General features: G+C 49.5%; 105 protein-coding genes, 8 pseudogenes and 1 riboswitch (2 of these 114 cut by a window edge). Of the genes and pseudogenes, 66 read left to right on the top strand and 47 right to left on the bottom strand.

Annotated elements, in window-relative coordinates; all coding sequences use genetic code 11:
• From QNH99_RS22160 to uca, 16 genes are all read left to right on the top strand, one after another.
• Window positions 1-1,290: the 3' portion of an LLM class flavin-dependent oxidoreductase gene (locus QNH99_RS22160; protein WP_410517715.1), read on the top strand. It extends 39 nt beyond the left edge of the window; the window shows 1,290 of its 1,329 coding nt (coding positions 40-1,329); its start codon lies beyond the left edge, outside the window; it ends in the stop codon at window positions 1,288-1,290.
• A gap of 21 nt (window positions 1,291-1,311) precedes the next feature.
• Window positions 1,312-2,433 carry a hypothetical protein gene (locus QNH99_RS22155; RefSeq protein WP_241568080.1) on the top strand — a complete coding sequence of 374 codons (1,122 nt, stop codon included), beginning with the start codon at window positions 1,312-1,314 and terminating at the stop codon, window positions 2,431-2,433.
• A gap of 6 nt (window positions 2,434-2,439) precedes the next feature.
• A complete protein-coding gene (locus QNH99_RS22150; RefSeq protein WP_410516479.1) occupies window positions 2,440-3,678 on the top strand; it encodes a 3-isopropylmalate dehydratase large subunit in 1,239 nt (412 codons plus the stop codon).
• Window positions 3,671-4,204: a hypothetical protein gene (locus tag QNH99_RS22145; RefSeq protein ID WP_410517714.1), complete on the top strand. Its 534-nt coding sequence runs from the start codon at window positions 3,671-3,673 to the stop codon at window positions 4,202-4,204. Before QNH99_RS22150 ends, QNH99_RS22145 begins: the two co-directional genes overlap by 8 nt.
• Window positions 4,194-4,961: a class I SAM-dependent methyltransferase gene (locus tag QNH99_RS22140; protein ID WP_241568083.1), complete on the top strand. Its 768-nt coding sequence runs from the start codon at window positions 4,194-4,196 to the stop codon at window positions 4,959-4,961. The genes QNH99_RS22145 and QNH99_RS22140 overlap by 11 nt, the downstream gene beginning before the upstream one ends.
• 1 nt (window position 4,962) lies before the next feature.
• Window positions 4,963-5,427 carry a GNAT family N-acetyltransferase gene (locus tag QNH99_RS22135; protein ID WP_410517713.1) on the top strand — a complete coding sequence of 155 codons (465 nt, stop codon included), beginning with the start codon at window positions 4,963-4,965 and terminating at the stop codon, window positions 5,425-5,427.
• Window positions 5,424-6,527, top strand: a complete 1,104-nt coding sequence (locus QNH99_RS22130) for an ATP-grasp domain-containing protein (protein WP_241568085.1) — start codon at window positions 5,424-5,426, stop codon at window positions 6,525-6,527. The genes QNH99_RS22135 and QNH99_RS22130 overlap by 4 nt, the downstream gene beginning before the upstream one ends.
• A gap of 8 nt (window positions 6,528-6,535) precedes the next feature.
• A complete protein-coding gene (locus tag QNH99_RS22125; protein ID WP_241568086.1) occupies window positions 6,536-7,774 on the top strand; it encodes an MFS transporter in 1,239 nt (412 codons plus the stop codon).
• Window positions 7,755-8,756 (top strand): hypothetical protein, encoded by a 1,002-nt coding sequence (locus tag QNH99_RS22120; RefSeq protein ID WP_410517712.1) that lies wholly within the window; start codon window positions 7,755-7,757, stop codon window positions 8,754-8,756. Before QNH99_RS22125 ends, QNH99_RS22120 begins: the two co-directional genes overlap by 20 nt.
• Before the next feature lie 164 nt (window positions 8,757-8,920).
• On the top strand, window positions 8,921-9,400 hold the full coding sequence (locus QNH99_RS22115; RefSeq protein WP_410516474.1) for a flavin reductase: 480 nt from the start codon (window positions 8,921-8,923) through the stop codon (window positions 9,398-9,400).
• Window positions 9,401-9,989: 589 nt separating this feature from the next.
• A riboswitch (guanidine-I (ykkC/yxkD leader) is annotated at window positions 9,990-10,088 on the top strand.
• Window positions 10,089-10,148: 60 nt separating this feature from the next.
• Window positions 10,149-11,207 carry a putative urea ABC transporter substrate-binding protein gene (locus QNH99_RS22110; RefSeq protein ID WP_256852884.1) on the top strand — a complete coding sequence of 353 codons (1,059 nt, stop codon included), beginning with the start codon at window positions 10,149-10,151 and terminating at the stop codon, window positions 11,205-11,207.
• Window positions 11,208-11,231: 24 nt separating this feature from the next.
• Window positions 11,232-12,047, top strand: coding sequence for an ABC transporter permease (locus QNH99_RS22105; RefSeq protein WP_096011564.1), 816 nt, complete (start codon window positions 11,232-11,234; stop codon window positions 12,045-12,047).
• Complete coding sequence (locus QNH99_RS22100; protein WP_096011565.1) at window positions 12,044-12,820, top strand: ABC transporter ATP-binding protein; 777 nt, start codon at window positions 12,044-12,046, stop codon at window positions 12,818-12,820. The genes QNH99_RS22105 and QNH99_RS22100 overlap by 4 nt, the downstream gene beginning before the upstream one ends.
• Before the next feature lie 4 nt (window positions 12,821-12,824).
• Entirely contained in the window at window positions 12,825-13,553 is a 729-nt protein-coding gene (locus QNH99_RS22095) for an urea amidolyase associated protein UAAP1 (RefSeq protein WP_410517711.1), read from the top strand.
• Window positions 13,554-13,563: 10 nt separating this feature from the next.
• A complete protein-coding gene (locus QNH99_RS22090; RefSeq protein ID WP_096011567.1) occupies window positions 13,564-14,199 on the top strand; it encodes an urea amidolyase associated protein UAAP2 in 636 nt (211 codons plus the stop codon).
• Between the two features lie 160 nt (window positions 14,200-14,359).
• Window positions 14,360-17,965, top strand: coding sequence for an urea carboxylase (gene uca / locus QNH99_RS22085; protein ID WP_410517710.1), 3,606 nt, complete (start codon window positions 14,360-14,362; stop codon window positions 17,963-17,965).
• Between the two features lie 743 nt (window positions 17,966-18,708).
• Here the strand turns inward: uca and QNH99_RS22080 are convergent.
• Window positions 18,709-19,752 (bottom strand): hypothetical protein, encoded by a 1,044-nt coding sequence (locus tag QNH99_RS22080; RefSeq protein ID WP_410517709.1) that lies wholly within the window; start codon window positions 19,750-19,752, stop codon window positions 18,709-18,711.
• A gap of 743 nt (window positions 19,753-20,495) precedes the next feature.
• Here QNH99_RS22080 and QNH99_RS22075 point away from each other — a divergent pair.
• From QNH99_RS22075 to QNH99_RS22050, 6 genes and pseudogenes are all read left to right on the top strand, one after another.
• A pseudogene (locus tag QNH99_RS22075) lies at window positions 20,496-20,733 on the top strand (type II toxin-antitoxin system CcdA family antitoxin); the annotation flags it as partial.
• A 28-nt stretch (window positions 20,734-20,761) separates the two neighbouring features.
• A pseudogene (locus QNH99_RS22070) lies at window positions 20,762-21,051 on the top strand (CcdB family protein).
• Window positions 21,052-21,972: 921 nt separating this feature from the next.
• Window positions 21,973-24,474 (top strand): glucan 1,4-alpha-glucosidase, encoded by a 2,502-nt coding sequence (locus QNH99_RS22065; RefSeq protein WP_410517708.1) that lies wholly within the window; start codon window positions 21,973-21,975, stop codon window positions 24,472-24,474.
• 1 nt (window position 24,475) lies between these two features.
• Complete coding sequence (gnd, locus tag QNH99_RS22060; RefSeq protein WP_172896978.1) at window positions 24,476-25,480, top strand: phosphogluconate dehydrogenase (NAD(+)-dependent, decarboxylating); 1,005 nt, start codon at window positions 24,476-24,478, stop codon at window positions 25,478-25,480.
• Window positions 25,481-25,497: 17 nt separating this feature from the next.
• The gene (gene zwf, locus QNH99_RS22055) at window positions 25,498-26,868 is read left to right on the top strand and encodes a glucose-6-phosphate dehydrogenase (protein WP_410517707.1); all 1,371 of its coding nucleotides are present in this window, start codon (window positions 25,498-25,500) and stop codon (window positions 26,866-26,868) included.
• 18 nt (window positions 26,869-26,886) lie between these two features.
• Window positions 26,887-27,582 carry an ROK family protein gene (locus tag QNH99_RS22050; RefSeq protein ID WP_172896949.1) on the top strand — a complete coding sequence of 232 codons (696 nt, stop codon included), beginning with the start codon at window positions 26,887-26,889 and terminating at the stop codon, window positions 27,580-27,582.
• Window positions 27,583-27,790: 208 nt separating this feature from the next.
• Here QNH99_RS22050 and QNH99_RS22045 read toward each other — a convergent pair whose 3' ends face one another.
• Together QNH99_RS22045 and QNH99_RS22040 are read right to left on the bottom strand one after the other, a co-directional pair.
• Window positions 27,791-28,090 carry a CcdB family protein gene (locus QNH99_RS22045; RefSeq protein WP_410517706.1) on the bottom strand — a complete coding sequence of 100 codons (300 nt, stop codon included), beginning with the start codon at window positions 28,088-28,090 and terminating at the stop codon, window positions 27,791-27,793.
• A gap of 2 nt (window positions 28,091-28,092) precedes the next feature.
• Window positions 28,093-28,311, bottom strand: coding sequence for a type II toxin-antitoxin system CcdA family antitoxin (locus QNH99_RS22040; protein ID WP_063877079.1), 219 nt, complete (start codon window positions 28,309-28,311; stop codon window positions 28,093-28,095).
• Window positions 28,312-28,398: 87 nt separating this feature from the next.
• Between QNH99_RS22040 and QNH99_RS22035 the strand changes: the two genes are divergently transcribed.
• Entirely contained in the window at window positions 28,399-28,596 is a 198-nt protein-coding gene (locus QNH99_RS22035; RefSeq protein ID WP_410517705.1) for a hypothetical protein, read from the top strand.
• Between the two features lie 444 nt (window positions 28,597-29,040).
• On the opposite strand, the gene QNH99_RS22030 is transcribed toward QNH99_RS22035, so the two are convergent.
• From QNH99_RS22030 to rutA, 8 genes are all read right to left on the bottom strand, one after another.
• Entirely contained in the window at window positions 29,041-31,467 is a 2,427-nt protein-coding gene (locus QNH99_RS22030; RefSeq protein WP_410517704.1) for a hypothetical protein, read from the bottom strand.
• 510 nt (window positions 31,468-31,977) lie between these two features.
• Window positions 31,978-33,315, bottom strand: a complete 1,338-nt coding sequence (gene rutG / locus QNH99_RS22025; RefSeq protein WP_063876877.1) for a pyrimidine utilization transport protein G — start codon at window positions 33,313-33,315, stop codon at window positions 31,978-31,980.
• Between the two features lie 33 nt (window positions 33,316-33,348).
• The gene (gene rutF / locus QNH99_RS22020) at window positions 33,349-33,903 is read right to left on the bottom strand and encodes an NADH-dependent FMN reductase RutF (RefSeq protein ID WP_096011580.1); all 555 of its coding nucleotides are present in this window, start codon (window positions 33,901-33,903) and stop codon (window positions 33,349-33,351) included.
• A 30-nt stretch (window positions 33,904-33,933) separates the two neighbouring features.
• The gene (locus tag QNH99_RS22015; RefSeq protein ID WP_096011581.1) at window positions 33,934-34,524 is read right to left on the bottom strand and encodes a malonic semialdehyde reductase; all 591 of its coding nucleotides are present in this window, start codon (window positions 34,522-34,524) and stop codon (window positions 33,934-33,936) included.
• Window positions 34,521-35,348: a pyrimidine utilization protein D gene (rutD, locus tag QNH99_RS22010; protein ID WP_410517703.1), complete on the bottom strand. Its 828-nt coding sequence runs from the start codon at window positions 35,346-35,348 to the stop codon at window positions 34,521-34,523. Before rutD ends, QNH99_RS22015 begins: the two co-directional genes overlap by 4 nt.
• 39 nt (window positions 35,349-35,387) lie before the next feature.
• The gene (gene rutC / locus QNH99_RS22005) at window positions 35,388-35,774 is read right to left on the bottom strand and encodes a pyrimidine utilization protein C (protein ID WP_096011583.1); all 387 of its coding nucleotides are present in this window, start codon (window positions 35,772-35,774) and stop codon (window positions 35,388-35,390) included.
• A gap of 26 nt (window positions 35,775-35,800) precedes the next feature.
• On the bottom strand, window positions 35,801-36,553 hold the full coding sequence (gene rutB, locus QNH99_RS22000) for a pyrimidine utilization protein B (protein WP_410517702.1): 753 nt from the start codon (window positions 36,551-36,553) through the stop codon (window positions 35,801-35,803).
• Window positions 36,550-37,641, bottom strand: coding sequence for a pyrimidine utilization protein A (gene rutA, locus QNH99_RS21995; protein ID WP_410517701.1), 1,092 nt, complete (start codon window positions 37,639-37,641; stop codon window positions 36,550-36,552). Before rutA ends, rutB begins: the two co-directional genes overlap by 4 nt.
• A gap of 399 nt (window positions 37,642-38,040) precedes the next feature.
• Between rutA and rutR the strand changes: the two genes are divergently transcribed.
• Window positions 38,041-38,730 carry an HTH-type transcriptional regulator RutR gene (rutR, locus tag QNH99_RS21990; protein ID WP_410517700.1) on the top strand — a complete coding sequence of 230 codons (690 nt, stop codon included), beginning with the start codon at window positions 38,041-38,043 and terminating at the stop codon, window positions 38,728-38,730.
• A gap of 185 nt (window positions 38,731-38,915) precedes the next feature.
• On the opposite strand, the gene QNH99_RS21985 is transcribed toward rutR, so the two are convergent.
• Together QNH99_RS21985 and QNH99_RS21980 are read right to left on the bottom strand one after the other, a co-directional pair.
• Window positions 38,916-39,671 carry an amino acid ABC transporter ATP-binding protein gene (locus tag QNH99_RS21985; RefSeq protein ID WP_063876884.1) on the bottom strand — a complete coding sequence of 252 codons (756 nt, stop codon included), beginning with the start codon at window positions 39,669-39,671 and terminating at the stop codon, window positions 38,916-38,918.
• A 1-nt stretch (window position 39,672) separates the two neighbouring features.
• Window positions 39,673-40,323 carry an amino acid ABC transporter permease gene (locus QNH99_RS21980; RefSeq protein ID WP_063876885.1) on the bottom strand — a complete coding sequence of 217 codons (651 nt, stop codon included), beginning with the start codon at window positions 40,321-40,323 and terminating at the stop codon, window positions 39,673-39,675.
• A gap of 272 nt (window positions 40,324-40,595) precedes the next feature.
• On the opposite strand from QNH99_RS21980, the gene QNH99_RS21975 reads away from it, so the two are divergent.
• From QNH99_RS21975 to QNH99_RS21965, 3 genes are read left to right on the top strand one after another with little or no spacing between them, the layout of a single operon-like run.
• Complete coding sequence (locus QNH99_RS21975) at window positions 40,596-41,348, top strand: ABC transporter substrate-binding protein (protein ID WP_063876886.1); 753 nt, start codon at window positions 40,596-40,598, stop codon at window positions 41,346-41,348.
• 45 nt (window positions 41,349-41,393) lie between these two features.
• Complete coding sequence (locus tag QNH99_RS21970; RefSeq protein WP_096011585.1) at window positions 41,394-41,999, top strand: helix-turn-helix domain-containing protein; 606 nt, start codon at window positions 41,394-41,396, stop codon at window positions 41,997-41,999.
• A gap of 14 nt (window positions 42,000-42,013) precedes the next feature.
• Window positions 42,014-43,342, top strand: coding sequence for an NAD(P)/FAD-dependent oxidoreductase (locus tag QNH99_RS21965; RefSeq protein ID WP_241567998.1), 1,329 nt, complete (start codon window positions 42,014-42,016; stop codon window positions 43,340-43,342).
• Between the two features lie 214 nt (window positions 43,343-43,556).
• On the opposite strand, the gene QNH99_RS21960 is transcribed toward QNH99_RS21965, so the two are convergent.
• Window positions 43,557-43,781 carry a KTSC domain-containing protein gene (locus tag QNH99_RS21960; RefSeq protein WP_063876889.1) on the bottom strand — a complete coding sequence of 75 codons (225 nt, stop codon included), beginning with the start codon at window positions 43,779-43,781 and terminating at the stop codon, window positions 43,557-43,559.
• 443 nt (window positions 43,782-44,224) lie between these two features.
• On the opposite strand from QNH99_RS21960, the gene QNH99_RS21955 reads away from it, so the two are divergent.
• Window positions 44,225-44,668, top strand: a complete 444-nt coding sequence (locus tag QNH99_RS21955; protein ID WP_145394357.1) for an antitoxin Xre/MbcA/ParS toxin-binding domain-containing protein — start codon at window positions 44,225-44,227, stop codon at window positions 44,666-44,668.
• Complete coding sequence (locus QNH99_RS21950) at window positions 44,665-45,126, top strand: RES family NAD+ phosphorylase (protein ID WP_063876891.1); 462 nt, start codon at window positions 44,665-44,667, stop codon at window positions 45,124-45,126. The genes QNH99_RS21955 and QNH99_RS21950 overlap by 4 nt, the downstream gene beginning before the upstream one ends.
• A gap of 57 nt (window positions 45,127-45,183) precedes the next feature.
• On the opposite strand, the pseudogene QNH99_RS21945 reads toward QNH99_RS21950, so the two are convergent.
• Window positions 45,184-45,822 (bottom strand): annotated as a pseudogene (locus QNH99_RS21945) (Tn3 family transposase); the annotation flags it as partial.
• A 122-nt stretch (window positions 45,823-45,944) separates the two neighbouring features.
• Here QNH99_RS21945 and QNH99_RS21940 point away from each other — a divergent pair.
• The 3 genes and pseudogenes from QNH99_RS21940 to QNH99_RS21930 all read left to right on the top strand — a co-directional run bounded on the left by QNH99_RS21940 (window position 45,945) and on the right by QNH99_RS21930 (window position 46,996).
• On the top strand, window positions 45,945-46,031 hold the full coding sequence (locus tag QNH99_RS21940; protein WP_145394437.1) for a hypothetical protein: 87 nt from the start codon (window positions 45,945-45,947) through the stop codon (window positions 46,029-46,031).
• 197 nt (window positions 46,032-46,228) lie between these two features.
• A pseudogene (locus QNH99_RS21935) lies at window positions 46,229-46,667 on the top strand (STM2901 family protein).
• On the top strand, window positions 46,661-46,996 hold the full coding sequence (locus QNH99_RS21930; RefSeq protein ID WP_410517764.1) for a DUF1493 family protein: 336 nt from the start codon (window positions 46,661-46,663) through the stop codon (window positions 46,994-46,996). Before QNH99_RS21935 ends, QNH99_RS21930 begins: the two are co-directional and overlap by 7 nt.
• 583 nt (window positions 46,997-47,579) lie before the next feature.
• On the opposite strand, the pseudogene QNH99_RS21925 reads toward QNH99_RS21930, so the two are convergent.
• Window positions 47,580-48,216: pseudogene (locus QNH99_RS21925) on the bottom strand (IS4 family transposase); the annotation flags it as partial.
• Between QNH99_RS21925 and QNH99_RS21920 the strand changes: the two are divergent.
• The 3 genes and pseudogenes from QNH99_RS21920 to QNH99_RS21910 all read left to right on the top strand — a co-directional run.
• Window positions 48,214-48,642: pseudogene (locus tag QNH99_RS21920) on the top strand (DDE-type integrase/transposase/recombinase); the annotation flags it as partial. The pseudogenes QNH99_RS21925 and QNH99_RS21920 overlap by 3 nt on opposite strands.
• 791 nt (window positions 48,643-49,433) lie before the next feature.
• The gene (gene fliD, locus QNH99_RS21915) at window positions 49,434-50,828 is read left to right on the top strand and encodes a flagellar filament capping protein FliD (protein WP_109717650.1); all 1,395 of its coding nucleotides are present in this window, start codon (window positions 49,434-49,436) and stop codon (window positions 50,826-50,828) included.
• Between the two features lie 742 nt (window positions 50,829-51,570).
• Complete coding sequence (locus QNH99_RS21910) at window positions 51,571-52,506, top strand: flagellin (RefSeq protein ID WP_109717651.1); 936 nt, start codon at window positions 51,571-51,573, stop codon at window positions 52,504-52,506.
• Window positions 52,507-52,573: 67 nt separating this feature from the next.
• Here the strand turns inward: QNH99_RS21910 and QNH99_RS21905 are convergent, their stop codons facing one another.
• The gene (locus tag QNH99_RS21905; RefSeq protein WP_109717652.1) at window positions 52,574-53,140 is read right to left on the bottom strand and encodes an NADPH-dependent FMN reductase; all 567 of its coding nucleotides are present in this window, start codon (window positions 53,138-53,140) and stop codon (window positions 52,574-52,576) included.
• A 301-nt stretch (window positions 53,141-53,441) separates the two neighbouring features.
• Between QNH99_RS21905 and QNH99_RS21900 the strand changes: the two genes are divergently transcribed.
• On the top strand, window positions 53,442-53,951 hold the full coding sequence (locus QNH99_RS21900) for a GNAT family N-acetyltransferase (RefSeq protein ID WP_410517763.1): 510 nt from the start codon (window positions 53,442-53,444) through the stop codon (window positions 53,949-53,951).
• Between the two features lie 81 nt (window positions 53,952-54,032).
• Entirely contained in the window at window positions 54,033-54,824 is a 792-nt protein-coding gene (locus QNH99_RS21895) for an MBL fold metallo-hydrolase (protein ID WP_410517762.1), read from the top strand.
• Between the two features lie 37 nt (window positions 54,825-54,861).
• Here QNH99_RS21895 and QNH99_RS21890 read toward each other — a convergent pair whose 3' ends face one another.
• On the bottom strand, window positions 54,862-55,272 hold the full coding sequence (locus tag QNH99_RS21890; RefSeq protein WP_063876901.1) for a MarR family winged helix-turn-helix transcriptional regulator: 411 nt from the start codon (window positions 55,270-55,272) through the stop codon (window positions 54,862-54,864).
• A gap of 77 nt (window positions 55,273-55,349) precedes the next feature.
• Between QNH99_RS21890 and QNH99_RS21885 the strand changes: the two genes are divergently transcribed.
• On the top strand, window positions 55,350-56,084 hold the full coding sequence (locus QNH99_RS21885; protein ID WP_410517761.1) for an HPP family protein: 735 nt from the start codon (window positions 55,350-55,352) through the stop codon (window positions 56,082-56,084).
• 120 nt (window positions 56,085-56,204) lie between these two features.
• Here QNH99_RS21885 and QNH99_RS21880 read toward each other — a convergent pair whose 3' ends face one another.
• Window positions 56,205-56,738 carry a chorismate mutase gene (locus QNH99_RS21880; RefSeq protein ID WP_244915473.1) on the bottom strand — a complete coding sequence of 178 codons (534 nt, stop codon included), beginning with the start codon at window positions 56,736-56,738 and terminating at the stop codon, window positions 56,205-56,207.
• Window positions 56,739-57,326: 588 nt separating this feature from the next.
• Here QNH99_RS21880 and QNH99_RS21875 point away from each other — a divergent pair.
• Complete coding sequence (locus tag QNH99_RS21875; protein ID WP_410517760.1) at window positions 57,327-59,255, top strand: methyl-accepting chemotaxis protein; 1,929 nt, start codon at window positions 57,327-57,329, stop codon at window positions 59,253-59,255.
• A gap of 279 nt (window positions 59,256-59,534) precedes the next feature.
• On the opposite strand, the gene arnF is transcribed toward QNH99_RS21875, so the two are convergent.
• The 7 genes from arnF to arnB are packed head-to-tail and all read right to left on the bottom strand — an operon-like array spanning window position 59,535 to window position 66,888.
• Window positions 59,535-59,912, bottom strand: coding sequence for a 4-amino-4-deoxy-L-arabinose-phosphoundecaprenol flippase subunit ArnF (gene arnF, locus QNH99_RS21870; protein ID WP_410517759.1), 378 nt, complete (start codon window positions 59,910-59,912; stop codon window positions 59,535-59,537).
• The gene (gene arnE / locus QNH99_RS21865) at window positions 59,909-60,232 is read right to left on the bottom strand and encodes a 4-amino-4-deoxy-L-arabinose-phosphoundecaprenol flippase subunit ArnE (protein WP_063876905.1); all 324 of its coding nucleotides are present in this window, start codon (window positions 60,230-60,232) and stop codon (window positions 59,909-59,911) included. The genes arnF and arnE overlap by 4 nt, the downstream gene beginning before the upstream one ends.
• Before the next feature lie 2 nt (window positions 60,233-60,234).
• Window positions 60,235-61,893 carry a lipid IV(A) 4-amino-4-deoxy-L-arabinosyltransferase gene (gene arnT, locus QNH99_RS21860; protein WP_256852803.1) on the bottom strand — a complete coding sequence of 553 codons (1,659 nt, stop codon included), beginning with the start codon at window positions 61,891-61,893 and terminating at the stop codon, window positions 60,235-60,237.
• A gap of 5 nt (window positions 61,894-61,898) precedes the next feature.
• Window positions 61,899-62,792 carry a 4-deoxy-4-formamido-L-arabinose-phosphoundecaprenol deformylase gene (arnD, locus tag QNH99_RS21855; protein WP_241568007.1) on the bottom strand — a complete coding sequence of 298 codons (894 nt, stop codon included), beginning with the start codon at window positions 62,790-62,792 and terminating at the stop codon, window positions 61,899-61,901.
• Complete coding sequence (gene arnA / locus QNH99_RS21850) at window positions 62,789-64,771, bottom strand: bifunctional UDP-4-amino-4-deoxy-L-arabinose formyltransferase/UDP-glucuronic acid oxidase ArnA (RefSeq protein WP_063876908.1); 1,983 nt, start codon at window positions 64,769-64,771, stop codon at window positions 62,789-62,791. Before arnA ends, arnD begins: the two co-directional genes overlap by 4 nt.
• Window positions 64,771-65,751 carry an undecaprenyl-phosphate 4-deoxy-4-formamido-L-arabinose transferase gene (arnC, locus tag QNH99_RS21845; protein WP_096011598.1) on the bottom strand — a complete coding sequence of 327 codons (981 nt, stop codon included), beginning with the start codon at window positions 65,749-65,751 and terminating at the stop codon, window positions 64,771-64,773. Before arnC ends, arnA begins: the two co-directional genes overlap by 1 nt.
• Window positions 65,752-66,888, bottom strand: a complete 1,137-nt coding sequence (gene arnB, locus QNH99_RS21840) for a UDP-4-amino-4-deoxy-L-arabinose aminotransferase (protein ID WP_410517758.1) — start codon at window positions 66,886-66,888, stop codon at window positions 65,752-65,754.
• Window positions 66,889-67,427: 539 nt separating this feature from the next.
• On the opposite strand from arnB, the gene QNH99_RS21835 reads away from it, so the two are divergent.
• Window positions 67,428-67,823, top strand: a complete 396-nt coding sequence (locus QNH99_RS21835) for a bleomycin resistance protein (protein WP_109717660.1) — start codon at window positions 67,428-67,430, stop codon at window positions 67,821-67,823.
• Between the two features lie 455 nt (window positions 67,824-68,278).
• Window positions 68,279-68,477, top strand: a pseudogene (locus QNH99_RS21830) (hypothetical protein).
• A 161-nt stretch (window positions 68,478-68,638) separates the two neighbouring features.
• Here the strand turns inward: QNH99_RS21830 and QNH99_RS21825 are convergent.
• Window positions 68,639-68,950, bottom strand: a complete 312-nt coding sequence (locus tag QNH99_RS21825; protein WP_063876911.1) for a hypothetical protein — start codon at window positions 68,948-68,950, stop codon at window positions 68,639-68,641.
• A 177-nt stretch (window positions 68,951-69,127) separates the two neighbouring features.
• Here QNH99_RS21825 and QNH99_RS21820 point away from each other — a divergent pair, with 177 nt between their 5' ends.
• Window positions 69,128-69,412: a hypothetical protein gene (locus tag QNH99_RS21820; RefSeq protein ID WP_063876912.1), complete on the top strand. Its 285-nt coding sequence runs from the start codon at window positions 69,128-69,130 to the stop codon at window positions 69,410-69,412.
• A 93-nt stretch (window positions 69,413-69,505) separates the two neighbouring features.
• Here QNH99_RS21820 and QNH99_RS21815 read toward each other — a convergent pair whose 3' ends face one another.
• Genes QNH99_RS21815 through QNH99_RS21805 form a run of 3 tightly spaced genes read right to left on the bottom strand, consistent with a single transcriptional unit; the run spans window position 69,506 to window position 70,170 of the window.
• Window positions 69,506-69,700: a MipA/OmpV family protein gene (locus tag QNH99_RS21815; protein WP_410517771.1), complete on the bottom strand. Its 195-nt coding sequence runs from the start codon at window positions 69,698-69,700 to the stop codon at window positions 69,506-69,508.
• Window positions 69,649-69,876, bottom strand: coding sequence for a hypothetical protein (locus tag QNH99_RS21810; protein ID WP_410517757.1), 228 nt, complete (start codon window positions 69,874-69,876; stop codon window positions 69,649-69,651). The genes QNH99_RS21815 and QNH99_RS21810 overlap by 52 nt, the downstream gene beginning before the upstream one ends.
• 54 nt (window positions 69,877-69,930) lie before the next feature.
• Complete coding sequence (locus QNH99_RS21805) at window positions 69,931-70,170, bottom strand: DUF4158 domain-containing protein (RefSeq protein ID WP_410517770.1); 240 nt, start codon at window positions 70,168-70,170, stop codon at window positions 69,931-69,933.
• Between the two features lie 253 nt (window positions 70,171-70,423).
• Here QNH99_RS21805 and QNH99_RS21800 point away from each other — a divergent pair.
• The 7 genes and pseudogenes from QNH99_RS21800 to QNH99_RS21770 all read left to right on the top strand — a co-directional run.
• Window positions 70,424-70,612: pseudogene (locus tag QNH99_RS21800) on the top strand (helix-turn-helix domain-containing protein); the annotation flags it as partial.
• Between the two features lie 35 nt (window positions 70,613-70,647).
• The gene (locus tag QNH99_RS21795; protein WP_172896926.1) at window positions 70,648-71,340 is read left to right on the top strand and encodes a hypothetical protein; all 693 of its coding nucleotides are present in this window, start codon (window positions 70,648-70,650) and stop codon (window positions 71,338-71,340) included.
• 235 nt (window positions 71,341-71,575) lie between these two features.
• Complete coding sequence (locus tag QNH99_RS21790) at window positions 71,576-72,055, top strand: Hcp family type VI secretion system effector (protein WP_096011605.1); 480 nt, start codon at window positions 71,576-71,578, stop codon at window positions 72,053-72,055.
• Between the two features lie 228 nt (window positions 72,056-72,283).
• A complete protein-coding gene (locus QNH99_RS21785) occupies window positions 72,284-72,967 on the top strand; it encodes a response regulator (protein WP_096011606.1) in 684 nt (227 codons plus the stop codon).
• Complete coding sequence (locus QNH99_RS21780; RefSeq protein ID WP_283378541.1) at window positions 72,964-74,151, top strand: sensor histidine kinase; 1,188 nt, start codon at window positions 72,964-72,966, stop codon at window positions 74,149-74,151. Before QNH99_RS21785 ends, QNH99_RS21780 begins: the two co-directional genes overlap by 4 nt.
• Window positions 74,152-74,287: 136 nt before the next feature.
• Window positions 74,288-75,421: an efflux RND transporter periplasmic adaptor subunit gene (locus QNH99_RS21775; RefSeq protein WP_410517756.1), complete on the top strand. Its 1,134-nt coding sequence runs from the start codon at window positions 74,288-74,290 to the stop codon at window positions 75,419-75,421.
• Entirely contained in the window at window positions 75,418-78,477 is a 3,060-nt protein-coding gene (locus QNH99_RS21770) for an efflux RND transporter permease subunit (RefSeq protein ID WP_410517755.1), read from the top strand. The genes QNH99_RS21775 and QNH99_RS21770 overlap by 4 nt, the downstream gene beginning before the upstream one ends.
• Window positions 78,478-78,744: 267 nt before the next feature.
• On the opposite strand, the gene QNH99_RS21765 is transcribed toward QNH99_RS21770, so the two are convergent.
• The gene (locus QNH99_RS21765; protein ID WP_410517754.1) at window positions 78,745-80,403 is read right to left on the bottom strand and encodes a methyl-accepting chemotaxis protein; all 1,659 of its coding nucleotides are present in this window, start codon (window positions 80,401-80,403) and stop codon (window positions 78,745-78,747) included.
• Between the two features lie 372 nt (window positions 80,404-80,775).
• Between QNH99_RS21765 and QNH99_RS21760 the strand changes: the two genes are divergently transcribed.
• A complete protein-coding gene (locus QNH99_RS21760) occupies window positions 80,776-81,123 on the top strand; it encodes a gamma-glutamylcyclotransferase family protein (protein WP_410517769.1) in 348 nt (115 codons plus the stop codon).
• 20 nt (window positions 81,124-81,143) lie between these two features.
• Here the strand turns inward: QNH99_RS21760 and QNH99_RS21755 are convergent, their stop codons facing one another.
• Window positions 81,144-82,049 (bottom strand): DMT family transporter, encoded by a 906-nt coding sequence (locus QNH99_RS21755; RefSeq protein WP_410517753.1) that lies wholly within the window; start codon window positions 82,047-82,049, stop codon window positions 81,144-81,146.
• 168 nt (window positions 82,050-82,217) lie between these two features.
• Between QNH99_RS21755 and QNH99_RS21750 the strand changes: the two genes are divergently transcribed.
• The 4 genes from QNH99_RS21750 to QNH99_RS21735 all read left to right on the top strand — a co-directional run bounded on the left by QNH99_RS21750 (window position 82,218) and on the right by QNH99_RS21735 (window position 85,233).
• The gene (locus tag QNH99_RS21750) at window positions 82,218-83,102 is read left to right on the top strand and encodes a helix-turn-helix domain-containing protein (RefSeq protein WP_410516533.1); all 885 of its coding nucleotides are present in this window, start codon (window positions 82,218-82,220) and stop codon (window positions 83,100-83,102) included.
• Between the two features lie 683 nt (window positions 83,103-83,785).
• A complete protein-coding gene (gene mgtR, locus QNH99_RS21745; RefSeq protein ID WP_218995490.1) occupies window positions 83,786-83,899 on the top strand; it encodes a protein MgtR in 114 nt (37 codons plus the stop codon).
• 9 nt (window positions 83,900-83,908) lie between these two features.
• On the top strand, window positions 83,909-83,995 hold the full coding sequence (mgtU, locus tag QNH99_RS21740) for a magnesium transporter protection protein MgtU (protein ID WP_367303063.1): 87 nt from the start codon (window positions 83,909-83,911) through the stop codon (window positions 83,993-83,995).
• 203 nt (window positions 83,996-84,198) lie between these two features.
• Window positions 84,199-85,233: an alpha/beta hydrolase gene (locus QNH99_RS21735; RefSeq protein ID WP_096011615.1), complete on the top strand. Its 1,035-nt coding sequence runs from the start codon at window positions 84,199-84,201 to the stop codon at window positions 85,231-85,233.
• Between the two features lie 46 nt (window positions 85,234-85,279).
• Here the strand turns inward: QNH99_RS21735 and QNH99_RS21730 are convergent, their stop codons facing one another.
• From QNH99_RS21730 to dtnK, 5 genes are all read right to left on the bottom strand, one after another.
• Window positions 85,280-86,752 carry a mannitol dehydrogenase family protein gene (locus QNH99_RS21730; protein ID WP_410517752.1) on the bottom strand — a complete coding sequence of 491 codons (1,473 nt, stop codon included), beginning with the start codon at window positions 86,750-86,752 and terminating at the stop codon, window positions 85,280-85,282.
• 1,460 nt (window positions 86,753-88,212) lie between these two features.
• Entirely contained in the window at window positions 88,213-89,463 is a 1,251-nt protein-coding gene (locus QNH99_RS21725; protein WP_410517751.1) for an aromatic amino acid transporter, read from the bottom strand.
• Window positions 89,464-89,617: 154 nt separating this feature from the next.
• On the bottom strand, window positions 89,618-90,988 hold the full coding sequence (locus tag QNH99_RS21720; RefSeq protein WP_410517750.1) for a tyrosine phenol-lyase: 1,371 nt from the start codon (window positions 90,986-90,988) through the stop codon (window positions 89,618-89,620).
• 748 nt (window positions 90,989-91,736) lie between these two features.
• On the bottom strand, window positions 91,737-92,699 hold the full coding sequence (locus tag QNH99_RS21715) for a D-threonate 4-phosphate dehydrogenase (protein ID WP_253851856.1): 963 nt from the start codon (window positions 92,697-92,699) through the stop codon (window positions 91,737-91,739).
• 16 nt (window positions 92,700-92,715) lie between these two features.
• Window positions 92,716-93,996 (bottom strand): D-threonate kinase, encoded by a 1,281-nt coding sequence (dtnK, locus tag QNH99_RS21710; RefSeq protein ID WP_410517749.1) that lies wholly within the window; start codon window positions 93,994-93,996, stop codon window positions 92,716-92,718.
• A gap of 144 nt (window positions 93,997-94,140) precedes the next feature.
• Between dtnK and QNH99_RS21705 the strand changes: the two genes are divergently transcribed.
• The 6 genes from QNH99_RS21705 (at window position 94,141) to QNH99_RS21680 (ending at window position 100,003) form a co-directional block, all read left to right on the top strand.
• The gene (locus QNH99_RS21705; protein ID WP_109717675.1) at window positions 94,141-95,286 is read left to right on the top strand and encodes an iron-containing alcohol dehydrogenase; all 1,146 of its coding nucleotides are present in this window, start codon (window positions 94,141-94,143) and stop codon (window positions 95,284-95,286) included.
• 17 nt (window positions 95,287-95,303) lie between these two features.
• The gene (locus tag QNH99_RS21700) at window positions 95,304-96,188 is read left to right on the top strand and encodes a dihydrodipicolinate synthase family protein (protein ID WP_063876935.1); all 885 of its coding nucleotides are present in this window, start codon (window positions 95,304-95,306) and stop codon (window positions 96,186-96,188) included.
• Between the two features lie 77 nt (window positions 96,189-96,265).
• On the top strand, window positions 96,266-97,687 hold the full coding sequence (locus QNH99_RS21695; RefSeq protein WP_063876936.1) for a sodium:solute symporter family protein: 1,422 nt from the start codon (window positions 96,266-96,268) through the stop codon (window positions 97,685-97,687).
• Between the two features lies 1 nt (window position 97,688).
• Window positions 97,689-98,846, top strand: coding sequence for a sialidase family protein (locus QNH99_RS21690; RefSeq protein WP_218995499.1), 1,158 nt, complete (start codon window positions 97,689-97,691; stop codon window positions 98,844-98,846).
• 4 nt (window positions 98,847-98,850) lie between these two features.
• Window positions 98,851-99,321: a YhcH/YjgK/YiaL family protein gene (locus tag QNH99_RS21685; protein ID WP_410517748.1), complete on the top strand. Its 471-nt coding sequence runs from the start codon at window positions 98,851-98,853 to the stop codon at window positions 99,319-99,321.
• A 1-nt stretch (window position 99,322) separates the two neighbouring features.
• On the top strand, window positions 99,323-100,003 hold the full coding sequence (locus QNH99_RS21680) for an SDR family NAD(P)-dependent oxidoreductase (RefSeq protein ID WP_410517747.1): 681 nt from the start codon (window positions 99,323-99,325) through the stop codon (window positions 100,001-100,003).
• Window positions 100,004-100,179: 176 nt separating this feature from the next.
• Here QNH99_RS21680 and QNH99_RS21675 read toward each other — a convergent pair whose 3' ends face one another.
• Window positions 100,180-100,581, bottom strand: coding sequence for a cupin domain-containing protein (locus QNH99_RS21675; protein ID WP_063876940.1), 402 nt, complete (start codon window positions 100,579-100,581; stop codon window positions 100,180-100,182).
• A gap of 255 nt (window positions 100,582-100,836) precedes the next feature.
• On the opposite strand from QNH99_RS21675, the gene QNH99_RS21670 reads away from it, so the two are divergent.
• A complete protein-coding gene (locus tag QNH99_RS21670) occupies window positions 100,837-101,634 on the top strand; it encodes a MetQ/NlpA family ABC transporter substrate-binding protein (RefSeq protein WP_096011626.1) in 798 nt (265 codons plus the stop codon).
• Between the two features lie 49 nt (window positions 101,635-101,683).
• Here QNH99_RS21670 and QNH99_RS21665 read toward each other — a convergent pair whose 3' ends face one another.
• Window positions 101,684-102,391: a phage antirepressor KilAC domain-containing protein gene (locus QNH99_RS21665; protein WP_063876942.1), complete on the bottom strand. Its 708-nt coding sequence runs from the start codon at window positions 102,389-102,391 to the stop codon at window positions 101,684-101,686.
• 431 nt (window positions 102,392-102,822) lie between these two features.
• Between QNH99_RS21665 and QNH99_RS21660 the strand changes: the two genes are divergently transcribed.
• Both QNH99_RS21660 and QNH99_RS21655 read left to right on the top strand, forming a co-directional pair.
• The gene (locus tag QNH99_RS21660; protein ID WP_063876943.1) at window positions 102,823-103,257 is read left to right on the top strand and encodes a 6,7-dimethyl-8-ribityllumazine synthase; all 435 of its coding nucleotides are present in this window, start codon (window positions 102,823-102,825) and stop codon (window positions 103,255-103,257) included.
• Window positions 103,258-103,344: 87 nt separating this feature from the next.
• Window positions 103,345-103,818, top strand: coding sequence for a nuclear transport factor 2 family protein (locus tag QNH99_RS21655; protein WP_283355802.1), 474 nt, complete (start codon window positions 103,345-103,347; stop codon window positions 103,816-103,818).
• A 260-nt stretch (window positions 103,819-104,078) separates the two neighbouring features.
• Here QNH99_RS21655 and QNH99_RS21650 read toward each other — a convergent pair whose 3' ends face one another.
• The 4 genes from QNH99_RS21650 to budA all read right to left on the bottom strand — a co-directional run bounded on the left by QNH99_RS21650 (window position 104,079) and on the right by budA (window position 108,038).
• Window positions 104,079-104,531 (bottom strand): hypothetical protein, encoded by a 453-nt coding sequence (locus QNH99_RS21650; protein ID WP_063876945.1) that lies wholly within the window; start codon window positions 104,529-104,531, stop codon window positions 104,079-104,081.
• A 224-nt stretch (window positions 104,532-104,755) separates the two neighbouring features.
• Window positions 104,756-105,529: a (S)-acetoin forming diacetyl reductase gene (locus tag QNH99_RS21645; protein ID WP_410517768.1), complete on the bottom strand. Its 774-nt coding sequence runs from the start codon at window positions 105,527-105,529 to the stop codon at window positions 104,756-104,758.
• Between the two features lie 31 nt (window positions 105,530-105,560).
• On the bottom strand, window positions 105,561-107,240 hold the full coding sequence (gene alsS / locus QNH99_RS21640) for an acetolactate synthase AlsS (protein ID WP_410517746.1): 1,680 nt from the start codon (window positions 107,238-107,240) through the stop codon (window positions 105,561-105,563).
• 15 nt (window positions 107,241-107,255) lie between these two features.
• Window positions 107,256-108,038 (bottom strand): acetolactate decarboxylase, encoded by a 783-nt coding sequence (gene budA / locus QNH99_RS21635; protein WP_096011629.1) that lies wholly within the window; start codon window positions 108,036-108,038, stop codon window positions 107,256-107,258.
• Between the two features lie 104 nt (window positions 108,039-108,142).
• On the opposite strand from budA, the gene QNH99_RS21630 reads away from it, so the two are divergent.
• Together QNH99_RS21630 and QNH99_RS21625 are read left to right on the top strand one after the other, a co-directional pair.
• Complete coding sequence (locus QNH99_RS21630) at window positions 108,143-109,024, top strand: LysR family transcriptional regulator (RefSeq protein ID WP_410517745.1); 882 nt, start codon at window positions 108,143-108,145, stop codon at window positions 109,022-109,024.
• A gap of 902 nt (window positions 109,025-109,926) precedes the next feature.
• Entirely contained in the window at window positions 109,927-111,201 is a 1,275-nt protein-coding gene (locus QNH99_RS21625) for a Glu/Leu/Phe/Val family dehydrogenase (RefSeq protein ID WP_063876950.1), read from the top strand.
• Window positions 111,202-111,259: 58 nt separating this feature from the next.
• On the opposite strand, the gene QNH99_RS21620 is transcribed toward QNH99_RS21625, so the two are convergent.
• Window positions 111,260-113,191 (bottom strand): methyl-accepting chemotaxis protein, encoded by a 1,932-nt coding sequence (locus QNH99_RS21620; protein ID WP_410517744.1) that lies wholly within the window; start codon window positions 113,189-113,191, stop codon window positions 111,260-111,262.
• Window positions 113,192-113,350: 159 nt separating this feature from the next.
• Between QNH99_RS21620 and QNH99_RS21615 the strand changes: the two genes are divergently transcribed.
• Entirely contained in the window at window positions 113,351-113,689 is a 339-nt protein-coding gene (locus QNH99_RS21615) for a cupin domain-containing protein (protein ID WP_410517743.1), read from the top strand.
• A gap of 340 nt (window positions 113,690-114,029) precedes the next feature.
• Here the strand turns inward: QNH99_RS21615 and QNH99_RS21610 are convergent, their stop codons facing one another.
• From QNH99_RS21610 to QNH99_RS21600, 3 genes are all read right to left on the bottom strand, one after another.
• Window positions 114,030-114,356, bottom strand: a complete 327-nt coding sequence (locus QNH99_RS21610; protein ID WP_063876952.1) for a YebG family protein — start codon at window positions 114,354-114,356, stop codon at window positions 114,030-114,032.
• Window positions 114,357-114,493: 137 nt separating this feature from the next.
• Window positions 114,494-115,288 carry an SIR2 family protein gene (locus QNH99_RS21605; RefSeq protein WP_063876953.1) on the bottom strand — a complete coding sequence of 265 codons (795 nt, stop codon included), beginning with the start codon at window positions 115,286-115,288 and terminating at the stop codon, window positions 114,494-114,496.
• On the bottom strand, window positions 115,285-115,343 hold the end of the coding sequence (locus tag QNH99_RS21600; protein ID WP_063876954.1) for a non-canonical purine NTP pyrophosphatase. 502 nt of this gene lie beyond the right edge of the window; 59 of the gene's 561 nt are visible here — the last part of the coding sequence; the start codon falls outside the window, past its right edge; the stop codon is at window positions 115,285-115,287. The genes QNH99_RS21605 and QNH99_RS21600 overlap by 4 nt, the downstream gene beginning before the upstream one ends.

Here is a 115,343-nt window from a genome sequence, read left to right as displayed (position 1 = left end):
TATGGGACAGGACACCATCCTGCTTCATGGCGCGAAAGTGGCGTAAATGCAGCGGCAGCGCTTGATATTGATGCGTATGCCAATCTTGCAAGAGTATGTGAGAAAGGATTAGCTGATTTACTTTTTCTTGCAGATACGCCTTCTGTCTTTCAGGACAATATGGACGGTTATGGCAGCAGAGTATCTGTACTGGAGCCATTATCATTATTATCTTATTTAGCATCTCAAACACAAAATATTGGGCTGGTTGCGACGGCTTCAACGACGTACAAACACCCTTACAACATTGCGAGGGAATTTGCTTCGCTGGATTACATTAGCAAAGGACGGGCAGGGTGGAATCTGGTGACATCCTCAAAGTCGGATGCGGCTAAAAACTTTGGTCTTGCCGCTCATCCAGAACATTCAAAGCGTTATGATATGGCTTGGGAAGCATGGCAGGTTATCAGTGGTTTGTGGGACAGTTGGGAAGACAATGCTTTAGTCAGGAATAAAACCAGTGGACAATTCTTCGTTAAGGATAAATACCGAGAAATAAATTTTGTGGGCGAATATTTTAATGTAAAAGGCCCATTAAACATAGCTCGCCCTCCTCAGGGCTATCCCGTCATCGTCCAGGCGGGTTCCTCTGAGGAAGGAAAAGAGTTAGCTGCAAAAACAGCAGATATTGTTTTTACTGCACAAAACAATATTGAAGATGCAAAAAAATTCTATGATGATCTTAAAGGGCGAATGGAAAAATACGGAAGATCAAAAAGTGAACTTCTTATTCTTCCTGGGTTAAGCTTTTATATTGCAAGTGATGAATCTAAAGCCCGTAAAAAGCTTAATGATCTCAACGCGCTGATCCCTCAACCATTTGGCTTAAGTATGTTGTCAGATTTACTGGGTGGGGTTGATTTAAAAAATAATGATCCTGAAGGACCATTACCAGATTTACCAAAATCTAATGGTAATCAGAGTAGACAAAAAATAATAATCGATTTAGCTCGAAAAGAAAATTTATCTATCAGGCAACTTTATGAAAAAATAATCATTTCAAGAGGACATTATACATTTACAGGTTCCTATCAAGATTTAGCAGATGAAATGATTAAGTGGGTTGAAAATGAAGCATGTGATGGTTTCAACATTATGCCTCCTCTCATGCCTGAATCTCTTATTGACCTGTTCGATCATGTTATTCCACTTATTCAGGAGAAAGGGTGGTATAAAAAATCATATTCTACTGGAACATTAAGAGAAAAACTGGGACTTAAAAGACCTACTAATAAATTGTTTAATCAATAATGTGATGCGAGGAAATATAAAATGCTAAATAAAAATCTGATTCTTGAAGATACCACTTTACGTGATGGTGAGCAGGCGCCAGGTGTTGCATTTACACCAGAACAAAAAGTAGAAATTTTCCATCTACTTGCAAATATGGGCGTTAAATGGATCGAAGCCGGAATACCTGCGATGAAAGGTGATGAAGTAAAGGCTCTGTCGGAAATGTTAGAGAGAAAAAATGAAATTAACATCATCGCGTGGAACCGAGGTGTGCTTGAAGACATTGAGTACAGTATCTCACTTGGGTTCAAAGCGGTGCATATCGGGCTACCGACTTCAGCTATCCATTTAGAGAAAAGCGTCAAGAAAGATAAGTCCTGGCTTGTAAAGACGGCTTCAGATTTAGTTAAGTTTGCCAAAGACAAAGGGATGTTTGTTTCTATCAGCGCAGAAGATATAGGCCGAACAGATATTGGATTCTTACAGGAGTATGCACAGGTAGTTGCTGAGGCTGGCGCCGATCGTCTTCGCCTCTCTGACACGATTGGTATTCTTTCTCCCGCACAATACAAAGAAAAAGTCTCTTTGTTAAACAAGAACGTTAACATCGATTTGCAGTGCCATTGCCACAATGATTTTGGTTTTGCAGTTGCTAACACGTTGGCAGGCATTGAAGCAGGAGCACGCTACTTTCATGTCTGCGTCAATGGCATTGGTGAAAGGGCTGGAATGCCAGACCTGGCACAAGTCGCTATGGCATTGCATTTTTTCCACGGGGTTGATTTAGGGCTCGATTTAACAAAATTAATCGCGTTGAGTGAAACGGTCGCCAGGTACAGCCATCAAAAAATCAGTCCATGGCAGCCGATCGTAGGCGATAACGTTTTTGCACATGAATCGGGCATTCACGCAAATGGTATGCTCAAAGACAGCAGTACTTTTGAACCTTTCGACCCAGCTACGGTGGGAGGAGAACGACGCCTGGTCGTGGGTAAACATTCCGGTCGCGCCATTATCAAACATTTTCTCGAAGAGTCAGGCGTGAAAGCTGCCGATGATAAGGCTCTTGATCGCTGTTTAGAACGCGTCAGAAGTCATGCCGTGCGCCACCCCGGTGGGATCCCTCCACATGTATTAGTCGATCTGTATACCGCGGGGTAAACAGATATGAAAAGTAATCAGCCGATTGTTAACCAGATCATTGCGTCACACAGTGGCAGAGGTCAGGTTTCAGCAGGTGAACTGATCACGGTGGATGTTGACTACGTCTATGTTCAGGATGGAAATTCACCAACCGTGGCAAAACTGTTTCAGGATTATCATCTGTCTGAGGTACTGGAACCCGATAAAATCGGGTTCTTCTTCGACCATTCAGTTCTGGTACCTGATAAAACCATGGCTAAACGTGTCAACGAGGCCATGGAGTTTGCAAAAAAACTTGGAATAAACATCTATTCACGAGGTGAGGGAATTAGTCACGTCATTGCCCTGGAGAGTGAAATATTTAAGCCCGGCAATATTGTGCTGGGCGCAGATTCCCATACTTGTACAGGGGGGGCCGTACAGTCTTTAGCACTGGGAATGGGGGCTTCGGATATTCTGGTTGCTATGCTAACAGGACAAACGTGGTTGAAAGTCCCTCAAACAGTCCATTTGTGCATCAAGGGTAAAACGGGAAAAGATGTGCGGGCAAAAGATGTCATGTTGGCACTTTTAAATAAATACGGACAAACACCATTTCTTTATAAATCTATCGAAGTTTCAGGGGAATGGGCAGAAGAGCTAACGCTTGACGAAGCTGCAAGTTTTGCAAGTATGGCTGTTGAGTTAGGAGCCAAATGCATATTTATGCCAGATGGGGAAGGCAGACCAGAGGGGTTATTGAAGGCGGATGCCTCAGTGGCAGACAGTGTCATTAATTTTTCTGTATCAGAATTAATGCCCCATATCGCACCACCTCACAGTCCTTTGTATGCCAAACCTGCAAATGACTTTGAGGGTCTGAAATTCGATTATATTTTTATTGGAAGTTGTACTAACAGCAGACTTGAAGATATCAGAGAGGTGGCCGAAATTGTTGCTGGTAAAACAATACATCCCGATATTCACTGCCTTCTGACGCCGGGATCGAAAAGTGTTTATCTAAAAGCTCTTCAGGCGGGATATATCGATACGCTTATCCGCTCTGGCATTATTGTCACGCCACCGGGTTGTGGAGCTTGTGTGGGTACCCAAGGAACCATTCCTGCGGATGGGGAGAAAGTATTAAGTACGATGAACCGCAACTTTAAGGGAAGAATGGGGAATGCTGATGCAGACATCTTTTTATGTTCTCCACGAACTGCAGCGATGGTTGCATTAAACGGCACTGTTCCACATTTTGAGGGAGAGTCCGCATATGAGTAAAACTGCTGAAAATTATCGCGTCAGACGCGTGGAAGGGAACATCTCGACCGACGATATTATACCTGCGCGCTATAAACATATGTATACCGAGCCGGCCCAGCTGGCACCGCATCTTTTTGAGAACCGTTTCCCTGGATTCAGGGAAACGCTCAGTATCAATGATGTGCTTGTATGCGATCAAATATTCGGTATAGGGAGCTCGCGGGAGCAGGCAGTAACAACTCTGTTGGCTTGTGGTGTTAAATATGTTTTTTCCCCTTCTTTCGGGAGGATTTTTTTTAGGAACTCTTGGAATCTGGGTTTACATGCGATTGAGGTCGATACGAGTGAACTTGCAGATTTAAGTGAAATTAAAATAGATCTGACTGGAGGGATAATTTATACAGAAAATAATCAAATAAATTTTTTCCCTCCCAGCGGACAGATGACGGCCATTGTCAGTGCAGGCGGCATAATACCCTACACCATAAATAAAATTATGGAAAAGAAAGGTGATATTTTAAGAGGTTATAGCAATGAAAAATGAAAAGTTTGATGGTTTGGCTGATAACTATGATAAATATCGTCCCCGTTATCCTGCAATCCTTTTCAAGGAAATCCATGACTGGATGCAGCCGTCTGCCAAAAATATTTACGATATTGGCGCAGGCACAGGTATTGCTATTGAAGGTATGACACGTGTCACTGGAAAACACTATGATTTCACGGCGATAGATATTTCTGAAGATATGATAAATAAAGGAAGGGAAAAACTGCCTGGTGTGACCTGGGTTAAAGGAAAAGCGGAAGATATTCTATCTGATAAAAGCCGTATTGACGTCATTATGGCGGCACAGTCCTTCCAATGGATGGATAGAGCAAAAACATTAGAAGTTTCGATAAAATCTTTAAATAAAGGCGGAGTTTTTGCAATTTTGCAAAACAATCGAGATTACAGAAATAATGAACTGCTTAACAAATATGAAGGTTTGCTAGAGAAATTTAGTCCGGGCTACAGCAGACATTATCGCGACTATGATTATGAAAATGAAATCACCAATGTTTTTAAATTGCCTATTGCGAACTTTAAGAAAGTCGTCACAGGGTGGACTATGGAAATGATTTCAGAAGATTTTTTTGGATTCATTTCTTCCTCAACCCAGGTACAAAGAGCGATTGAGAACGATCGTAATGGATTCTGGAAGGAGATTGAAATCTTGATTGACGAACATTCAGTTGGCGGAAAAATTAGCATAGATTATATAAGTGAGTTATTTATGGCTAAGAAGCGTGATGATTCATAGCATGACGATTCAGGGCATCAGTATTGAACAAGCTTCGCATGAAGATGCGAAGCTGTTAAGAAAGGTTTTAGAGAAAGTTTACGAACCTTACACGCTGAATTTCTCACCTACCGCTTTGCAATTTACTGAAAATATCATTGCTCAGGAATCCTCGAAGTGGCTAATCGCGAAATACAAGTCAGACATTGTGGGGGCAGTGAGATATGAACTTTATGATATTTATCTGGACTTTCATTTTCTCTGCGTCACACCGGCATTTAGGAAAATGGGAGTAGGGAATGAATTATTTCATAAACTGAAGAAAATAGCGTATGAAAACAGAAAGGATTTTATGAAGATCGTTTTGCGAGATTCGCTAAACTATAACCGACGCTATTTTGAAAGCAAAGGATTTTACTTTTATCATAAATACCAGACAAATATGCATAGTGTATTTATTTTAAAATTAAACGGTGAAAAGTCATGAAGAAAAAAGCATTGGTTCTCGGGTTAAAAAGTAATATGGAAAGAGTCATCAAAGGGCTCAATGAGATAGAGTTTATTATTATTGACAGGAGAACACTGGATAACGAAAGTATAGATTATATCATTAATCTTTCAGATGATTTTATGCATAAAAAATCATTCGGTTATGTTATAGCCAGTTCTGAGGATTTTGTCGCTTTGGCTGGGTTATTGCGTAATCGTTATTCACTTTATGGTGAGAAATATTATAAAAGTACAATTGCAACCAATAAATTCCTGATGCGTAATTTTTGCTCAGATTTTTTACCCTGTCCAAAGTTCTGGCTATCAGGCGAGATCATCAATTCAGAGAATCTTTTACTGTCATCCCAGAAAGATTACATCGTAAAACCTCTTACAGGTAGTTCTGCAAAACATGTCGAAACAGTCACAAAAGAAGATTTACATCATTATCTGAATGAAAATAAAAAATTGATGTTAATTGAAGAAAAAGTTTCAATGAGAGATGAGTATCATCTTGATTGTATAATCAAAGACGGTAATATTCTCTTTTCAACACTGTCAATTTATGACAGGCCTATACTTGAGGCAAAAAGTAAAAACAGAGCCAGTATCAACTTACCCGATGGCACACCTCTTCATGAAGATGCCTTAATGCTTGTCACGGATTTGCAAAGTCATTTTGAAATGACTAATGGCGTTTTTCATATTGAAATGTATCACACTCAGGACGGATTTATACTCGGTGAATTTGGTATCCGTCCACCTGGAGCGGGTGTGACCGATCTGTATTTTATGTATAGAGGCGTCGATTTCTGGGAGGCATTTATTTATTCTCAGATTGATAAAGAATTTACTTTACCCCTTAATCATAAATCCGATAAATATTGTGCGGCTATTGGGATCTGTTCTTCTTTCCCGGTCGATGATATCAGAAGCACGTCAAAAGTATCCGTGGATAAACATGTAAATTTGCGTGAGGATGCGGCTAAATCCGCAGTTCCCAGTTCAACGTCTTTTAATCATATGATTTATGTTTCTTCATCATCCTTAGAAGAAATAAGGAAGTTTTTGCAGGATATTTCTGACAGACAAGAGTAATAGTCGATATGTTAAAATATGAAACCAAAAAAAACGCTTTCTTCCAGATATACAATTTTCTTTCATGCGCGGCTGAAGGGATTCAGACAGTTGTATTTTTGTGGCTTATATATCATGAAACTCATAGTCCGATGCTTGTCAGTCTGACTATAGTTTCTTCATATTTCCCATCAGCCGTATTAGGATTCTTTTTCCTCAAAAAAGCGGATGCGAGCAGTCCTGGAAAACAGTTATTTATCAGTAATGTTTCGCTTAGTGCCATATCGCTAATTGTCTATTTTATTTTAATGAGAGATGAGGGCTTTGAACTAATCACGCTCAGTATCTTTTATTTGGCACAGGCCGTATTATCTGTTGTAAAAATGTTTAATAAGACATCCCAAAATCGCATAATCAGAACAGCATTCAGTAAAAATGATGCAATAAAAGCACTTCAGCTTGCCTCCTCTGGCATGCAGGCCGCTCAGGTTTTTGGCGCGGCCATAGGAGGATGGGCTATCAGTACGGGTTACTACATGCAAGCGCTTATGCTGACCTGCTGCATCTACCTTTTGAATATTTATATTTCAACTCTTTTTGAGAAAGGGCATCCTGATAATAAAGACGCTGAGGTTATTGTGCAGATTCACTCTGCCACTAAGAAAAATGAATCCTTTACATATCTTTTTCGCAGTAAGGACTTTTTACTACCCTTGATTTTTACTGTTCCATCAAGTGGAGCTTTACAATTTTTAAATACATCCCTTCCTTCATTATCTTCTCTATATGGTAATAGCGAGCAAGTCTATCCAGTGCTGAATATGACTCTACAATGTGCTGTTATTATCTCGGGGATAGCAGCAACCCTCAATATGCTTTCTCTAAAGTCTTCATTACGGTTTTCTCTGTGTATTTCTGGCATCTGTCTGATTTTGATGTGCTTATCAACAAGAAATTATTATGCCGTATACTTGTTTTTATTCCTCACTTCTTTTTTTGTTTCATGGCATATGATTTCTATTAAGGTACTCACGAATCAAATGCCTGATATAGAGCATATTGGTAAATTCACAATGATGAGAAACTCGGTCGCTTCTGGTGTGAAAATCGTCTTTTCGCTTTCATCTGGTGCTTTTTTGACCTTTTACAGCATAACGACAACTTATCTCATACTTGCGATACTGCTTATTTTTTTCAACGTATTATGGGTTTATCAGAGTCGCAGTTTTAACTATGAGGATTTAGGTGATGTTAAATTTCAAAAGTAATTTTTCTGGATTTATTACTGATTTTTATCTTGATCAGTTTTCTCATTTAAATACGCGGGAAAGAGAACATGTGCTTGAAACGCTTGGCCTCACACCCAGCGCAATCAATGATTTTATAACATCAGAAGACATTTATATTACCTTACCTCATGCAAGCATGAATGTTTTTTTTCCAAGAGCGGGGGTCTCACGTTATGTCTACGACCTACAAAACAATAACAAAAATGCGTTCCATTTAAGGTTTTTCTTGACTCATACCAACTTTAGCGATCTCAACTGGCGCCCTTATGCATGGTGGTTTAATAACAGCGGGGAAATCGATAAACTTACTTTTTTCACACGAAATAAAAAAAAGAAACATAATATCGTTTACTCGCTAAAACCAAATGAAATAAACTCTGCCTCTGTAGATCGACGTTTGCGTGATGACTTTGATACAAGTATGAAGTTTAAACATATTTCTCTTAGCTTCATCTATATGACAGCCGTTCAAGAGGTCAATAGCGGTTTTGCACATAAAGGCCGTACCCTTTATCTCCCACTTGACGCATTTATAGCGTTTATTATTCATCAGGCAAAAAATGATTTTATATCTTTCAATTTTTTAGAAAGATTTTTAAGCCAGGCACAATGCAGAAGACTGAATGGCGAAGAATTGAGTTTTACCAGTGAATGGCGCGATGCCTTTATCTTTGATAATTTTACAAACATTGCCCTGTTAAATCTTTTTCAGCCTGCAGCATTTGTGGGAGGCGCAAAAATGGATAACTACTGGCATCAGGTGATTGAAAAATGGAAAATGGCATTACCAAATCAATCTGAAGTTGAGTTTACGTTACCCACTAATCTGGTCATGCCTGCCGTTCAAGAGTATATTGAACCTTATAAACCATCAAGCGATATAGCAGAACAGCTTATTAAAAATAACATCCCATACAGTCTTACTATGGCTATTCAGGAACATGATCTTTTTTCAAAGTGAGAATAATAAAATATAAACTGTAAATAATCTATCATCTTGAAAAAGCGACATGGTTAGCGGATTTAAGGTTGTATATAAGAACCAGTTTTAAATTTTTTAAAGTTACATGTCATTGCCCATTTAACATCATGCGATAACACCTCATCACTCATTGGAGCTCTATTATGCTGGATAAAAATGCTTTTCGCCACGCAATGTCGCACCTTCCTACTGCTGTCACTATTGTAACATCAAACGGCTCCTGCGGTGCTGCAGCATGTACAGTTTCATCCGTGTGTTCTGTCACCGACGACCCACCAACTTTACTTGTATGTATAAATCGTGCCTCAAATAACAACACTGTTATAAGAAATAATGGCTCTTTGTGTGTCAGCATTCTTTCAGGAGAGCAAAGCAACATTGCAATGCAATGTGCTAATCATCAGACTTCAGTTGAGGAGCGCTTAGCGTTATTCGACGCAGACGTTCTGGTCACGGGCTCTCCTGCTGTAGTTGATTCCGTTTGCTGTTTAGATTGTCGTGTAGATAACATTGTGGAATCAGGAACCCACTCAGTCTTCTTTTGTCAGGTTCTTTCTTCTAAAGCCTTTGCGGGGAAAGATGCGCTGGTTTATTATTGCCGTAATTATCATCGTGTCCCCTAGCGCACTATGCCTAAAACCCTGTAGTGCTATTTTTATCTCATAGCGAAATGTTCTGAGAAAACACAGGGATTATTGTATTCATTAAATACAATCACCAGGGTTTATGTTTCACTAAGCCTTTGGCATGCAGAGTGCAGTTATCGGCTTGCATGGCCAGGATTCACTTGTAGAGGCCGCGTGGAAAAATACGAGGTAGTGCTCAATTTTATTCACACAATCAACTGCGTCCCGTAGTTTAGCGACCGGCCTTTCATGAAACCCAGCCGTAAATTCTCGTATGTGTATACGCTCTTACTGTGTCTAAAACCCAGGGCCGAGTCATCTGTCCTGACGATACTCGTCAATGAGATTAATGGATAACGGCTCTGTTAACGGCAAAGAGATCAATATCTCGCCTGGCAGCGCCCACATCCTTTATCAAAACAAGCCACTCTCAGCACTGATTATGTGCAACGCACATTCAACGCTCATCATTCTGGTGCTCATGATGTCCTTAAATTATGCATTCTACTGATTTATCACCCTTTAATTCCTGGCACGCCAATTGCTAAAGTTTTAAAAGAAAGCAGCGCATCACACAATTTGTTATCGAATAGCCAGCTAGGGTTCCGGTTCACACAGGTGAATGTCTGGTCCGAGAGCAGGCGACCTCTGCGAGGTTACACGGCGGGACAAAAGCCCGGGAGACAGCAGCACCTTTGGGTGTCGCGCTGCTCCCGTTTTTTTTTGTGCCAACCAGAGGTTAACAATGAAGACATCGCCGCTCCTCCGCTCACTTTTTCTGTCGCTGGCGCTGCTGGCCAGCTTTCCCTCTCTCGCCGCAGTAAAAAAAGAGTTCAACATCTGCTGGACTATCTATGCGGGCTGGATGCCCTGGGGCACCATCAGCAACGAAAAAATCATCGATAAATGGGCCAGTAAATACGGCATCAAAATCAATATCGTGCAACTCAATGACTATATCGAATCCATCAATCAGTACACGGCGGGTCAGTTTGACGGCTGCACCATGACCAATATGGATGCATTGACCATCCCAGCAGCAGGCGGCGTCGATACGACAGCACTGATTACCGGCAGCTATTCCGAGGGTAATGACGGTGTCGTGCTAAAAGGGGTGAATAAAAAACTCAGCGATCTGAAAGGGATGTCGGTTTATCTGCCAGAGCTTTCGGTGTCGCACTATTTGCTGGTCCGTGGTCTGGAAAAAGCCGGACTGCAGGAAAAAGACGTTAAAGTCGTCAATACCTCAGATGCGGATATTGTCTCGGCTTTCGGCACCAGCAACGTACGGGCGGCAGTGGCCTGGAATCCACAGCTTTCGGTTATCAAAAAGACCCCACAAACCACAGAAGTGTTCAGCTCTTCGGAAGTGCCCGGCGAACTGATTGATATGATGGTCGTGAATACCCAAACCTTAAAAGATAATCCCGCCTTGGGCAAAGCGCTGACCGGTGCCTGGTTTGAAATGATGAGCAAAATGCAGGCTGGCGATACGCAGGCGCTGAGTGCTATGGCTGCCGATTCCGGCATTGACCTCGCCGGTTACAAAGCACAGCTGAAAACGACCCATCTGTTCTGGACGCCTGCCGACACGCTGACCTTTATCTCCTCGCCGGATCTGGCGAAAACCATGCAGCGGGTTGCAACATTCTCCTTCGATAAAGGATTGCTGGGAGAGGGCGCACAAAGTGCTGACTTTATCGGCATGATGTTTCCCGGCAACACCACCGTCGGCGATACAGCAAACATCAAACTGCGTTTCGACGACAGCTATCTGAAGATGGCTGCTGCGGGCAAGCTGTAATAACTGATCTCGGGAGTTCATGTCATGCGCCACATCAATCGCCATCCCCGACAGGGGATGCGCCTGACGCTAATGCTATTGCCGTTTGTGTTATTGATCGCCACCTGGTTTATCGGTTCGGCGGTGCGGCTGGAGGCTAATCCGCAGGACAAGCTGCTGCCTGGTCTGTCACAAATGATCGCAGCCGTTGACCGGATGGCATTGACCCCCGATAAGCGCAGTGGTGAGTATCTGCTGTGGGCTGACACGCTGATTAGCCTCAGCCGTTTGCTGATTGGCCTGACGCTCTCTTCGCTGATTGGCTTGTGTATTGGTATCGCCGCTGGCGTCTTCCCGTTGTATCGCGCGGCGCTCTCGCCGCTCATGACCGTGATTTCGATGATCCCACCGCTGGCTATCCTGCCGGTGCTGTTTATCGTTTTCGGGTTAGATGAGCTATCGAAAGTCATGCTCATCGTTATCGGCATTACACCAATGCTGGCGCGTGACCTTGAACAGCGCGCGCGGGAAATCCCCGCAGAGCTGTTTATCAAAGCGCAAACCCTTGGTGCTAATAGCTGGACGGTCGTCCTGCGGGTAGTGCTACCCCAGCTTTTATCGCGCCTTATTACCTCGTTGCGACTGCTGCTGGGATCGGCCTGGCTGTTTTTGATCTCCGGTGAGGCGATTTCCGCTACTGCCGGTCTGGGTTACCGCATTTTCCTGGTTCGACGCTACATGGCGATGGACGTGATTATTCCTTATGTCATCTGGATAACGCTCATCGCGTGGCTGATGGATTTGGCCTTGCGGCAGTTGCATAAAACCTGCTTCAAGTGGGCGGAAGGAGGCCAGGGATGAGTTTTATCGATATCAAAAATATCTGGCAGGAATACGGTGACCACGTGGTGCTGGAGCGCATCAATTTGCAGGTGAAAGAGGGCGAGTTCTGCTCAATGGTTGGCGCCTCCGGCTGCGGTAAATCGACGTTTTTACGTCTGCTGCTTGGCCAGGAAAAGCCAACCAGAGGAGAAATCATGCTCGATGGCAAGACGCTGGCGGCGGAACCCGATCGCAGCCGGGGCGTGGTATTCCAGCGCTATTCAGTATTTCCTCATCTTAACGTACTGGATAACGTCGCCATTGGTCTTGAACTGGCGGCTTCACCGCTGTTTGGCCGTTTGTTTGGCGCAAGAAAACGCGATGCCCGTCAGCGGGCGCAACTGATGCTGGAGAAAGTAGGGCTAGGGCACGCGCTCGATAAATACCCGGCGCAGCTTTCCGGCGGGATGCAGCAGCGGTTAGCGATTGCCCAGGCTTTCGTCATGCAGCCGCGGGTGCTGCTGCTTGATGAGCCTTTCGGCGCGCTGGACCCCGGCATTCGCAAAGATATGCATGCGCTGCTGCTCCAGCTGTGGAGCGAAACCCGAATGACGGTGTTTATGGTCACCCACGATCTTGCGGAAGGCTTCAACCTGGGCACCCGGCTGCTGGTTTTCGACAAAGTGCGCCTTGACCCCCAGGCACCCAACGCATGGGGCGCGCGCGTGACTTACGACATCCCGCTCAATGAAGCGCGCATGGCGCAACTGGTAACCGGTAGCAACAATAATCTTTATGCATTAAGGAGATAGTTTGATGACCGCACTTTTTCACTCCTCACCCAGCCTGCGCGAAGAGCGGCTTCCCGGCGGGGCGCATACCTCGTTCATTTTGCGCAAGGGGCAAATTCTGCGCATGACCGATATCGACGGCGGGGCTAACGTCAGCATGATGATGCTTAATCCGCACGAAAAAAGTGAACGCCTGAATCTGCCGGATACGCTTAAGGGCCAACATACCGCTCGCCTGACAGCCGGGCATTGCTTCTATTCTGATATGGGCCGTGTGTTAGCCGGTATTGTCGCGGATAGTTGCGGCTGGCACGACCCGTTCGGCGGGGTACTCAATGCGGAGGAAACGCGTAATAAGTACGGTACGGGCCGCTACCAGGAACTGCGTAACGGCTTCTACCGCAACGGTGTCGATAATCTCCTGGTGGAGATGGGCAAATGGGATCTGGGCCTTGAAGATTTGCTGATGGTTATCAACTTCTTCAGCAAAGTGAGCGTTGATAAAGACGGCCGCTTCACGTTTCACCGGGACAATAGTCGCGCGGGGGATTACGTCGAGCTGTTTTCACCTATGGACGCGCTGATAGTACTGACTGCGCTGCCACATCCTCAGGACCCTGCCGCTGAATACGATCCGCGCCCGATCCAACTGAGCTGGTATCAGGCTGACGATGTGCATGCAGTGACGGAAGCGCTGTTCACACGCGATGAAAATCAGCGCGCGTTCCTCAATACCCAACTCTTTTCCCTGTAAGGAGGCTGTGATGACTCTTATCAACAGTAACCGTCGTCCTGAAGATGCCGTTTATCGCCATGTGATCCCGGCGGGAGAGCCCTGGCTATTTGAGGTAAAGAAAGGGCAAACGCTGCGCCTGCTCGACCTCGAAGGCAATCAGGCGATTGATACGCTGTTTTACAATGCTGATAACCCACGCGAACGCTACGATCCGCAGCGCACGCTACGTCGTCAAGGTAACGCTTACCTGACGGCGGGCAGCGTCCTCTATTCAAATCTCGGCAATCCGCTGCTGACCATCGTTGCCGATACCTGTGGACGCCACGATACTCTTGGTGGTGCCTGCGCGCAGGAGAGTAATACCGTGCGCTATGCCCACGACAAACGCTATATGCACAGTTGCCGGGATAATTTTCTCTGCGCCTGCCTACATGATGGCCGCCTGCATAAGCGCGATATCGGTGCCAATATCAACTTTTTTATGAATGTCCCCGTGACGCCGGAAGGCAGCCTGACCTTTGAGGACGGTATATCGGCCGCAGGAAAATACGTTGAGTTGTTTGCCGAATGTAACGCTGTGGTGCTGATCTCCAACTGTCCGCAGTTGAACAACCCCTGCAATGGCTGGAACCCTACGCCTGCAGAGGTGCTGGTATGGAACTGAGCCAGCGGCAGTAACAGCGATGTCTGGCCTTCCGGCTCTTCGCTGTTAGCACCGAACACGTACACCGACGCACCCATCTTACGTGCCGGTTGGCCCTGGGGACGGCCCCAGGGGAACATCGAATGTTGCGGGACGGCCCGCTTCCCTGAGAGTTCCGCTTATGTTTGATAGCTTACTGATTGCCAATCGCGGCGCGATCGCCTGCCGCATCTTGCGTACCCTGCGCGCCATGCAGGTGAAGGGCGTCGCCGTGTACTCTGAAGCAGACCTGAGCAGTCTGCATATCCGCGATGCGGATGAAGCTTTAAGCCTCGGTGACGGCCCGGCGATGCAAACCTATCTGGTGGCTGAAAAAATCATCGCCGCGGCGCAGCAAAGCGGGGCCAACGCGATTCACCCTGGCTACGGTTTTCTCTCAGAAAACGCCGCATTCGCCGGAGCCTGTGAAAAAGCAGGGCTGATTTTTGTCGGACCAACGCCACAGCAGCTGCGTACCTTTGGCCTGAAACACACCGCCCGAGCCCTGGCCAAAGCAGAAGGTGTGCCGCTGCTGGAAGGGAGTGAACTGCTGGCTGATATCGACGACGCCAGCCGCGCAGCAGAGGCGGTAGGCTATCCGGTGATGCTCAAAAGTACCGCCGGAGGCGGCGGAATTGGTATGCGCGTCTGCCGGGATGTGCAGGAACTCGCGGAGGCGTTTGAAACGGTCCAGCGGCTGGGGCAAAACAATTTCAGCGATGCCGGCGTGTTTCTTGAAAAATACATTGAGCGCGCCCGTCATCTTGAGGTGCAGATTTTCGGCGATGGGCAGGGGGAGGTTATCGCCTTAGGCGTACGTGACTGTTCGGTACAGCGGCGTAATCAGAAAGTGATTGAAGAGACACCGGCACCCAATCTCCCTGAAGGCATGGCGCAGGCGCTCTGCGCGGCGGCCATTTCGCTGGGCAAAGCCGTAAACTATCGCAGCGCTGGAACGGTTGAGTTTGTCTATGACAGCGTGGCGCAGCAGTTTTATTTTCTTGAAGTAAATACGCGCCTTCAGGTGGAGCATGGTGTAACGGAGCAGGTCTGGGGCGTTGATCTGGTGCGATGGATGATTGAACTGGCGGCGGGCGATTTGCCCCCACTGGATGACTTATTTGCCGGGCTAAAACCACAGGGGCATGCTATCCAGGCAAGAATTTATGCGGAAGATCCTGGCCGACAGTTCCAGCCTTCGCCCGGCCTGTTAACCGAAGTCGTCTTCCCGCCTGCCGATGGTGAAACGCTACGTATTGACCGCTGGGTCGAAGCGGGTTGCGAAGTCCCGCCGTTTTTTGATCCTATGCTGGCAAAAACCATCGCCTGGCGTCCCAGCCGCGATGAGGCTATCGCCACGCTGATGCAGGCGCTGGCGGAGACCCGGTTATACGGCGTAGAAACTAATCGCTTGTACCTGATGCAAATTTTGGCGTTCGCTCCCTTTGCCGCAGGCGAACCCTGGACCCGCTGTCTTGAGCAACTGTGTTATCGAGCCGCCACGGTTGAGGTACTGAGTGCCGGAACCCAAACCAGCGTTCAGGACTACCCTGGGCGGCTGGGATACTGGGCGGTGGGCGTGCCGCCGTCGGGACCGATGGATGACCGCGCCCTGCGTTTCGGCAATCGGCTTTTGGGCAATGCCGAAGGGGAAGCCGCGCTGGAAATCACCCTTATGGGGCCAACTTTGAAATTTAATACCGATGTTCAGGCGGTGATATGTGGTGCGCCCCTGGCTGCCACGCTAGAGGATGTTGCTGTGCCGATGGACTGTGTTTTTAGCATTCCGGCTGGCGCAACGCTGAAGCTGGGCGCGATTAGCCACGCGGGCGTCAGAAGCTATCTCTGTCTGAGCGGCGGCATTCAGGTGCCGGATTATTTGGGCAGTAAAAGCACGTTTACGCTTGGTCAGTTTGGCGGTCACGCCGGACGGGCGCTGCGCGGCGGCGATGTGTTGCATCTGGCTCCGCGAGCTGCCAGCCAGACCAGCGCAACGCTGCCCATCGCGCTGCGTACGGCACTCCCGCAGGTGCGTACGCTGCGGGTGATTTATGGCCCGCATGGCGCGCCGGAGTTCTTCGAGCCAGAATATATTGCGACTTTCTTTGCGACAGACTGGGAAGTGCATTTTAACTCCAGCCGTACCGGTGTGCGCCTGATCGGGCCAAAGCCGATCTGGGCGCGCGACAGCGGGGGAGAAGCGGGGCTGCATCCGTCAAATATTCACGATAATCCTTACGCCGTCGGTGCCGTAGATTTTACAGGCGATATGCCGGTGATTCTGGGGCCGGATGGCCCCAGCCTGGGCGGTTTTGTCTGCCCGGTGACAGTGATAGAAGCCGACCTCTGGCAGTTAGGGCAACTTAAAGCCGGCGATAAAGTGCGTTTTGTGGCCGTGGATTTAGCTACCGCCCGCCGACTGGCTGAAGGACGACGCAACGAGTTAGCGACACTCGAGGTGCAGAAAATCGCCTGGCAACCGGCCCCCTTGACGTCACCGATCATCATGACCTGCGGCGAGGCAGATAAACGCCTGGTGGCGCGCCTTTCCGGCGACACCCATTTGCTCCTTGAGGCAGGCGAGCCGGAGCTGGATCTGGTGCTACGTTTTCGTATTCACGCCTTGATGCAGGCACTGGAAGCGCCATCCCGAAAGGGCGTAATTGATATCACGCCAGGGATTCGTTCACTGCAAATCCATTTTCAGCCTGAAACCCTGACGCTGGCCTCGCTGCTGACCTGGGTGCGCGATGAATGGGCGGCAGTATGCGTTAGCGACGACCTGCAAGTACCCACACGCGTGGTGCATTTGCCGCTTTCCTGGGATGATCCGGCCTGCCGGAAAGCCATAGAGAAATATATGACCACCGTACGCCATGACGCGCCGTGGTGCCCGAGTAACCTTGAGTTTATCCGCCGGATTAACGATCTGCCTGATGAAGAAGCAGTATGGAATACGGTGTTTGAAGCCAGCTACCTGGTGATGGGGCTGGGTGATGTGTATCTCGGTGCGCCAGTCGCGACGCCGCTTGATCCGCGCCATCGTCTGGTCACTACCAAATACAATCCGGCGCGCACCTGGACGGCCGAGAACTCGGTTGGCATTGGCGGTGCCTATCTGTGCGTTTACGGCATGGAAGGGCCTGGCGGCTACCAGTTTGTGGGCCGCACGCTTCAGATGTGGAATCGATATCACGACGTCGCTGATTTTGCCGGTCAACCCTGGCTGTTGCGTTTTTTCGATCAGCTACGCTTTTATCCCGTATCGGCAGAGGAACTTCTGCATATTCGTCGTGATTTTCCACTTGGCCGCTATCCGCTGCGTATTGAACACAGCACGCTACGGTTAGCAGAATATCAGCAGTTCCTCGCACGCGAAGCACAGAGCATCACTGCGTTTCGCGACCATCAGCGGCAGGCGTTTAATGCTGAACGCGACCGTTGGATCGCCAGCGGTCAGGCCCATTTTGACAGTCAGGAGATTGTGGCTGATGAAGTCGGCGATGCGCCGCTACAGCCGGGTGAACAGGGGGTGGAAAGCCCTGTTTCCGGCAATTTATGGCAAGTGCAAACCACTGTGGGTAGCCGGGTGCGCGCGGGCGATGTTCTGGTTGTGCTGGAATCGATGAAGATGGAGATTCCGCTTCTGGCACCCTGCGACGGCGTGATCCAGCAGGTTAATGTGCAACCGGGCAGCGCAGTACGCGCAGGACAGTGCGTAGCGGTGATTATTGAGGATAATATTTAACTGGCGGGGATCTGATGTACATCTGACTATCCCTGGCGACGAACTATCGCAAAGGTCTAAATACCCTGCGCCTGTTGACGACATCCGTCAGCGGGCGCAGGTGCCTAAGCAGAGTTCCATGAGAAAAGGTGGCAAAGTCATGAACCACTTTAAGACGGGGAACGTCGTTCATTGTAAAGCACTCCGAATCCTAAGCCGTCATCAGTTGCGTCCTCAGCCATGAAACTCTGGAAAAAGGACGATAATGCGGACATCTCAATATAGCCAGAGACGAACATCTGAATTTAGCCATTACCATATCGGTGCGCATAATCTATCTTATGTTAAATAAGAAGCCTCGCGATACATAGCGAGCGACTTAATTCGGTAGTATTCTCATTCAAGATATTATCATCCCTATCCTTGATGACAAAAAAGGCCGGCAGTGCGGCCTTAGAAGATGACCAGCTCTGTATATAAGCAATAGATACATGATCCGGCAAAGCTTCGCTAGGGGCTGCATGCATAAGCTATAGCAAGCATCAAGGTTCTCGCTAAGGTAAAATACTGGCTTTCTTGCTCATGCCGATAATGGCTAGTTACTTTCCTATTATCAATTAAAATCACCCCAAATTTACTACTGTTTGTAATCACCGGCTTTCGTTATGTTGAAGTTTTAAACCTCAGACAGGATGCACTGGCCAAACGCCAGATAGATGACCCTAGCAGTTGCAAACCTTGCGTCTAACATATTGTCAGTTGCATTACTTTATATCTGGTATGAAGTTGCAGCCAAGAGCATTGCTTATTTCTCGAAGTAACGATCCTGAGACTGAAAAAAGGCTATGAGCGTTAACCGATATAGAATATAAGCTCCTTGATATCAGAACGCCATCCAATTGAAAATAAAGACATGAATTCGATTCATAACCATTCGCCCGGTCAACATTGATAATGGGCAAACCAATTTCCATCTCCAGACTAGAGATTATCCCTCTGTTTTCATAACAATGCTTCAATGCCTCTTTCAGAGTATCAAAATCAATCTCAGCGAAAGTTCGTATAATGCCAGATTTTAATAAATGATATTCATTTTGATGTATGGTATAAAATGCATAAGCATAGTCACCATCTTTAAGCCTCTGTGCCTCATACTTAACTAATGGATATCTATTGTGTTTCAAGTAGTTGTTAAGTTCCAAAAAAATATTATACTTATGACCGAAACCTGTTCTATTGCAGTAAAGGAAATGCGTAAGACGGTAATATTCCTGAACAGCTTCGTTGGGAAGAATGTCAATCTTCCCATTTTCTTTTATCAATTCTGAGAATGCAGGATCTTCAGTTTTAAGCACCCTCCATTTAACTAGTTCTTGTTTAAAAACACCACCCCACATAAAATAAAACTCATTCCATATGTCGTTTTCAGGCTCAAACTTCTCCGCAAGAATTGGTTTTAAATGTTGTAGATATTTACTCCATGACTCTTTCTTTGCAATTAACTCGTTAGTGATTTTCTTGTATTGAACACTATTAATAACATCTAAAGGGGCATTCATCTTAGTTGCAATAGCGATATAATAATAATCTATCAATGACGCATATGCATTTAACAATGAATCTGCATTCACTTGAGCTTTAAAAAAAACATCATTATCGACTGGATTAATGTTATTGTTACCAGCCTTTAGAAAAAAATTAATAGCATCTATAAGTGAAGCATTGAAACCATTAGCAAGATATGTTATTTTGTGCGCTTGATACTTAATATTTTCAATTGCTTCCTGATACATATGTTCATTATCCATGAGCTATCCCTTTTGAAAATTAATCCGACCTATCAGAATTATTTTTAACCCTATCAGAGTAAAATAGTAAGGGTTATATCGCCTTGGAAGTCTTACAAACTGCACCAACATGCCACTAGTGCTCGCTTCACGCCGCTCGCCCAACATAGATCTCAATAGCCCTCTTACCAGACTGATCTCCTCAGATAAACCAAGCCAGCCTTGACAGCGCTACCGCCCTCAGAGATATCAGTTCTGATTAAGTATTGATGTATCTATATATTACCGAAATCCATGAGTTTCTCAAGAAAGCAATCAGATAAAACCTAAAAATTTATGGGCCTGGTCATGCAATTATGGAGGAAATAGTTAATGAACTGGAGTAAAATAAGCTGACAGGAAATGCCCATAAGAAGCGGATTCTCTGTTAGTTCATGAAGTTATCTGGAAGTTAGTTGGTATCTAAATTAGAAATATTCATTTTAAACAACTAAATGTGGCGCATTTACCTTATGGACTGAATTCTTACACAACATAAGTTAAATAAGATATTCATTTACGCACTCAGATGGCTCCCCGGCATCACTGGCTCCTCACCTGCGTACCTTTTCGTCCTAAAGCCTGTTCTGCACCGATCGCGCTACGCGCAAACTGGCCCATAGATCCCCTGCGGATTTCGCAGAATTCACATAGCGTTGTCAGCCGCGTTAATATTACCCTTAAATAAGCCGTGTAGTCTGGACGGAGTCAGACGCGAGCTAATTATGTCTGGAAAACAGCGAGTCCCACAAATTGTCACGATGACAGTAGAACGTACGTAACTTACTTGGCCGTGCACGTGAGGCCGGAATCAATCTTAGTGCCGCGCTGACTGCCGCGCCTGACGCCGAACTGCGTCAATATAAAGCACGCAAGTGCCAGGAAGAAAACACTGAAGCGCTTGATGCATTAAATTGTTGTCACGATGAAAATAGTTGCTTCAGTGATGATTACAGGCGTTTTAATAATTTAGTTCACTGTCTACCGCAATATCGGCAAACGTACTCTCTATTTCTTGCTGCGTGATAAAATCCGCGACTTCATTGGCCAGTGAAATCGCAGGATTGCTATCCCTCTTCTGCTCGTTGAAAGTATCCAGGTCGCACCCGACCGGAAAGACTTATCCCGCTTGTGAGAGTGCCAGATGAGCGTGAATATGCGGTTATGACCCACGAGATGGCGAGTATCCCCGCTCATGCGTCAGGCCCACTGTTCTGTGACGCATCGCCTTGCCAGACAGAGATTAAAGCGGCGATAGATTTTCTTTTTAATGGTATTTAACGACCTCTATTTTTATGTTTTGAAGGGAATGCCTTAAGATAAAGATAAAACCCTTAAATAATTTAAACGCCTCATCGAAGATGACTCAAAAATTATCTGACTCAATAATAGTCGCATCAGGATATATAAAATGATCAAGAATCTATTCATCCGTGTATTACTCACCCTGCCCTTATAATTAATCGAAAATGTTTCTCCTGTTCTGAATTCAGTGCGCCTCCGATTATGGCTTCAGACAATCCCGACTAAATAATCTTGAAATGAACAGGCGTCATTTTGCATCGGGTGCCTGCCATTGCTGAAAGGATGGTGGCTCAGGCGCAAAATTATGTAGCGGGCATCGCTGGTTCAGCTAATGCTGATGAAAAACAAAACCCGTCTGAATTCAGAGTGTAAAAATGCGCAACTGAAATTTACATCTGGTGTGGAACCGATCATCTGCTCATCATAAACTTTAAGCGAGATACATACCCGGGAGACTGAGGGTATTTTTGTGCAAAAAACCACATTTAAGCCTCCTGGCGTACAGGTTCCGTCATGTCAGAACAATGTCAGTGTGTCCGTGTAGCCTCTGCAGTAACCATCCATTAGTCAATGAGATAAAATAAAAATTGATTTCTCCCTGCTGCTGGCTTAAGTGCGAAAGGCTTAGTTAATACTTAATTGATTATTTATCCTTAATGACTAAGATGTTTTTTTGTTTTTACACTTTCAATTGTATTGAAACTTTTCAGGTAGTTGACCCAAAAAGCTACACCAGCTATAACAATATTGTCTCTGATATTAAAACCGCAAAAAATTACGTTGAAGCAATTTGCTTTGGTATAGAAATATTTCAGTCTTGCCCGCGAGAAGAGAGGATTTTATCCGCAATCTCGTGGTTGAGATTTTTTCTACGCATACAGCCAAGGTAGCCTAAAAATGGCAGATTCTGACAGCGATGCCCTGCAGTTGCAAAAGTGCATGAGAGAGGGCGACCAGCAAATAAGCGCTAAAGTTGATTCCGCCCCGGGAGCGCCGGGTATCGCACCCCGCTGGACATCAAGTGCCAAGAGCGGAATCGGCACGGCCCTTTCAACAGACTCCCCTGTCTGGTTTTCCTTAAGCCATGGTGTTCTCAACGAAATCTATTATCCGCGCGTCGACAGCGCCTGCACCCGTGATTTCGTTTTCGTCATCACGGGGCCGGAAGGGTATTTTTCCGAAGAAAAGCGTGATTGCTCGACCGAAATCAATACCTGCTCGCCAGGCATTCCGGCCTTTTCAATCAGCAACACGTCCCGTGACGGACGTTACAGGCTTGAAAAGGACATCATTACAGATCCGGCTCGTGCCTGCGTGCTGCAACGTGTCCGTTTCACCGCTCTGAAGGGTGATATCGAGGATTACAAGGTCACCGCACTGCTTGCCCCCCATCTGGTGAATGCGGGACAAATGAACGCTGCATGGATCGGCGAATTTGAAGACAAGCCCGTGCTTTTTGCCACGGGTCGCTCTTGCTACCTGGCGCTCGTTTGCGACCTACCCTGGACAGCAGTGAGCGCGGGTTTTGTCGGTACTTCAGACGGCTGGCAACAGCTGAAAAAACATGGACACATCGCCAACCAATACCAGCGCGCGGATGACGGCAATGTCGCGCTTGCTGGGGAACTGGTGTTCACAAGCAACTGCCGTGAAGCCACACTGGCTGTTGGTTTCGGCCAGACGGAATTCGAGGCCGCAGCGGCGGCAACCGCCAGTCTGAAAGCGGGCTTTGATGCAGCGCGGAATCACTATATTGGCAACTGGCAAGTGTGGCAGGACAAGCTCATGCCACTCGACCAGGAAGAGTGGAACGGCGTAAATACATACCGGGTTTCAACAGCAGTTCTGGCCTCGCACAGAGACGCCGATTCCCCCGGCGCCGTTGTCGCGAGCCTGACAATACCCTGGGGATTTTCGAAGGGTGATGACGATCTTGGCGGCTATCATCTGGTCTGGCCGCGCGACCTGGTTGAAACGGCAGGGGGTTTCCTGGCCGCTGGCGACCCCGACGCAGCACTCGCTATCCTCGAATATCTCCGGCACGTTCAAGAGCCCTCCGGGCGCTGGCCACAGAACCTGTGGCTCGATGGAAAACCTTACTGGCCCGGTATCCAGATGGATGAGTGCGCCTTCCCCATTCTGCTTACCGATATGTTGCGTCGACTCGGTCATCTCGACAAGAAAGCGCAGAAACGTTTTATGCCGATGCTGCGCAGCGCGGCCAGCTACATTCTGACCAACGGCCCGACGACCAGCGAGGACCGCTGGGAGGAAGACTCGGGCTACAGCCCCTTTACCCTGGCGGTAGAGGTTAGCGCCCTTCTTGCTGCCGCGGACCTGCTTTCTGTCGATGGAGACGAGGCGGCGGCAAATCACCTGCGAGAAACTGCGGACTGCTGGAATGAACAGATTGAAAAATGGACCTTTGCGGGAGAGCCAAATTTCTGCGGCTCCATCGGTATTTCCGGTCACTATGTCCGCATTGCTCCGCCAGGCGTAACGGATGAGGCCAGTGCATCCGGCAATACCGAGATCCGCAACCAGACGCCGGATCGGGCGCTTCTGTCGACCACCGATGTACTGAGCCCGGATGCTTTGGCGTTAGTGCGTTTTGGGCTGCGCGCCGCTGACGACCCGCACATCGTCGATACGATAAAGGCAATCGACCACAGTCTTCGTGTCGAGCTACCCCAGGGTCCACTATGGTATCGGTACACCGGCGACGGCTATGGCGAGCATGAAGACGGCGCGCCGTTCGATGGTATCGGCCAGGGACGTCCCTGGCCTTTGCTGGCGGGCGAACGTGCGCATTACGAGCTGGCAGCAGGCAGGCATGATGTGGCTGAGGCGCTATTGTCCACGCTGGAAAAATCGGCAGGCCCGGGCGGGCTGTTACCGGAACAGATATGGGACGGCCCCGATATTCCCGAAAAGGAACTGTTCTTCGGGCGGCCTTCCGGGAGCGCCATGCCGCTTGTCTGGGCGCATTCCGAACATATCAAACTCCTGCGATCGCTCCACGATGGCGCGGTCTTCGATATGCCACCGCAAGGCGTCGAGCGCTATATCAGAAATAAGACCGCATCGCATTTGCGCATATGGCGCTTTAACAACCGCCTGACCTCGCTTCCTGTCGGGAAGCAACTGAGGCTGGAAACGGAAGCGAACGCCCTGGTGCACTGGAGCACAGATGGCTGGGCTACCGTCTCTGACACACCTGCAGTCTCTTCCGGGCTGGAAACCTATTATGTCGACCTGCCTTTGCAGCATGAAGACGCAGGTACCAGCGTTGTCTTCACCTTCTACTGGCCAGACGTCGGACACTGGGAACACACCGACTTTACCGTTCACGTCGTGAATGAACAGGAAGATCAAACACGCATCGATAATGGAAAATGATATGCAGATTGGAATGGTAGGTCTCGGGCGCATGGGCGCCAACATGGTACGCCGCCTTCTTAAACAGGGCCACGATTGCGTCGTTTTCGACGTGAACGCCGATAACGTTGAAGCACTCATTAAAGAGGGAGCAACCGGCGCGTCATCGCCAGCGGATCTTATTGCTAAGCTGGAGACGCCGCGCGCGGTCTGGCTCATGCTTCCTGCCGCGATCACACCGAAGATTGCGCGGGACTTCGCATCAACGCTTACCAGGGGCGACGCTATCATTGATGGCGGCAACTCCTTTTACCGTGAGGCTATCGACCTGTCCGAGGAGTTTTCATCTCTTGGCATCGACTATATCGACGTCGGCACATCGGGTGGCGTTTGGGGCCTGGAGCGTGGCTATTCCCTTATGATTGGAGGCCCACAGGCGGCCGTTAAACGCCTGGACCCGATTTTTGCATCACTTGCGCCCGGTGCAGGTCAGGGCATCGCGGAAGATCCGGCCGTGGGAACGGCTCCAAGAGGCTATCTTCATTGCGGACCGGCAGGCGCCGGACACTTCGTCAAGATGGTACACAATGGCATTGAATATGGAGTAATGGCTGCCTATGCCGAAGGCCTGAACATATTGAAAGCCGCTAATGCCGGGACCGTCGAGCGAGAGGCTGATGCGGAAACTGCCCCCCTTTCCCACCCGCAATATTATCGTTTCGATGTCGATCTTCCCGCTGTTACAGAGGTGTGGAGACATGGCTCGGTCATTGGCTCCTGGCTGCTGGATCTCACAGCCGAGGCATTGAAACAGGACCCGCATCTCGACAATTATGATGGCCGTGTGTCCGATTCCGGCGAGGGCCGCTGGACATTGCAGGCGGCGGTGGAAACAGGCGTTCCTGCTCCGGTTCTTGCATCGGCCCTCTTCGGGCGCTTCTCTTCTCGTGGCGAAGCACAGTTTGCCGAAAAAGTTCTCTCAGCCATGCGGCATGCCTTCGGCGGCCATTTGGAAAAAACCAGGTAACGTAGAGGAGCACAGCAATGGCACAGCAGCGATCAGATGTGCTGGTGGTGTTTGGTGTCACCGGCGACCTTGCCCACAAGATGATCTTTCCTTCGCTCTACGCAATGGTGAAGCATGGCGCGCTCAAGACGCCGATCATCGGTGTGGCATTTGAGGACTGGACGCGTGATCAGTTGATCGCGCGGGCAAGAGATGCGGTTGAAAAGCATGTCGATGTCATCGATCAGACGGTCTTTGCCGAACTGGCGGACAGGCTGTCCTACGTTTCCGGCGATTATCGTACTCAGTCAACATTTGACGGGCTGCGGGATGCGCTGGCAGGCCATCATAACCCGCTCTATTATCTTGCCATTCCGCCCTCCCTTTTCGAAACTGTCGCCAACAGTCTGGAAGAGGCAGGTATCGCGAAAGGTGCCCGCCTGATGGTGGAAAAGCCGTTCGGACGCGATCTCGCGTCGGCAAAACAACTGAACAACGTGCTTCATAAGGTTTTCGATGAGGACGCGATTTTCCGCATCGACCACTTTCTGGGTAAGGAAGCCATCCAGAACCTCCTCTACTTTCGCTTTGCCAACAGCTTCCTTGAACCAATATGGAATCGCGATCATGTCGAAAGCGTTCAGATCACCATGGCAGAGGACTTCGGCATCAAGGGACGCGGCAAATTCTATGACGAAGTTGGCTGCATTCGCGACGTGATCCAGAACCATCTGGTCAATGTGCTGCTGTTGCTTGCCATGGAACCTCCCGCGTCCGGCGCGTCCGACGATCTGGTTGATGAGAAGGTACAGGTGCTAAAGGCCATGCCGCCCCTGTCAGACACTGACGTGGTTCGTGGTCAGTTTGAAGGCTATACCGATGAACCAGGTGTCGCCCCTTTCTCTCCGACGGAGACCTTCGCTGCAGTTCGCTTCCACATTGAAACATGGCGCTGGAGTGGCGTTCCCTTTTATATCCGTGCCGGCAAAAATTTGCCTGCACATGCGACAGAAGTGGTCGTGCGCTTCAGGCGACCGCCGGTTACCCTTTTCGATGACATTACCGACGAACCTGCCAACTATATCCGCTTTCGTCTCGGCCCGGATATTACGATCGGCATTGGCGCGCGACGCAAGGCTGCCGGCGAAAAGATGCGAGGTGAAGCCGTCGAGCTAACGGCGCTTGACGATGGTATTGGCGATATGCTGCCTTATGAGCGGCTGATCGGAGATGCCATGGCTGGAGACAGGCAGCTTTTCACCCGGCAAGATGCAGCGGAACTGGCCTGGAAGATCGTCGAGCCGATACTGGATGAGAAAACCGTTCCCGCTGCCTACAAGCCAGGGTCCTGGGGACCCGCTGCGATGGCGGACTTTGCGCCCCCCGGCGGCTGGTTTGACCCCGTTTGAGCTGATGGATAAATATAAATGACAAAGCATACTTTAAAAAAGAAAGAGCCTATCGTTCTGTCCATCGACATCGGCGGAAGTCATGTGAAGATCCTCTCCAGCGCTGGCGGTGAAGAAAAGAAGGCAGAAAGCGGAAAGACCATGTCTGCAGCTGACATGGTTGCGGCGGTCAAGGCCATGGCTGAAGGCATGACCTACGATGTGATCGCGATGGGTTTTCCCGGTCCAGTGGCGCACGATAAACCGCTTAGTGAGCCCGCCAACCTGGGTGAAGGCTGGGTGGGGTTTAACTATGCGGACGCATTTGGCTGCCCTGTCCGTATCGTCAATGACGCCCTGATGCAGGCGCTCGGCTCCTATCAGGGAGGACGAATGCTGTTCCTCGGTCTCGGCACCGGACTGGGTGCTGCCATGATCGTCGAGAATGTCGCTCAACCCATGGAGATTGGTCATCTACCCTACCGCAAGGGCAACAGCTACGAACACTATGTGAGCGAAGCCTATCGGAAAGATAAGGGAAACAAAAAATGGCAGGAGCAGGTTTTCGATGTCGTGGAGATGCTGACCAAAGCCCTGGAGCCTGACTACGTGGTGCTGGGTGGCGGCAATGTGGATAAACTCGCTTCACTTCCGCCAAAGTGCCGCAAAGGCGACAACACTCTGGCGTTCGAAGGTGGATTTCGGCTCTGGAACGATCGCAGCCTGATTACGTAATCTCTGCTTTCTGGTTTATTACCGAATAGCGTTGCGGTGTTTTCGATTCTCTGCCGTGAGCAATTGTTTGCGGCAGATAAAAACCTCCAGCGAATTCTAAATTCAACCAGACGTAACGCTGCTGTGTGGACGCGTCGACATGACATTTTCAGGCCTATAGAATAATGGCAGGTTTTTTCACCGTCCATCGGCGCGATGAGAAACCGTGTCAGAACCCCCAAAAGAGCCTGAAAATCGCGTTTTTGATTATCTCTTCATACTGTCTGACATCACCGACTTTATCCCCTAACGCTTTCATCGGGACTGATGACACGTCGGTTGTCACAACCCGGTATTTGATGCCATTAACAAGCACTTGAGGATAGAGTTCACCTGTACCCCTGAACTCGCTCGGAAGTGCAAGTGGTACAACCATTAAACGGCCTGGTGTTTCTATTAGATAGCTCTGTACTTCAACAAGATAGGGGTATTTTGTTCCGTTTATGTGCGGGTAAACGTCATATTGCATCGTTACCAGTTCCTGTACATATCAGAAAGCGAGCCCTCTTCTCCCACAAAGTCAGAGAAAGCTTTCATGCTTTCACGGTTTTCTTCTTTCCAGCGTTCCGCTCGGATTCTGCGGGCCTCATTGATGACAAGTTCGTTAACCATTCCAGAGAGATTTAAGCCAGCAGATGAAAAAACCTCATAGGCTTCTTTATCGATGGTTACGTTAGTTCTGTATTTCATGCGCACCTCCAGAGTGTGAGTTAAAAGTATACACTTCGAATACACACTGGCAAGGCTCGTTTTTTTGATTTATGGACGGATTTCAAGGTGCAGCTGGTCGCACTCAACCTGAAAATTGTCAGACTGCCGGATGACCAGAAACAGGCGGTAATGATTCATCAGGTGGCTAGCGTCCCTGCTCGTGATGCAGGTGCACTGTTCGTTAAGGCCGCGTCTTATGGGGCAGAGATTAAAGCGGTGATTGATTTCTTATTTATGTTATTTAATGATTTGATTGGGATCTAGGATGAGGAATGCTATTTATGTTTAATAAGATATCCGTTTACTCACTTACTCAGCCCGTTTAAAGCCCTTTCTTGTCTCACCTCTTTTGTATAATAGTGGACTAAGCATTACTAGCAGAGTATTTATTAGGTACTGGCGATGCTGACCTCTCAACGGTTTAAAGCCTAGTACACCCGCTTCTTTATTGATGAAAGACTTTATCATATACCAATTGACCACTAACGGCTGGCCAATCAGGCAGTCCTGCGGCTAATAGCAATTTAAACAAACAGCTCCTGAGCTTCTCTAGTGGAAAGATTCCAGTTTGCGAAAAGCAATTTTGGATGGAGGCAGTCATGAACTCCTGATTTTTATATGGTGAGTTGTCTGGCCGCATGATGGAATCTGACCGGATCCCAACCTCCCGCTAAAGACGGGATCCAGATTCAAATGTTCTCAGTTTTATCACCTCTTCAATAAAACTCTCCTTTTTATTATCAATTCTTTTATTTTTTCCATGGATTTTTTTGTTTTTATTGAATAAGAGATCCCCGGGGAATAATTTTTCTCAGCTAATCTCAAATGTTTTTCAGAATCATTTAAAACAAGAGCTTTATCTTCATTGCTAATATTTTTTGAAGATAAATGATATCTCGCAATGGCTTTTCGGAGGTGACAAAATGATTTGGGTCTGCCGTGATACTCAGCTTTATCTATATATTCATCGCCTCGTTGAATATCATCCAATCTATAATATATAAGTGCAGCGTTGACTATAGCGTCGCAATTTTGTTCATTTAACTCTATTGCTTTAATAGCAGCACTTAATGCATCTGGTAAATTGTTCAATTTATTTGATAAAAACCATGCGTAGCGATCATGTAATGAAGAGTTAAATGGATCATCTTCTATGGCCAATTTATAGTATTCAAGTGCCTTTGGGTAATCATTATTATCTACAGCAACTTTTGCGACTTTACTAAACTCACTTCTAAAGGCCTCAGAAACTCTATCTTCTTTATATTCTTGTTCTATTTTTATTCGTTCTTGGCTATATTTATCAACAGAATTAGATAGTTCAATGATATCTCGTTTTTGAATGGTATTTAGCTCGGAGAATTTTTTTTCGAAAAACCTTTTTGCTAGCTCAACAAGTTCTAATTCATAGTGACTACCATAGTCTAACGTTGACGCAAAATGAGTTTCTTTTAGGCTTTCAAGAAATGTAGAATGCTGAAGTTCTACTATTTGACAAGCTCGACTTATTACTGTGCTATTTAGTGGGCTTGTTACTGATATGATAATATAAAATATATTTTTCTGAACATCATTAAGTCTAGCCCAAGCATCTTCATACAAAAACTCAAGCAAATCTTCATTTGATTTTCTGAAAATATTTTCAATGGCAGCTTCAATTGAAATATTGCTCCTTGAAATATAAACAACCAATGATTCAAGCAGAAGTGGTTTATTCATGAGTCTATTGGCAGTGGAAAGAAGCTTTCTATCGCCAGCTTGGATTATCGGAGTGGCTCCATATAATTCAGCTAGTCTTTTAAGTAACTTTACTGAATCTGATTCATTTAGTCCTTCTACTAAAATTGGTTCAACCTCAACATTCTCCTGTCTTCTTGATGTTATTATCAATCTACCAATTCTTTTTCCTGCTTGTTTCAGGAATTCGGCTAGTTCAGAGTTTTTCTGAGGGCTGTCACTGAGGGTTTCAGAGTTATCAATTATTAATAGTAAATCGTTCCGGGATATTTTCTTTTCTAATAAAAAATTCTCGGCTTTACTAATTAAGGCGGTGCCACTGGTAGTGTACCATTGTCTTTCTAAAGAGGAGTCAAAAAACTTGATTACTTCTCTAATGCATTCATCCATTACAGGTTGTATTGTGCTAAATCTCTCCAGCCCATTTTCTGTCCAGCGCGTCATTTTTGCAGTATAAAAGCAGATAAGTAGAGGGAAATTTTTATTAACTTTCAAATCCCCTTCAATAAGGCGATTCATTGCTTCAAGCACTAAAGTTGTCTTTCCATAACCTCCGTCTCCATATATTAGACAACGCCTTGAATCATTATCATTAAGCCACTCTACTAGATGATCAACCTCTTTTTGCCTTCCTTCAAATGTTTCGGTTTGTCTTATTGGTATATTATGCTCAACTATATACTCCTTACCCATGCATTCAACTTCTAATATTTTATATGTTTCAAAGATTGAATCTTTGAAACTATTAAATATATTATTTTCACTGAGTGAGACTGTTTTAGTCGCTGAGCTTTCATAATTCAGAGTTTGAAGTTGTAACTTCCAGTTACCTTGGCGTTGATTCACTTCAGTTATAACAATTGCTTCATTGTTAAAAAGAAATGGAAAGTTAATTTTTAACTTCCCTGAAGGGATATCTAAAAACAAATCATTGCCGTTTACTTTTGGAATGACGCATAAAAATACATCAAGACAGTTTTCAATTAATTTTATAGTTTTACTATTCCACTCAGACATTGAAGCGCGGTCTAGTACCCCATGCCCTGGTTTTTTATTCCTAAATGCCACCCACTCTTGTAACATGGTCGATAATGACTTTCCTGTTACATTATCTTTTTCATACCAACCAGTGAAAATTCTCGGATCAAAATGAGAGCGTAAATGGGGGGTTAGCTTATCGATTATATCTACAGGCATACCGTCTGCCGGCCTTTTAAATCTCTCAACTAAACCGCCAATATCAAGTTCATCAACATTTGTTTCACTTTTAGACATTTCTAATGCAGAGATAGATACTACCTGAAGCAATGAACGTAGTATATTAGTTAAACATAGAAACTTATCTGTATCACCTAAATCATCTGCTTGAGATTTTAATTTTAAATATAATTCCTTCATTTATTTAAATTCCATATCTATGTAGGATGTTTCTTAATTGTATCAAATGTTTAATTTATGTAAAGTTTTTTTTACAAAATATTTATGCGCGCGATGTATACATTTAGATTTCTTTATTTAAAACTTATTTCTATAAATTTTTTTATCTTATATGATTCCAAGCATCTTAAAGTTGACAGTAACGGCTTGTCTTACAAGACATAACTAAATATTAATGGTGTTTAAAAAATATTGGCCCCTTCTTGCTTTATGGTCTTTACTCCTTTAATTATGTCCTCAAGACCAACCTTCTGAATTCAAATAATAGGCGTTAAATAAAGCTAGAGACTGCGTTAAGTTCAAGCACCATCCATTCCGAAATCCCGCCAGACTGCTCTTCCTGCGTTTCGCCGCTCTACTACTAAAAGCAAAAACCGGGCATTTCCCACCACGCTTTAGACGTGACGAAAACACCCGGCTCTTCATTCAGAAACACTCCCTGCCCGCCCTTCTTAACTCTCCATTCGAGGCTTACTCCTTCACCACCGCCTCAGTCTTTATCTCCGGCTGTGCGCTTGCCATTTTGCTACGGCTCAAAAATGCATTAAGCAAAATCGCGCCGAAAGTCGCGGTGCCGATACCGCCCATGCTGAAGCCGCCGAGCGTCAGGGTAAAATTACCCGCGCCAAGTACCAGCGTGACCGCCACCATAATAAGATTGCCGTTCAGCCCCAGATCGACGTGGTTTTGTACCCAGATGCGGGCGCCCGCCACGGCGATTAATCCGAACACCACAATCGACGCGCCGCCAAGCACCGGGCCGGGAATGGTGTGGATCAGCGCGCCAAATTTGGGTGAGAAGCCCAGGACAATGGCGATGATCGCTGCGGTGACAAAAATCAGCGTGGAGTAAATTTTGGTAACGGCCATTACGCCGATGTTTTCAGCGTAAGTCGTCACGCCGGTGCCGCCCGCTGAAGCCGAAAGTAAGGTCGCCAGGCCGTCACCGATAAACGCGCGGCCCATATAAGGATCAAGGTTTTTACCGGTCATCCCCGCCACGGCTTTTATATGGCCAAGGTTTTCCGCTACAAGGATTACCGCCACCGGGGCAATCATCAGCATCGCGTGAGTGCTGAATACCGGTGTGGTAATGGTGGGTACGCCAAACCAGGGTGCTTGGGCTACTGCGCTGAAATTCACCGGTGTACCCAGCCCAAGGCCGTTGGTAATCGCCATGTAAATCAGGTACGCCGCCACCAGACCCAGCAGCAGCAACAGCCGCTGCACCAGACCACGGGTAAATACCGCCACCGAGCCGATACACAGCACGGTCATCACCGCCATCCAACTGTCAAACGATGAAGCCGATACGCTGTTAATCGCAATGGGCGCGAGGTTCAGACCAATCGCCATCACCACCGCCCCGGTCACCACTGGTGGCATCAGGCGCTCAATCCAGCGCGTGCCGACCGCCATGACCACAAAACCGATCAGCGTATAAATCAGGCCACAGGCAATAATGCCGCCCAGCGCTACGCCGATATTTGGATTCGCGCCGTGACCGCTGTAGCCGGTTACCGCAATCACCAGCCCGACAAACGCCGCACTGGAACCGAGGTAACTGGGTACGCGCCCGCCAACCACCAGAAAAAACAGTAGCGTGCCGATGCCCGACATCAGGATCGCCATATTGGCGTCAAACCCCATCAGCAATGGCATTAATACGGTGGCACCAAACATCGCCACCGTATGTTGCAGCCCCATGATCACCGTTGCGCCCAACGGCAGCCGTTCATCCGGCGCGATCACCGCACCATCCAGATTGCCTTCTCTTTTACGCCATTGCGGAAACCAGGTATTTGCCATGCACGACCCTTACTGTGTTGAGGGAGGACTGAGTTAACAGGCTGTCTGACGCATCAGCGGATGATAGCGTCGATCGAAATACGCCAGTCCGTGGCAGTCATCGTTGCGTTGGAGTGCAACGACTTCACAAAACAAAATATCGTGGGTGCCGACGCGGGTGATCTGCGTAATGGTGCAGTCAAACGACACCAGCGCATTGGTGAGGATCGGTGAACCGGTGGCAAGACCTGTCCATTCGGCGGCGGCAAAGCGCTGCTCCATCGGCGTTTTCCCACCAAATAAACCGGACAGCGACTCATGACAATCGGCCAGTGTGTTTACACATAACACCTGATTTTGGGTAAACGCCTGATGCACCGACGCAGAGCGATTCAGGCAGACCAGCAATGTCGGCGGCGCATCGGTTACGCTGCACACGGCGGAGGCAGTGAACCCTGCCCGTCCGCCAGGGCCGTCGGTGGTGATGATATTGACAGCGGAACCGAGGCACGCCATCGCATCCCGGTATTCCTGTTTTTCTACAGCCGCCTGTTTTGCAACTTCAGGCGCATCGATGGCGGGCAGCGTGGCGTTCAGGGTTGATTGCATGGTCCGGTCCTCAGAATTAATCAATGATGCTTACAACACGCGGCAGGCGCGGTCGAAATCAAGGCGCGGCGCGCGCGGATACACTTTGCTGCTGTCGCCGTAACCGATGTTGATCAGAAAATTGGATTTCCAGCCTTCCTGCGCCAGAAACGTTTCATCGACTTTGGCGTTGTCGAAACCGGACATCGGTCCGGTATCCAGGCCGATCGCGCGGCAGGCCATAATCAGATACGCAGCCTGTAAACTGCTGTTGCGAAACGCAGTATCCTGGGCCAGCTGCGGGCTGGAGGTGAACCATGAACGGGCATCACCAGAAGGAAACAGCTCAGGCAATAACGCATAGAATTCCGGGTCCCAGGCAATAATCGCTGTCACCGGGGCGCTCAGGGTTTTCTTCAGATTGCCGCTGGAAAGTGCCGGTGCCAGTTTTTCTTTGGCTTCCTGACTCTGAATAAACACGATACGAGCCGGGCTGCAGTTCGCCGACGTCGGCCCCATGCGCGCCAGTGCGTAAATCGTTTTCAGCTGTTCGCCTGTCACCGGTTTATCCAGCCAGCCGTTATGGGTGCGGGCTTCAGTGAATAAGGTTGCCAGTGCGCTGGCGGTTAATGCGTCGGTCATGATGTCTCCGTGGAAATGTAACCGGACGGCGTAACGGACGCTTGCGATGAGTGCCGTAGTAACCAATCCAGTAAAATCGGGTTAAACGTATCGGGGTCGGTCACGCTCATTGCATGACCGCCGTACAACATGTGTCGGTGCTCCCCATGAGGAAGACGTGAAGCGAGATCGACCGAACACGACCACGGCACCAGCAAATCGTCTTTACAGCTGAAAGCCAGCGTCGGCGCGATCACCTCTTTAAGCGACGCCGTCAGATCAGACGCCATTAGTGCCTGCAGGCGGTGCAGCAGGTTTTCCATTCCCTGAAAATGCGCGACCTGGTGCGTGTGCTCTTCCTGCAATAACGCCTCGTGGTCAGACAGCCAGTCGCCCGGATACAGGAAGAGCGGCTGCGCCTGGACGTAGGCATCGACACCGCTGTTAAGCAGCAAATTCTGCCGGACTTGAAAGCAGCGACGCGTTTGACTGTTAAGCGTCGTCCAGCCGTTAATCACCACCAGACTTTGCAACAGCATCGGATAACGCAGTGCAAGATGCAGGCCAATAATGCCGCCTAAAGCATGACCGACCAGATGGCAGCGGCTGATCTCCAGCACATTGAGCATACTCGCCAGTTCGTCGGCCATGTCCTCCATCCGGTAACCGGCAGGCACGGTACCCTGACTGTGCCCGGTGCCGTGCTGGTCATAGACCACCACCCGGAAATGCTCCGCGAGCATCGCCAGCTGCGGCTGCCAGAAACTGCCAGAACCCCCCAGCCCGGATGAGAGCACCACTGTTTCTGCATCGGCATTTTTCCTACCCAGTACCTTGTAATACATGCTGTTTCCTCTTCAGGAGGACGGGGACACTCGGACGGATCACCGGCCAATATGCGCAATGGACGCGATTTCGATCAGCGCATCGGGTTTCACCAGGCCGCACTGAATACAGAACCGGGCCGGTTTTTCGCCCGGAAAGTATTCGGCGTACACCTGATTCACCGCGCCGTAATTTGCCCAGTCGGTGATAAAAATCGAGTTCATGGTGACGTCATCCATGCTGCCGCCTGCGGTTTCGATCACGCTTTTGATGATCTCCAGCACGTGACGGGTTTGCGCGGCGGCATCACCGACATGCACGACGTTATTGTCTTTATCAAAAGGCAATGTACCCGAAACGTACACCACGCCATCGGCGAGAGTACCTGGAACGAAAGGCGCCAGCGGAACACCGCTGCCAGCCGGAATAATGGCGCTTTTAGGCATCGTTTATCGTCCTTTTTATAAAGCGGTCAGGCCGCATTTTGTTCAGTTTTGTAACCTAGCGCGTCGCAGAAGTTACCCACGCTGGAGACCCAGCCAAAGAACGTTTCGATGTTATAAATGGCGGCTTTCTGCGCAAATTCCGGGCCGGCCTGATGTGTCGCGTCTTCCAGCACAACACCGAAATACTCCAGGAAGAAGCCGTCACGCAGGGTGGATTCGACGCATACGTTGGTCGCAATGCCGGTAAATACCAGATGATGAATGCCGTAACTGCGCAGCAGACTGTCGAGCTGCGTATTAAAGAAACCGCTGTAGCGCGGTTTGGGCAATACAATATCGCCTGGCTGCGGCTGCAGTTCATCGACCAGGTCATAATCCCAGTCGCCTTTCGCCAGCAGTTTACCCATCAGTTCCGGGCGTTTGCGCATCGTTTTCAGCGCATTGGATTTATGGTAGTTCGGTGAACCGGCACCGCCCGCTTCGACGTACTGATTGTCCCAGCCGTTCTGGAAGAAAATCACTTTGATGCCCGCAGCGCGTGCAGCGGCTATCGCCACTTTGATATTGGCAATCACTGGCGCAGTGGCAGAGACATCAAAGCCCGCCAGATCAAGATAACCGCCTTGAGTCGCGTAGGCATTTTGCATATCCACCACAATCAGCGCCGTTTGTTGCGGCGTGAAGGCAATGGCTTCAGGACGGGCTGTGAGGATCGTTTCCTTGCCGGTATTTTGGGGCGCGCGGCGGACCACTGTCTGATTCTCAACAACGTTCATCATGCGACCTCTTTCTGCTCAATGCCGATGTGCTGGCGGGTTTTCATTAATGGCTGGATGTAACGACCAAAGTTTTCGATACCGTTGACGAAATCGTCGAAGGTCAGCAGCACGCCGCCTGCGCCGGGAACCGTATCGATTTCATCGAGCATTCTGGCGACGCTGGCGTAAGAACCGACCAGCGTGCCCATGTTGATATTGACCGCGGAAGTCGGATCGGCCATCTGGCGGACGTTGGTATCCGCACCAGATTTGGTGTCTTTACTGCTCTGGTCGGTGAGCCAGGAGAGCGCATCGGCATCGGCTCCGGCTTTGTACAATTCCCATTTGGCGCGGGCGGCTTCGTCGGTTTCGTCGGCAATCACCATGAACAAAACGTAAGAGGAGACGTCGCGGTTTTCGGCTTCTGCCGCCGTTTTCATGCGCGCGGCGGTCGGCGCAAAAGCGGTGGGTGTGTTGACGCCTTTGCCGAAACAGAAGTTGAAGTCGGCGTGTTTGGCGGAGAACGCCATGCCTGCGTCGCTTTGCCCGGCGCAGATGACTTTCATTTGGCTTTGCGGACGCGGGCTGACGCGGCAGTCGTCCATTTTGAAGAATTCACCGTCGAGCGTGCAGTGGCCCGTGCCCCATAAGTCGCGCAGCACGCTGACATATTCGGTCAGGTAATCATAGCGGCGGCTGAAATAGTCATCGCCTGGCCACATGCCCATTTGCTCGTATTCCGGTTTCTGCCAGCCGGTGACGACGTTCACGCCGAACCGGCCATTGGAGATGGAATCGATGGTGGCAGCCATACGTGCAACGATTGCCGGTGGCATCACCAACGTAGCGGCAGTCGCGTAAAGCTGAATGCGGGAGGTCACGGCAGCCAGACCGGCCATCAACGTGAACGATTCCATGTTGTGTTCCCAGAATTCAGTTTTACCGCCGAAGCCGCGCAGTTTGATCATCGAAAGCGCAAAATCGAAATGATAGTGCTCGGCTTTCTGCACAATGGTTTTGTTCAGTTCGAAGGTAGGTTTGTACTGCGGCGCAGTTTCTGAAATTAGCCAACCGTTGTTGCCGATAGGAATAAAGACACCGATTTTCATAGCTCACCTCGATTGAAAATAATAAGGACCACAACAAGGGCTTGCGAAAATATCTGCGCGGCTTAAGTGCATCCTGCGGGTTCCTGATTGCACCGTGCTGAAATCTCCTGACGAGAGAACAATTGCAAAGTGGATGCCATGTTTTTAAAAATCTTTATTTTCATGAGGTTAAATCAGGGTTTGATTTTTTTATGGAGCAGTTGGTCTGTTTCAGACCATTTGTTCAAAAAAAACTGCACATAAATCAGGCAGGATTGAGCGCAAATGGTGCAAATTTATTAAATAGTCGGTTAAGCGGGATCTTATTTCGCCGCTTTCATAAATGGCGTGCATGACGATAGTCGCCCCTATCCCTATTTGTTATGCTTTCCACCTTGATATTTATGTCATGGAGACGTTGTGAAGCCATTGGTAAAAAGCCCGGAATCTGCCGCCGGTGAAAGCAAGTCCCCTCAGGCAGCGTCGAAATCATTGACGCGCCGCTCGCGGGCGGTCGCCGCCAAACGTAGCGCTATCATGCAGGCTGCACTGGAATTTTTTTCGTTGTATGGCTTCCACGGCACCCGACTGGAGCAGGTTGCGGAACGTGCTGACGTCTCAAAAACCAATCTGTTTTATTACTTTCCCTCGAAAGAAGATTTATATATTGCGGTGCTGAAAGGGCTGCTGGATATCTGGTTAGCACCGCTTAAAGCATTGCAGTCCGATCAGCATCCACTGGAAGCCATACGCGAATATATCCGTCTGAAACTGTGCGTATCCCGCGACCATCCTCAGGCGTCGAGATTGTTTTGTCTGGAGATGGTGCAGGGCGCGCCACTGCTAAAACAGGAACTGGGTGGCAGCCTGAAAACGCTGGTGGAAGATAAATCGGATGTTATTCGCGGCTGGATTAAAGACGAGCTGATCGCACCGGTCGATCCGATGCAGCTGATTTTTATGCTGTGGGCAACTACGCAGCATTACGCAGATTTTGGCGTGCAGGTTGAGGCGATCACCGGTAAAACGCTCAGCGATCCGGTGTTTTTTGAACAAACGGTGAAGAGTGTTCAGGACATCATTATCAAAGGCATTCAGCTTCGGGCTTAAAAGGACCATGCAGCAAAGCAGAACGGTCTGGTGGTAAATGAACGTGGGAATGCACACAACACAGGTTCACCGATCCCCCGGTCATATGTTCATTTACTCTCCCGGCCCCGCAGCTGCCAGAAAGACGCAGCACTGACAACGCGTAATAACTATTTTTACGTAATCAGGACTGCTTTTTCTGACGTTTACGCATTCATCATATTCGACACGCCGGAGTCCCTCAGAACCCGACGCAAGAAATCCTGGGTGCGTGCTTCCTGAGGACGCAGCAAGACCTGTTCGGCTTGCCCCTGTTCCACAATTTGCCCGCTATGCAGGAAACAAACGCGATCCGCGACCTCTCGTGCAAATTGCATCTCGTGTGTGACAACGATCATTGTCATGCCTTGTTGTGCCAGATTACGCATAACCTGCAACACTTCACCGACCAGTTCGGGGTCCAGGGCGGAGGTGGGTTCGTCAAAAAGAATCGCTTTGGGCTGTAGCGCCAGTGTTCGGGCAATGGCCACACGCTGCTGCTGACCACCTGAAAGTTGCGCAGGCCACGCGGAAACCTTGTCTGCCAGCCCTACTCTTTCCAGCAATTCTCTCGCGCGTTTTTCTGCGGCATTGCGTGATTCGCCATTAACGTAAATCGGGCCTTCCATCACGTTCTCAAGCACATTGCGATGGGGAAAGAGATTAAAGCGCTGAAAAACCATACCTATCTGGCGTCGGAGCAAATTGATATTTTTGCTCTTATTATCAACGTGCTGACCGAGAACGCGAATTTGACCGTTTTCATACGTCTCAAGCCCGTTTATACAGCGCAGCACCGTGGACTTTCCGGAACCTGAAGGTCCAACCAGACAAACCACTTCGCCCTCTTCGACGCGAAAACTGACCCCTTTAAGCACTTCTACTGAGCCAAAGCGCTTATGAACATCAATAATTTCAATCATCTCAGGCTCCTCTTTTCTGACGATTTTCAAGGTGTTTGGTAAAGGCCAGCAATGGCATGCATAACGTCAGGTAAAGTAACGCCACCAGGGTATATACCGTTGTGTTATCAAAGGTCGAGGCAGCAAGAAGCTGTCCCTGGCGTGTCATTTCGGTTACCGCGATCGTTGAAGCAAGAGCCGAATCTTTAAGCATCATCACCAGGGTGTTGCTGTAAGGCGGCAGTGCAACATGAAAGGCCTGAGGCAATATGACCCGCCGCATCGCTTTACTAAAACTCATTCCCATAGAACGTGCAGCTTCCAGTTGACCGCGATCCACGGATTCAATGCCAGAACGAAAGATCTCTGCGAGGAAGGTAGAAAAACAGAAAGCAATACCGATCACGCTGGCCTGAAAAGAGGTAAGGGTGATACCAATGTCGGGAAAAACGAAGTAGATGTAAAACAGCACCACAATCATGGGCAACGCACGGGTGATGTTAATGATGACAGCGACAGGCCATGAAATGATTTTAAAAGGGCACATTTTTGCAGCAGCAAAGATCAGGCCGAGCGGCGTACTGATAAGTAACGACAACAGTGTGATGTAGATTGTCATTTCAGCCCCTTTCAAGAGAAAAGGGAGATATACATGAATGCTGCTCCAGTCCATTATGCGCTCCAGCCGGTGTTAGGTGGCATGCTAAAAATTCATTTTAATGAATATTCCCCCGTTAAATACTGTCAAACTTTTCCTCTCATGGCGTCATAGCATTAACTTATTTGTACGACAACCTTCATTTAAGATCGCTTATAGTCGCAAATCAAAGGGTTTGATGCTCATTTGTGAGGGGGGATTTTTTTTAGAAAAGAAATGATTGACAGCAGGATAATTAATTTCATTATATTGAAGTTAATGGTCCCCGTTTTAAGCAGGAGTGCGTCATGTCTAACCGATCGTGCGTAAGTGTGGCTTTGTTGTTTGCCGCATTAGGCTTCACTTGCAGTGTTAATGCGGCGTTGTTGACGGCGGGCTCCCCGCCATCCAGTGCGCCAACGACCTTTCTGGATACAAAAACGGGAAAAATCGAAGGATTCATGCCCGATGTCGCCGCCGAAGTGGCCAGGCGTCAGCATCTGGAGATTAATTTTAGCGCCGTGCCCTTCTCCACCCTTATTCAGTCTGTTATTGCAGGCAAAATTGACATGATCGTGGCGGGAATGACACCGACGCCAGAGCGAGAAAAACGCATCTCCTTTTCTCAGCCGGTGACTGCATTTGGGCCTGGACTCGTCGTGCGTGATGACAATAAAAAAACCTACCATTCGCAACAAGATCTTAAGGACGAAATCGTGGGTACTATGACAGGCACTGACTACACGCAAAGCCTTATAAAAAGCGGCATTGCTAAAGAAGTCAAAGTCTACGATAGCCCTTCAGATATGATGCGCGATTTGTCACTAGGTCGTATCGCGGCAGGCATGAATGATTATCCTATTTTGAAAGTTCAGGAAAAAACCGGATCTTTTAAAGGTATGCACGTTGTAGATGATTATAAACCCGAGCATATTTCGCCCATGGCGTTTGGTGTGAAAAAAGGCAACGATAAGCTGCTTGCCGATATTAATAACGCGCTGACAGCAATGAAAGCAGATGGGTCACTGCAAAAAATTAAAGCTAAATGGGGAATGCCCTGATCGCGCTTTCACACAGGGACGCGACAAACCTTAAGGAGCATGGTTATGAAAACAGCGGTAATGCACGCAGAGGAGCTGAGTGCAGCAGAGGCTAACATTGGTATACGTTTAAAATTAATTCGTAAGTCTCGTAGCATGACGATCAAAGAGCTGGCGCAACAGGCTAATGTGTCAGCGGGCGCAATTAGCCAGATTGAACGTAATCTGGCTAACCCTACGATACGCGTTCTGGAGCAACTCCGAGTGGTCTTAGATGTGCCACTGACAGCCTTCCTTGAACAAGATGACGTAATGCGGCCGGGCGCAGAGCATTACGTGCGACGCAGGCATGAGCGGCCGCACTTTCATGTTGGCAAACTGGGGATAACTAAAGAGATGTTATCGCCCTCAGGCGAACACGATATTCAGTTTATGTATATCAGTATTCCTCCGCGCACACGTTCAGAAGAGATGCTGACAGGCACGGGTGAAAAAGCAGGTGTAGTAATGGAAGGTAAACTGACCCTTGAGGTAGAGGGGGGGAAAACCTTAATCGAAGCGGGTGACAGTTTTCAGTTTAAAAGCCATCTCCCGCATAATATTTTCAACGATAGCGACACAGAAGCCCGTGTATTGTGGATTATGCATATTCCGCCGCGACATCATATCTGAAACAAGGTTAACCCATGCGAATCAAGGTCGATAGCGTCCATGACAGCTCCGTCTTCCCCACCACTGTCGATGTTGTTGTGATAGGCGGTGGCATTATTGGTACGTCAACGGCCTATGAACTGGCGAAACAGGGCGTTTCAGTGGCCCTGTTTGAAAAAGGCGTTATTGCCGGTGAACAGTCTGGCCGGAACTGGGGCTGGGTGCGCCAGCAGAATCGTGACTTGTATGAACTGCCTATGGCGATGCGCAGCCTACAGCGCTGGGATGAACTGAGTGCCGAAATCGGAATGGATCTTGGTTTCAGGCGCAGCGGCATTCTCTATGGCACAGTCAACGATGCTGATCTGGCGCGTTGGGAAACATGGGGTCAGCAAGCGAAGCAAATGGGCTTTACCAGTCATCTCTTATCTGCGCAGGAAGCTCAGGCACGGATTGGAGATAAAACGGCCTGGCGAGGCGGCGTGTGGTCACCTACTGATGGTCGCGCGGAACCTTCGCAGGCAGCGCCGGCCATCGCTCGCGGTGCGCAAAATTTGGGTGCCAGCATATTTCAGCACTGCGCGGTGCGCGCACTGGACATTAGTGCGGGCCGGGTCTCAGGTGTATGGACAGAACGCGGGCGGGTAAACGCCAGCCGGGTTATCTGTTGTGGTGGAGCATGGAGTTCACGTTTTTGCAGACAATATGGCATTGAACTCCCTGCAGCGAATATTTTGGGCACGGTGTTCAAAACGACCGCTGCGCCTGAAGTGGTGAAAGGATGTCTGAGTACACCTAACCTTTGCCTTCGCCGCCGTGAGGATGGCAGTTATACCGTTGCCGTGCCCGGTCTTGGACAAATTGATTTGGCACCGCAAAACATCCGTTATGCTGCAAAGTTCTATCCAATGTATCGCAGTAAAGTGGCTAAAAAGCTCAAGGTCCGGCTTAACAGCTCGTTCTTTTCGGGCCCTGAAGCGGCTGGAAGCTGGCATCATGACAGCCGTTCACCGTTTGAAAAAATCCGTGTCCTTGATCCCAACCCGGATAACAGCATCATTCGCAATGGTCTTGCGGAGTTGACCCGTTTATTTCCAGAATTGAATGGGATAAAAGTTGATTATGCCTGGGCGGGCTGGATTGACACCACACCTGATTTAGTGCCCGTCATTGATGAGGTAAGTGCAATACCAGGGATGTTTATTGCTTCCGGCTTCAGTGGACATGGCTTCGCCATTGGTCCCGGCGCAGGGCTTTTGTGCGCACAGTTGCTGACGAATAATCCCGTTTATACAGACATCGCACCTTATCGTCTGTCACGTTTCGAGAAAGGTAACGCGATTCGCGAACCGCAAATGATGTAATTCAGTGGCGGTAAGTAGCCCATTAGTGGGTTATCTGAGCGGTCCTTTTCAGGCAATCATTGAGTGTTTCAATGATTGCTTTGAAGGGAAGATAATTCGCACGGACCCGCAAAATCACCTTATCGCCGTCGCCCTATCCACTTAGCGAGAAAGACGGCGTTTGACGCTTATCTTCACCGCCATGCCTGAAAAAATGAGCCGTCATCTTATATCGCTATGCATCACTCTTTTGATACATAGAAAAAAAACGGTTGTCGATGCTTTCGCGAAAAAACGCGTCCTGATCGACGGCTGCACAGAATCCCTGATAGGTATGGGCCGGTACAGCAAGCCAGCGGCGGCACGTACCGTTGCGGTACTCAAGTTCCAGCACCCCAGACGTCGGATCGAATCCCGCACTGCGAAATAATGTTGAAGAGTTGATGTCGTGTCGTTTCATAACGGATAGTCCCTATCGGTTGAACCCAGCGCCTGCACTACTAAGAGCGGCAATATATCACAGTCACCGACAATCTTTCGTCACGGTGACTATCCTGTCATGGCAAAAGTCATGCGAAACAGCGAGAGACAGCACAGAGTGCCGCTTACCTGTGATGATGACGTTCAACTGACTGACCTGCTTGTCGTCAGCCGCACGCAGACAGGCGACTTCGGCTGTTATCGCCCCTGTTCATCCCTCTTACTGCGCATGTCCCTTTCTTCTGTCAGCTATTGACCACAGAATGCCAGATCAAAACCGAAGGATGTGTTGCTTACCTTCCCCGTTTTCTCCGCCAAAAAAAGAATAAACCGGGTTTATTTTCTAAATATGACAGCGCAAAAAATGGCGCATTGAACCCTATCGCCATTTGGCTATAATCAAATAACCAAATGGAGGTGATCATGAAACAATTCACATTACCCGCATCCGCGGCAAAACCCGATCGCCTGTGGCAGTTTGCCGGTCTGAGCAGTGCGGACGGCGTTGTGCTGATGGATCAAATCGATGATGGCCTTGACGGTACGGTCGCCAGTCGCATTGTCACGTGGGCGCAAATCTCTCAGGCAGAGCTGCGTCGGATGACCGGCATCGCCGGCTCGACATTTACTCGTAGCGTAAAGAGTCGCTTCACTGCAGAACAGAGCGAACGGCTGGTGCGATTTATTCGCGTGATGGATCGTGCCGTTGAGCTGTTTGAGGGCGATAAAGAAAAAGCACGCCAGTGGCTCAATGAGCCTGCACGCGCGTTGGGCAATAAAAAACCGGCCGATCTGGTGGCGTCTGAAACCGGGGCTTATGAAGTACTGAAACTCATTACCCGACTCGAACACGGTGTTTATTCGTGAAGCTCTACCGCATGACTAAGACGCGTTATCTGGGATCGGCCTGGAGTGGTTTTGGTGCGCGTGAAGGTGGCGGTCGCTGGAACAGCGTCGGTGTGTCGATGGTTTATGCTTCTGAAACGGCCTCGCTGACCATGCTGGAGACGCTGATCCATCTGCAAAGCGCCAGCGTGCTGGACTCTTTTACACTCCTGAGTATAGAGGTTCCCGATCGACTGATTGAGTGGGTTGATATCAATCAGCTACCCGCCGACTGGGCTGCACCGGAAGGGCCTGCTGCATTGCGCCTGTTCGGGGATGCCTGGGTACAAAGTGGTGGTTCCGTGGCATTACGCGTGCCCAGCGCCCTCTCGCCGGTGGAATCAAACTATCTGCTTAATCCTGAACATCCCGCGTTCAATGCGATTGTTAAGCAGGCCCGCGACATCCCCTTCCGGTTTGACGCACGCTTTTTGCGGTAGCGCTGAACCGCTGCAGGTAAAACGCCTGTAAAATTAAAAACCTCTATCCCGTTACTTCTAACCGAGCGTTTTAAAATAAGCGTCCAGATCAGGGGAATTAATACCTGACAGGGGGCAGTTTGGATATCGAAAATTATTGTACGTTAAGGCTTTTTTTAACCTTTCGACTTTAGCTGGTCTCAGCCGACGAAATTTATCGGAAGTCGGTATACGGTTGCTTTCCAGATCTAATCGCCTGTCAGATTGATATGCTCCCACCCTGATGGTGACAGATGCGACAGCAGTTGTTCGTTGAGCTTCAGCCCCTTACGTTTCAGGGCATCGATCACTCTTTCTATATACACGGTCCCCTGCTTTATCGAGGTTGCCAGACGCAGCACTTCACGCCAGTGAATTTCGATCTCTTTCAGATTAAGTGTGGTCGTTGATATCAGTGACTGAAGCGCCGGTATTGGTCTGCTTTCCCTTTGCTAAAAAACTTCTTGTCTTGGAGATCTCTGATTCGCGGACAAAACACACATCCCAGCAGATGCATCAGGGCAAAGACATGATCAGTGAACCCCCTGTATCGGTGTAATGCTCCCTTATTTCCAGCTCGCTTTCGTGGTACAGCAAGTCATCGAGAACATGGGGTGAATCCCTGACCTGACGGATTATGCAGGTGTAATACGGGCTGTATTGACCCGAAATAATGGTGGTCAAGAGAAGGCGGGTATCCGGACGAGTAATGTCATTTTTTATGCGAAAAATGTCGAGTAAACGTCGTCCATCTGTTACCTCATTGAAAATGCTGCCTCGGGCGTTGCCTGAAAGAGCTGATGAATAAACCTGTCATCCCGATGGAAACAGAACTGCAGCATCCTGAGGCGCTGCGGGAATATTTCCGTGAGCGCCTCGTCTGTTAACACCAGATTTCCCTGACTCTGCCAAAGGGCTCCGATCCGGTTTACCAGAAAGAGGAAAAGGCAGAAGGAAACTGATGTCAGTCCCGCAGATGGCGGGTCATGCATACCTGACGGTCAGGTTGCCAGTCATCATTCTCAGCGGTATCTTCAGACTCACATCAGGAATATAGCTGCAACTGCGATTACGGGAGCAGGAAGTGGATACAACTGAGGAGCTGGGACAGACCTATTTCTATGCCGGGCGCCCGAATCTCTCTGCCGGTGAACTGTTCTTTATAATTTTCTGTGAACAGGTCGCTCTTCAACTGGGTGTGCGTGATTTCAGTGCCATTGTGGCCATACTCTCAGGACGCAATATCATCGCCACACGCAGAAAACCTGGCGGTACGGTTACCGGAACGTCGTATGCTTCAAAAGCTGCAAGGCGCGTATTTGGTGATGCCAAATTCCCCTGGGGCATAAAGCTCCCTTCCTTTGTCGGAGGTTATCCGCCTTCAACTCTCAGAATACGGATGGTGGCGCAGATTGGTACCTGGACCGGGCTGGGTCATTCTGGCTGCTGATGTTTCACAGATTGGTTATCACAGCGTTGTGGAATACAACCGGATAGCACGGGGGGATGACAAACTATGGTAATCGACGAACTGGATGAGAAAATTTACGCACTGGTTAAGCGTCATAACGGACGCGGCGTTTTCACAGCGCAGGAACTCAGGCCAGAAACCGATCTGGATGCGGATCTCCATCTCAGTAAAGACGAGGCGCAGTCGCTGATGAATGAATTTTTTATGCAATTCAACGTTAGCAGGGAGAATTTCTCTATTGAAACGTACTATCCACCCGAGCCGCCACTGCTGATGATACTGAATCCTTTCCGCCGTCGGCGAAGCGTTCCTGAAGTTCCTGACTTTACCATTGCAATGTTAATCGAATCAGCCCACGCAGGACGCTGGTGCTACGAATAAGCAGGCCCGTTCGGGTACGGAGAAATAGGCGTACGGCGCGAAAAATGACTAATTGCAGCGTCATGTACAGCTCGTACGGATAAATTATCCTCCCCGGAGCCATAAACCTTAACGTCAGTACATTCCATTCCAGACCTCATTCATCGCTGAATTACCAAACGCCGTCTGAATTTGCAGCAAGCTGGCGAAACGGGAAACATTAAGAAAAACCAACCGACATTACTAACTGAAGGTTGTATCTAATACTGGGGGACAGGTCACTGCCTTTGAAAGGATCATTGAGATGGTAGACAAGGAGGTTAATGCTAATGAGAGATAATAGGCCTGCCAAATTGAGCTTAGGTAAACGCATCATGTATAGCCTCATAGAAGCGTCAGGTGCAATCATAGGTGGGTTGCTTCTCCTGCTGTGCTGCTATTGGTTCTTTCACTATGAAACCTGGCATGAAAGACTGATAGCGATTGGTTTGTCTATCGCGGTTGTCTATCTGATCGGTAAGGTTTTACCTGAACGGCCAAATCAGTAAGCCCCTTACGGTCTGAAGGATCCCCAGAAACATCATCAATACACCATGATGATGTTTCAATAGGTTCTCGCCATCTCGGCATATACCCTGTCGGGGTTAATGCCTGACAGGCTCCCCGGTGACTGCCGGATGACATTCTCACTCAATGTCAGATACGACAATACCCTCCGCGACTTCACACTATTAGCCTGAAACCATCTGTTTATTCCCTTACTTTCAGGGTAATACCCTGTCAGCCACATGATGATGCTGTAAAGTGTCGCGACCAGGCAAAGCATCGATATCCGCTTTTCTCCCCAGCTTTTACTTGCCCGAAGTCCCAGACCGTAGCCGCTCACTTTTCTCATCTCTGAAGTTCTGCTCTGTTTGCATAGGGCGGCTGTATATTTTAATTATCACCCGCGGCTTATATCCCATAAGGCTGGTAAAAAGCAGCCACGGCTCGCGGGCGTTTTTGCTGTACATCCTGTTCGTTTTAGGAGAACGCTGGCTGCTTTTCCTGCCGGTTGTCCGCTTATGAACGGTATAAAAATGCCCTAGACAATCACGGCTGACGTTGCGAGCCAGTCGGCAAAATCACAGATAGCATGGCTTCGCTACTTATGGCATATCTCGTGCCATCTGCCACTCTTCATCCCCGATTATCTGAAAATAGAGGCTGCCTCTGACACGTCAGAAAAAATCCCATCCCAGATATACTGCATTTACCACCTTAACGGTCTGGGCGTGAAGCGCAGACGACATCGTAAGGGCCTGGCGCCTGAGCGGCTTCCGCTTCTTCGCCCGGACCTGGTCAATGGAATTTGCCATGGATGCACTTACCAGCGAACGTAAATTTAAGTAATTGAATTTATTAGTAATTTTACAAATATGTGTCTGACGATCACCGCTGCTTTGGGTATTTCAGGCGTTCAGGTCTCGCGTATTCTGGACAGTATCACGCTCTTTCGTGGCTATCCGGCTAAGATAAGAACCGTTCAGGGACCGGAATTCACCTGCCTCGCACGGGATCAATGGGCCTTTGAGCATGGCGTGGAACTGCGTCTTATCCAGCCGGCCAAGCCGGCCCAGAACGGAGTTATTGAGAGTTTTAGCAGCAAGCTGGAAACATGTAAAAATAGAAGGTAAACAACCTGACATTACTAACTGATCGTTGTATCTAATACAGTGGGCAGGTCATTCCATTTATTACTTTTGTAACCCTTCTCTTCACAGTTTGTGCAGGGCTGTCACTTTAAAGTGGCAGCGTTCCTACTGGCCTACGCGCAGCTACGGCAATTAGTAGCAATTTTGACTACTTCTCGCAAACCTGACGGGCATAAGGCTTTTGATGACCAAACTGCCCCCTGATACAGCGCTTTGTTAGCCTTTCGATATGAGCTGTAAATCCATGTAACAAATGTAAGGTTTCGGGCTCATAAAATATTTTATGCAGTGATGAACACGTCGCACTTAATAAAAGCATTAAGAAAGATGCGATAACCCTACGTAATCTCATTGATTAATTGATGATAATTTTAAGGTGATAGGCAATTTGTATTAAGTATCACTAGGCTGTTTAGCATCCGTGCGGCAGAAATGATGATCAGGAACTTATAAGGATGCTTTATAACCTTGCGTTAGAGATTAGCTGGCCTGAATTTTACTTAAGTTGCGCGGCGTGACTATAACCTGTTGATTAATAATCACGGTGTTTTACACGAGAGAATAACGGCGTCAGGAAATACGGCAAATACTACCACCTAATAATTACAATTTGTTATTCTGTTAACATATATTTACCGGCTTAACAAAAAATTGATAGTCGCGTAATGACCATAAACCGATTTGCAACAACCGTTAAAATCAGAAAAACACCTAATTAATGCATTGTATTTTAATCACTGGTGTCACTTCATCAGGACAAGAATATGGCAAGCATAAGCACACTTGGCGCTGGTACTAACCTCGACCTCAATACCTTATATGACAACATACAGTCAGCCGAACAGGCGCAACTGACACCCATTACCAATCAGCAAGCGTCTTATAATGCGCAACTGACGGCCTGGGGCGTGGTACAAAGTTCAATGTCGAAATTGCAGACCGCAGCCTCTGCGCTGGAAAATGCCTCCAGCATTGCGACAACAAAAGTGACCAGCTCGAATTCGGCCTTTACGGCTACGCTTGCCAGCGGTGCTGCAGCTGGAAATTATTCTGTTGAAGTTGACCAGTTAGCGGCGTCGCAGTCCCTGCTCTCCAAATCGGCAAGCGACGAAACGACCGATCTGGGCGACAGCAGCATGGCATCACGCACGATTACGATCAGCCAGCCTGGACAGAAATCGCCATTAACCGTGACGTTAAATCAGAATCAGACCAGCTTGTCTGATATCCGTGATGCGATTAACAAGCAACAAGGTAGCGTCAATGCCAGTGTGATTATGGCCAATGACAATACCTACTATTTATCCCTGACGGCGCGCGATAGCGGCACGGCGAATGCCATGACCGTAAGTACAAATGATGCCACATTGTCGCAATACATTAACTATAGCCAGGGCGGGAGTAATAACGGTATGACACAGCAGGTTGCCGCTGAGGATGCTCAATTGAAGGTTAACGGATTATCTATCACGCGCAGCAGCAACATCGTGACGGATGCGCCGGAGGGCGTAACGCTGAATCTTAATAAAGTTAACAGCGGATCGCCTGAAACCTTATCCATTGCTACAGATACCTCGCCAATGGCGACAGCCGTTCAGTCGTATGTTGATGCGTATAATTCGCTGCAGAAAACCATCGCAGACCAGACAAACTATACCCCGGTTCAGGCAGGACAGGCGCAGAGTACAGATAATGGCGATTTGCTGGGGGATAATACATTAATGAATATCCAGACCAGTCTGCGCAGTCAATTTTCCGATCCTCAGGGTACAGGAAATATTCAGGTACTTTCTCAGCTCGGAATAACGCAGGACGATAAAGGTGATCTGACGGTAGACAGTACGAAGCTGAATGCCGCCTTAACCAACCAACCCGCAGATGTTTTAAGCTTTTTGACGGGGGATGGAAAAACAACAGGTTTCGCCACTCAGGTGACCAATAAACTGAATGACATGCTGGCAAGTAACGGCACAGTATCAAATGCGACCACGGGGATTAACACCTCGTTAAAACAGTTGTCCGATCAGTACAATACCGTCAACGATCAAATCACTGCGGTGATGGCACAGTACAAAACGGAATTTACCAATCTGAGCACGCTGGTCTCTTCAATGACGCAGACGGGTGATTATCTGTCTGCCCAGTTCGCGAAGATGTAACGCCTGCCTCACGCCGTTTTGCCACAAGGCTGAACATCCTGCCTCTCATGCTGATGGTGCTCCTGCGCCATCAGCATTTATCCATTATAAGGCCCTGGTTTTCTCTGGTATTTGGTTACTCCCTCAATAGCACTTTTTTATCGCATCCATAAGCCATGAATTTGGCGTAACTCTTTATCCAGAACCTCGTCGCATTGCCGCGCCAATATCCATTAGGCGAGTGCTCGCACGCTGACAAGACACATCGCCTTTGTCATAAGCCAAAAACTAATGCAGAATTTTTTATGCCGCGCGGTATCGTCAACGCCACTGCTTTAACCTTGCGCCTGTACAAACCTCATTAACGTGAGTATTGGTTTTTATATTCCGTTAATGATATATCTTACCCAGTATATTTTTAAATATTTAATGCAGTTTCTCTAATGAAAGCATCTTTTAGAGAAAAGGTCGCAGATAAACGCTTTGTGGAAAACTGAGTAAAGCCTTTAATCATCTGTGCTTTTTAAAGCCTCACGCTGTAACAAAACGTTTTTAACCTTAAGGAAGTTGGTTTTTTGGTTGGGTTTTGTGTGGGGTTATAATCATTTCTTTCCGGGTAATTCTTATATTTACAACTGAGGTTTTACAACAAAATACTTATTCAATAATTAATCTTATCTGGCTGTTTTTTATTAAAGTTTAGCAGGAAGGGTTCGATAATAATAATGCGTAAATAATACGTTCTCATAAGAAGGAATTTACCATGTCAGTCATCAACACTAACGTCCTGTCGTTAATTACTCAAAATAACCTGAATAAGTCTCAGTCATCTCTCGGTACGGCGATTGAGCGCCTGTCATCGGGTCTGCGCATCAACAGTGCCAAAGATGATGCCGCTGGCGAAGCCATTGCTAACCGCTTTACGTCAAATATCAACGGTCTGACGGTTGCGGCGCGTAACGCCAATGATGGGATTTCGTTGTCTCAGACGGCTGAAGGCGCGCTGGATGAAATAAACAACAACCTGCAGCGCGTCCGCGACCTGACTGTTCAGGCGCAGAACAGCTCTAACTCAGCCTCTGATATCGACTCTATCCAGGCCGAAGTTAACCAGCGTATGCAGGAAATTGACCGTGACACGAAACAGACGGATTTCAACGGCATTAAAGTGTTGAACACGGGTTCTGGCAGCAGCACTTATAATTTCCAGGTCGGTTCTCAGGATGGACAGACTATCGGTATCACCATTAGCTCAAGTGACAGCTTCGATTTGGCTGCAGCGGGTAACGCCTCTTCAGGTACTGTGCAGAACACCAGTGTGACAACCGGGCAGACGGTTAATGGTACAGCCCGCAGCACCGCGGCTATCGGCTTCGACGTGCTGAAAGGTGCAGTCACTGGCGGTAGCGGCGGTAGCGCTTCTGGCAGCACACCGTTGGCGGATATCGATAAAGCGATCAAGGCCGTCGACAGCCAACGTAGCCTGTTGGGTGCGTCTCAAAACCGCTTTGAATCTACAATCAGCAACCTGAATAATACCGTGACTAACCTGACTGCTGCACGTAGCCGTATTCAGGACGCGGACTATGCGACCGAGGTATCAAATATGTCACGTGCGCAGATCCTGCAGCAGGCGGGTTCATCTGTACTGGCACAGGCCAATCAGGTTCCACAGACCATGCTGTCTTTACTGCGCTAATCCTCAATTTAAAAACCACGCTTTTTTTAAGCGTGGTTTTTTTCAGACCGCCTGCGGTGAAACCAGGCTAATTAACTTTGCGGATAAAATCACTGAATGCCGCTAATTGCCTGGCCAGATGCTCAAGCGTGCCCTGCTCAATCACCTTACCCGCCTGTTCATCAACTTTATTCTGAATGACACCACCCATAAATTCCGGTTTGTTCAGTACCATGGCGTCAAGAAACACCAGAATTTGACGCAGGTGATACTGGCAACGCGCGCCACCGATCGCGCCCATGGAGCTGGTCTGAATCGCCACCGGTTTTCCCGCGAGCGGCTGATTGGGAACGCGGGATAACCAGTCGATCGCATTTTTCAATCCGCCCGGGACAGAATAGTTGTACTCCGGTGTGACGATAATCACGCCATCTGCCAGACGAATCTGTTCAGCGATCTTTTCAACAGGGGCAGGAAATCCTTCTTCTTGCTGAATATCGGCGTCGTAAAGTGGAATATCACGAATGGATGGAAGCGCCTCAATCAGCACGCCCTGTGGGGCCAGTTGCGGTAGCGCCTGTGCAATCATTGCGTTGTACGAGCCTTTTCTCAGGCTTCCCAGCAGCGTGACGATTTTCAACGGTTTATCAGACATCATTCTTCCTCTTTTTGATGGCTAAAATCATCCCCGAAAACCTGGGGAAGCGTATGCGTATTCTATGCGATTAGAAGCAGGTTTTTTATGAGAATGTGTTAGCTGGCTTTATATTCCGCCTCCACAGGTACATCCTGCAAAATCACATATCGCCAATCCAGCGTGCCGCCATTGCCTGCTGTCGGCAGTAAAAGCGACATGGTTAAAATGGCTGCGGGCGACGGGGGATACAGTAGGGAACACATCGAAGAGGTGGGCGTGATAACGCGCCACCGCAACACCGGTTCAGGAGGGGGAGAGCATGGTCAGTTCGGATAAATATGTCATCAGGCAAGCAACGTCGCAGGACCTGGCAGGCATCACTGCCCTGCTTCAGGAAAACTCAGCGGGGAATGGCGGAACGCTGAACGGGGATTTTCCTGGCGAAAAGGTTGCCGGGATGTTGAATCATCCGGGGGCCTTTGTGGTGGTCGCGCAATCCGCCGCTGGGATCGACGGCGTGTTATTTAGCACCACATCGTTCCAGCAAGGTCCGGAGATCGTGAACGCGATGCTTCGTGCCTGGCCGCCCGCGCAGCAGTGCTGGATTTACGGCCCGGTCTGCATCAGCACGGCCGCCCGTGGTCAGGGCTTACTGACGGGTTTGTACGATGAAATGTGCCGATATTACGGTAATAAAGCCCCCGTTCTGTTTATTCAGGCTGACAATTATCATTCCATTCAGGCTCACCAGCGCCTTGGAATGCGTGAAGTGGGACGGTTTAGTCTGAACGGCAGCGACTTTTTGATATACAGCCCGGCATGTTTTTAGACGTCTGTCCTCGCACAAATTGAAACCTGCACCGGGTAAAAACGCTAAAATTAATCTGAATGGTTAACGGGAGCGACCGTGATGATTAAAATTTGCCTCACATGCGGCACGTCTTATCAACAGCTGGATGTTCAGATCGCGCACTGTAAAATTTGTGAAGATGAACGTCAGTATGTCCCTAAACAGGGGCAACAATGGATTTCACCTGAGGCACTGCACGCAGGCCACAGCAATAAATGGTATCAGCATGAAAAAGCCTTGTTGAGCCTGAAAACGGTGCCAGGATTTGCCATCGATCAGCGCGCTTTTTTAGTGAAAGGCACACAGGGCAACGTCCTCTGGGACTGCATACCTAACCTTGATGATGCGACGATTGATATTGTTCGCGCCCTTGGCGGCCTTAGTGCGATCGCTATTTCTCATCCTCATTACTACAGCACGATGCAAGACTGGGCGGCGGCTTTTGATGCGCCGATTTATCTGCACGCCAGCGATAGCGAGTGGATTATGCGCGACAGTCCGTACCTGCGGTTATGGGAGGGCGAGGCCAAAGAAATCATGCCTGAAGTGACACTGTTACGTTTAGGAGGGCATTTCGACGGTGGCACGGTGCTGCACTGGGCGAAAGACGATGGCGTATTACTGTCAGGCGATGTCGTGCAGGTCACGGCTGGCGCGAACGCCGTCTCCTTCATGTGGAGTTACCCCAATATGCTCCCTTTGCCGGCGGCTAAAATCAGCGACATCGCCGCCCGCCTTGAGTCCTATGATTTCGAACGGCTTTACAGTGCGTTTGAAGGACGCGACATTGCGCCCAATGCGAAACAGGTCGTGATGCAATCTGCACAGAAATATATCGACTGTTTACGGTGAAACACGCCGCTATTCTGCCGCCACGTTTAACGCTGTTTTAGCCACCAAAATCATCGACCAGATTCACCAGCAAGGGCTTTAAGGTTTTCAACTCTTCTATATGCGCCAGAGACAGCGCCTCAAGCAAGCCTTCTGCCTGAGGCGTTAATTTTAGGGCCATCCTACGTTGATCGGCGGCATCCGCTTCGCGGGTAATCAACCCCGCTTCCTCCAGCCGACTAATCAGTCCTGATGCGCTGTGCGGTTTTAAAATCAGCCGCTCGGCAACGTACCCCACCGTCGCGGTTGCCGCTCCTGAACCGCGAATGGTCAGCAGTGCCTGATGCTGCTGTGGTGTTAACCCAACGCTGCGAGCCTGACTTTCACTAAACGCGATAAACGTGCGTAACGTCGCGCGAAAGTTTGCCAGTAAAGCGTAATCAGCATCTTTCATCTTCGGCTGTGACATGCAATAACCTTTTGTCATTAAATCCAGGTCGCGATGCGATGTAAATTCCCCGCCTTTACCTTGCTTAGGAAGACATTATGCAGGAGCTCGCTGTCGATTTACCTGCCAGGCTCAAATTAGCCGACCACACTGTAACGAAACGCGTCATTATACTGACTTTAAGGGGATTGCTGCCAGGCGCGGGTAATGCTTTCGGTGCCATTGCCTTGCTTAAGCTCATTGCACTGATGACGAATGTGTTCTGGTACAAACAGTTTTCATTTGCTGAAAACCCGATGTCGGGAAATGCCAACGCGCTGCATATTCTGGCCGCACCGTCTTATCATCGGTGTCATCGCACGCAAATAGAGCAGGAATATACGACCGATACGCCAGAAACCACAAAAGCCCGGCAAATTATGTCAACGTCGCCCGCGACGTTGGATGCATCGCTCACGCTGAGTGAGGTCATTGAACGGATGTCAGATCGCCATGCACATCATCATTACCCGGTGGTCGTGTTTTTATCTGTAGTGTCGCGTAAAGACAGGACTCACTGGCAAAGGCAGAACAAGTCACCAGACAGTCGTTGGCAAGATCTGGTGGAAGATGAAAAACCTGTCAGTACCTGCCCGGATACGGTGTGCAGTCAGATTGCAGATCAGGAAATCGGTATTGTCGTCGTGACGGTGCCACAATCTGGCAAGGTGGTTGGGGTGATCACGCGGCACGATATTTTCCGGGTACGTTATCTCGCCCGACAGGCTGAGCATGATAAGGCGCGCTATTTACGATTTAGGACAATAAGTGATAAGAGCCGCCAGGCTAATTAACCGGGCGACATTTTACGCTATCCGCCTTAACGGGCGGATAGCGTGTTAACGATGGCATTGCGAAAAGTATGAGAAGGCGTTCATAAGTATTCAACGTGCTTGTCGGCCCGTTGCGACGCGTTAGCCTTTGAGTTTGATTTGCTCAAGCCCCTGTAAAACGTGGTTGATATCGTTATCCGTCAGATGCTGGACGTTGAGTTGCTGATGCAGATGGGTCAGCTCATCTTTTGTGAAACCACCCTGTGACAGTTGCTGATTGATGGCTTGCAAAATTTGTCCGTCTAACAGGTTAATTTGCTTCCTCAGGTCTGCCAGATCTTTTGCGGGCGGCACGGAATGAGGTGCGCCCAACCAGTCAGCCAGATAGCGATACTGAATCGCTTTGCTGGCATCCATTAAACCCTGAAAAAACACCGTCACGGACTGCGGATCAAGCCCGGCTTGTGCCGATTTCTCCTTGGCTTCTGCCAGTACATCCTGCTCTCGCGCCAGGTCTTCAATCGGCTTATTGTGGGTTTTTTTGAAGGCGGCGACATCCTTCATTAATAACATTCTCTCATGAAGCGCACGCGAGAGTTGCGAAACGGGTTCTGACGCCGACGGGGCAGCAGCAGCAGAGCCGCAAAAAATTAACGCAGCAAGAAGAAAGGTCATATATTGCATGTTTGGTTAGCCTGTTTCCAAATAGTTGAAAAAGATTAATCAGATTAAACGTCCCTCTCATAGATGGAGTGTCGGTGAAATATTATTTAATCTCTGTAATTAACTAATACAAATTATAACCAGAATGCTACATAACAGCTAACACATGTTAAGAGAAGTTAACGTATCTTTTGTGAATGATTCGGTTTCACCAGTGATTATTAAGGCTTTAAGCTGTTAATTTACTGATGGAGCACGGATTTATATGTATGTTATTGATATTAATAAAATTATTAGTTTGGCTTCCGCTTAAGATCATATTAAATATTTATGCTTACATTGGCCATAAATGTAAAAGTATGTCAGCAAAAATTCGCCATAAATTATTCGCTCCCTAACTATCCTGGCCCTTACTATTAACACCAAAGCCTGAAATAGCCATAAAAATCCACATAAATGCATTCATGTCACAATTGTGAATTTATATTTCAAAATGTCTTTAAAGTTTTCATTGTGACAGTCGATAAGTTTTATTAAGCAGTGTGGTGTAAATACAGACTGCAAAATAATAATTCTGTATCGGCCTATCAGGGTGAAATTATGTCTATTACGCGTACGTTTTCCGATATGAAAATGGGTAAAAAGCTGGGGTTGAGTTTTTGTGTGCTGATTGTTGCCACTCTGGCTATTGCTCTCTTAGCGTTTAAAGGCTTTCAAAGCATCAAAGAGAATGCAGCAAAGCAGGATATTACTGTTGATATGGTCAATGCTCTCAGCAAGGCACGCACGAACCGTCTGCTGTATCAATATACTAAAGATGATCAATATGCTCAGGTTAACGCCAGTGCACTCAACCAGTTAAGCACCCACTTTGATAAGCTGAAAAAATTTGACTGGAACACCGAAGGCAAAGAACAACTCAGTGTATTAGGCACCGCTATACAAAACTATCAGACGCTGCGGCAGGCATTTTACAGTGCGGCGAAAAGCTCCTCAGCGGCGGCTACGTTGATTCAGGATAATGATCTCCTCTCTCTTGGACAAAGCCTTGATGGGCTGAATCTTTCCGCTCAGCCCGAAGCGATGCTACAGGTATTGCGGTTGTCCTCACTCCTCAAGGAAATTGCGGGTGATGTAGAACGCTTTATTGATAAACCCAGTGAGTCCAGCAAGACCGAAATTTATGGCAACATTACCTCTGTCGAACAGATACGTGCTCAGTTGTTAGCGCTTTCTGTCCCCGAAATCCAGGCGGTGTTGAATACGCAAAAAACGGATTTAGCGAAACTTAAACAGGCTTTCGTGGATTACATTGCCGCCATGGGTAAGGAATCAACGGCATCGACGGAGCTCAGTGCTACAGCAGAAAAGCTGAATGGATATGTGGCTGGACTCTTTAACTATCAGGCGTCTGAATCCGCTGACGCATTACGTAGCGCTGAAAGCCAGATCGCAATCGTTGCGGCTATTTGTGTTCTGCTTAGCTTGTTAGTGGCCTGGCGCATCACCGTCTCAATTACTGTTCCGCTAAAAGAAACCTTGAGCGTCGCCCAACGTATCTCTGAAGGCGATCTCACTGCTACGCTTTCAACCACGCGTCGTGATGAACTCGGGCAGTTAATGCAGGCCGTCAGTGTGATGAATGAGAGCCTGCAAAACATCATCACCAACGTGCGCGACGGTGTGAACAGCGTGGCACGCGCTTCCTCTGAGATCGCCGCCGGTAATATGGATTTGTCATCGCGCACTGAACAGCAGTCTGCTGCCGTGGTGCAAACTGCGGCCAGCATGGAAGAGTTAACCTCAACCGTGAAGCAAAATGCCGAGAACGCCCACCACGCCAGCCAACTGGCAACGGAAGCGTCTGTGAACGCTGGGCGAGGCGGTGACATCATCCGTAACGTTGTCACCACCATGCAAGGTATTACGACCAGTTCGGGTAAAATTGGTGAAATCATCAGCGTCATCAATGGGATCTCCTTCCAGACGAATATTCTGGCACTCAACGCGGCTGTTGAAGCGGCACGAGCCGGTGAACAGGGCCGTGGTTTTGCGGTCGTGGCAGGCGAAGTCAGAAACCTTGCTCAGCGCAGTTCCGTTGCGGCGAAGGAAATCGAAACACTGATTCGTGATTCGCTGAACCGCGTTAATGAAGGCTCAACGCTGGTCGATCAGGCGGGAAGCACAATGGATGAGATTGTACTGTCTGTGACCCAGGTGAAGGACATCATGAGTGAAATCGCTGCAGCCTCCGATGAGCAAAACCGCGGAATATCGCAAATAGCTCAGGCCATGACGGAGATGGATACGACAACGCAGCAAAACGCCGCGCTGGTTGAAGAGTCTTCAGCCGCCGCCAGCTCGCTGGAATCTCAGGCGGAAGAGCTGGAGAAAACCGTCGCTGTCTTCCGTGTGCCTGCGAACAGAAGTGGTTTGGCCATCAGCCACAGCGCACCGAAGTCTGCACCTAAGACGCTGATCTCTCCACGTCAGCCCAGCACGGCAGAAGGTAACTGGGAGACTTTCTGATCCTTGCTAAAACAAACGCCGGCTTTATGCCGGCGTTTACCTTCCTGACGCATCTACAGTCAGCATGACTGTCCAGCCCGTCTGATTCCCGTTGAACAAAGAAGATCAATCCCTTCTCCGTATCATTCAGGCGAAAGCGCCCTTCTCCATCCGAATATGCTGACTGCGCGGCCAAAGCGTCGCTTTGCTCCCGCCCTCTCGCTGCCTAATGTCCAGCAAAAGCGCCCTGCCATTAGCCAACAGCAAGGCTGATTTATCTGCCGAGAGACAGAGCGGTACTCAGGCTGTTTTTCCAGGTTTAACGCACATACAGAGTAATCCGGCCAATATCAGAAACACGCCCGCCATCGCGCCTGCATGGAATGGCTCAGCGAACAGCGGAAGGCTGATAGCCAGGAGCCATACCAGTACGTAACTGATGCTTAGCAGCGGATAAGCCCGACTCAGCGGTAGATGGCGTAATGCTAAAAACCAGCACACCATTGAGCAGGCATAAGCCGTTAATCCGCCGCACAATACCAGCAGCGGTAGCCAGTGAAGGGAATAGTGCGTCATTAGCAGAGACAACGCGGGCAACTGGTGCATTGCCCAGCGCAGCATCAACTGAGCAGCCGTCACCAGTAAAACGCTACACATTGCCAGCAGATAGCCCGTCATGCATAACTCCCTATGATAGCGACGCCCGCGACAATCAGGACGGTGCCAGCCCATTGCCAGCGGGTCATTTTTTCATGCCAGATAAAGCGTGCAGCCAGCGCTACTAAGATGAAGTTGATACTCAGCATCGGGTACGCCAGGCTTACCGGTAAACGCTGCAGCACCAACAACCAGACGATCATCCCCAGGCCCAACATCGCCAGGCTGGCAATCAGCCAGCCGGTGAGTTTAGCCCGGTTTGTTTGACGCGCCGCCTGCTTTTGGCAGAGCTGACCCGCGCAGGTCAGCAGGCTGGTCAGTAAGACCAACAACAGGCTCACGGCTACTCCGCCGCGTTATATTGCAACAGAAGCATCCGACCGTTGCGATAAACGGCATCCGCTGGCGGCAAATCTGTTGGTGTAGCTTCTCCTCGATCCAGCATCATAATAAGCGAGACATTGCCCTGTTTACGGTGCGCCTGAAGCCACTGGGGGAAATCTTCGCTGCTGACATAGGCTGATCGTGCGTCAGGGAAGCTTAAGCCATATTGCAGTTCGCCTTTTTCACTGTATGCAATGATATCGCTGCGTTTCATTGTCCAGGCAATCGCCGATGACACACCCGAATTATCACTTAAGATATAGCGGCTGTTAGCAAGGCTGCTTTCAATACTGCGAATAAACACCTGCGGCTGCTTGGTGTTTTCAACCCCTTCAGGGATGGCCGAGCCGACACACAGCGCCAACGTTAAAGGACACAGTGCCGCGGCCAGCCAACGATGTTGTGGCGATTTCAGGCTGAAAACGCCCACGATGGCCCAGCCGGCAAAGGACAGCACGGCCATCGTCAATGCCAGCAGTTGGTGTGAACCATAAAGAGGTCGATGGCTTAATCCCCAGGGCGCAAAGACCACTAACAACGCCACGACGCAGACGCTACCAAAGAGGACATTGATCCACGCGTTGACTTTAAACACGCGCGTGTGATTGCGGGCCTTTTGCCAGGCATACTCAGCCATCAGCAAGGCCAGTGGCGCAAAGCAGGGCAAGATATACGTTGGCAGTTTGCCTTTTGCAATACTGAAAAACACCAGAGGAATAACAACCCAACTCAGAAGATAAACTGCACCCGGGGACTGCTTACGTTCACGCCAGCCCGACCGCAATGCCCCCGGCAGCAGCGCCAGCCAGGGCAGTGAGCCGGCAACCAGAACAGGCAGGTAATACCAGAAAGGGGCTTTGTGCTGCGCATTATCTTCGGCAAACCGCTGAATATGCTCAACCCAAAAGAAGTAATGCCAGAAATCAGGCTGCTGTTGCTGAATGGCTATCGCCCAGGGCGCGCTGATTAACGCCGCACTGATTATGGCAAGGGGGCCATAGATAATCAGTTCGCGGAAACGCTGATTCCAGACGGCCCACGGCAGGATAGCCAGTACCGGCACGGCCAGCGCCAGAAAACCTTTGGTCATAAAACCCATGCCGCAGGCCAGCCCCAACAACAGGTAACGTACGATACGTTGCCGGGTGTTTTGCGCCTCAGTGGCAAACCAGTAGCTGCACATGGCAGCCACCATCCACAGCGTCAGCATCGGGTCCAGCACAGCATAGCTGCCAATGCTGTAAACCAGCAGGGACGTTAAAAAGATGACGCTGCCCGTTAAAGCAACGCTACGCTGGACAAAAATACGGCATCCCAGCCAGTAAATTAATACCGCGCTCATCAGCACAGAAAAGACGGAACCAATCCTGACCGCAAAGTTATTGTGACCAAAAATGGCCTGACCCACGGTATTGATCCAGTAACCCGCTATAGGTTTTTCAAAATAACGTAGACCAAAGAAGTGGGGCGTAATCCAGTTACCGTTTTGCAGCATTTCACGGCTGATCTCGGCATAGCGTGATTCATCAGGCTGCCAAAGGTTACGGAACTCCAGAGGAACTAAATAATAGAGGATAAAAAGTGAAACCAGTAAAAGGGTCTTTTTGGTGGCAGTCATGGTGCTTACCTTGTTAAATTCTCACAACCCAACCAGCCTTCCCGGCCAGCGATATGACCACGAACAACCTTACCCACCGGTAAAGTATCAAGGTTTTCAGGTAAGAGTTCGCTCAGTGGGCAAAACTGTATTCCTTGCGCACGGGCACGCTGCAACAACGTATCAAAAGCATCAAGCTGACTAATACCTTCCACTTCGGCATGAATGGTATAAACCGGCGTGCCCTGATCAGCCTGGATTTTTTCCAGAATATAATCGTTGAAACGCTCGGCACTGAGCGTGGGTCCGACCACTTCATCCCATGTCGGTAACGTGACGGGGATCTGGACCGTACCCAGTTCGCCGTTTCTTAACTGCGGTCGAAAGGGCGCCGTCCCGCGGCAGTCGCTGTTGTACTGAAAGCCAAAGGTTTCTTTAGCCTGAATAACCCGACCATCTGCCCGCCAGCCAGCCACTGCTGAGCAGGTCACTGGCTGACCGGTTATCGCCTCCAGCGCGTCGCGGCCCATGGCTATCTGCTGAATGAGCTGCGGCTCTTTCCAGACGCCGGCCCAGGTTTGCCAGGCAAAATGATCCCAGGCATGTAGACCGACCTCATGGCGATCGGCGGTTGAGCGAATGATATCGCTCATCCCTGCCCCGATCCGCTTTCCTGGCCAGGCCGTTCCGGCTAACAGAATGTCCCAGCCATAAAGTGATGCTGCGCGTGAGCGCAGCATTTTCCACAGAAAGCGCGGTTTCATCAGACGCCATAAATGGCGTCCCATGTTGTCGGGTCCGACACTAAAGAAAAACGACGCCTGAAGATCATGTTTATTGAACAGATCCAGGAGCGCGGGGACGCCAAGTTTTGTCCCGCGCCAGGTATCTACATCAACACGCAGACCAACTTTCTTCATTCCTTGTCGTCCTGAAGCTCAACGGTACGCAGGAAGAAGTCGAGTGTGTTATCAATCGTGGTGTTCATTTCCACAGTTGGTGTCCAGCCGAGCAGGCGTTTTGCATTACGGATGGATGGCTTACGGTGTTCAACATCCTGATAGCCCTTACCGTAATAGCTGCTGCTTTCCACTTCGCGGAAACCGGCAAACGGTGGGAAGCTGGCACGCAGCGGATGACGTTCAAAGCTTTCCAGCAGGCGTTCGGCCAGCTCTTTGATACTCGCTTCGTTATCCGGATTACCGATGTTGATGATTTGTCCGTCGCAATTATTGTTTTTGTTCTCAATAATTTTAAACAGCGCTTCTACACCGTCGCTGATATCGGTAAAGCAACGTTTCTGACGACCACCATCAAACAGCTTGATCGGCGATCCTTCCACCAGGTTTAAGATCAGTTGTGTGATGGCGCGTGAACTGCCGATGCGCGCCGCATTCAGGTTGTCCAGGCGCGGGCCCATCCAGTTGAAAGGACGGAACAGGGTAAAGCGTAGCCCTTGTTTTTCACCATAAGCCCAGATGACGCGGTCCAGCAGCTGCTTGGAAACGGAGTAAATCCAGCGCTGTTTATTAATCGGGCCGACAACCAGATTGGAGTGATCCTCATCGAAGTTTGCATCGGTACACATGCCGTACACTTCAGACGTCGATGGGAAAATGATGCGTTTGCCGTACTTGACGCAATCACGCACGATTTTGAGGTTTTCTTCAAAATCCAGTTCGAAAACGCGCAGCGGGTTACGGGTATATTCGATCGGTGTCGCGATGGCCACTAATGGCAGGATGACATCACATTTTTTGATGTGATATTCGATCCATTCAGAGTGAATACTGATATCGCCTTCAACGAACTGGAAGCGCGGATGACCGACAAAGCGGCTAATCGCATCTGAACCGATATCCAGGCCAAACACTTCAAAGTTATCGTCCTGCAACAGACGCTCGGTCAGGTGATTACCGATAAAGCCGTTTACGCCCAGAATCAATACACGCGTACGACGTTTAACGGCTGCAACGGCCTGGGAATACAGCAGCGCGCCATTCACCATGCCAAGATGCTGAGCCAGCTGGATACCGTTCATGTAAACGCTGTTGGCGGTCTGTCCGGTCTGAATCTCCAGTGCGCCCTCGCCGCAAGCAACGACGAAAGGCTCCGCAGACAGCACGGTGCCAGGACGGACATTATGCGCAGTAGATAATACTTTTGCTTTCCAGACCACGAATTTGGTGGTGCCAGCAAAAGCAAAGGCACCCGGCCATGGGTCAGTTACCGCACGAACCAGATTATTGATTTGGCTGGCTGGCAATGCCCAGTTAATCCGACCATCTTCAGGCGTGCGGCGACCCACTACGGTGGCTTCCGCTTCATTTTGCGCGGTGCCGACGATATTGCCCTGCTTCATGGCAGGCAACGCGCTTTCCAGCAGCTCAGTGGCGCAGTCGACCAGCTTGCGGTGCAGCGTTAGTGCGTTATCTTCATCGGCGATGGCAACACGCTGCTGAGCAATGATCTCGCCCGCGTCCGCTTTTTTAACCATGCGATGTAAGGTCACACCGGTTTCGGTTTCTCCGTTAACCAGCGCCCAGTTTAACGGTGCGCGTCCGCGATATTTTGGCAGCAGTGAACCGTGAAGGTTAAAGGCACCCTGCTTCGCACTGTTCAGAATCTGATCGCACAGCAGGTTACGGTAATAGAAAGAGAAAATCACATCGGGTTCAGACGATTTGATGCGATCGATCCACAGAGGATGGTTAACTTCATCCGGAGCATAAACCGGGATAGAATTTTCAGCCGCGATTCGCGCCACTGAGCCAAAAAAGTGATTTTCTGACGCCGTGTCGGCATGGGTATAGATGGCGCTGATAGTGTAACCTGCTTTCAACAGCGCATTGATGCCCGCACAACCCATGTCGTGATAAGCGAAGACGATAGTTTTCATTACTCGGTTTCCTGTACAGAACGGTCTTTCTGAGGATTGATAACACGTTGAATAAAATAGCGAGGTCTGGCACGGACATCGTTGTAGATACGGCCGATATATTCGCCAAGCAGCCCCATGCCAATAAACTGTGCACCTATGAAGATGAACAGCACGGCAAACAGCATAAAGACGCCATCACCAGCCCAGGCTGCGCCAAAGCACAGACGAAGCAGAATCAACACCAGGGAAAAGGCAAACCCCGTCAGCGCGATCAGGCTGCCGAGGACGCTCAGCATGCGCAGTGGTGTGGTGGTGAGGCAGGTCACCAGGTCGTACATCAGGTTGATTAAGCGCATAAAGCTGTATTTTGAATCGCCATGCTCACGCTCAGCGTGCGTCACGGGTAATTCGATGGTGCGCCGTGCAAAGGTGTTAGCCAGAATCGGAATGAACGTACTGCGTTCGTGGCAATTCAGCATGGCATCGATAATGTGGCGGCGGTAAGCCCGCAGCATGCAGCCATAATCGCCCATCGATTTGCCGGTCACGCGCTGAATCATCTGATTGATAGTGCGTGAGGCCTGACGACGGAACCAGCTGTCCTGACGGTTCTGGCGCACGGTTCCCACAACGTCATAGCCTTCCTGAGCGGCAGCAACCAGACGCGGGATCTCTTCAGGGGGATTCTGTAAATCTGCATCCAGCGTGATAATCAAATCACCACTGACATGGCTGAAGCCCGCCATAATGGCAGAGTGCTGACCGTAATTTCGGTTAAGCAATACAGCCACAATATGGCTGTCCGGCAGTGAAGCTGCATCCGCAATCATCACGGCGGAGGCGTCCTGACTACCGTCATCGACCAGCAGGATTTCATAGTCCAGATTAAGGGTTTTACAGGCGTCATTGGTACGCTGAATCAACGCCGGTAAACTCTCCTGCTCGTTATAGACCGGGATAACCACCGATACTTTTTCAATCTCTTTATCGTCGAACATTTAAACCCCAGTCAGTCCACGTAGTGCGCTGATAACGCGTTCAACGTCATCGTCGGTCATGTCGGGAAACAACGGAATCGAACATATACGCTCGCTGTTCCACTCGGTGGCGGGCAGTGATAGGTGCGGATAGTGTTCACGGTAATATTTGTGAGTATGCGCCGCCCGGAAATGGAGACCGGTTCCAATGTCCTGATCTTTAAGCTTCTGCATCAGCGCATCACGGGAGAAACCGCATGCCTGCTCATCAACACGAATGATGAACAGATGCCAGGCATGTTGATGCTGCCAGGCTGGCGGAACCAGCGGTTTGAACGGCGTGTCTTTGAGCGCCTCCAGATAGCGTTGCGCAATGGCCGCCCGGCGCTGGTTAATTTCAGGCAACTTTTCGAGCTGGACCAGCGCAATAGCTGCGCTGATATCAGGCAGGTTGTATTTGAACCCAGGCATGATGACTTCAGCCTGTGGCTGACGGCCGTGGGTTTGTCTGTCAAAGGCATCAACGCCAAGACCATGAAACTTCAGGCTGCGAATTCGATCGGCAAGCGCGGCATCATCCGTGACGACCAGCCCACCCTCAGCACAGGTCATATTCTTGATTGCATGGAAAGAAAAAATCGCATTGCCATGTCCACCAACATGCTGGCCTTTGTAGTAAGTGCCTGCGGCATGTGCGGCGTCTTCGATGACCGGAATCCCGTGGCGTTTACCGATGGCATAAATGGCATCGATGTCGGCGGGCGCGCCGGCGTAATGGACAGGGATGATGGCTTTGGTCTTAGGGGTTATCGCCGCTTCAATGGCCTCAGGCGTTACCATCAGATTATCAACGTCGATATCAATCATTACCGGGGTTGCGCCCAGCAAGGTAATAATGTTCAGAGTAGAAACCCAGGTCAGCGAAGGGGTAATGACCTCATCACCTGCCTTGATGCCCAGCGCCATTAACATCACATGCATACCGGCTGTTGCAGACGTCACGGCAATAGCATATTGATTCCCGGTCAGCTGGCAGAATGCACGTTCCAGTTCGGCACATTTTGGCCCGGTAGTAATCCATCCAGATGCAAACACATCACGCACTGCAGACAGTTCAGCTTCACCCAAAGAAGGTCGTGAAAACGGAAGAAATGCCATTAAGTAATATCCTTAAACTGTTTTGCAATTTTTCCAGCAAATTGAGCGCAATTTTGAAATAAAATAATGAACAAAATGTCGTATACGTTCATCAAAAATCGCCAAAATCCGCGAAAAACAAGCAAAATCATTAAAATCTGCCTGGTGAAATAAATTATTAGCAAAACCTTTATTTCATACCGGTATCAAATCATACGCCCGCAACCTTAACCGAACATTAAACACCTTATGTAATTAACAAATTGACATGATATTTATCACTTTTACCAGACTAATCACTTTAAATAAACAGATATGTTTGACAGTTGCGTGAAGGTACTAAAAAGAGAATTTTGAGGGGCGTGTTCGGTATATGCGGTGGTTGACAGAAGCCTTGATATCGTTGAAAGTTAGACGGCAGAATCCTGTTGTTATTTAAACAAATAGCGTTGCGGCAATTGCTGAAAAAAAACGCAAGTCGCATTATTTTATTTATTTACATAAAGTTACCCGTAACCATGTGCGCCGAAAACGTAGCTGATACTCTCTACTGGAACCCTATGGTTCCCGAGCTGACCGTCGCGGACTTTGCCGCGTCTTATGCTTTTTATGTTGACGTTATCGGCTGGAAAGTCAGGATAAGACGTGCTCAGCCGGACTTCGCCTATTTGTGTTATGGTGAAGCACAGTTAATGATTGAGCAGATGCATGAAGAAGGCTGGCAGACCGCAAAATTGGCCCGACCTCTGGGACGGGAGATCAATTTTCAGATTGAAGTAGCGGATATCGACACGCTCTACAATCGACTGCTTACGCACGGAACGCCCCTCTTTCGTCCCCTGCGCGAAAATTGTTATCACACCGGCGCTCAATATGAATGTCAGAAAGAATTCCTGGTTCAGGACCCTGACGGCTATCTTCTGCGATTTTGTCAGCCTGGCGGTGGATCACCTTAGCCGTTAAACGCACGGACTTTCAGCAGACGCAGCACTGAAATTCGAGGTTAGCGCAAACGTCATATCATCACGCAGGTCACTGCGACGTTGTCGTTCTCAGCAGCAAACTTTTCACCGCAGTTAAATTCTCCCAGTACGTCGCCAGGAAGAAGTGTTGCCACTCTCCCTGTGTTTCCGGCTGCTTAATTTCACGACGTCGCGCTGGCGCGTTCCTACGTCTGGATGTGTCCAAACAGGGTGGTGCATATCGTTTTATCCAATAACAGTGGGTGCTGATGGTTGAAGTGCGTTACCAGGCGATCACCTGGAAATATATGGAAGGAAATGATTCGTGGAACGACCATTATTTTGCCTGATAAGAAGGCATCAGACGGGGCGAATGCCTCCTCAGACATTAATCAGGATATAAAAAATTCGGCTGGACCACAGGCAAAGGTTATGTCTGCCGCTTTCCTCTGACTGAACATAATTATGCTCAGTTATTGCAAGGCTGTTATGACTATTATTATGGCTATATTGATGCCATCAAACGGGTGATGACCAGCGTTTCAATAGTCCAGATGGGCTCCATTTACCTGCATTTTCGTTTTACGAAATAAATGTGAAGGACTGGCACAAGGCATCGCTGATGGCGTTATTGATATGCCATTTTGAGCCAGTATTCAGAAGGAAAATCCAGCTAGCCGTGGAAAGGTCTGTCGCATAAACAGGATGATAATGGGCCCATCAAGTTAAGGATTTTATAATATCAAAGGGCCAGTATTCGCCCCTGACAAACACATTTCCTCTTCATGAATAGAGCCCATTTTAAGCATCTACAGCGGCACGATCTCGTCCACCTGATGCTGAAAAACGTAAGGATCAGAGATTAACCCAAACTGTTCATCATCCGGCCAGGTCACTGCGACGTGGTAGTTCTCACCGGCAAAATTTTTCACCGCAGTTAAATCCTCCCAGTACGTCGCCAGAAAGAAGTGTTGCCACTCTCCCTGTGTTTCCTGATAGACGAATGCGGCTTTGTTTCCCGATGTCGCGCTGGCGTGTTCAACGCCGGTCCTTTGAAGATGTCTGGCAAACCCTTCTGCATGTTTTAACGGAACGCATCCGTGCCACGTTCTTACAATCATCGTCTTCTCCTTAAAAGCCGTCTTCATTTGAGGATAATGCGTTGATTTTATACAACAGAATGGAATGTCAGGTAAAAAATTTGTCCGGCGGTGGCACAAATCCTAATTTGTTCTACAGTTACTGGCCCGACCAGGGATAACGACATTAATCATAGTAATAACAGAACGGTAACAAATATGGAATTGAGTAAGTTTGAGGTCAGAACAGGCCTGTGGCCACACATGCATTTCACCGATATTGAGTACGATCAGCGCGGCAGTAGCTATGAAATTTACGCCACCGATGTGACCCATCAAACCAAGAGCAAGCTCTTTATTTGCCGTACGGTTGATGAACAACAGGCGAGACTGCTGGCTGAACAGTTCAAAATCTGGCTGCCTAAAATCAATAGCAGAAAGCGCAAAGCCGCTTCAAAAACATCGCCGACAGGCTATGAACGTGTGGCATGCCATAAAGGCTGATGCTGTTACTCGCCTGTTTCAACGGCTTAGTGAGTCGTCACAGGATATGATGGACCAGTAGCAGTCAGGTTTATGCTGTTGGTCCAAACGCTATCAGAAAGAATAGGTTATCGCCGCCGTCAGAGAGGCATCATTGTGATGGAATATCACAGGACTGTCCGCAGCATTTTTATCCAGCCAGCGATAGTCGCCGATTAAACTGGTCCCCCATCCCGACGCAAACTGGTGACTCCACGTTACGCTGGTATCCGTACCGTAAAAACCCCTTTGACGCTGTACTGACTGTATCCGCTACGGGCATGTTGATCCGCATTAAGGGTTGTGAGCCGGAAGCCGCCAAAATTTTGCGAGCTTGCCATACGGCATTTGCGGATCAGAGCACCCTGAGTAATGTCTTTCATCCCCAGCGTGGAGACAACCTGGTCCAGATGAAGTTTCTCATCGATGATAACGTTCTGGATCATCCGCGCAGAAGAGTGAGTTCAGTGCACTTTGTGTTTCTGTATCGCGGAAAGGCGCTAACGTTCCGTTGACAGCGCTTTACTGATGATTTTCTGAAGCGTTGAATATCCTGGCCGGACAGTTTTCTCATTCAGCCAGCAGATAAGTTCGGTGGCAACAAATCCAGGAGTAATATCACGACGCACAATCTGCGCTGCACGGGCATCCAACTGTGGACCAACGGAGCCTGACCACTGATGGTACCCAAAGAAGTCGGTAGTAAGCTTACGCTGGGCGTAATATTGATGACCGGTAATGATTTTGTCGGTGAGTGATACTTAACGAAAGTAACGCTGAATCACAAAATCGAAATCACTTTCCACATCCTTCGGTAGAAAATGAAAGAAAGCATGTTTGGCCTTAAAATAACTCGTCTGCAGGATACAATAAATTTGCGCCAGTATTCCGGGGCGGCTGGTTGCGAGCGCCAGCTCATCTGACGTAAGCGACCAAATACTCCAGTTGCTGGCCTTCATCAAAATCAGGCCATACAGTGCGCATTTTTCTGCACGCGAAGGTATGGCCATCGCCAGGGCAAAAGGGAAACGGCGAGGAAAACAGCCAAAGTTGTCAGATAAACAGCAAAAAGAACTTTGCAGGATGCACGGAAGCGGTGAGTACTCAATAAGCGATCTGGCCGAATTATTTTCCGTTTCGCTGCCGACTGTTTATCGGACGCTTTCCCCTGGACAAAAATGAGCAAGAGGATTTAATGAAATAAGCAAGGAGCAGTTATGTACTACAGCAATGAAGTTATCAGCTATTTTCAGGCTAATAAAATTCTTGCGTTAAAACTCGACCATGCATTAGCGGGTGCAGGAAAAGCCGTATCAAATCAGATTGAGACGATCGCTGCAGGTACAACGCGAGCACTGTATTACACATCCTGTTTTACTGATGAATATCAGGATGTCTGCCAGAAACAAAAGACCGAAGACATTCGATTCAAAAACAGCGTTATTTATCTTTTGCAACATGGCAATGTTGCGTATGACATGTTTAAAATATATTTCGAAGAAATATTTAAATATAAAACCCCCGATCAACTGGAGCGCATCAAACAAATGCTTATGGCTGTTAATATCCATATTGCCGCCAGTTCACTCACAAACGCTGGGTTTGCTCTGGCAACAGCATCATTTGTCGCAGCAGGCATGAATCTAAGTCTTGAACTCAGTGCACTGGCAGGGCGAAGAGCGGGCGAGGTTGTAGGGGCTATTGGGATATACGGCGTGGTACAGAAAGCGGCAGATAGTGCCCATCGCCTACACGTCCAATACCCAGCCTATTACTCTGCACTCTACATGCAACAACTAGAAATGATGTACTTCCTCATAGAGCCATTGTTTGAGCGGGCTGAGGCGTTTAAAGCACAATGGGCATCGGATGATGGTATTGCAGATATCATCACCAGGATGATTCGATAATCATGATGAATCTTATTAAAAGGTTTTTCAGACGGGTATTCAGATCATTGATCTCGTATTATGGCCCGGCAGTGCTGACAATAATTTTCGCTTTAGTTCAGGGTTTGTTTTTTCCTGACAGCCCAATCTGGCTTATCCCCGTATTTTTTGTATTTGTGATGGTTGTTTTATCAATATGTGAGATTGTAAAGTTCAAACGTTAGCATCATCGTAAATTTATTTATAAGGAAATAATATGTCTACACCCGCACATTTATGGCTTGAAGATGAGAACGGATCTCCGATAGTCGGTAGCTGCATGATGCCACTCCGTCTGGGTTCTATCGAGTTAAAATCATTCTCTCACGGTGTCACTATTCCAGTTGACCCAAGCTGGGGAAAACTTACCGGAACGCGCGTTCATAGTCCGATCACGATAGTGAAAGAATTTGACCAAACGACACCTATTTTGTATCGCGCCGTCTGTGAAGGCCGCACATTGAAAAAAGCAACGATCAAGATGTACCGAATACTGGAATCGGGCATTGAGTCTGAATATTTCAATATCATCCTGGAAAACGTCAAAATCACGACAGTTTCCCCTTACCTTGCCCCTACAGGTATGAGCAGCAACCATCTGGAAACACTCGAATTACGTTATGAGGCAATTACCTGGAAGTATACGGAGGGTAATATTATCTACAGAGACTCATGGAACGATCGTTGTCGTGCCTGATGACGAGGGGCGCCAAAGGAGGCAATTGCCTCCTTTGGTTCTAGCCAGAACACTTAACGTCAGCATTAAACTGACCATGTGAAGCGCATGTTTTCAGGTTATTATCACTTTGCTTGATCTCATCAGGTTGTGTCACTAAGGCGACGATGTCGCGACCAGGCTGGAGTATAAAAACAACGTGTCAACGTAAGCCCAGGAAACGATGGAGAAACGGTCAAGGTGGCCCAAATGAAAACGAAACGCGTGCTGATTATTGAAGATGACGCTGATGCAGCGGGCGTACTTGAAGCCTATCTGAAACGGGATGGCTATGACGTGGCGATCGCCAGCAACGGCATGACCGGTCTGGAACAGGCCCAGCGCTGGCAGCCCGATCTGATTCTGCTGGATGTCATGCTGCCGGTGATGAATGGCACCGAAGTTTTGGCTGCCATCCGGCGCAGCGGTGATACGCCTGTCATCATGGTAACCGCGATGGGGGAAGCGCCCGACAGGATTGGCGCATTGCGTTATGGCGCTGACGACTATGTCGTCAAACCCTATAATCCCGGAGAGGTCGTCGCACGTGTTCAGGCTGTACTGCGTCGCACACAGCAGGCGAAAGTGCCAGATGAAAAGCTCTGCTGGGCGGGACTGGAGGTTGATCCTGAATCACTTACCGCCGTGGTTAATGGCGTCCACAGGCTCGATCTGACGCCAACGGAATTTTCTATTCTGGTTACCCTGATGCGCGCGCCGACGCGTCCTTTCAGCCGTTTGTTTTTACTTGAGAACTGCCTTCCAGAAAGTGATGCCCTTGAGCGGGTGGTTGATACGCATGTGTATAATCTGCGTCGCAAACTTGAAGCTGCAGGGATGTCGGAAATTTTACCCGCCGTTCGCAGCGTGGGTTACAGGTTCAGACAACCATGAAGCAGAAAACCCATGACTCAATGTGGCGCTGGATTTGCATTCGTATACTCATTCTCGGCTTAGGCAGCGTCATTCTTATTGCGTTCTGTATGTGGCTGAGGTTTGCCCTGCAAACGCTCTGGGTTTACTACCGGATGCCAACCGCGCTGTGGGAGGAGTTTTCTCGACTGCGCGTGCATCCGGAGCGCGATACGGCTCGCTTCCATCAGATTGTCGATCAGTGGTGGGGCGTCGGCTTCTCCGATCCCTCTATCGCGTCTGCGGACTGGATTACCGTAGCGGTGCTGGTCGCGGTGATTATTCCCTTTTTTGTCGTGATGGGATTGCGCTTTGCCCTGCCACTGGCGAAACAATTTAGTCAACTGGCACACGCGGCACGGGATGTGGCACAGGGTAAATTCGGCACCTCGGTCGGTCAGGTTGATGGCGCGCCGCAAGAGTTAGTGCGTTTTACAGAAGACTTCAACCTGATGACACAGCAACTGGTGCGTTACGAACGTGAACTTAAAGCGTCGCATGTCGCGATTGCTCATGAACTGCGTTCTCCCTTGACCGCCGCAATGGGACGTCTGCAAGGCATTGTGGACGGGGTATTTGCACCCGAACCCCAGCAGTTTTCCATGATCATGAAACAGCTGACGCAGTTGAGTCGTCTGACGGATGAGCTTCATTTACTGTCGTTAGCAGAGGCAGGTCAGCTCAGCCTGAGTCTGACCCGGTTTAACCTTGCTGAGTTATTGCGTGAGAGAACCGCCTGGCTGGCGCTTCAGGCCGAGGCCGGGCAGGTAGCAATAGAGGTTCAGTCGCCCGCATCGCTGCCTTACACGGGAGATGCTTCTCGCTTAGGTCAGGTCGTGACGATTCTGATGGAGAATGCGTTGCGCTATGCTGCAGAAGGCAAACGAATTTCCGTTTATGCTCAGGCGTCCGCCACAGCGATCACCCTGCAGTTTCGTGATTATGGGCCTGGCGTCGAACCTCAGTTTTTAGCCGTTATTTTTGAGCGTTTTACACGGGCAGAGTCTTCACGCGCCCGCCATTCCGGCGGCAGCGGTCTGGGACTGTCCATTGCGAAAGCTATCATTGAGGCTCATGGCGGTCGTATCCAGGCACGGCTGCCATCAGAGGGCGGACTGCACATTACCATTACCCTGCCCTTACATGACGCCATGCAGACTGCGTAAAATACCGCGCGAGTCTGCCTGTCAGCCAACCTGGTCAGGCATTTTTTGCTCACCTTGACCATTTCTTGATGATCCATAAAAGGTTTCTGGACATAACCCACGTTAAATGAGCCTGTCTTATTTAAGGAATCCGGTTATGACAGATTTTTTTCCTTCTTTTGCTCGTCAGGCACTGCGTCACCTCGCCATCTTTGATTACGTTGTACCGTCACTGTTCGTGATGGTGGGCATGTTGGTGCTTGCAGGCTGTAAAGACGAAAAGCCTGCTCAGGGCGAAACACTACGACCTGTTCGGACCGTAACGGTGCCGCCGTTTTCCTCGGGGGGCCTGATGACGCAGACGGGCGAAATCCGGGCGCATGAGGAGATAGCCTTAGCCTTCCGGCTGGATGGCCGCGTGATTGCCCGAGCCGTCGATATTGGTCAGCACGTTAACGCAGGCCAGGTACTTGCCACGTTAGAGAATAATGCCGCCCAAAATCAGCTCAGCAGTGCCACTGCCGACCTCAACAGCGCACGCGCATCAGAACACGTTGCCGCTCTCACACTCCGCCGTATGCAACTGCTCATGCCGGGCGGTGCCATTTCTCGTGCGCAGTTAGATAGCGCACAAGGCGACTGGCAGGCCGCAGTCGCCCGTCGCCAGAGCAGTGAGGCCGCACTTAAAAACGCGCGCGATAATCTGGCCTGGACACAGCTTACTGCGCCAGGGGCCGGCGTGATTACGGCGGTGAATGTTCAACCCGGGCAGGTCGTCAGTGCCGCCCAGACGGTGATGACGCTGGCCGCTGACGGCGATCGCGATGCCGTTTTTGACCTTGCCGAACCTACACTCTCTGAAAGTGCAACAACCACGCCAGTTAAGATTGCGCTGTTATCAAACCCCGCCATAACGGCAGAGGGCCGTTTTCGCGATATCAGCCCGCAGGCCGATTCGCAAACACGCACCTGGCGGCTCCGCGTTATGCTGACCGATCCGCCCGCTGCGATGGCACTGGGCTCGACCGTTTTGGGCGTTTTCTCTGGAAAAGCCGACCAGGTGATTGCCCTGCCAGCCAGTGCACTGACGCGGGACGGGGATCGCCCCGCCGTACTCGTGGTGAACCCGCAAAACCAACAGATTCAGGTCAGGCCCGTTACGCTGGCACGCTTTGACGCACAGCAGATCTATCTCAGTGCCGGGGTTCAACCCGGTGAGCGCGTGGTTACCGCAGGTGTAAAAACGCTGTTGCCGGGTGAACGCGTTCAGCTTGAGGAGAGCGAAAAATGAGGTCGGACAGTAATCGGAACGGCTTTAATCTGTCCGCCTGGGCATTAGCTCACCAGCAGTTGGTCATTTTCTTTATGCTGTTGGTGATGACGACCGGCGTACTCAGTTACATCGATCTGCCCCGTAATGAAGATCCGGCCTTTACCATTAAAACCGCAGTGGTGTCCGCCCAATGGCCTGGCGCTTCGGTCGAGGACACCATGCAACTGGTCACCGATACGCTGGAAAAGAAACTTCAGGAAACGCCTTCGCTGGATTTTATTGAAAGTGAAACGCGCGCCGGAAAGTCGGTGATATTTGTCAATCTGCGCGATGATACGCCACCGGCACAGGTGCCGACTATCTGGTATCAAATCCGTAAAAAAATGCAGGATATTGCCCCGTCCCTTCCGCGAGGGGTTCAGGGCCCCAGTGTTAATGATGAATTTGGTGATACGTTTGGCACGATTTATGGTTTTACCGCCGACGGATTTAGCCCGCGTGAACTGCGTGATAAGGTCGACGAGATTCGTCGTAGCCTGATGGATGTGCCCGATACGGGCAAAATCACCCTACTGGGTGAACAGGAAGAACAGATCGTTGTCGCCTTTTCGCCCAGGCAACTGGACGGCATGGGCCTTAATCTTCAGCAGGTGAGCGATGCCATAACCGCTCAGAACGCAGTGGCACCTGCTGGGGAAATACGCACCGATAAAGAGAATATCGCGCTTCGCGTCAGTGGTGCGCTGACGACGGTGGAAAGCCTTAAGGCCGTTACCCTGCGTATTGGGCAGCGTTTTATCCCGCTGTCGAGTATCGCGACAATCACACTCCAGCCTGCGCAGCCGCCGTCTTCCACCTTCCGTGTTAACGGCGAACCGGCGATTGGCCTTGCCGTCTCCATGTCCCATGCGGGCAATATGCTCAGGTTTGGTCAGGCGCTCAATCAACGGATGACGGTTATTGCCGGCCAGCTACCCCATGGCATCAATATGATAAAGATCGCCGATCAATCCACGGTGGTGAAAACGGCTGTCAGTGGGTTTGTCCGGGTGCTGGCGGAAGCGGTCATTATTGTGCTGGCGATATCATTCTTCTCGCTGGGTTTTCGTGCCGGGCTGGTGGTTGCGGCCGCGATTCCGCTGGTGCTGGCCATGACGTTTGTCGGGATGACATTTGCAGGGATTGGCTTACAACGTATTTCGCTGGGCGCGTTGATTATTGCGCTCGGGTTGCTGGTGGATGATGCCATGATCACGGTGGAAACCATGGTTTCGCGCGTTGAAGCCGGAGACAGCAAATGGCAGGCGGCAACCTATGCATTTAAAACCACTGCCTTTCCTATGCTAACCGGCACACTGGTGATGATTGCCGGTTTTATTCCTGTGGGATTTGCGGCGTCCAGTGCGGGTGAATATTGTTACTCACTCTTTGCAGTCGTCCTCATTTCCCTGCTCTGTTCCTGGGTGGTCGCTATCCTGTTTTCGCCCGTTACGGGCACCTGGCTGCTGACCGAGGGTGCCGGCGTAAAGCATAAACAACCGGGACGGATGGCACGGCTTTATCACCGCCTGCTTGATCAGGCGTTACGTTATCGCTGGGCAACCGTAATAAGCGCCCTGCTGCTGCTAGGAATGGGCGTGTTCGGGACGACGCTGATGCAGGGCGAATTCTTCCCCGCGTCCGACCGTCCAGAGCTGCTGGTGAACCTGACGCTGCCGGCTAATGCCTCTCAGACCGAAACGGCGCGGCGCACCGGGCAGCTAGAAAGCGTGATGCGCCGCGATAGCGATATCGATCATTTCTCCAGCTATATCGGTTCTGGTGCCGTGCGCTTTTATTTGCCGATGGAAGTCCTGCTGGATAATGAAAACACGGCACAGCTGGTAGTGGTGGCGAAGAACCTTGAAGCGCGAGACAGAGTGCGGCGTAAGCTCGAACGCATTCTGGCGCGTGATTTTAGTGATGTGACGTCGCGCGTCTCGCCCCTTGAACTGGGCCCGCCAGTTGGCTGGCCGCTCAAGTACCGTGTCACCGGCCCCGATTACAGCAACGTTCGTCACATCGCGGAAACGCTGGCCGCCCAGATCTCACGCTCGCCGGATACACGTGAAGTGAACATGACCGCAGGCGAGCCAGAACGGGTCATCAAGGTTGATGTGAACCAAACGGCAGCGCGTGCGGTCGGTGTCTCTTCGGAAAGCATAGCTTCGATGCTCAATACTGTGATGTCTGGCAGTACAGTAACCACCATCCGCGACCATAACCGGCTCATTGATGTGGTGTTAAGGGGAGACGATCGCGAGCGGCAAGATACCGACATTTTGCACGGCCTGATGCTGAATACGGCCTCCGGGCAGAAAATTCCCCTTGGGCAAGTCGCGACATTAAAATGGCAACTTGACGATCCGGTTATCTGGCGGCGTCAGCGCTTGCCTTACATCACGGTGCAAACCGATATTGCCCCCACGCAACGCGCTGAAACGGTATCAGACCAGTTAAGGCCCGCCCTGGATGCATTTCGTGCATCCTTACCTGCTGGCTATAACATTGAAGAAGGCGGTACCGTTGCAGAATCGGACAAGGGAAACAGCTCCGTCTTTGCCGTGTTGCCGGTGACGCTGTGTTTTATGCTTATCCTGTTGATGTTGCAGTTAAAACGCTTTTCCAGAATGCTGCTGGCGCTGTTGATGGCCCCTTTTGGCTTACCCGGCATTGTTATTGCCATGCTGCCGAGCGGTACGCCAATGGGATTCGTTGCGCTGCTGGGGATCATTGCGCTGGCCGGCATGATTATCCGCAACGCGGTGATAATGATCAGTGAGGTGGACAGTAACACCCAGGCAGGCATGGCACATAATGAGGCTATCCGCAGTGCCGCTATCCATCGCGCCCGTCCCATATTGCTGACGGCCTGTGCGGCGATATTCGGTATGTTGCCCATTTCTCAGCAGGTGTTCTGGGGGCCGATGGCGTACGCCATTATTGGCGGTCTGGTTACCGGAACGCTGGTCACCTTAACGCTGCTGCCTGCCACGCTCAGTCTGGTGATGGAACGGGAAAAAACGCGGTTCTGAATGCGTCCCGTCAGCGGGAAGAAAGAGGATCGATAAACGGGTGATGTTCATCTGTCACCCGCCCAGCGCAACAGAGATGCTGTCTGTAACAAATTTACCGATAACCGGCATTCAGCAGACGATCTGACTGTTATGCGGCTGGCCCGTCGAAATAGCGCCCGACAGCACCCTCCGCTGACGACTGGGTTAATAAAAAAAGCGCTGTATTACTACAGCGCTTTCTCTAATCAACAAGATCCTAAACGGGTCAGATTTTTACATAACGCCTTAAAAACTTTCCCAGTTGACCTTATCTACGTTTATTGCTTTTAAATCTGGCCTTTTCAAGGCGAGTGACGGCTGGCTCACCGGTGCGCTGATCGATGCAGGGGCATGCGCGACACTGTCATTCACTTTAAAAGTAGAAACCAGTCTCGACAGGGTTTCTGCCTGCTCCTGCAACGATTTAGACGCTGAGGATGCTTCTTCGACCAAAGAGGCGTTTTGCTGCGTCACTTCATCCATCTGCCCGATAGCCAGATGGACCTGTTCAATGCCTTTACTCTGTTCGGCCGTAGCGGCAGCAATTTCATTCACTAAGTCGGCAACCTGCTGAATAGCATTGCTGACATTATCTGAGTTACTGCCCACGCTCGTTGCCTGCTCCAGCCCCTGCTCTACCTGTGAAACGGATGCGGTAATAAGCTCTTTGATTTCGCGAGCCGCAGAGGAAGAACGTTGTGCCAGATTACGAACTTCTGAGGCGACAACCGCGAACCCGCGACCATGCTCACCGGCGCGTGCAGCTTCCACGGCGGCGTTAAGTGCCAGAATATTGGTCTGGAAAGCAATGCCTTCGATCAGGCCGGTAATTTCCGAGATTTTTGCAGAACTGCCACGAATTTCGCCCATGGTTGTCAGCATCTGACTGACTGCGCCACCATTTTGTTTAGACATGGTGTTAGCATTATTCGCCAGGTTGCTGGCCTGTACGGCACCTTCCGCATTTTGACGCACGGTATCGCTCAGCGTCGCCATGCTTACCGATGTTTCTTCCAGCGATGCCGCCTGTTGCTCGGTGCGCGATGACAAATCTTCATTGCCTGCGGCGATTTGTGTGGAACCTGTACTGACGGACTGCGCAGCATGATTGACTGACAACAGCGTGGTGGAAACACGTTTAAGCAGATCGTTAAACGCTATCGCTGTCTGCCCAATTTCATCATTCCTTAGTACCGGTGCTAAATTTGTCAGATCAAGATTACTGCTGACCGTCGCCATCGTATCTTTTATGCTGGACAGGCTTCTTTTAATACCCAGAATAATGCTGACTGAAAATACACCGAGTAATAAAATAACCAGTACAGATGCGCTGGTCATTGCCCAGATGGTCTGAGAATAAACATGATTATTTTCAGCCCTTAACGCATCACCAATTTGAATGTTCAGATCGATTTGTTTAGTGAAGTCAGATTCCATTTTGCGTGCTGCGGCACCAATGCCGTTGTCGCTCTGAAGCAGTTCAAGAGAAAGCGCATTATTATGGCTACGTGAAGCCGCAAGAAATGCGGGTAAAGCGCTACGAACGGCGTCAAGATTACGCAGTGCCTGAACCGTCATGGCCTTATCTTCATCGCTGGAAATATCATTCGCCATATAATAATCAGTTAACGATTTGATATTATCAAGGATACCGTTTATTTTTTCTTCGGCTGCCGTCTGTTTTGTACCGTCGGCCATTGTCTGGTGTCGATATAATGCAAGACCCAGTTGGTTAGTTGCGCTAATGGATTTATTCAGATCTTTAATGCTGGGTATCGCATTAACCTGAACATATTCAAAACGAGACTGGAAGCCAGATATTACCGATAATGAAACAGCAACAAGCGCACATAGTGATAATGCCAGCAACGAAAATGCCAGCACTAAACGCTGTGTAATAGTCATAAAAAAACCCCTGGATGTTTAATAAAAGATTCGTTATCGCAATACAGTCTTATCGGCACAGCGCAAAGCAGCTTTACCTGTTAATTTCAGATATATTTCGGTTCCGAAACTTGAAAAATACCAAATAAGCGCTACGCGTTAAATTGTGGTTAAAATAATTAGGTCTACTTTGTTAAACTTTTGGGTTTGATTCGCGCTTTTTGTTCTGTTGCCCCTGAGCGTTCAGCCATGAGGTGTTTTATGACGCTCCTGGCTCCGGGCTCCGGGCTGGCTTGTCAGTGAGAATAAGCCGGCGCGGAGCCAGCAGTTTATCCATAATGACAGAGACATCCGGTCAGAGTAAGGTGACTCTTTTTTATGACAGAGATGACTATGGAAACGTTGTTTGTTTACGGCACCTTATGTCCGGGCCGCAGCAATGCGCCTATCCTGGAGGGCATTGGCGGTATGTGGCAGACTGGCTTTGTCAGCGGTTTTTACTTTCCTGAAGGACGAGGCGCCGCTGCGGGCTTTCCCGGTATCGTCGTGGATGATCAGGCTCCGCGGGTTAATGGGTTTCTTTTCTCTTCTGACAACCTGAGCTTACACTGGCCAATGCTGGATGAGTTTGAGGCAGGTTATGATCGCATCAGGGTTGAAACGTTCCGTGAAAACGGTGACAGCGTCACCGCATGGATTTACCAGCTTCAACCGCAGAGCGTTCCGTCAAGCGCTCAATAAGCGATCTGTCTGAGGCCAGGCTAAACCGTATCCGTCACGGTTCTCGGTTTCAGCCAGTGCAACGGGCGGGCAAACATCACCAGGTTACCACCTAAAATAAGCAGCAATCCGGCCACGTTGTGACTTTGCCACTGGTAACCTTCATACATTGTTGACAAGGTGAGTGCGACCAGCGGAAACATCAGCGTTGTGTAGGCTGCTTTTGCGGCACCCGTGCGTCTGACCAGGGTAAAATAAGCCCAAAACGCAATGACCGATCCGCATACAGACAGATAAAGCAGCGCACTCAGATAATGTAATGTCCACAGCGGCGAGAAATTCACGCCACGCGCCCAGGCGATGCCGCCCATCACGATGGCACCGTACAGCATGGCCCAGGCATTGGTGGTCATCGTTTCCAGTTGCCTGCGCTGGTGCCGCAGGCTAATCATATTCCCCAAAGAAAAACCAAAGGTGCCAAGCGCCGACAGGCCGATTCCTGTCCACAATCCTTTGTTCCAGCCGCTGACGTCCAGATCTTGCCAAAACAATACGATCATGCCGGTTAATCCCAGGGTGACGGCAAACCAGAAACGCGGTTGGGGGCGCTGCCCGAAAAAGAGGTAACTATTGACTGCGTTATAGAGCACCGCCATGGAAAAAATCACGGATTCTAAACCGGTATTGATATAGCCCGCTGCCGTGTAGAAGCACCAAAAATTAAAGCAAAACACACAGCATCCCTGTAGAAGGCAGAACAGATGATCGCGAAGTGACAAGGCACGTAGACGGCCCACTATTTTCAGCAGTGACAGGAGTAAGAGGCTGGCGATAGCAAAACGCCAGAACACAGAAACGGTGACATCCACCGGCCCCTGCTGCATAAAAATAGCGATCCAGGTGGTTCCCCAGATAGCCACCACCACCGCGTAAAGTAATGCGTTCATGCGTTTTCCTTTGAGCGAGAGAGGAAACAGTGTGTCGGATTTTCCGGGCGGAGGCTTTCATGGCCTTGCGAGTGACTTGCAAAATCTTGCGCATTTAATGGAACAAATCTGGCTACCGGCCTGAACTCGCCTTAGACTGAGCCTCTGTTCATCTGGCGGAAAAGAGTTATGTCTCGCGTTTACGACACGTTTGAAACGCTGCGTCAAAAAAAGGCCGTGCTGCGCGAATCGGTCATGCTCAATTCCGGCATCAGATTGGCGGCATGGCACAACAAGCAAGACCGGGTCACCGTAAACAGTAATCATCACACGTTAAGCCTTTATGTGGCGGATGGTTACGAGAGCTATCACAAAACGGCGAGCGGATGGCGCAACGGTGGCGGGCCTGATAAATTCTGTCTGATGCCCCAGCAGAGTGAATCCAGCTGGGATGTGCGTAATGACCTCACCTTTGTGCATCTTTATTGCACCGATGAACACTTACGCGAGGTCGGCGAGAAAGTGTGGGATCGCAATCCGTTGTCGATTACGCTGGATGAGAAAATATTTTCCAGCGATCCTAAAATCACCGCCTTGTATCGTCAGTTCTTACTCAGCTGTGACTGGCAACAGCCTGCGAATCAGTTAATGCTGAGCACGGCCAGCACCCTGCTGTTAACCCACCTCATCCAGCATTATTCCAGCGTGCAGTGGCGGCTCCCGACAGTAACCGGCGGGCTGGCGCCCTATGTCTTGCGCAATACGTTGGCATTTATTGATGAGCATCTGGCGTTGCCGCTGACGCTTGATACGTTGGCCACGCAGGCAAACCTGAGTGAATACCATTTTGCCCGCATGTTTCGTCAGTCGCTGGGCGTTGCGCCGCATCAGTACGTTATGCAACGCCGCATGGAAAACGCACAACAGATGGTGCGATCAACCTCGCTGCCGTTAACCCAGATAGCGCTGGATAATGGTTTCAGTTCCTTAAGCCACTTCAGTAATCGTTTTAAGCAGGTCACGGGCTTCACACCTTCGCAAGTGCGCATGGACAATGGCGGGAGTAGGTCCTGAATCACGCGATGCGGCAAAAGACGTCGGGAAATAACAGGCTGCTGATTCGCTAACATTACAACTGAGTAACCTAAACCAATCCTCACTCACCCGCCGTTCCTGCCTTTACTCAACCTGCATCCTGATTATACTGAGCGCGGATTCATTCAGGCATCGTGGCATCTGTATGATTATCCCGATGAGCTAACGCTTTCATGGCGGTGTTGCTTACCGGAAACGCCAGCGGCAGTTCACCTGGCGATAATTGCCCTTCGGGTCAGTCAGCCATCCATAAGACGATGAGGACCAGGGTCATGTTACTGTTCAAAAACGCGCTATTCCCTCCCCCCGACTGGCATGTGCCAGCGCTGTAAAACGCCCGCTTTCTGTAGCAGCAATGCTTGCGTCGGTAACAAGGCTAAACCGGCTACTGTCGCAGATTTTTAGTGGAAAGCGTGCTGGTAAGCCTCAGGCCAAACCTTGCACACGAAGGTGATTTACAGCAAATCGTCAGCCAGACATGTTCATCCTTTGATGGAACATTGATAAAGAACCGTTCAGACGCGCGCATGATAAAGATTATCCTGCCTGCCGTTGAAATATGAGGTTAAGGGTAGCTGCATTTCGCTATGAATTAGCGGGGCAAGACCTCACCGCGTGATATCAGTTTTCCACATTGAATGCTGTGATTAATCGTCATCCTGATGACAAGGAAGCCCCTTATGAATCGTTCACCTGAAAACGCGATTGCGTTAATTTTTCTTTTAATCGGCCTCACCGTCATGGTGCTGGGTATTTGGCAAATTCTGATGCAGTGAGGTAGCGCTATGCGTAAATTTACGCTCGACCAGATTTTTATTCAGGTGGTTGCTATCGCGGTCGTCATTATCCTGCTCACCATCGTGATTCGTTAATTCATGCGTGGCCAGACAATACCCACATCTGGCCATTTCCACATCACACAGTAACCGCCGCCCAAAAACACCTGCTTTTATAATCTCGCTCAACTCATCCTTGCCATTTCTGCATTACCGTCTGACGGCTGATAATGACAGCGTCAACAGCCTTTTATATTTCGCAACACCTGGCTTTTCTCTTAACTTAACCGGGAATAATTATGAATCTATGCCACAATTTTTTAATGGGTGGACTGGCAGCGATAATGACGATGGGAGGTGCAATGGCGACAGAACATCATGATCTGACGGGTTACCGTGAGGGCGCAAAGGTGATTCAGGTAAAACCCGTACGTAACCAGATCGATTCCCTCAACGGCGTCGTCTATTCACAAGTCACCACTCTGCGATCGGTCAGGCAGCTGCATATGTCGCTTCTGGTGCCACGGACGCAGGCGTTAAAGCCCGCTATCATTTATTTTCCGGGCGGCGGTTTTACCAGTGCCGATCACGATAAGTTTATTCAGATGCGTATGGCGCTGGCAGAGTCCGGTTTTGTTGTGGCGGCCGCAGAGTATCGGGTCGTACCTGATACCTTCCCGGCGCCGGTGGTGGATGGTAAAGCGGCGGTCCGCTACCTGCGACAGCATGCTGAGGATTACGGTATTGACCCTGAACGCATTGGTGTTTTAGGCGATTCGGCAGGCGGTTGGCTGGCACAGATGCTTGGCACCACCCAGGGGGAAACGTCATTCGATCGCGGCGATTTCACCGATAAATCCTCTGATGTCCAGGCGGTCGCAACCTTATACGGTATATCCGATCTCCTGAATATTGGCGAAGGGTACGCCGATGACATTCAAAAGGTTCATCAGTCTCCCGCCGTGACCGAGGCGCTACTGGTGCATGGCGCGGCTTTCCGTGACTTTGCTGGCGCAAGTATCATGGACGATACGACTAAAGCACGTCACGCCAGCCCGATGGGGCATTTGAGTAACCCTAAACCGCCCTTCCTGATTATGCACGGTGATAACGATTCGCTGGTATCGCCCCATCAAAGTGCACAGTTATTTGATGCCCTTAAAAAGGCGGGCGAGAAGGTAGACTACGTCGTCGTAAAAGGTGCAGAGCATGGTGACCTGGTTTGGTATCAGCCTGCCGTGATCGATGAGGTTGTGAACTGGTTTACCCGTGAACTCAAGCCAGAAACTGGCGCAGTAACTGATACATCTACCGATCCGAACAGCACGCTTTGACGCACATGCAAGCCACTCAACGTGGCCTGCCTGGCAGAGGGGCAATTTAGCCTGAACAACGCTGCGTAACCGACATGGCTACCGCCTCTTTCGCCCCTTTATCCAGCAGAAGCAGATAGGCAGCGGTTATCTGCTTCACAAAGTACGCATTATTTGGCAGCGCCTCACCAAAAATGGCGTCCAGATTTAATAACGCTTTGACTCTCGGCTCGCCTTCGGCACTGGATTCGACGGCCGCTTTTAAAACCGGCAGGAGCGGATCGCTCACGTCAATGGCTTTTCCCTGCTCATCGACGCCTGAGACATAGCGTATCCAACCAGCAATTCCCAGGGCAAGCAGGTCAAAATCACTTTCGTTCCTGAGATGCCAGCGAACGGAGTCAAGCCAGCGCTGAGGCAGTTTTTGGCTACCGTCCATGGCAATCTGCCAGGTGCGGTGCTTCAGGGCGTGATTATCATAGCGCTCAATCAGCAGGTCAGCGTAACGGGCAAGATCAACGCCCTGCACGTTTAGCGTGGGTGCCTGTTCTTCCAGCATCAATGTCCGGGCCGCAAGACGAAAATGTTGATCTTGCATACAGTCACAAATGTGTTCATAGCCTGCCAGATAACCCAAATACGCCAGAAATGAATGACTGCCGTTCAGCATACGTAACTTCATTTCTTCATAAGGCACAACGTCCTTAACTAATTCTGCCCCGGCCTTTTCCCACGCCGGCCGGCCTGCCACAAAGTTATCCTCTATTACCCACTGCCTGAAGGGCTCACAGGCTACCGCCACCGGATCCTCAGCCCCGATCACCTGCGCGATTTTTTGCAAACTTTCCTGTGTCACCGCGGGCACAATACGATCCACCATAGTGGAAGGAAACGTGACGTGCTGTTCGATCCAGCTTGCCAGTTCGGGCGCTCTTTTCCGGGCATAGGCGCAAACCACGTTGTTGATCACCCGACCATTTTCAGGAATGTTATCGCAGGACATGACGCTGAATGCAGGCAGTCCCGCCGCTCTGCGACGGGCCAACGCCTCGACGATGATGCCGGGTGCGGAAAGCGGTTGATGGGGCTGCTGTAAATCAGACAGGATGAGAGGATGATCAAACATCAATTCACCGCTAGCAGGCGAATGGCAGTAGCCTTTTTCGGTGATGGTTAACGACACAATGGCGATCTGTGGCTGACACATCGCGTCAAGTACGGCTTCAATGCCATCAACCTGCGCGTGCAGTGCTTGCCTGACGACGCCCACAACCCTTCCTGTCCATGCATTCGTGGACATCTCCGCCACGGTATAAAGAAAGTCCTGACGCTTAAGGTCGGCAATCTGCTGTTCTCCCCCTATCAAATTGACTTCGATATAGCCCCAGTCGCTACCCTGTTCGGCAGCAAGGATATCCGCATAGACGGCCTGGTGAGCACGGTGGAAGGCACCACATCCGAGATGCACGATTCGCGGAACCAGTTTATGACGATCCCATTGGGGAACGGTGGCATTAGCACGGCGTAATTTATTTGGCATTGTAATCTCTCTGTTAATTAATAATTTGAACTGGATTAATTGCTGGTTATTTTTCTGTTGAATAGATGTGTAATTTTCTGATTTAGCAACATAGTTAACATTCGTTATTATTAAAGTTAATGGAATGTGTTAAATAAGTCATTCAGGAGCGGCATGGGAAGTGCGTTGATATGATCCCAGCCATAACCTGGACCATAATAATTACCGCCTCAACGCATGCGCCCACTACCATACCAGATGCAACGAATAAATGGTTATATGCGCCGAACAAATTGAGGTCACACCTTTCGCATCGTTTTTATCAATCAGGATAAGTTAACAGGGCTAAATGATGGGTTAAGCTGACCCTATTCAGGCGATTACATGAATATTTACTTTTTAGCAGGAGGCGCTTTTCGATCACCCTTTGTCGGTCGGGTAAATCCTTTCAGAGTAAGACGCATTCTGCCCAGGGAAGTTAACAGATGATAAAATACAGCCGCAATTGGCGAAGAGGACACATTAAATTAACATTGCGTCTGAGAACGCTGATTCAGGGACAAGCCGTGCATTAGAATGTTAATTACTTACTCCGCTAAATTATTAACTTCATATTGTTAAATTTTTATAGCATGGATGTATGTCACATTTTTTAATTTTATTGTTTTTTTGAGACATCAATAGCATCAGGTAGCACTGATTCCTCAATGCGTCGTCGGGTTACAACGCATAATTTTACTTGTGTTCATGACATCCATGAACCCAGGAGGACATCATGTGGAAATTGAATTCAGTAATTGATATGCAAGGGACAAACCCTTACCTCGTATTTGTCAATAACGCGGGGGATACCCGGCTCCTACCCTGTAAAGATATTAGTCCCACTTCCTTAAGAACCATGAATTTTTATGAACTCGAAAATTTCCTTTACGCTGAACAGGTAAAAAATAAAAATAAGGCAGTAAAACTATCGACATTATCCTGACCTTTTCTGGCCCTCTGATTTCTTTGTCTGAGGGCATTTTTTGTTACAGCCCCTGGTTCAACGGCGCTAACCTGGCATGTCGATGCGGTGGTGAAGAGATGAGTTTCTGGAGATTCAGGCAAGATTCCTTGCAACGTCGTTGATACAGCCGCAAAGTGTCACGCACTCACCCTGCTATCTGTTATCGCAATTCTGTCGATGACGCTGTTTACGCTTTAGCCGCCGACGCAGTCTGAGCTTTCTCAGCACCCTCACCCTGAGCTTACGCCAAACGGTAACTGAGATGAGTGGCTGCTGAAGACTGAGCAGTGTCAAAAACATCGCGTTAACGTCCTCTCGTTGCCGTTTGTCACCCCTCATCCGGCAAAGGGCAGCAGATTAAACGGACCGCGTTCGCGGTACAGGGTGACGATAAAATCCCCCTCGCACGCCTGTTTGGCATCCATGACCGGCTAAGACTTTGCCCGGCCAGGCGCCTGTTTCCCGCACGTCTTACTTAGCCAAACGAAGGTAGCCATCGCAAGACATCAAGGATGACCGTCAGGTAGACGAGGCTGCCTGCGGCTATCACCAGATTAAGAACCAGGTTATTACAGGGCGCTGTATAGGCTGCGGTTGGAAAACGCTTGCGGGCCGCTTTGACCAGGAAAGGGGGAAGGATGACACTCCAGATGGTAAATGCCAGCCCGGCATAGCCAATTGCGCGTATAAAGCCATCAGGCAGGAAGAAACAAACGGCCGCAGGAGGCAAGTAAGTGACCAGTGCGGTCTTTAACCTGCCTGGACGGTCGTCAGAAAAATGAAACAGATCGGCAATATAATCGAAAAGTCCAAGCGTTGCGGCTAACAATGAACTGGCTACGGCAAAGTTACCAAAGAAGGTGAGAATAATATCCATATACTGATGGGTAAATAACCCACTCAGGGCGTCCACGAAGACGTCAATATTTCCCCCTTTAGCAATAATGGGTGGAAAGTCGGCGCGACGGATATTTCCCATTGTGACGGCTAACCAGAACAGATAAAGCAGCAGTGCGAAAGCGGAGCCGATAAAAATCGAACGCGTGATATTCTTAACGCCTTGTGTGCCATATAACTTCACCAGGCTAGGTACGTTACCGTGGAAACCGTAAGAAATAATACAGAAAGGCAGGGTCATTAAGACATAAGGCAGGTATTGCGTATCAGGCAGCGCCAGCGCGGGACTGTCGATCAGTTTGGCCCCGTCGACATGCCATACCAGACCGGAAAAAGTAGCAAAAAACGCCAGAAACTTACCGATAATGAGCACCGTTGTGATACGACCGACTAAAAGCGAACTGTACCAGGCGATGCCCCCGACCAGCAGACTAACGATAACCACCGATAACCGGGCAGGAAGATGAAAATCGCTATATTTTTCCACTGTCTGGGACAGGACGGCAGAGGAGCCAGAAATATAAGCATAAGTTAAAATATATAATACAAACCCGAATGCAATACCGACGACCCCATTCCATTTATGACCTAATAAGTCCTTGGTGAAGGTGTTAAAACTCGCGCCACCACCATAATGGAGGTTAACCTCGACCAGCATTAAACCGGTTAACAGCATTATTACCGCCACAACGATTAAAATAACCGATGCTCCCGGAAACCATACGCCAGCCATAGCAACAGGAAGAGAGAACATTCCTCCACCGATAACGGTGGCAATGATAAGCATTGTTCCACTGAGCAAACCGGGTGTTGTTTTATTAATATCCATGAAAAAATGCTCCTGTTGACTCTTTATTATCATTTTGGCGTCATTCTTGATGATGTGGATACTAAACTGTTAACAGCTGACCTGTCATTAAGGCAGGTCCGAAATAAAATCCTGTTTATAAAAAACAGGCCCCTGTCAGGGGGCCTGAATCGTATTAAATATAATCAAAGCGGGCAGTAAAGAAACGGAGCTGTTTGGGTTCATAAACAAACCTCAGACCGCGAATATCGTCTTTGTGTTGATACAGTTTAATGATGCCATCAGCAACAACATCCATGTGTGCGTAGGTGTAAACACGACGTGGAATAGCCAGGCGTACTGTCTCCAGTTTGGGGCGGTGGTTTTCCCCCGTTTCTTTACTGCGCCCGGCGGAAACGATGCCACGTTCCATGCTACGCACGCCGGTTTCCATATAAATGCTGGCTGCCAGACTCTGTGCCGGAAACTGATCCTGCGTCAGATGGGGGCAAAAACGACGGGCATCAAGAAATACAGCATGTCCACCCGTCGGTTCGACGATAGGTACACCGGCATTACGGAGCTTATCTCCCAGATAGCGTACCTGTTTCACGCGATGTTCAATGTATTCATACTGCATGGCTTCACGCAACCCGATAGCCATGGCTTCCATATCACGACCGGCCAATCCGCCGTATGACGGCATCCCCTCATAAACCACAACCAGCTCTTTCGCGGCCTGGAACATCTCGTCATCGTTCATGCACAGGAAGCCGCCGATATTCACCAGACAGTCTTTTTTGCCACTCATGGTGCAGCCATCGGCATAGCTGAACATTTCATGAACGATATCTTTGATGCTGGTGTTCTCGTATCCTGCTTCCTGCTCTTTAATGAAATAGGCATTTTCAACGCAGCGTGTCGCATCGTAGAAAATCTTAATGCCATATTGACGGGTCATTTCATGTACGGCACGCATATTTGCCATTGAAACGGGCTGGCCGCCTGCCAGGTTCACGGTGACCGCCAGGCAGATATAGGCAATGTTATCCGCGCCCTTTTCTTCGATGAGTTTGACTAATTTATTGAGGTCAATATCGCCTTTGAAAGGCACCTTCAGGCCGGCGTCGTGCGCTTCGTCACGAACAATATCCACAAAGGTTGCGCCGTTTTTTTCCTGATGGAATCGGGTCGTTGTAAAATACATATTCCCCGCAACATATTGACCGGGCTTAATGGCCAGCTGCGAGAGCAGGTTCTCTGCTCCGCGCCCTTGATGCGTGGGAACAATATGTTTAAAACCAAACAGCTCCTTAACTGTCCTTTCGAGGTGGTAGAAGTTCTCACTGCCTGCATAAGCTTCATCACCTGTCATCATCCCTGCCCACTGCTTGTCACTCATGGCATTTGTACCGCTGTCTGTCAGCAGGTCGATGTAGATATCTTTTGAATTCAGTAAAAACGTGTTATAGCCTGCGGCTTGCATTTTCTTAATACGCGCTTCGCGCGGGATCATTGATACGGTTTCAACACTTTTAATGCGGAAAGGCTCGGCAGGATAGTTCATCTTTATTTCTCCAGTTATCCATTTCATGAATGTAAAAATGCAAGGCGAATGCACCTGATGCATAAAGACATTGCATGGGAATATGTAACAGCAACCTCACCCGTGAGGCAGAAATAATACCAGGCCATCATGCGATATTTATCATTCAATGAAAACAGTCGTGCCCATATTGCGGTCTTTCTGTTCAGGTTTAAAACGTAAAATGGTTATTACGCTACAGCTGATGAATTTTAAAGACCATTATTCAATAAGTTGGGAAGGTACAAACACGCTATGTCATGGCAGAAGAGTCGATTGTAACAATTAAAATGAAAACTTATCTTTCCATCCTTTATCTTTATACTCTACGGGATACTTTTATTTAGAAAATCCTGAGACGGCGATCACTTAAAAATTACGTTATCACATCAATCGGGGAAAATTCGTAAACTTAAATGTACATAATAGTGTGATTAACAGAAGGTATTTAGTTAGTTACAGTAAAATCAAATAATCCTGCTCGTCGTAGATCCTGGCGTTAAGACCCGCGCCTGATTAGGACGTTAGCGAGGAGAGTGATTAGAATAGTAGAAGAAATGCAGGCTTTTATGCACGTTTGAAATAGTTTAATAAGTGTATCAGTGTCACCTGTTGAGATAACAGTTTTGTGGCAATACTGGCTACAGCAATCACTAATATAATCACGAAAAAAAGGCGATGTATGACCATCGCCTGAGTGACCAGAACGTATTAACACCCGATGCGTTATTTATTCTCGGGTAATTTTCATCGCCATATCGATTGATATCGCCATGCTCTCGGGATTCGCCTTGCCTGTCCAGGCAATATTGAATGCGGTGCCGTGATCGGCTGAGGTGCGCAGGAAAGGCAATCCTGCCGTGATATTCACACCGTCGTAAAAACCGAGGAGCTTAAGTGGGATATGTCCCTGATCGTGATACATCGCGACAACAATGTCATACATACCTTCATTACACTGCATAAATACGGTGTCCGGCGGACAAGGGCCATAAACATCAATGCCCTGCGCTTTCATCGCGTCTATAGCCGGCGTCAGGATTCGAATCTCTTCATCACCAAACAGACCATTTTCGCCAGCGTGTGGATTTACGCCTGCAACCGCAATACGCGGCTGGGTGAAGCCAACCCGGCGTAAAAAGGTATCGGCGATTCTGATGACCGTTTCCACCCGCTCCTGGCTGAGCGTATCCAGAAACTTACGCAGCGAAATATGCGTGGTGACGTGGATAACCTTCAGCTTATCGGTGTACAGCACCATCGAATAATCTTTGGTGTCCGTCAACATCGCGAGTAACTCGGTGTGGCCGGGATAATGATGTCCTGCAAGGTGCAGCGCTTCCTTATTCAGTGGCGCGGTAGCAATCGCTTTGACCTGGCCACGCATCGCCATTTCGGTTGCTCGCTTGATGCACCGATAGGCCACATCACCGGCTTCGGGTTGAACCACGCCACACTGCAACGCCTCCGGATGGGCAACTTTCTCATCAATAATGTGAATGATGCCCGGCGCGAACTGTGCCTGATCCACCTGCTCAATAACGCTGAGTTCAACCTGAGGTGTGATGTTCATTGCCAGTATACGGCGGAAAGTCTGTGCGCAGCCGATAACCACCGCGGGTGAGCCATTCAATGGCCCTTCGGCTAAAGCCTTGATAATGATTTCAGGACCGATCCCTGCAGGATCGCCCATTGTTATAGCAACAGTATTAGTCACCTGTTTTCTCCTCAACGAAACTCAAAATTTTTAAGAGGGTGGTTTCATCACCGAAAGCACCGGCTTTAGTAAATACAGTCTGATTCCAGTCACAGCCAAGTAAGTGCCCGTAGGGAACACAACCTGCAGCCCTGCCCCGAATTCTGAATCCTGTTGCGCCCAATGCGGTTGCGGTTGCAGTCGCGACATCACCACCTGAGAGATACAGTGCTTTTGGTGGCGTGATGCGCATGACCGAATGGACCAGTTCTCCAAGCAGAAAACTGATTTTTTCACCCAGTTGCTTACGGGTAATGCCACGTTGTTCACACAGCCTCTGTATATGTTGCCTGTCGCCACTGTCACAGCAGGTATGAACCAGACAATGTAAGCCATGACGAAGAATGCAGGTAATGGCCTCTCTGAAACGATCGCTACCTTTCTCCAGCAGTTCAGCGGTATCGATATAGACGTGTTCAACTCGCGGATGTTCTGCGGCTAGCGCCAGTTGTCTTTGAGCGACTTCACTCATTGAACCCACCACAGCAAACAGACCTGGGTACTTTTTGGCTGACGTAAAATAGCGAGCAAAAGCATCACACAGCCCAGCTGAGCCTACCAGCAACGGCTTTGGCCGTAACGATGCACATATTTCTACGATGTGATCCAAATCAGCATCAGTTTTTGCATCAACGATGAGGGCGGTCATTCCTTCGCGCACCTCTTGCGCGTGCCGGGCAAGATCGCTGCACCTGACGTTAATGCAGCTAATGCGACTCTGTTTTTGCACAATGTCACTGATATCTGCACTCACGATCGGGGTTTTTGGATCGCTGGCAAATTCCGTCGCGGTGAGCAATTTGCCGGAAACCAGACATTCACCGTTTTGCGTTGTTCGTCCTGCTGCCGGAAACGCAGGCGCAATGACCGCCAGATTGATGCCGGTTGCCTGCAACACTGCCTCTGTTTCGGCTCCGGGATTACCTCGCATCGTCGAATCGATCTTTTTGATAAACCACTCCACGGTCATACCGGGTTGGTCTGCCAAAAGTGCAGTCATGTGGTTTGTGACTTGCTGTGCGGCATCGCTCGCTGAATACGCCCTGCTGTCGCTGTTCAGTACAATCGCCTGGGCCTTACTCAGATAGGGCTTTTGGAAAATGACATCCACGACCATGCCTGCCTCAGCCAGCGAAACACCGGCATCATTCGCGCCGGTGAAATCATCGGCCAGCACAATGCATTTTTTTTGATTACCCGCCTGTACCGTCATTGGATCTCCAATGCTACTCATCCGCCGCTTGATTATATTCAATCACAATCGATTATATGTGAGCAAGATCAATTTAATAAAGCCTCATTTTATTTATAAATTTAGTCACTGAGTGAATGCGCTACAGCAGTATGAAGAATTTCAGTCAAAAACGGGGAGAAAAACGTGGCATTAATTAACAGTACAATCTTAAGCGGTTCCAACGCGATAAACGCCCTCACGCCAGTCGTTGTGGGCCGTAACCGACTGCTGGTTTTGACAGACAAGAACATTGTGAATTTGTCCGCGACTCAGCAAATTCTGGCACTGCTGGGCCAGGATGACCGTCATGTTGAACTTATTGATGATGTTCCCGCTGAGCCAACGCATACCGATGTTGAGGCCGTGCTGTCGCGCGCGGCAGGCAAAACCTATGATTTGGTGGTGGGCATTGGCGGCGGAAGCGTTTTGGATGTGGCGAAGCTCCTCTCTGTTTTATGCCATGCTTCCAGCCCGTCGCTTAAGGCGCTGCTGGACGGTCAGAAAATCGAAGCCCGTTTGCCCTCGCTGCTCATTCCTTCTACTGCGGGCACCGGATCGGAATCGACACCCAATGCGATTCTGGCCATTCCAGAGAAAAATACCAAAGTGGGCATTATTTCTCCTGTGATGCTGCCCGATTATGTTGCCCTGCTACCCGAACTGACAACCAGCATGCCCGCGCACATCGCCTCTTCAACGGGCATTGATGCGTTGTGCCATTTACTTGAATGCTACACCGCCACCATTTCTAACCCTGTGGGCGACAACGTGGCGTTAATGGGTCTGCATAAATTATTCCGTAATCTCGAAACATCCGTTAATGAGCCGCATAACCTGAACGCTAGGCTGGAGATGCTGTGGGCTTCTTATTATGGCGGCGCGGCGATTGCCCATGCCGGCACTCACCTTGTGCATGCGCTTTCTTATCCGCTGGGCGGGACCTGGCATCTGCCTCACGGTGTCGCCAACGCCATTCTGCTGGCACCCTGCATGAAAGTCGTACGCCCGTTTGCCGTGGAAAAATTTGCCAACGTTTGGGACCTGATTCCGGATGCCGATACCACACTAAGCCAGGAAGAGAAATCCCATGCGCTGGTCGACTATCTCGCCAAATTAGTTAAACGACTCAACCTGCCGGATAACCTGGAAGCCTTAGGTGTGCCTTCAGATGACATTGATTCCCTTAGCGAAGCGGCTCTGAATGTGAAGCGGTTGATGAACAATGCGCCTTGCGTGGTCAGCCATCAGGATGTGGCTGCGATTTACCGGACGCTTTTCCCAACGGTTTAATTTAAAAGGAGTGGGCAATGAGTAAAAAAATTGAAGGTGTGCTAACAGCGATTGTTACCCCTTTTGACAAAGAAGGTGAGCTTAATCTTGATGAGCTTAAACGTCAGGTGATTCGTCAACTGAATGCGGGCAATGGGATTTTCTGCGGCGGCACCAACGGTGAGTTTTTTGTTCTGAATGAAAAAGAGAAACTTACTGTTACTGAAACCTGTGTCGATGAAGTATCAGGACGCGGAAACGTCGTTGCACATATTGGTGAGATCTCTACCCGTGAAACCATTCGCTTAGGTAAACAAATTGAGAAACTGGGCGTAGACGCGGTTTCGGTTATTACGCCTTACTTTGTTCCCCTCAATCAACGCGAACTGATTAACCATTATACGGCTATCGCCGATGCCCTTTCCGTCCCGGTTTTTTTGTACAACATTCCGGCCAGAACGGGCAATACCATTGCGCCAGAAACGGCCCGCATACTGGCTGAGCACCCCAATATTATTGGCGTAAAAGACAGTGCGGGAAGCTACGAAAGCCTGAGTGGATATCTGGATGCGGTGAAGGATAGCAAAGACTTTGCTGTCCTGAACGGGCCGGATTCGCTTATCCATCAGGGTTATGTAGACGGCTGTTCAGCCTGCATTTCAGGTCTGGCTAACGTTGCGCCCCGTCAAATAAATGATATCTGGTCCCGGTTCCACGCCGGAGATATCGACGGATCGCGATTGGCACAAGAGCAGGTAACGGGTTTACGCACCGACCTTTATAAAGTGGCCTTTTCACCTGCAGCGGTAAAAAAAGCGTTGCAGATTCTGGGTCATAACGTGGGCGAAAGTCGTTATGCGATTCATTTTGATGCCGCTCAGGAAGATGAAATCCGCAGAATCATCAACCTCTACCTGAAGTGATAATAAGAAGTAATAAATCGTAAATACAGGGAGTACACCCTGCTCCCCGAATTTATCTTGTTATATCTGAGGCTATAATGAAAACTTTCAACGCTCAGGACACCCTGATAATTATTGGCATCGTGGTGGCTTATATTGTCTTTACCACCTGGCTGACATTCCGATTACGCAGTAAAAACTCTGGCGATTTTATGGAAGGCTCCAGAGCCATGCCAGCCTTTATCGTTGGTATTCTGCTGATGTCAGAATATATAGGCGCAAAATCCACTATTGGGACTGCTCAGGCCGCTTTCGAAGGCGGTATCGCGGCGTCATGGTCTGTTATTGGTGCCGCAATTGGTTTCCCGTTATTTGGTATGCTCCTGGTAAAACGTATTTATAATACTGGCAAGATTACCATTTCAGGTGCTATCGCTGAAAAATACGGTAACAGTACTAAAAATATCATTTCACTGATCATGATTTATGCCCTGCTCCTGGTCAATGTGGGAAATTATGTGAGTGGTGCCGCTGCTATCGCGACGGTATTACACGTCACCTTACCAGTTGCCGCATTTATTACGGCCGTGGTCAGTACCTTCTATTTTGCGTTTGGTGGTTTGAAAGGGATTGCCTGGGTCACCATGCTGCACAGCGGGTTAAAGTATTTTGGTGTGCTGGCCATTTTATGGTTTGCCCTGTCGCAAACGGGCGGCCTCAAGCCAATGATCGACGAAATGCCCGCTTATTACTGGACCTGGGACGGGAATATTGGTGCGTCAACAATCTTTGCCTGGCTCATCGGTACCATTGGTTCGATTTTCTGCACGCAGTTTGTGATTCAGGCCATCTCCTCAACCAAAGATGTTAAGTCTGCGCAGCGTTCAACCTGGATTGCTTTCCTGTTCTGTATGCCGATTGCCCTGGCGATTGCGGTGATCGGCGTGGCCGCTAAGTATCTGCATCCCGACATTAACAGCCTGTATGCAATGCCCGTGTTCCTGCAGGACATGAACCCGTGGCTGGCCGGTCTGGTGACGACCTCGCTGGTTGCCTCCATCTTTGTCAGCGTCAGTACTGTAGCCCTGGCGATTGCCTCACTGGTGGTGAAAGATTTTTATGTGCCTTACTTCAAGCCGTCACCTGAGCAGGAATTTAAAACCACCCGCTGGTTATCGCTGTTAATTGGCTTCCTGCCGCTGATTTTTGTTCTGTTCGTACCGGAAGTCCTGAAGCTCTCTTTCTTTACACGTGCTATTCGTCTGTCTATTACCGTTGTCGCGGTGATTGCTTTCTACGCGCCATTTTACAGAAGTACCCGTGGCGCAAACGCGGGACTGATTGGCGCCTGTGTTGTCACCTCCATCTGGTATCTGTTAGGGGATCCGTTTGGTATTAACAACATGTATATCGCGCTCCTGACGCCTGCGTTAATCATGGCTATCGATCATATGATCCCAAGTAAAGCCAGAACCCAAGCCGCTGAAGATGCAAAAACTGCAGCAAGCAAAGGAGAATAAAATGACTGTAACCGTAATTCGTGATGGCCATGTGAAGCCATGGGAAAAAGATGGCCGAGTGCTGACGGCAATGTTGCCTTCGTCGTGCCCGCAAAACCACGCGGCAAATATTTTGCCGCTTCACGATGGTTCCCTGCTCTGTGTCTGGTTCGGCGGCACGCAGGAAGGGATTGCTGATATCTCCGTCTGGTGCTCGCGCTTGCCGGCGGGAAGTGAGACCTGGAGCGAGGCGGTAAAACTGTCTGACGATCCAACGCGTTCTGAGCAGAACCCTGTGCTGTTTCTCGCGCCCGATAATGTGCTGTGGCTGTTATGGACAGCGCAGGTATCCGGCAATCAGGATACCGCGATTGTCAGATACCGCCAGTCCCGCGATCTGGGTAAAACCTGGGGGCCGATTGACACCCTGTTAGACAAGCCAGGAACGTTCATCCGTCAGCCTATCACCGTGCTGGAGAATGGTAACTGGTTACTGCCCGTCTTCTACTGCCGCACTCAGCCGGGCGAAAAGTGGGTTGGTAATGATGATATCAGCGCGGTGAAAATTTCGTCCGATCAGGGCAAAAGCTGGCGGGATGTGGTGGTGCCGGACAGCCTGGGTTGCGTGCACATGAACATCACCGCCTTACAGGACGGCTCGCTTGTTGCCCTTTATCGCAGTCGCTGGGCAGATAATATCTATCTCAGCCGCTCAACCGACGGCGGTGAAACCTGGTCAGCGCCTGAAGCCACCGTTCTGCCTAACAACAACTCCTCAATTCAGGTGACAACGCTTCAAAGCGGCGAACTGGCCCTGGTGTTTAACAATATGAGCGCGGCCGGAGCAACGGAACGTCGTGCCTCTTTGTATGATGAGATCGATGATGGTGATGGCAGAAAAGAGCCAGAAACTACCGGCCGTGCCGCATTTTGGGGGGCACCACGCGCGCCCATGACCCTGGCTATTTCGGCTGATGGCGGCAAGAGCTGGCCATGGCAGAAAAACCTGGATGAGGGCGATGGTTACTGCATGACCAATAACTCGCAGGAGAAGCTTAACCGTGAGTTTTCCTATCCAAGTATCAAACAGGATGCTGAAGGCACATTGCATATCGCTTATACGTATTTCCGTCAGGCGATCAAATATGCTCGCGTCACGCCAGAGTGGGTGAAGGAATAGTCAGATGATGATTGGAAACCTGAGCGCCCTGCCAATGGCAGGGTTACCGGATAAACTGTTAGCCCTACTCCAGTTACCCGAATGCTCACTTGAGGCATTAGCAGCAAAAGACATCGGTAAGTGGCAACCGGAAAAGGCTGAGTGGTTTTGTAATATCCAGCAGGCCAGCACTCAGGATGCGGCATTACGACATACGGAATATCATCATCTTTGGGCTGATATTCAGGTGATGCTGGAAGGGGAAGAGATGATCAACGCGGGAATGCAGTCGGTGGCCGATACCGGGGATGAAGAGAAAAAACCCGATCTGTTTATCACCAACCGAAGCGATTTGCCGGTGAGCATTGTGCTAAAAAAAGGAGATTTTGCGGTATTCCTGCCCGGTGAACCGCATCAGGCACTGTGTGCGGTAAACGAACCGATGACGGTCCGCAAAGCGGTATTTAAAGTACCAAAATCTATGTTGGGAGGCTGAGATGCGTCACGCTATCGTCACTGGATACAGCTCCGGAATCGGCAAAGCCATCACACAGCATCTGCTGAGTCATGGCTGGAAAGTGACCGGCCTGAGCAGAACGCAAGGTGAGATGACATCACCGAACCTTGACTGGATTGCCGTTGATTTAACGGACGCCGACCAGCTTAAATCGGCTATCAGCCATCTTGATACGCCGGATGCGCTGATACATGCCGCAGGGATGATAGTGGCCGCACCCTTGGGTGAGCTGGATGGCGCGGCCAGCGCGCGCCTGTGGTCGTTGCACGTTCACGCGGCGGAAGTCCTGGTCAATCACTTTGCGCCAACGATGCAGTCTGGCAGCCGGATCGTCATTATAGGTAGCCGTACCTCCCGGGGTGCCGCTAACCGTTCGCAATATGCCGCAACCAAAGCGGCGCTGGTCGGTATGGTCCGCTCCTGGGGAATGGAGCTGGCACCGCGTAACATTACCGTTAACGTCGTCGCGCCTGGCGCAACAGAAACGCCGATGCTCACCAAACCTGAGCGCACCGCTTCGGCACCTATAGTGCCCCCGATTGGTCGCTTAATCCGGCCAGAAGAAGTGGCCTCGCTGGTGGGTTATTTACTCAGCGAACTTGCCGCGCCTGTTACCGGTCAGGAACTGGTTATCTGCGGGGGCGCATCGCTGAAAGCCTGAAGTGTGTCGCATAACAACATAAACCAGCCTTTATCGGCTGGTTTTTTTATCCGTCATTACCCTGAATGACGTCATCGACATAGCCTGCTCCCCCGAAGGATTTCACGGCCTTGCTCCCTTATGGTTGGGCGGCACCGCGCTGCCAGTGCTCACCGACAACGGCATACCTCTTCCCGTTAAAATTCTTCAGGTTCGCCGGGAAGCGGGTCGGTCAGCTCCATCCCTTTCACCCCCGCATAGGTAATCACCAGCTCGGCAGGCGTGTTCAGCGTAAAGCCGCGATGTGCGCTGTTTACCGTTTCATTTAACGCTTCGCCAGCCTGAAAGGTTTGCTGTTCACCGGTTTCTTTATCCTCAACCACAAGCGTGCCTGACAAGATAAAGCACGCATTCGGCATGGGATGTGTATGCCACGGCAACGAAGTATGGGCCGGAAGGGTCAGGCGCATCACCGTCAGTTCGGGCTCCCCTTGCGGATAAGCTTCAATACGCTGACCGTTCCACGCCTGACTGCTTTTTAATACCTGCACGGCGACGATTTCTGAATCTGATGATTTATCGGGATGATTCCCTGACATGTTTGCTCCTGACAAGCGAGTCGGCGATGCCGAAATGAGTGACGTGTTTAAACGTAGCTGATTATTCAGCGTGGTGTGGCCTGACTTCATAATGGATTTTTTTCATGCAGAGGTCGTTGAGTCATGGATTATCTTGTGGTGATTTTTTAAACAAATCAGGCGTTAATGGTTATATCTTATATCGCCACGTCAGTACGCAAGGCTGAGAATTTGTATTAGGCTTTTGACATCTTTTACTGATGGGAATAGCTACTAATGAAAGGTTTATTTACGGCGCTAATCGCCAGTTCGGTATTATTATTGTCCGCCTGTTCACCTGATAATGATCATAAAGTTAAAGTCGCGATAAACACCGGTCCCGATGAAGCGATCTGGCAGGAAGTGCAGAAAATTGCTAAAGACAAGTATCAGCTGGATGTTGAAGTCCTTAACTTCAACGATTACGTGCTGCCAAACGAAGCGCTCAATAATAAAGAAGTGGATGCCAACGCGTTTCAGAGTCTTCCTTACCTTGAAGAACAATCCAAAGAGCGTGGCTACAAATTTGCCGTCGTAGGTAAAACCTTTGTCTTCCCCATCGCTGCTTATTCTCACAAAATTAAAAACATCAGTGAACTTAAAGATGGCGATACCATTACCCTTTCTAATGAAGCCACGACGCTGGGCCGCAGTCTGCTGCTGTTGCAGGCGCAGGGCTTGATTAAGCTCAAAGAGGGCGTTGGTTACTTGCCCACCTCGCTGGATATTACCGAGAACCCTAAGCACCTGAAGCTGGTTGAAGTTGATACGCCGCAGTTAACCCGTACTCTCGACGACCCGAACGTCACACTTTCAATTATTAATACTAACTTCTCTGCTCAGGCCGGCCTGTCAGCCCATCGCGACGGATTGTTTATGGAGAGCGCCTCATCGCCTTACGTCAATGCGCTGGTATCACGCCAGGACAATAAAGACAGCGATAAGATTCAAAAGCTGAAGTCTGCTTTACAGTCTCCAGAAGTCGCGGCTAAGGCGGAAGAAGTCTACAAAGGTGATGCTATTAAGGGCTGGTAAACAGCCTGCCGGAGCAGGCCGCTTAATCGGCGGCCTGTACCGGCAAGTGCTAAGCCGCCGCACCTTTGGTTTGTGTCGACAGATGCCCGGCCCACAGGTGGGCAATCCATCTGACGCCTTTAGCAGTAAAACGCGCCTGAGAGAAAGCATGCTGATTATCCGCCGTGCCTGAATGCAGCGTAAAGTAACCCGCCTGAAGATGATAATGTTGAGGCGTCAGGGTTCCCTTGTCACGGAACATGATATTACGCTCCAGCAGGAACTGACGGAAATCAGCCTCTTTGGCTTTCAGCATCTTACAGAGCTGGCGAAAACCCAGAGAGGTTTCGACGTTAACAAAGTCGTCAAAAAAAGCGGCTTTAGGTGCTGACTCCGCCAACTGTTTCTCTGCGGCCCGCCGCTGTTCAAACTGTTCAGCCCAGGCACGCGCCGCTTCAGCGGGATTGGTGAAGTCAGGCAGATGAATGCGTTCTTCCAGGGCTTGCCAACGGTCAAGCGCATCGGCAGTAAAACCGGGCGAAAGCCGGGCGACGGCAAGCAGGGAGTCGCGTTTATTCAGGCAGAACTCCTGACGCATCTCACCCTGGCGCTCATAGAGATTGACTAAAAGCGGCTGGGACAGGCGCTGCGCCGTTTCAAGGCTTTTGATTAAACGTTTGACTTCACCGTGCGTGTTCCCGGTCATTTGGGCAATTTCACGGCTGGTCATGGTAATGGCATGATCCGTTGCTTTGAAGATTTCTGTCGACATCATCATGGGCTTTACCCCCTAATCATTCCAGACAACACCCAACGGGCAGTAGAATAATTATACAATTACCTGTTTAAATATCCAGTAGTATTTTTAAGCAGACACATAAGTGGAAAGCGTTACGCAAAAAGGGCGTTACGACATCGCTGTTAAGGCTGCTGCAAAAACCCCCTTGCTGCACTAAGCCCCTGGCTATTGCAACAGTGGATGGCTGCAAAAGCTCATTAAAGGTAAGCAGGGTTTATTGACATCAGCTTATAATGTCGCCCTTACGTTAGTGACTTCACCTGCATTCCGCCCTCAGGCGGTCAGGTTTATTAAGAAGTGCTGAGCGAATCTGTCGTGCTGCTCATCAGACAGCTTTATTTTTTATTTGGGAGAAGGCGATCGTTTTGCGATTTCACGGGAGCCGGATGTCACGTTTACTGGAGTAAGTTATGCAACCGTTAAGAGTCGCCTTTATAAAGGCAAACTGGCACAGCGACATTGTTTCTCAAACCCTGGTTGGCTTTAATCAGGAAATGGAGAACAGTGGCACGCCTTACGCGATCAAAACCTGGGATGTGCCTGGTGCCTTTGAAATGCCGTTACTGGCACAGCGCCTGGCGCAAACAGGTCAGTTTGACGCCATCGTTTGTGCGGCATTGGTGGTAGATGGTGGAATTTACCGCCACGACTTTGTTGCTCAGGCCGTGGTCAGTGGCTTAATGCAGGCACAGCTTGCAACGAATGTGCCGGTATTTTCTGTCTCACTGACGCCACATAATTTTCAGCCTTCCGACGACTTCATTGATTTCTACACGGCGCATTTCGTGAAAAAAGGGAAAGAAGCGGCACGCGCGGTCTGTCAGGTTCACGCCATTTCGCTCTAAAACAGGCGCTATTTCGTCAGCCCCGCTATTCAGCCGGCACCCTGCTTTTGTGGTGCCGCTGAGTCTGTCAGGATTTCAGGAGACCCAATGGAAGCACAACGTCAGCCGTTACCGCCGTTTACCGATGTACAGGATGCGATAAAGAAAGTTCGCCTGGCAGAAGACGCCTGGAACAGCCGCGATCCGGAACGCGTTTCTCTGGCCTATTCACCCGACAGCGCATGGCGCAACCGAGATACCTTCATCACGGGCCGGGCCGAAATCGTGACATTTTTACAAGACAAATGGCAACGCGAAGCCGAGTATCGGTTGATTAAAGAGTTATGGAGCTTTCACACGAATCGTATTGCCGTGCGTTTTGCCTATGAGTGGCACGACAGCCAGGCCAACTGGTTTCGCTCCTACGGCAATGAGAACTGGGAATTTGATGAGAATGGTTTCATGGTGAAACGTTATGCCAGCATTAACGATGTGGCCATTACCGACAGCCAGCGATTGTTTCACTGGCCTCAGGGCCGTCGGCCGGACGATCATCCTTCACTCAGCGAGTTGGGGCTTTAGCCACGCATCCCTGATGCTGTTTCTGTTATCCTGAACGCCACATGAGCAGATTATTCTCTTTAAAAAAAAAGAACAATCGTCGTCACAGGGCGGTCTGATGCAGATGATAAGAACGGTTACAGAATGAGGTGGCCAGAAGCGCTGGAAGCGGTTGCTGAGCGATCAGCATGATGACGACAGCAACGTGAAATTATCTGTCTTCATGTACACATCAGGCTTCTGCTGGGTGCCGTAAGCTCTCTCTGCCCCTCAAGATTGAATCAGCCCTGTTCCTGCTCTTGCGGCTGTGGTTGCGGCTGTTCAGTCTGTTTTGGCTGTTCAACAAACGTCGCCTTATTACGGGTCACCGTGTAAGCCACCTTTTTGACATCATCAGGTGACGTTGTCACCTCAAGTGGATCGATAGTCACACGTCCCAGGCCAAACAGCGTGCGCACATAGCCACCGACTTCGTGTTTACCCGCAGCAACATGAACAATCTTGCTTTCACCATTTGGCAGTTCGCCTGCATCTTTGCCATCTACCGTCAGATAAATATGCGATCCGTCATCAGCACGCGTAATGACGTGTGAAACATCAATCTGCGTTGGACCGGTTGTAAAATCATCGGCAGCAACGGCAGCATCAGCAGTGGTATTGGCGGCAGGATGTTTAGCACATCCGGCTAATGTGGTGGCGACCGCGAGTGCGGCAAAAAGATTACGATAACGCATTATAGCTGTCTGACTCCCTGGCAAATGAGCGCATCATTTTAGCGGTTTCAGCGCATGATGGAAGCCCGCAAACGCTCGGTATGCTCTTAAAATTGTCAGGAAACTATGGGAAAGGTAACCAGAGTGGTCATGGCAGGATAAATCACGGCAGCAATGCGCGTTTCGGGCTGAGGTTCGCGTGGACTACGGGCAGTCTGGCGCACTGGCGCCAGACTTTTATCCGATCAGCTAAACACCATGCCACCGTCGACCAGTAACGACTGACCGGTGATGTAATCAGAGTCCGGGCCGGCAAGAAAGGCGACACAGGCCGCCACATCCTCAGGCTCTGACAGGCGGCCGAGCGTGATGCGTTTTGCAAACTCCTGCGTGCCATAACCGGCAGGTTTGCCCGCCGCTTCGGAAATTTGCCGATCAATTTCTACCCACATTGGCGTGTTAACAATGCCGGGACAAAAACCATTCACCGTGATCCCCACCGGTGCCAGATCCCGTGCGGCAGTTTGTGTCAGGCCCCGAACAGCAAACTTGCTTGAGCTGTACACTGCCAGTTCGGGATTGCCTACGTGCCCGGCCTGAGAACAGGCGTTAATGATTTTCCCACCGTGCCCTTCCGATGCGAACGCTTTTACCGCCGCCTGAATGCCCCAAATCACACCTTTGACGTTAACGTTGTAAACCTTGTCGATGACGTCTTCGGTGATTTCATCAATCGGCGTGGAGGGTGCGACACCCGCGTTATTGACGATGACGTTAAAATCACCCAAAACACGGCGTGCTTCTTCTACCGCATGAAACACCTGATCCCGTTTTGACACATCAACCTTGATGGCCAGCGCACGGCTGCCTTCTTTTTCGATCTTTTCCGCGACCCGTGAAGCGGTTTCGATATTGAAATCAGCCACTGCAACCGCAAAACCGTCTTTAGCCAGACGTAAGGCAATGGCTTCACCAATGCCCTGACCCGCACCTGTAACAAGCGCAACTCGCTTTTTCATCATCGTTTCCTTATTCCATTTTCCATTGAAATCAAAGCAACTGACTGAGGTGTAGCTGACCCATCAGCAAGTGGTTATCGGCATAATCCACCGGCACCGCCACCACAGCCGGCCCCTGCACATCCATCGCTTTGCGTAGCGTTGGCTCAAGTTCAGATGCACTGTTCACCGCGAACCCTGCTGCACCGAATGCCTCTGCATAAGCTTTAAAGTCGATTGGGCCAAAGTTCACTCCTGAAACACGCTGGTATTTCTTCTCTTCCTGCATCGCCACCATGTTGTAAGCATTATCGACCCAGACAATGTGCAAAATATTCGCTTTCAGCCTGACCGCGGTTTCCAGCTCCATGCTTGATTGCAGGAAGCCGCCGTCTCCCGAAACCGAGACGACCTTGCGCTGTGGATCGACCAGCCAGGCGCCGATCGCCCAGGGCAGAGCAACGCCCATGGTTTGCTGTCCGTTGGAGATCATGATTTGCCGTGCACGGAAACTGTAGAGATAGCGGGCAATCCAGATATGGAAGCTCCCCATATCGACGGTCAGACTGACATCGCTGTTAATAATGTCCTGCATCGCGCGAACGATGCGCAGTGGATGAAGGGCAAACTGGTTGAGGCTTGCCCCCTGCAAGGCAAGTAACTGCCGCTGTTGCTGACGATCGTCCAGTACGCTTGCAGCTTCATGGCTGAGTTGTAAAGGATGGGTGATACGTTCAGCCAGTTTACGCAGAGTCTCGGCAATGTTGCCGACCAGTTCCGCATCAGGCAGGTAGCGGTTATCCGTTTCTGCGGGCACCACATCAATGTGGACTAACGTCGCATTACCGCTGTTCCACATCGCTGGCTCATATTCAACCGGGCTGTAACCGATGGTAATAATCAGGTCCGCCTGTTGCAGCAGCTTGTCACCGGCCTGGTTGTTGAAAAGCCCAACGCGACCGGCAAAACGGGAAAAGTGTTCCTGGCGAATGGCACCTGCGGCCTGATAGGTACTGGTGACCGGAATATGGCTGCGGTTTAACAGATCGTGAATCGCCTCGCTGTTCTCAGGCTGGCTGGCCATCAGGCCCAGTAAAATGACCGGGTTTTTCGCGTTGACGATTTCACGGCTGACCGCATCAATCATGATGTCAGGTGCCGCGCCCAAGGTGATGCGGCCTTTACTGGTGAGCACTTTACCCGTTACCGGCTGATCAACAATATCCTGCGGCAGGCTGACAAATGCACCGCCGCCGCGTCCATGCTCTGCATGACGGAACGCGTTCGACACGCATTCCGCCAGCGCAGAAGAATCCGTCACTTCAACCGCATATTTTGTCACCGGGCGAAACATGGAGACGGTATCCAGGCTCTGGTGAACCTGCTTGGCGCTGTCGGAGCGTTTGACCGCGCCGCCAATGGCCACCACCGGATCGCCTTCACTGGTGGCGGTAGCCATACCGGTGACCAGGTTTGAACAGCCAGGACCGGATGTCACCAGCGCCACGCCCGCATTACCCGTCAGTCGGCCCACCGCAGCGGCCATAAAAGCCGCATTGGCTTCATGCCGCACGGGGATTGTTTGAATAGTCGAATCCAGCAGAGAATCAAATACCTTATCGATTTTTGCCCCTGGAATGCCAAACACATGGCTGACGCCCTGCGCTTCAAGTTGTGCGACAACCAGGTCGGCACCGCAGGTCCAGAGATTCGTATCAGAGAGAGTTTTCATATTCAGACCTCGTCATTAGCTTTCGACAGAACGGATTGCGTCATCCAGGTTTTCTGGCGTCAGGTTGGCATTAAGAAAGTCGCTGTTTTCTGGCAAATCGATGACCAGTTTGCTGATGGCACCAAAGGTCAGCGTGCCCTGCTCCAGCACATAATCCAGGATATGGCCGCCACCGGTTCTGTCGTCTGTGATGAAATGTTCGTGATAGCCCGCAACATTGATACCTTGCATGTACTGCGGCGTGCGGAAACCAATGAGTTCACCGCTGCGGTGGGTGAATTCAAATACGGGTTGATTGCCCAGGACTTCAGGCATCGATCGATAGGGGCGGCACTGGCACGGAACGGTACGCGTCTGGACTGACGAAAAATGTCCACTTACACGCAGTGCACAAAACTGATTATCTGACGTGATTTCACTGTCAATAAGCTGATGCAGCTCATCGCGTTGCACCGCACGTTCAAAGACATGTTTATGCTGCGGCTGAAAAAAGGTCATTACCGCAAAGGGGGTTTTCTGATCGGGATCAGCAGGCCGGGCACTGCCATCGGCGCGCAGTTGATAAACGTTGCTGTCAAAAGCAATCAGTTCGCCATCCAGCTGATTAAAGGTTCCCAGGCCAAAATCGCCTTTACGCAATAAGTCCGCAATTCTGGTTTCACCATCATAAACCCCACTCAGTAGCGCACTCATCAGAGAGGTTTGATACATAACGCTTTCTGGCATGTTTTTCTGCAGTCTCTGGACAGTATCTTTTAGTTGATCCTCGCAGGAACAATCAGTTACAAAATTGCTCATCGGATGCCTCATAGGTTAACTGTTAAGCCGTGTTAACATAATGGTGGCCCTGTTTGATGACAGAATCCAATAGCAAAACCTGTTAACTTTGAGACGTTTTTAATATGGAACTGCGCCACCTTCGTTATTTTGTTGCTGTCGCACAGACGCTGCATTTCACCCGCGCGGCCGAACTGCTTGGCATTTCGCAGCCACCGTTGAGCCAGCAAATTCAGCGACTGGAGCATGAAATCGGTACACCGCTGTTGAAACGGCTGACGCGCGGCGTGGAACTGACGGATGCAGGAAAAACGTTTTTGACGGATGCGATTGAAATCATTCAACTCGCCGATCATGCGCTGGAGAAGGCGAAAGGTGTTGCCCGGGGAATTAGCGGCAAAATGTCGCTGGGCTTTGCCAGTTCGGTGGCGTTTAATCCTCGCGTCTTTGAGATTATACGGCGGTTTAAAGGGCGTTATCCCGCGCTGGAATTAATGACGCGGGAGGAGAATATGTCATTACTTATTCAGGATCTGCAGGAAGGATTACTGGACGCGGCCTTTATTCGTCTCCCCTGCGAAAGCAGTAAGCCCTTTAATTTACGCGTTATTTCTACCGAACGGATGGTGCTGGCCTTACCGGCGACGCATCGCCTGCAGCAAAATCCCTGTATTGCCTTGAGTGAGCTGGCGCAGGAAACCTTAATTATTTTCCCGCGCGACGTTTCACCCAGCCTTTATGAGCTTATCGTCAGTGCCTGTTTACGCGCGGGTTTCACCCCTTCGTCTTTCCAGCAGGCGCCGCAAATCAGTTCTTCTCTTGGCATGGTGGGCGCAGGTTGCGGTATCGCGCTTATCCCGGAATCGATGGTTTGCGTTCAGAATCCACAGGTGTGCTTTCGCGAAATTGAAAATAATACCCTGTTCACGGATGTTGCTTTTGCGTGGCGACGTAATCATACATCCAAAGCGGTCAACCACCTGTTGTCTCTGATGTCCGAGGGCTAAGAAACAGGCTGATGGAGGCGTTAACAGAGCGCCAGGTTGCTGGTTAACCATCCCTGAATACAGGCGGATAGCGTTGTCTTTATCCGTTTAAACATATGAGTGAACCCGGATGAAAACACCCTTAGCAATATCACTCTGTTTTATCTTCCCGGTCGGTATTGCGCATTGCGCCATTTTTCAGCAGCGACGGTCGCGGGCTTTCTTTTACGAACCATAAATCCCTACCGCTTTATTAAAAACGCAGGATGTGCAGGTTACACATTATTTAACGCATGAACAAAGAGTGCGCTGTGCGGGTATTTATGCCGGTTTGGTATGCATCGCTGTGCACCGCGTAGTCTTCACTGCCGGCGTAAACCGTGCACAGCCTGGACAACACCGCGCGTCAGCGAGATTCATTTTTAACGTTAAAACCTGTATTCCAGTTCAGGTAAAGAGAACCTTCGCCCTGTCCTGCGCTTAATGTAAAAGGGTGCGCTGGAGCCTTAATTGAATAGATGACGGCGTAAAACAAATCACGTTGTGTTATTCATGCGCCTCTTCGCATTAGCGAAACAACACTTCGCATTACTTTTATTTATGCACCTTACTGGTGCAACAAAGTCAATATCATTTGAAACAATTCCTTAACTTTTTGACCCTCTTCAAAGAACTGATAAATCGTCAAATTTTTAATTTATGCATTAATTATGCGTTCTTTATGCACAAAACAGCCGACCTTAAGGCAGGTAATGGGCGTTATTATTCACTCTTATTCACCAGGAATCGATATAGCATGGGGATAATCCCTGCCTGGTCGACATCAAATTTTTTCTGGTGGTGATAAATTATGTCGGCGCGCTCAAGCGCGTGTCGTTTCCACGGTTCAACACAATAAATAACTTCGATAAGAAAGGTTTTGTATGGATAAGTTATCTTACGCGTCTGACAGTAGTACTTCAGCCTGGTCCACCTACCTACAACAAATCGATCGCGTTGCGCCTTATTTAGGCGACCTCACTCGCTGGATTGACACTTTACGTCATCCTAAACGTGCATTAATCGTTGATATTCCTTTGCAAATGGATGACGGCTCTATTCGCCATTTTGAGGGTTATCGTGTTCAGCACAACCTGTCACGCGGTCCGGGCAAAGGCGGCATTCGCTATCATCCCGATGTCGATTTAAATGAAGTGATGGCCCTTTCAGCCTGGATGACCATCAAATGTGCCGCCGTCAATCTGCCCTATGGTGGCGCAAAAGGCGGCATTCGCGTTGATCCGTTCAAATTGTCTGAAGGCGAGCTTGAGCGATTAACACGCCGCTATACCAGTGAAATTGGCATCATCATTGGGCCACAGAAAGATATTCCGGCACCGGATGTGGGCACCAACGGTAAAGTCATGGCCTGGATGATGGACACCTATTCTATGAATCTCGGCACCACCGTGACCGGCGTGGTCACAGGCAAACCGATTCACCTGGGCGGCTCTCTGGGTCGTGAAAAAGCCACAGGTCGCGGTGTATTTGTCACAGGCCGTGAAGTAGCAGGCCGTGCAGGTATTCCAATTGAAGGCGCACGCGTTGCCGTACAGGGCTTTGGTAACGTAGGCAGTGAGGCCGCGCGGTTGTTCAGCCAGGCCGGTGCACGCGTGGTGGTGATTCAGGATCATACCGCTACGCTGTTCAATGCCGACGGTATTGATATGGATGCGCTGACGCAATGGCAGATTGAACATAAGCAGATTGCAGGTTTTACGGGTGCGCAAAGCATTGAGAAAGACGCCTTCTGGCACACGGAAATGGATATTCTGATTCCTGCCGCCCTTGAAGGTCAAATTACCCGTGAACGTGCGGAGATTCTGAGTTGTAAGCTGGTGCTTGAAGGCGCTAATGGCCCGACCTATCCGGACGCCGATGATGTTCTGGCCAACCGCGGTGTGATTGTGGTGCCCGACGTTATCTGTAACGCCGGTGGGGTAACCGTCAGTTACTTCGAATGGGTGCAGGATATGGCCAGCTTCTTCTGGAGCGAAGACGAAATTAACAAACGTTCAGACAAGATCATGACGGAAGCCATGGTTCACGTTTGGGAAAAAGCAAAAGAGAAAGACTGCTCTCTGCGTACCGCAGCCTATATCGTCGCCTGTGAACGTATTCTCATGGCACGTAAAGATCGCGGTATCTATCCAGGCTAATCCCCTCTAAAAAAACAACCCGCAGCGCGCGGGTTGTTTTTTTCTGTTTTGCCAGCTATCAACGGAACTGTTCTACCGTTTGCGCCAGCTGTTGAGCCTGGTCTTCAAGTGAACTGGCTGCCGCGGACATCTGCTGTACCAGTGCGGCGTTCTGCTGTGTCGTGCCGTCCATCTCGTTAACCGCGATAGTGACCTGACCGATACCGCGCGCCTGTTCATCTGAGGCCGACACAATCTCATCAATAATACTTTGCACAGAAGAGACAGCCTTCGTCATCTCGTGCATCGTTTTCCCCGCCTCGTTGACCAGTTTCACACCGCTTTGTACGCGAACGCTGGATTCTTCAATAAGGGCCGCGATATCTTTAACCGCGCTCGCACTGCGTTGCGCAAGATTACGAACCTCCGAGGCAACGACAGCAAATCCACGGCCCTGCTCGCCGGCACGCGCCGCCTCAACTGCCGCGTTGAGCGCAAGGATGTTAGTCTGGAAGGCAATGCTGTTGATCATGGTCGTAATATCACCAATCTTCTTCGAACTGTCATCGATCTGCGACATGGTTTGCACCACTTGCCCAACCAGCGTTTCACCCCGGCTGGCGATAGAGGTAGCATTTTCGGTCAGATTGGTGGCTTGCTGCGCATTGTCGGCGTTCAGCCGAACCGTTGCACTGATTTGTTCCATGCTGGCCGCGGTTTCTTCCAGGGCTGCCGCCTGTTGTTCGGTGCGTGATGCCAGATCGAGGTTACCACTGGCGATCTCGCTTGCACCTTCCCGTACTGATGCGCTGGCATCTTTAATCTGGCCCACAATAGATTGCAGCTGACGTTGCATCGTATGCAGAGCATAAAACAGGCTGGCATTGTCGCCGGGTGCTACCGTGATGGCGTTACTCAGCTTACCGTCCGCAACGGCCAGCGCGATTCTGGCCGCTTCGGCTGGCTCACCGCCTAGCGGGCGCATCACTTTGCGATTGAACAATAACCCCAGGACAGCCCCAACCAGCAGAATGCTCACCAGCATCAGTCCGATGGCCCAGTAGCGTTGCCGATTCGCCGCCGCCATCACCTGACTGACCGGTGCCACAATGCCGACGTACCAGGGCTTATCGCTGTTACCCACCGTTACCGGGTACCAGGTGTACATGGCCTTCTCACCCAGCAACGGATCGTCATGCTCCACGATCTGTTGAGTGAAATTATCTTTCTCACCTTTCCAGGTTTTACCGGCCTCATCTTTATCTGGTGAGGAAACCACTTTGCCGCTATTAGAAAGCAGTAACGCATAGCCAGTACCCTGCCACGGCTTAATCTGATTCACTTTCTTTTGTAACAAGGCCAGGGATATATCGGAGGTAACGACCGCATAGAGTTTGCCCTGATCGACAATGGGCGAGGCCACCGAGGTCAACAACGTCGGCACGCCGTTATAGGCATAACTGTAGGGCTCAATCAGCGTGTCTTTCTTTGTCTGCTGCGGCACCAGATAATAATCGCCCTGGCCCGGCGTCAAAAAAGAAAGTAACGGATGCATAGAATAATTACCGGACTGATCGCGGTCGACAAACCAGGCATATCGCCCCTGAGGCGCCTGCCCTTTCTGAGTGGCGAAATCTGCGTCCCGACCATCAAAAGCATTGGGTTCAAAAATAACGGACATGGAGAGATAGTCAGGGTTGGCCCTGAGTGTATATTCCATGATTTTGTCGGCAATTTTACGATCGTTAACGCCCGCTTTCGGTAATGCGATAAGGCTTTGCCCTAAGCTGTGCGCCATATTAAGGGCATAACTCAGCTCTTGCTGAATTTGCAGTCCACGACTTTGCGCAATCTGCTGCAGATATTTTTCCGCCAGCGTTTTTTGTTCTTTCGCCGACTGCCAGCTCAGAACACCAATTGTGACGGTAAATCCAAGCGTGATGGTTAAGCCGCCCGCCAGCAGCATCTGCGTGCGGGTACTCATCGTTTTTTTTACGGGTTGAGTGATCATACTGATTCCCCTGGAATATACCGGCTAAATTGACCACCCTGTCAGATACAATCTGTCGTGTCCCTGGAAGAACTATCGGCGTGTCATAAATGAACTTTAATAAGATTGATGCATACCCGCGGCGGATCACATAGCCCGTCGAACGTAACGTGAGGAAGTATGATTTCAAAAGACAACGCGGAACATTATGTGTGGGGAAATAACTGTGATGGCTGGCATTTTATGAAAAGCCAGGATCTGAGCATTATTTATGAGCATATGCCGCCCGCCACCTCTGAAACACGGCACGTTCACAGCCGCGCCCGTCAGTTCTTTTTTATCCTTGAGGGCCAGCTGACGATGGAAATTGAGGGCGTTGTACATCGCCTGCAGGCTCAGCAGGGGATTGAAATTCCGCCGGGAGCCCGGCACCAGGCGCGAAACGATAGCAGTGACAGCGTCACTTTTTTAGTCATCTCTCACCCTACCACGCGGGGCGATCGCACAGATTTAACCTGAGTTACTGACAGGAAATGCGCATCAATCCATTACTAACATCGATAGTATTGATGTGAAACAATACCGCATCAGGAATAATATGTCAGTTTACGTCACCCCTTTGACAGGACATACCTGAACCGGAAATTGACCATGCTTAACAAACCAGGCAGGTTTCATGGCTATGCGCTTTGCCTGACGTGCATTGCCAGATATCTTCATCACTATGCTTTTGCCGTGACGCACTTGATACGCTAATGACTGACATACAACACATTTTTTGCGGAAGTGAGTTACGAATGATATCAGAACGCGAGAGACGTAAAGCGGTACGCTGGAAGCTGACTTCCAGCGTAAAGGATCAGGCGGCTTTAACGGCACGCACCTTTTTGTCGTTTTGAGCAGGAGAATCAGCATCCGCGACATCCGTTGCGCTGTCGACCGTTACGGACTCGGGTAACTTACTGGTGCGAAGGATATGTTGCACCGCCTCTTTTTGTTCTGCCAGCAACAAGCCTAATGATTCAGCCTGCGATTCGTCCATATCAGCCTGATGCGTCAGCAGCCAGTCGGTGAAGGCTTCCGCCATATCCAGCATCTTGTCGTAGGCATCAGCCTCTTTTTTATTGGCAAATGTCATCTTCTCTTCACCTTTTCTGACCACTACAAATTTTGTTTCGACAGCCATAGTTTTTGCCCTCAGGTACTGTTTATTTATACAGTATATCACAGTAGTCCGCGTTTTCCAGAGAAGAATAAACACTACCGCTAAGACGGAGGTCGTCCGCCGTTTTTACCGTGCACCGGTTGAAGCGGTCTGGGTTATCAAGCCAGTAACTCTTCCATAAAGTCAGCCAGGGCTTTGCGGGGATCGTCCTCTTCTGACACGATCATTTCGATGCCCCACTGACCCAAGACCTCTTTTGCCACCGGGTTATTGCGATTAGTAAAGAGGTAGGACTTAGGGCGCGCGGTGGCCAGCCCAGTGCGTCCCCACATTTTCGTCAGGCGATAAAACAACAGACGAATATTAAAATCACTGATGCTGTAACCCACAAATAATACGGAATTGCCCATCACATCATGCGTCAGCTTGATATCCAGTGGTGAATCAAAATAGAGCCGCTCAAAATAGCTACTTTCATCTAAAACAATGGAGGTATCGTCGTCGAAATCACCATGAAGTTTGATGATATGGCGCTTGTCTTCCGTTAATGAGACCAAGTCAGCCGCGTTAGCCACTTTAAAATAGGGTACGCCGTGCGCCTCATGCGCCGCCTCTAACCACCGGTCATAGTTGGTGGTATAAATACGGGAGAAATTGCCCTGAGTAATCATGGTATGAATTTCAGAGCTACGGACATCGATATCCGGCCGATGCCATTCGCGGTCCATCCAACTTCTTAACGGGCCAAGCGATCCTTTTTTCTGCTTGTAGTACTCCGCCAGAGAGAGATGCGTCCCATAGGTATTAAAAATCTTGGGATCGTAACCCAGCTCGTTAGCCAGATGGGCGATGAGTTCATGCCATTCCGGCAGGCCGAGATTGCGGGAAAGGCCCGCACCGGCAAACAGTATCAGCTTACCGGAATCATAAGCCCGTTTTAGTTCAGGTTTCATGCCACGCCTCGTGCGGTTTTCAGGAAGGACGCGAAACGGTCCAGCGCAATGCGAC

This window comes from Pantoea allii, assembly GCF_046529425.1.
In the GTDB taxonomy this organism is placed as follows: domain Bacteria; phylum Pseudomonadota; class Gammaproteobacteria; order Enterobacterales; family Enterobacteriaceae; genus Pantoea; species Pantoea allii.
This window is presented reverse-complemented; position numbering and strand designations above follow the sequence as displayed.

Excerpts from the sequence above, each read along its gene's own strand:
- QNH99_RS21955 (WP_145394357.1), top strand. The coding sequence starts at position 44,225 with ATGAAACAATTCACATTACCCGCATCCGCGGCAAAACCCGATCGCCTG.
- QNH99_RS21620 (WP_410517744.1), bottom strand. The coding sequence starts at position 113,191 with ATGATCACTCAACCCGTAAAAAAAACGATGAGTACCCGCACGCAGATG.
- QNH99_RS22145 (WP_410517714.1), top strand. The coding sequence starts at position 3,671 with ATGAGTAAAACTGCTGAAAATTATCGCGTCAGACGCGTGGAAGGGAAC.
- QNH99_RS21905 (WP_109717652.1), bottom strand. The coding sequence starts at position 53,140 with ATGTCTGATAAACCGTTGAAAATCGTCACGCTGCTGGGAAGCCTGAGA.
- QNH99_RS21685 (WP_410517748.1), top strand. The coding sequence starts at position 98,851 with ATGATGATTGGAAACCTGAGCGCCCTGCCAATGGCAGGGTTACCGGAT.
- fliD (WP_109717650.1), top strand. The coding sequence starts at position 49,434 with ATGGCAAGCATAAGCACACTTGGCGCTGGTACTAACCTCGACCTCAAT.
- QNH99_RS21885 (WP_410517761.1), top strand. The coding sequence starts at position 55,350 with ATGCAGGAGCTCGCTGTCGATTTACCTGCCAGGCTCAAATTAGCCGAC.
- QNH99_RS21760 (WP_410517769.1), top strand. The coding sequence starts at position 80,776 with ATGGAAACGTTGTTTGTTTACGGCACCTTATGTCCGGGCCGCAGCAAT.
- QNH99_RS21730 (WP_410517752.1), bottom strand. The coding sequence starts at position 86,752 with ATGCCAAATAAATTACGCCGTGCTAATGCCACCGTTCCCCAATGGGAT.
- rutA (WP_410517701.1), bottom strand. The coding sequence starts at position 37,641 with ATGAAAATCGGTGTCTTTATTCCTATCGGCAACAACGGTTGGCTAATT.
- QNH99_RS21780 (WP_283378541.1), top strand. The coding sequence starts at position 72,964 with ATGAAGCAGAAAACCCATGACTCAATGTGGCGCTGGATTTGCATTCGT.
- budA (WP_096011629.1), bottom strand. The coding sequence starts at position 108,038 with ATGAGCAATTTTGTAACTGATTGTTCCTGCGAGGATCAACTAAAAGAT.
- QNH99_RS21720 (WP_410517750.1), bottom strand. The coding sequence starts at position 90,988 with ATGAACTATCCTGCCGAGCCTTTCCGCATTAAAAGTGTTGAAACCGTA.
- QNH99_RS21610 (WP_063876952.1), bottom strand. The coding sequence starts at position 114,356 with ATGGCTGTCGAAACAAAATTTGTAGTGGTCAGAAAAGGTGAAGAGAAG.
- QNH99_RS21725 (WP_410517751.1), bottom strand. The coding sequence starts at position 89,463 with ATGGATATTAATAAAACAACACCCGGTTTGCTCAGTGGAACAATGCTT.
- arnA (WP_063876908.1), bottom strand. The coding sequence starts at position 64,771 with ATGAAAACTATCGTCTTCGCTTATCACGACATGGGTTGTGCGGGCATC.
- QNH99_RS22110 (WP_256852884.1), top strand. The coding sequence starts at position 10,149 with ATGAAGACATCGCCGCTCCTCCGCTCACTTTTTCTGTCGCTGGCGCTG.
- rutG (WP_063876877.1), bottom strand. The coding sequence starts at position 33,315 with ATGGCAAATACCTGGTTTCCGCAATGGCGTAAAAGAGAAGGCAATCTG.
- gnd (WP_172896978.1), top strand. The coding sequence starts at position 24,476 with ATGCAGATTGGAATGGTAGGTCTCGGGCGCATGGGCGCCAACATGGTA.
- QNH99_RS21645 (WP_410517768.1), bottom strand. The coding sequence starts at position 105,529 with ATGAAAAAGCGAGTTGCGCTTGTTACAGGTGCGGGTCAGGGCATTGGT.
- QNH99_RS21790 (WP_096011605.1), top strand. The coding sequence starts at position 71,576 with ATGTCTACACCCGCACATTTATGGCTTGAAGATGAGAACGGATCTCCG.
- dtnK (WP_410517749.1), bottom strand. The coding sequence starts at position 93,996 with ATGAGTAGCATTGGAGATCCAATGACGGTACAGGCGGGTAATCAAAAA.
- arnB (WP_410517758.1), bottom strand. The coding sequence starts at position 66,888 with ATGGCATTTCTTCCGTTTTCACGACCTTCTTTGGGTGAAGCTGAACTG.
- QNH99_RS22125 (WP_241568086.1), top strand. The coding sequence starts at position 6,536 with ATGTTAAAATATGAAACCAAAAAAAACGCTTTCTTCCAGATATACAAT.
- QNH99_RS22030 (WP_410517704.1), bottom strand. The coding sequence starts at position 31,467 with ATGAAGGAATTATATTTAAAATTAAAATCTCAAGCAGATGATTTAGGT.
- mgtU (WP_367303063.1), top strand. The coding sequence starts at position 83,909 with ATGCGTAAATTTACGCTCGACCAGATTTTTATTCAGGTGGTTGCTATC.
- QNH99_RS22130 (WP_241568085.1), top strand. The coding sequence starts at position 5,424 with ATGAAGAAAAAAGCATTGGTTCTCGGGTTAAAAAGTAATATGGAAAGA.
- mgtR (WP_218995490.1), top strand. The coding sequence starts at position 83,786 with ATGACAAGGAAGCCCCTTATGAATCGTTCACCTGAAAACGCGATTGCG.
- alsS (WP_410517746.1), bottom strand. The coding sequence starts at position 107,240 with ATGAAAACTCTCTCTGATACGAATCTCTGGACCTGCGGTGCCGACCTG.
- QNH99_RS21975 (WP_063876886.1), top strand. The coding sequence starts at position 40,596 with ATGTCTAACCGATCGTGCGTAAGTGTGGCTTTGTTGTTTGCCGCATTA.
- QNH99_RS21700 (WP_063876935.1), top strand. The coding sequence starts at position 95,304 with ATGAGTAAAAAAATTGAAGGTGTGCTAACAGCGATTGTTACCCCTTTT.
- QNH99_RS22090 (WP_096011567.1), top strand. The coding sequence starts at position 13,564 with ATGACTCTTATCAACAGTAACCGTCGTCCTGAAGATGCCGTTTATCGC.
- arnD (WP_241568007.1), bottom strand. The coding sequence starts at position 62,792 with ATGAAGAAAGTTGGTCTGCGTGTTGATGTAGATACCTGGCGCGGGACA.
- QNH99_RS22105 (WP_096011564.1), top strand. The coding sequence starts at position 11,232 with ATGCGCCACATCAATCGCCATCCCCGACAGGGGATGCGCCTGACGCTA.
- QNH99_RS21630 (WP_410517745.1), top strand. The coding sequence starts at position 108,143 with ATGGAACTGCGCCACCTTCGTTATTTTGTTGCTGTCGCACAGACGCTG.
- QNH99_RS21755 (WP_410517753.1), bottom strand. The coding sequence starts at position 82,049 with ATGAACGCATTACTTTACGCGGTGGTGGTGGCTATCTGGGGAACCACC.
- QNH99_RS22100 (WP_096011565.1), top strand. The coding sequence starts at position 12,044 with ATGAGTTTTATCGATATCAAAAATATCTGGCAGGAATACGGTGACCAC.
- QNH99_RS21775 (WP_410517756.1), top strand. The coding sequence starts at position 74,288 with ATGACAGATTTTTTTCCTTCTTTTGCTCGTCAGGCACTGCGTCACCTC.
- QNH99_RS22015 (WP_096011581.1), bottom strand. The coding sequence starts at position 34,524 with ATGACCGACGCATTAACCGCCAGCGCACTGGCAACCTTATTCACTGAA.
- QNH99_RS22095 (WP_410517711.1), top strand. The coding sequence starts at position 12,825 with ATGACCGCACTTTTTCACTCCTCACCCAGCCTGCGCGAAGAGCGGCTT.
- QNH99_RS21675 (WP_063876940.1), bottom strand. The coding sequence starts at position 100,581 with ATGTCAGGGAATCATCCCGATAAATCATCAGATTCAGAAATCGTCGCC.
- QNH99_RS21625 (WP_063876950.1), top strand. The coding sequence starts at position 109,927 with ATGGATAAGTTATCTTACGCGTCTGACAGTAGTACTTCAGCCTGGTCC.
- rutD (WP_410517703.1), bottom strand. The coding sequence starts at position 35,348 with ATGTATTACAAGGTACTGGGTAGGAAAAATGCCGATGCAGAAACAGTG.
- arnF (WP_410517759.1), bottom strand. The coding sequence starts at position 59,912 with ATGACGGGCTATCTGCTGGCAATGTGTAGCGTTTTACTGGTGACGGCT.
- QNH99_RS22155 (WP_241568080.1), top strand. The coding sequence starts at position 1,312 with ATGCTAAATAAAAATCTGATTCTTGAAGATACCACTTTACGTGATGGT.
- QNH99_RS22080 (WP_410517709.1), bottom strand. The coding sequence starts at position 19,752 with ATGGATAATGAACATATGTATCAGGAAGCAATTGAAAATATTAAGTAT.
- QNH99_RS21605 (WP_063876953.1), bottom strand. The coding sequence starts at position 115,288 with ATGAAACCTGAACTAAAACGGGCTTATGATTCCGGTAAGCTGATACTG.
- QNH99_RS21960 (WP_063876889.1), bottom strand. The coding sequence starts at position 43,781 with ATGAAACGACACGACATCAACTCTTCAACATTATTTCGCAGTGCGGGA.
- QNH99_RS21690 (WP_218995499.1), top strand. The coding sequence starts at position 97,689 with ATGACTGTAACCGTAATTCGTGATGGCCATGTGAAGCCATGGGAAAAA.
- rutC (WP_096011583.1), bottom strand. The coding sequence starts at position 35,774 with ATGCCTAAAAGCGCCATTATTCCGGCTGGCAGCGGTGTTCCGCTGGCG.
- QNH99_RS21795 (WP_172896926.1), top strand. The coding sequence starts at position 70,648 with ATGTACTACAGCAATGAAGTTATCAGCTATTTTCAGGCTAATAAAATT.
- QNH99_RS21875 (WP_410517760.1), top strand. The coding sequence starts at position 57,327 with ATGTCTATTACGCGTACGTTTTCCGATATGAAAATGGGTAAAAAGCTG.
- QNH99_RS21895 (WP_410517762.1), top strand. The coding sequence starts at position 54,033 with ATGATTAAAATTTGCCTCACATGCGGCACGTCTTATCAACAGCTGGAT.
- QNH99_RS22140 (WP_241568083.1), top strand. The coding sequence starts at position 4,194 with ATGAAAAATGAAAAGTTTGATGGTTTGGCTGATAACTATGATAAATAT.
- QNH99_RS21765 (WP_410517754.1), bottom strand. The coding sequence starts at position 80,403 with ATGACTATTACACAGCGTTTAGTGCTGGCATTTTCGTTGCTGGCATTA.
- QNH99_RS21785 (WP_096011606.1), top strand. The coding sequence starts at position 72,284 with ATGAAAACGAAACGCGTGCTGATTATTGAAGATGACGCTGATGCAGCG.
- arnT (WP_256852803.1), bottom strand. The coding sequence starts at position 61,893 with ATGACTGCCACCAAAAAGACCCTTTTACTGGTTTCACTTTTTATCCTC.
- QNH99_RS22135 (WP_410517713.1), top strand. The coding sequence starts at position 4,963 with ATGACGATTCAGGGCATCAGTATTGAACAAGCTTCGCATGAAGATGCG.
- QNH99_RS21735 (WP_096011615.1), top strand. The coding sequence starts at position 84,199 with ATGAATCTATGCCACAATTTTTTAATGGGTGGACTGGCAGCGATAATG.
- rutF (WP_096011580.1), bottom strand. The coding sequence starts at position 33,903 with ATGCAATCAACCCTGAACGCCACGCTGCCCGCCATCGATGCGCCTGAA.
- QNH99_RS21940 (WP_145394437.1), top strand. The coding sequence starts at position 45,945 with ATGAATAAACCTGTCATCCCGATGGAAACAGAACTGCAGCATCCTGAG.
- QNH99_RS21750 (WP_410516533.1), top strand. The coding sequence starts at position 82,218 with ATGTCTCGCGTTTACGACACGTTTGAAACGCTGCGTCAAAAAAAGGCC.
- QNH99_RS21890 (WP_063876901.1), bottom strand. The coding sequence starts at position 55,272 with ATGTCACAGCCGAAGATGAAAGATGCTGATTACGCTTTACTGGCAAAC.
- arnC (WP_096011598.1), bottom strand. The coding sequence starts at position 65,751 with ATGTTCGACGATAAAGAGATTGAAAAAGTATCGGTGGTTATCCCGGTC.
- QNH99_RS22120 (WP_410517712.1), top strand. The coding sequence starts at position 7,755 with ATGTTAAATTTCAAAAGTAATTTTTCTGGATTTATTACTGATTTTTAT.
- QNH99_RS21965 (WP_241567998.1), top strand. The coding sequence starts at position 42,014 with ATGCGAATCAAGGTCGATAGCGTCCATGACAGCTCCGTCTTCCCCACC.
- QNH99_RS21810 (WP_410517757.1), bottom strand. The coding sequence starts at position 69,876 with ATGATCCAGAACGTTATCATCGATGAGAAACTTCATCTGGACCAGGTT.
- QNH99_RS22050 (WP_172896949.1), top strand. The coding sequence starts at position 26,887 with ATGACAAAGCATACTTTAAAAAAGAAAGAGCCTATCGTTCTGTCCATC.
- uca (WP_410517710.1), top strand. The coding sequence starts at position 14,360 with ATGTTTGATAGCTTACTGATTGCCAATCGCGGCGCGATCGCCTGCCGC.
- QNH99_RS21985 (WP_063876884.1), bottom strand. The coding sequence starts at position 39,671 with ATGATTGAAATTATTGATGTTCATAAGCGCTTTGGCTCAGTAGAAGTG.
- QNH99_RS22040 (WP_063877079.1), bottom strand. The coding sequence starts at position 28,311 with ATGAAATACAGAACTAACGTAACCATCGATAAAGAAGCCTATGAGGTT.
- QNH99_RS21680 (WP_410517747.1), top strand. The coding sequence starts at position 99,323 with ATGCGTCACGCTATCGTCACTGGATACAGCTCCGGAATCGGCAAAGCC.
- QNH99_RS21660 (WP_063876943.1), top strand. The coding sequence starts at position 102,823 with ATGCAACCGTTAAGAGTCGCCTTTATAAAGGCAAACTGGCACAGCGAC.
- QNH99_RS22065 (WP_410517708.1), top strand. The coding sequence starts at position 21,973 with ATGGCAGATTCTGACAGCGATGCCCTGCAGTTGCAAAAGTGCATGAGA.
- QNH99_RS21715 (WP_253851856.1), bottom strand. The coding sequence starts at position 92,699 with ATGGGCGATCCTGCAGGGATCGGTCCTGAAATCATTATCAAGGCTTTA.
- QNH99_RS21695 (WP_063876936.1), top strand. The coding sequence starts at position 96,266 with ATGAAAACTTTCAACGCTCAGGACACCCTGATAATTATTGGCATCGTG.
- QNH99_RS21650 (WP_063876945.1), bottom strand. The coding sequence starts at position 104,531 with ATGCGTTATCGTAATCTTTTTGCCGCACTCGCGGTCGCCACCACATTA.
- QNH99_RS21970 (WP_096011585.1), top strand. The coding sequence starts at position 41,394 with ATGAAAACAGCGGTAATGCACGCAGAGGAGCTGAGTGCAGCAGAGGCT.
- QNH99_RS21670 (WP_096011626.1), top strand. The coding sequence starts at position 100,837 with ATGAAAGGTTTATTTACGGCGCTAATCGCCAGTTCGGTATTATTATTG.
- QNH99_RS21910 (WP_109717651.1), top strand. The coding sequence starts at position 51,571 with ATGTCAGTCATCAACACTAACGTCCTGTCGTTAATTACTCAAAATAAC.
- QNH99_RS21900 (WP_410517763.1), top strand. The coding sequence starts at position 53,442 with ATGGTCAGTTCGGATAAATATGTCATCAGGCAAGCAACGTCGCAGGAC.
- QNH99_RS21655 (WP_283355802.1), top strand. The coding sequence starts at position 103,345 with ATGGAAGCACAACGTCAGCCGTTACCGCCGTTTACCGATGTACAGGAT.
- QNH99_RS21820 (WP_063876912.1), top strand. The coding sequence starts at position 69,128 with ATGGAATTGAGTAAGTTTGAGGTCAGAACAGGCCTGTGGCCACACATG.
- QNH99_RS21930 (WP_410517764.1), top strand. The coding sequence starts at position 46,661 with ATGGTAATCGACGAACTGGATGAGAAAATTTACGCACTGGTTAAGCGT.
- zwf (WP_410517707.1), top strand. The coding sequence starts at position 25,498 with ATGGCACAGCAGCGATCAGATGTGCTGGTGGTGTTTGGTGTCACCGGC.
- QNH99_RS21980 (WP_063876885.1), bottom strand. The coding sequence starts at position 40,323 with ATGGACTGGAGCAGCATTCATGTATATCTCCCTTTTCTCTTGAAAGGG.
- QNH99_RS22150 (WP_410516479.1), top strand. The coding sequence starts at position 2,440 with ATGAAAAGTAATCAGCCGATTGTTAACCAGATCATTGCGTCACACAGT.
- QNH99_RS21825 (WP_063876911.1), bottom strand. The coding sequence starts at position 68,950 with ATGATTGTAAGAACGTGGCACGGATGCGTTCCGTTAAAACATGCAGAA.
- rutB (WP_410517702.1), bottom strand. The coding sequence starts at position 36,553 with ATGATGAACGTTGTTGAGAATCAGACAGTGGTCCGCCGCGCGCCCCAA.
- QNH99_RS21880 (WP_244915473.1), bottom strand. The coding sequence starts at position 56,738 with ATGACCTTTCTTCTTGCTGCGTTAATTTTTTGCGGCTCTGCTGCTGCT.
- QNH99_RS21770 (WP_410517755.1), top strand. The coding sequence starts at position 75,418 with ATGAGGTCGGACAGTAATCGGAACGGCTTTAATCTGTCCGCCTGGGCA.
- QNH99_RS21615 (WP_410517743.1), top strand. The coding sequence starts at position 113,351 with ATGATTTCAAAAGACAACGCGGAACATTATGTGTGGGGAAATAACTGT.
- QNH99_RS21665 (WP_063876942.1), bottom strand. The coding sequence starts at position 102,391 with ATGATGATGTCGACAGAAATCTTCAAAGCAACGGATCATGCCATTACC.
- QNH99_RS21835 (WP_109717660.1), top strand. The coding sequence starts at position 67,428 with ATGGTTCCCGAGCTGACCGTCGCGGACTTTGCCGCGTCTTATGCTTTT.
- QNH99_RS22115 (WP_410516474.1), top strand. The coding sequence starts at position 8,921 with ATGCTGGATAAAAATGCTTTTCGCCACGCAATGTCGCACCTTCCTACT.
- QNH99_RS22045 (WP_410517706.1), bottom strand. The coding sequence starts at position 28,090 with ATGCAATATGACGTTTACCCGCACATAAACGGAACAAAATACCCCTAT.